This is a genomic window from Pasteurella sp. P03HT, assembly GCF_054052285.1.
This window is the reverse complement of the sequence record NZ_JBSIUM010000003.1, coordinates 1-115,343: the sequence shown is the minus strand read 5'-3', so window position 1 is coordinate 115,343 and position 115,343 is coordinate 1. Positions and strand designations below refer to the sequence as shown.

The following is a 115,343-nucleotide window of genomic DNA, read 5'->3' as shown; positions in this document are numbered from 1 at the left end:
AGCAGTAGAACAAGAAATCGAAGTATTACGTGGTCAAGCGGCTCAACGTTTCGGTGGTAACACTCAGCAAGCAGCACAATTGCCACGTGAGTTATTTGAAGAACAAGCGAAACGCCGTGTTCAAGTTGGTTTATTATTAGCAGAAGTCATTGCATCTAATGAACTAAAAGCAGATGATGCACGTGCAAAAACCATGATCGAAGAAATTGCATCGGCTTATGAACAACCTGCAGAAGTGATTGAATATTACAGCAAAAACAAAGAGTTGATGAATAATATTCGTAATGTTGTGTTGGAAGAACAAGCTGTTGATGCGATTCTTGCGAAAGCGCAAGTGACAGAAAAAGCGGCGTCTTTTGATGAAATCATGAATCCACAAGCGTAATTCATTATTGTTTTAACGCGTTGGTTTACTTTTAGTGCGGTCAGAATGTTAAGCATTTTGACCGCACTTTTTTATTGTTGTAAGGAATATTCAAGTTAGAAAAATGTGAATTTTCAGGTAGAATAACCGAATGCTTTCATTTTATTAAATTGGATTGACAGAGGTAGATATGAGTGTAATTCCTATGGTTGTTGAGCAAACCTCAAGAGGTGAGCGTTCTTATGATATTTATTCACGTTTATTAAAAGAGCGCGTGATTTTCTTGAGTGGCGAAGTAGAAGACCGTATGGCGAATTTGATTGTGGCTCAGTTGTTATTTTTAGAATCAGAAGATTCAGAAAAAGACATTAATATTTATATTAATTCTCCAGGTGGTTCTGTCACCGCGGGGATGGCGATTTATGATACGATGCAGTTTGTTAAGCCAGATATTCGTACACTTTGCGTTGGACAGGCTTGTTCCATGGGGGCCTTTTTATTGGCAGGTGGTACCGCAGGAAAACGCATTGCGTTGCCGAATGCGCGCGTGATGATTCATCAGCCTTTAGGAGGATTTCGTGGACAAGCATCCGATATTCAAATTCATGCACAAGAGATTTTAAAAATCAAACAAACTTTAAATGAACGTTTAGCATTTCATACGGGTCAAACGATTGAGCGTATTGAGCGTGATACGGATCGTGATAACTTCATGTCAGCAGAAGAAGCAAGAGTATACGGTCTGGTGGACCAAGTGTTAGAAAAACGATAAAGAATTTGGGATATAAAATGGAAAAAGACACAGAATTACATTGCTCTTTTTGTGGTAAAGAACAAAAAAAGGTCAGTAAACTCATTGCAGGGACGTCAGGGTATATTTGTAATGAATGTATCGAAATGTGTCATCACATGCTGTTATCTGATGATGAGCCAGAAACGACAGAGGTTGAGCCGCAAGAGGAGCAAAAATTGCCCACCCCGCATGAAATTCGTGCACATTTAGACGATTATGTTATTGGGCAAGATTATGCTAAGAAAGTGTTATCTGTTGCAGTGTATAACCATTATAAACGCTTGCGTTCAGATAAGCAGATTACGGATGTAGAATTAGGAAAAAGTAATATCTTATTAATTGGTCCGACTGGAAGTGGTAAAACCTTACTGGCAGAAACTATGGCGCGTATGCTGAACGTTCCTTTTGCGATGGCAGATGCCACAACATTAACTGAAGCAGGTTATGTTGGGGAGGATGTCGAAAATGTGTTGCAAAAACTGGTTCAGAATTGTGATTATGATGTGGCACGTGCAGAACAAGGTATCATTTATATTGATGAGATTGATAAAATTACACGTAAATCTGAAAATCCTTCTATTACACGTGATGTATCTGGTGAAGGGGTGCAACAAGCGTTATTAAAATTAATTGAAGGCACTGTGGCATCAATTCCTCCGCAAGGGGGGCGCAAGCATCCACAACAAGAAATGTTACGTGTGGATACGTCAAAAATCCTCTTTATTTGTGGTGGTGCGTTTGCAGGCTTAGATAAAGTGATTGAAAAACGTGTTCACGTCGGTTCAGGCATTGGTTTCAGTGCAGAAGTAAAGAGTAAACAAGACAAAGCAACTTTAAGCCAATTATTCGAGCAAGTTGAGCCAGATGACTTAATGAAATTTGGTTTAATCCCCGAGTTTATCGGGCGTTTACCCGTTGTTGCACCCCTTGCAGAATTAGATGAAGCCGCGTTAGTGAAAATTCTGACTGAACCTAAAAATGCGTTAATTAAACAATATCAGGCTTTATTTGGTTTAGAAGATGTTGAGCTTGAGTTTACGCCTGAAGCATTAACGGCGATGGCGAAAAAAGCACTAGAACGTAAAACAGGCGCAAGGGGATTACGCTCAATTGTTGAAGCAACCTTGCTGGATACAATGTATGATCTTCCTTCTTTAGAAAATCTGCGTAAAGTGATTGTAGAAGAAAGGGCGATAACCGAGAAACAACCGCCAACATTAGAATATCAAAAGTAATCAATAAAAGAATGCAAGTGCGGTGAATTTTACCGCACTTTTGTTTTTAAGCTTGATTTATTAAAAATTACCCTCATATTAGGCAAACTATCCTAATTTTAACTAAGAGAGTTCGGAATGAGCGCAAAAAAACAGAAACAAACCATTCCAGTGTTACCATTGCGTGATGTGGTCGTCTTTCCTTATATGGTGATGCCATTATTTGTTGGTCGATCAAAATCCATTCGTAGCCTTGATGAAGCGATGGAGACGGGAAAACAATTATTGTTAGTTTCGCAAAAGCAAGCCGATTTAGAAGAACCGACAGTTGATGACGTGTACGGCGTTGGCACTGTCGCGAATATCATTCAATTGCTCAAATTACCAGATGGTACAGTTAAAGTATTAGTGGAAGGTCAACAACGCGCGACGATTAATCATTTAGAAGATAATGGCGAGTTTTTTGTTGCTGACGTGACACCCATTGAAACAGAATTTGGGGATGACAAAGAATTAGCTGTAGTGAAGCAAGCAACATTGGCTGAATTTGAAAAATATGCAAAGTTGAATAAAAAAGTACAACCCGATGTGCATTCTGCTTTAGAACGCATTGAGGAATTTGATCGTCTAAGTGACACCTTAGCCGCGCATATGCCTGTTGCAGTGAAACACAAACAAAAAGTATTGGAAATTCCAAATGTAGTTGCGCGTTTTGAGTATCTGCTTGGCTTAATGGAATCTGAAACGGATTTATTACAAGTCGAGAAACGTATCCGTGGTCGTGTAAAAGAACAAATGGAGAAAACTCAGCGCGACTATTATTTGAATGAGCAAATTAAAGCGATTCAAAAAGAACTGGGTGAGACAGATAGCGTTGATGAAATAGAACAGCTTCGTCAAAAAATTGAAGAGGCGAAGATGCCTGCAGAAGCAAAAGAAAAAGCGGAAGCAGAATTGCAAAAATTGAAAATGATGTCACCGATGTCTGCAGAAGCCACTGTCGTTCGTAGTTATATCGATTGGATGGTACAAGTGCCTTGGAATAAACGGACGAAAGTGAAAAAAGATTTGGCGAAAGCACAGCAAGTATTGGATGCGGATCATTACGGCTTAGAGCGCGTGAAAGAACGCATCTTAGAATATTTAGCCGTGCAAACGCGTTTGAATCAAATTAAAGGTCCAATTTTATGTTTAGTCGGACCGCCAGGGGTCGGAAAAACCTCACTTGGTCAATCTATTGCACAAGCAACAGGGCGTAAATATGTGCGTATGGCACTAGGTGGCGTGCGTGATGAAGCGGAAATTCGTGGTCACCGCAAAACCTACATTGGTGCGTTGCCAGGTAAATTGATTCAAAAAATGGCAAAAGTGGGCGTGAAAAACCCATTATTCTTGCTCGATGAAATCGACAAAATGAGTTCGGATATGCGTGGTGATCCAGCATCGGCGTTATTGGAAGTGCTTGATCCTGAACAAAATACCACATTCAACGACCATTATTTAGAAGTGGATTACGATTTATCGGATGTCATGTTCGTGGCAACCTCAAACTCAATGCGTATTCCTGCGCCATTATTAGATCGTATGGAAGTGATTCGTCTTTCTGGTTATACCGAAGATGAAAAACTCAATATTGCGACTCGCCATTTATTAGCGAAACAAATGGAGCGCAACGGTTTGAAAGCGGGCGAATTAGTCATTGAAGAAAGTGCTATTTTAGACATTATTCGTTACTACACGCGTGAAGCGGGTGTGCGTAGCCTTGAGCGTGAAATCTCAAAAATTTGCCGTAAAGCCGTGAAAAACTTATTACTTGATAAAAAATTAAAATCGATCAAAGTCAATGCGGCGAATTTACAAGAATTTTTAGGTGTGAAACGTTTTGAGTTCGGTCGTGCAGATACCCAAAACCGTGTAGGTGAAGTAACGGGCCTTGCGTGGACAGAAGTAGGTGGCGATTTGCTCACTATTGAAACAGCGTCAGTATTAGGTAAAGGCAAACTCACTTACACGGGTTCATTGGGTGATGTGATGAAGGAATCGATCCAAGCGGCAATGACAGTGGTGCGTGCAAGAGCGGAAAAATTAGGTATTGCTTCTGACTTCCACGAAAAACGAGACATTCACATTCACGTACCTGAAGGGGCAACACCGAAAGATGGTCCGAGTGCAGGTATCGCAATGTGTACCGCATTGGTGTCTTGCTTAACGGGTAACCCAGTAAAAGCGGATGTTGCTATGACGGGTGAGATTACCTTACGTGGTAAAGTGTTGCCGATTGGTGGTTTGAAAGAAAAACTTTTAGCCGCACATCGTGGCGGAATCAAAACAGTGATTATTCCAAAAGAGAATGTGAAAGATCTTGAGGAAATTCCAGACAATGCAAAGGATAACTTGATCATTCATGCCGTTGAAACCATTGATGAAGTATTGACGATTGCATTGGAGAATCCGCCAACAGGAGTGGAGTTTGTTAAGCTTTCCCCGATCACTCACGCCAAAACTGTACGTAAAAGCCGTGTCAGTACACGTAAAAGTGCAGTCAATTAATTAATACTTTGATAAATAAAGCCAAATTGTTATGATTTGGCTTATTTTTATTTTGCTCGTGCGAATAGAGGGACTTTCTATTATAATCGTACGCATTTATGTTGATTAAAATATTTATAGGATAACAACAATGTTAATTGAAAAGCTTCACAGTATGACAAGCAGCTGGGTATCAAAATTCCTGTTAGGTTTAATTGCCGTTGCTTTCGTATTAAGTGGTATTACAGGCTATGTTTTTACGCGTGTTGATACGTCAGCCGTTAAAGTGAATGGTGAAGAAGTTTCACAACAAACTTTTTATCAACAATATGAATCTGAATCTGAACGTTTAAGACAGCAACTCGGTGCACAATTTGCCGCGTTATCGGGTTTGCCTGAATTTATCACAGGACTCAGACAAAGTGTGTTGAATAATTTGATCAACCAAACTTTATTACGTCAATATGCTGATGAGTTAAAAATCGGCGTCAGCGATGAACGTATTAAGCAACAAATTGTAACCAGTTCAATTTTCCAAACTGACGGAAAATTTGATAATAGTTTATATCAACGTATGTTGCAATTAAATGGCTTAACGCCCGATGCGTATGCCAATATTGTTCGTGAAGCCTTACGTTTAGAGCAGTTACAAACAGGTTTAGCAGAAAGTGAGTTTATTGTGCCAGCCCAGCAAGCGCAATTAACCGATTTATTTTTCCAAGCTCGTAAGATTCGTTTAGCACCTTTTGCAATAGATGATGTGATGGCGAAACAGCAGGTGTCTGAAGAAGAAATCAAAGCATATTATGAAACCAATAAAAGCGCGTTTTTAGTACCTGAATTAGCAAAAGTGCAATATATCAGTTTAACGCGCGCAGATGTTGAGAAAAATATTCAAGTTTCTGATGTCGAAATTGCGCAGTATTATCAAGATAATAAAGCACTGTATGTATCACAAGGTCAACAACGTTTATCGCACATTCAAGTGGCAACTGAAGAAGAAGCGCGAGCGATTTATAAGGAATTGCAAGATGGTGCGAATTTCGCAGGTATTGCGAGTGCACGTTCTTTAGATAAAATTTCTGCCCAAAATGGCGGGGATTTAAGTTGGACAAATGCTGGGACATTCCCGAAAGCCTTTGAAGAAGCCGCTAATGCTCTTGCCGTCGGACAATATAGCCAGCCTGTCAAAGTCGATAATCACTATCACATTATTTTAGTGACAGAACGTAAAGACGCCTCAGCTTTACCATTAGATGTTGTGAAAACACAAATTGCGGATCAGATTCGTCAAAATTTAGTGAATAATCAATATTTCTCCGTGGAAAAACAAATTGCTGAAAAAGCATTTGAGCATCCAGAAAGTTTAGAAAAAGCGGCTGAAGTGGCTGGGTTGAAAATTCAAGAAACCGATTATTTTTCAGCAAATGATGTTCCCGCTGAGTTAAATTATCCCAATGTAGTTTCTGCTGTTTTCCATTCTGATATTTCACAAGGTGGCGCGAATTCGGAACCGATGAGTGTAGGTGAGCAGCATGCTGTTGTCGTACGTGTGATTGAACACAAAGCCGCAGGTACAAAAACCTTAGAAGAAGCGAAAGCGGACATCGTGGCTTATTTAACTCGCCAAAAAGCAGAGGAAATTGTGTTTGCTGAAGCAACGAAAACAGCACAAGCATTAACCCAAGATGCCAAAGCCAGTTTGCCAACGGGAGTGCGCTTTGCAGATGAAGAAAAATGGGTATTTGCCGAAAATCGTGATGCTGTTCTTAATAATGTGATTTTTGCTATGCAATTAAATGGTGATAAACCAAGTTATATGGCAGCAAAATCAAGTAATGGACAAATCGTAGTGGTTGAGTTGCGTGCAATTGAGCATGGTGTATTAAGTGCAGCAGAAAGTGAATTGTTTACCCAACAAATTGCGCAAGCACGCCAAGTTGAGCTGCAAAATAAACTGGTGCAAGCATTACGTGCGAAAGCCAAAATTGAAGTGAATGAGCAGTTCTTTAAGCAAGCAGAAGAGTAATGACTGTAATTATGAAAAAGCCTAGCATTTAGCTAGGCTTTTTTATTAGGTGCAAAAGTGCGGTCGAATTTGGCTTATTTTACTTGCCTATTTGATAGGGGATTACTTCTCAGTTTGCCAGCCAAAACCGAGCGCGTTATACAATAGTATTAAATTATTGGCTTTTGCCAATTGATTTTCGAGTAGACTTTCTTCAATCTTGAAGCTTTCTAAACGGGTTTTTAGCGCGCGATCAAACGTGTATTCGCCATATCGAAATAAAGTTTGGCTATCAATCGCTTGCTGCTGTTTGAGTGCCAGTGTCTGTTTTAATATTTGATGTTGATGTGTGAGTGCAAATTGTGATTGATAACGGTTTTCTACTTCTTTCAAGGCGTTTAACAGCGTCTTATCATATTCTAATAAAGCTTGTTGCAGGCGAGCATCAGCAGCTTGAATGTTCGCGTTAATTCGTCCTGCAGTAAAAATCGGCAATTGAATACCCGCACTGACGAGGTTTTGCCAAGCGTGTAAAGTCGGTAGGTCACTGTCTAATTCAATACGTCCTGTTTGCCATAAAAATTGAAGAGTGAAACGAGGTAATAAATCTGCCTTTGCGCTGGCTAATTTGGCTGCACGAAGTTGAACGGAGGCTGCTTTGGCGCGAATATCGGGGCGTTGAGTCAATAAATCACTTGGCTGAGTGCCTTGTGGTGCTGCGGGTAAATGGGTTAACACATCTACCTGTGACATGTGAGCCACATTGAGTTTAAACGTTTGTACGGGGTGGTTAATCAAGACTGCAATTGCGCGTTGATAAGTATCAAATTGCGCTTGTAATGTGCTCGCTTTTGCTTGAAGCATTTGTAATTGACTGGCGACTTCTGTCACCTCGTAGTAAGTCGTGTGTCCTGCTTGAAATCGCCCTTTTACATAGCGTTCTAAGTGTTCTAACGTGGTTTGTGTTTTACGTAATAAAGCTTGCTGTTTTTGTGTGTATAGCGCGTTCAAGTAATAGTGTGCAATTTCACTTGAAACCAGCAATTGTGCCCCATAAATCTGTTCTTGTAAGATAAGAGTAGCCGCTTGAGCTGCATCTGAATCACTTTGTTTTTGTCCAAAAATATCAGGTTCCCATGAGACGTTTAGACCTGCCACCATTGCTTGAGGGGTGACATTCAGTTGTTCTACATCAAGATGGGCTTTCCCTGTATTACCGACGCCACTTACGATCGGAAAGAGCGAAGCGTGTGCAAGTTTCGCGATAGCACGCGCTTCACTGAGCTTGCTTTTGGCGATGGCAATATCGTAATTTTTCGCTAATCCTTGTTGGATTAACTTAGAAAGTTGTGGGTCTTGCCAACTATCCCACCATGCTTGAATTGCAGGGTGATCCATTTTGATCTTCGCGTGCGTATAAGCTGTTGGTAACTCAACCCGTGATTGCAAATCGATGTGCGTCGGTTGGCAACTTGCTAAAAGTGCGGTCAATATGAGAATAAGACAAGTTTTTTGCATAATTCTTTCCTTAGCTTTGACGAGCCAGCATACTTCTAAAGCGTAAAATCGCAATAATAATAAACAGTGCTCCCATCACAGAGATAATTAAAACGCGAGGCCAAATCACCGTTAACCCCGCACCACGGAATAATACATCTTGGCCAATTGCAATAAATTGCGTTAAGGGAGAAAACTGCATGATGTGTTGTACTGGAAGTGGCATATTTTCAAGGGGAGATAAGCTGCCAGAAAGTAAGTACAACACGATGTAGACGGGTAAACACAAGAGACTGAATTGTGGCATGGTAGGCGCGTGTGTTGCCAAATAAATACCTAACCCCGCCATTGAAGACAGAAAAATTGCTTCAGTGAAGATGAACAAACTGATGGAACCATGTATTGGTACACCGATAAAGAGGTGGACGACAAAATATAAAGACAGAAATGCGGCGATTAGAATAATCAGCCCATTCGCGAGAATTTTAGAGATAACAATTTCACTGGCACTGACAGGCATGACTAATAAATGTTCAATCGTGCCATGTTCTCGCTCTCGGATGACTGCAGCACCAACGAGAATTAAAGTGAGAAGAGTGGAATTGCCCGTGATTTGAGTGACGGGCATATACCACTCTGTTTTGAGGTTCGGATTAAATAACACATTCATTTTCGGAGTGATTAACTGATAGTCTGCGCTGTTTTGATTTAAATATTCGCTAATTTGCTGGCTAATAATATGTTGTAAATAACTCGCCCCGACAGCCGCTTGTGACATCGCGGTTGCATCCACCAATAATTGTAATTCTGGCTGTTTATTTGCAAGTAAATCAGCGGTGAAATCAGGCGGGATAGTTAATACAAAAATATAGTCACCACTATCCATTGCTTGATCAATGTGTGTTGCTTCTATTTCGACGACAGTGTTGAACTGAGGAGGAAGCATGGCATCTTGGAAACGAAAAGACAGCGCACTGCGATCTTGATTGACAATCGCAACTGAGGCATTTTTTACCTCTGTTGTAATTCCTTTGGCAATGGAGTAAATGGTGACAGTAAACATAATGATGACCAGCACCAGAAGCGTTACGTCACTGAAGAAACTGCGGATTTCTTTACCACACAAGAAATAAACATTTTTCAACCATTGCTTCATGTTATTTCTCCTGTTTTTTCAGAAGGATACAAGTCAGGCTAAGATAAATTGCGAAAAAGCACAGCAATACGGCATAGAGAGGTAAGAATGCATCAAATCCAAGCCCTTTGGTAAATGCCCCTAAGCTGATTAAATGGTACCAGCTCGTTGGAAAACTTAATCCCATCCAATACCCTATTCCCGTGATCGTTGATCGAGGATAGAGTAAGCCAGAAAAATTGATCGTTGGAATAATACTAATAATAGCGGTCGCAAAGATCGCGGCCACTTGCGATTTGACGAAAGCAGAAATCAGTAAACCAAATGCAGTAGCAGATAAAATCAGGCATAAGGCACCGAGTGTCATGGCCCAAAAGGAGCCTGTGATTTTGACCCCAATTACCCAGATGACTAATGCCACTAACATGAAATAATTGATCATCGCTAAGCAGACATAAGGCAGTTGTTTTCCGAGCACATACTGTAAAACACTCGCAGGAGAGCTGGCGAGGTTAGTTATGGAACCTATTTCTTTTTCTCGTACTACGGCGAGTGCGGTCATCATGGCTGGAATTAACATTAAGGTGACCATAATTAAGCCAGGTGAAATGGCGTTCACGCTACGGAATGTTTGATTGTACATAAAGCGGACTTCTAGGTTAATAGGGTGAGCTAATGATATGCCATGTTGTTGATAGACCTGTTGTTGATATTGCGTCAAAATCCGCTGGATATAGGCAACGATATTTTCACCCGTAAACGGCATAGAACCATCTATATAAAATGCCACTTCAGGTTGCCGTAACTGCAAAAGATCTCGACCAAAATGATGGGGAATTTCAATGATCAGTCTTGCTTTCCCTGTCTTTAAAAAGTCGGGTAAAGTCGACCGCTCTTTCAGTGGCTCAAGTGGTTTGAAATACGCAGAGCTACTAAATTGTTCAATAAGCTGCCTGCTTTCGTAGCTTTGGTCCTGATCGAGAACACTGAAGCTTAATGCATTAGTATCAAACGAAATTCCCCAACTTCCTGTAAAAAGAAGAAGAACGGGGCCCACGATAGCAAAGATTAAACGGATACGATCACGTAAGATTTCTTTTCCTTCACGTAAGGCAAAAGTCCAAATGCCATTCAACCAAGTCGCTAGAGAACTAGGAGATGAAGTACTTAACGGATCTGACACATCTGGCGTTATGGAAGAGGACGGTAGGGGATTTGGTGTGGCGTCATTTTGTTGATCAGGTTGTTCTTCTAAAAAGGCAATGAAGGCTTGCTCTAATGTGTCGGCATGGCGTTGTTTTTGTAACGCTTCAGGGGTACCGACTGCCAATACTTTACCGCGGTGCATTAATGAGATTCGGTCACAACGCTGTGCTTCATTCATAAAGTGAGTCGAAATGAAAATAGTGATTTTCTCTTCTCGAGCGAGTTGAATCAGATATTGCCAGAACATATCACGTGCAGCGGGGTCTACGCCTGAAGTGGGCTCATCAAGAATGAGAATTTTAGGATGATGCAAACAGGCTGCGGCAAGCTGTAAACGTTGACGGATCCCCAATGAGAGTTCGTGAGGTAAACGGTCAGCGATGTCCATCAGTTGAAATTGGTGTAGGGCTTGATTGACTGCTTTTATCCCTTTTTCTCCCTCTAACGCATATAATTTAGCATGTAAAATCAGGTTCTGACGGAGTGTTAATTCTTCATACAACGAAAAGGATTGTGACATATACCCGACTTGTTTACGGGTTTCCATATTATCTGAATCAACGGTTTCTCCCAGTAGTGTAGCGGATCCTGCCGTAGCATCCAGTAGCCCAGTTAACATTTTCATGGTAGTACTTTTGCCACAGCCATTTGATCCTAAAAAACCAAAAATTTCGCCTTGTGGAATTTGGAAACTCACGTGATCTACTGCAGTAAATTCACCAAACTTTTTGGTTAGTCCTTCAGCTTCAATCGCAAAAGGTTGAGTGAGGTCAGTCGTAAAAGGAGGAATTTGATTGCTATCCCAATGTGTTTGTTTGGATTCGGGTAATAATTTAATGTATGCCTCTTCCAAACTTGCGGATTGTGTTTCATTGAGTACTTGTTGAGTGGGCGCATTGATAAGAATTTTGCCATCATCCATCGCAATTAAATGCTCGAATTGTTCTGATTCTTCAATATAAGCCGTGGCAACTAAGACAGTCATGCCTTCGTTTTCTTGACGTAATGCATTGACCAGTGTCCAAAATTGTCGACGTGAAAGCGGATCGACTCCCGTCGTGGGTTCATCTAAGATCAATAAATCAGGATTATGCACGAGGGCACAACAAAGACTCAATTTTTGCTTCATTCCGCCAGAGAGCTTTCCTGCAGCACGTTGTGCAAAAGGATGTAGTCCAGTAGCGTGCAAGAGACGGGTGAGTCGCGTTTCGCGTTGTGCCGCATTGAGACCAAAGAGCCGAGCGTGGAATGCAATATTTTCGTAAACAGAGAGCGTGGGATAAAGATTTTTACCCAGTCCTTGTGGCATAAACGCAATCCGTTTGAGCAAGACCTCACGTTCAGCGCGGTTGGCTTGGTTTAAGCTAAATATTTCAATACTGCCAGTTTGAATACGCTTAACCCCAGCAATAAGTGAAAGCAGCGTGGATTTGCCTACACCATCTGGTCCAATTAAGCCGACAGTACTTCCCACGGGAAGTGTTAATGAAACCTTATCAAGTGCGGTCGTTTTCTGATAAGAATGTGATACGTTGACTAAACGAATAGCATCCATTGCCCACCTCTTGTTATTCTGGCAATTTTACCTGTAGCTCGGCTGGCCAGTCTGTAGTATTAAAGCGGACGAACCCATTACCTGTCATGCCACCTTTCAGATAATTAGCATATTTTTGAGCGATGTGAGTGGGGATTTGCAACTTCACTTTAAACATCAGTTTTTCTCGCTCTGTACTGGTTTCAACAAATTTAGGGGTAAATTGAGCATCCGCCGCAATGTAAGTGACAGTGGCTGGAAATACCGCATCGAGTCCATCAAAGGCAATGCGTGCATCAGAATGTAACGGAATTTGGTTAACAATAGTGGCAGGGAAAAATAAATTCATACTGGCATCGGATAAGTCTAACAAGCTAACAATTTTATGCCCTGCCGCAATAACATTGCCTTGTTCAACGAGTTTATATTCGATCCGTCCTGCTTTGGGCGCTTTAATTTGTAGATCATTTAACATCGCAGTGGTTTGGTTTAAATGAGCATTAGCTTGTTGTACCATCGCTTGTGCTTCATTAGTCGAAATTTCCAGTGCATGCAAACTGGCTTGTGCCGCATCCCGTAATGCAATACGCTTAGCGAGCTCGGTAGAGGAAATAAGTTTATTCGTACGCAGTTGTTGCGCGTTATCTACATCTAACTGTGCGGTCTTGAGCTGTTGTTCCTGGGCGCTAATTTGTGCCAACGTACGTTTGACTGCTTGTTCTGCTTGATGTTTACGTGCGAGCGCACTTTCAACTTGTGCTTGCAGGGTGTCAGAAGAAAGTTGAGCAAGCAGTTGGTCTTGTTCAACATATTCCCCTTCTTTGACAAAGAGATCTTGAATGCGTCCTGCGTATAAACTGGCGACATCAAGACGTGTAAATTCTAATCGTCCATTTGATTGGGCAAAGTCAGAAGGTGGAGTGTCTTGGTGATACTGGTTCCAGTAGAATCCTACGGCGAAAACGAGGATAAGGATAAGAAGCAATGTTTTTTTCATTACGATCCCCTTATTGCATAAAGATATGTAATGTGTGACAGAGTATAGCACAGTTAAGCATCAGAAGCGAAAAAATTGCTAGAATTTGACCGCTCTTTATGGTATAAAGCACCCCGTTATTTTGACTTTTGGAAAAATAACACACACATTTATTATTAACTTAGACATCACACACATATCGTGAAGGTAAATCGGGGTGCCAAACGGTCGATTTGCTGGGTATGTGGAGGCTAAACCCCAATTAAAAGGAAATATTATTATGGCACAAGTTTCAATGCGCGATATGCTACAAGCTGGCGTTCACTTCGGTCACCAAACTCGTTACTGGAACCCAAAAATGAAACCATTCATTTTCGGACCACGCAACGGTGTTCACATCATTAACTTAGAAAAAACGGTTCCTATGTTCAATGATGCGTTAGTTGAATTAACACGTATCGCTGGTAACAACGGTAAAGTATTATTCGTTGGTACAAAACGTGCAGCAACAGAAGCAGTTAAAGCAGCAGCATTAGACTGTCAACAATATTACGTAAATCACCGTTGGTTAGGTGGTATGTTGACTAACTGGAAAACAGTTCGTCAATCAATTAGACGTTTAAAAGATTTAGAAACTCAATCTCAAGACGGTACTTTCGACAAATTAACGAAGAAAGAAGCATTAATGCGTACTCGTGAGATGGAGAAACTTGAATTAAGTCTTGGTGGTATCAAAGAGATGGGCGGTTTACCAGATGCGTTATTCGTAATTGGTGCAGACCACGAGCACATCGCTGTTAAAGAAGCAAACAATCTAGGTATTCCAGTATTTGCTATCGTTGATACTAACTCAGATCCAGATGGCGTTGATTTCGTTATCCCAGGTAACGATGACGCGGCGCGTGCAATCCAATTATATCTTTCAGCAGCAGCAGCGGCAGTTAAAGAAGGCCGTAACCAAAACGCTGTATCTGAAGAAAGCTTTGTTGCAGAAGCTGAGTAATTCAGGTAGATAAGGCGCAAGCCCTTATTATTAATCACAACGATTAATTGGTTAGCAGGGGGCTTTATTGAGTTCCCTGCTTTTTTATATGAAAGTGCGGTCAAAAAATCGCATGAAATAGAGCGGACAGAGGATTAAAAAATGGCTGAAATCACAGCATCATTAGTAAAAGAACTTCGTGAGCGTACTGGCGCAGGTATGATGGAATGTAAAAAAGCGTTAGTAGAAGCGAATGGTGATATCGAATTAGCAATCGACAACATGCGTAAATCAGGTCAAGCAAAAGCGGCTAAAAAAGCAGGTCGTGTTGCAGCAGAAGGTGTGATCCTTGCTCGTGTTGGCGCTGGCTTCGGTGTATTAGTTGAAATGAACTGTGAAACTGACTTCGTTGCAAAAGATGCTGGTTTCTTAGGATTAGCAAATGAAGTGGCAGATTTCGCATTAGCAAACAAAGGTGTGACTATCGAAGCACTTCAAGCACAATTTGAAGAAAAACGTGCTGCATTAGTCGCTAAGATTGGTGAAAATATGAATATTCGTCGCGTTCAATTCTTAGAGGGTGATGTTCTAGGTTCATACTTACACGGTGCGAAAATTGGTGTATTAGTTGCAGGTAAAAACGCAGACGACGAATTACTCAAAAAAGTTGCAATGCACGTTGCTGCAAGCCGTCCAGACTATGTTAACCCATCTGATGTACCTGCTGATGTTGTGGAACATGAGCGTCAAATCCAAGTTGACATCGCAATGCAATCGGGTAAACCGCGTGAAATCGCAGAGAAAATGGTTGAAGGTCGCATGAAGAAATTCACTGGTGAAGTTTCATTAACTGGTCAACCATTCGTAATGGATCCATCTAAATCTGTAGGTGAATTCTTAAAAGAAAGCGGTGCTGACGTAACTAACTTCGTTCGTTTCGAAGTGGGTGAAGGTATCGAGAAAGTGGAAGCTGACTTCGCAGCAGAAGTTGCAGCAATGCAAAAAATCTAATTGCTAAAAGCAGATGAGAAAAAAGCCAGCAATCGCTGGCTTTTTTGTTGTTTGTTATTTCTTATCAATCACTTGTTGACCCGTTCGAATATCAATAGCAGGATCCAGTGGTGTGGTACGTTTTTGGATCGTTTTTTTCAGTCCATAATCATCGCTGTCAGCGTGATTTGAAAACAAATCCATTTCAGGATCGAGTTCTGGATGTTGGATCCCAATCCAATTGGCAATGCCTTCTAAGAAATTTAAACCTGATTTAAACACGTTATAATATTTTCTTTCTGTATCATCAGAGGAGGTTTTGAATAACGGAATATCATTGTGTCGCTGGCTCACACAGTTTTGACTGAAGAACACGTCATTTTTCTGCCCTTTACTATGGCAAAGTCCATGATCTGAAAAATAGATCATCGAGAAAGTGCGGTGATTTTTTTGCTGATTTTGTTGTAGCTTGCTATACACCTGTGCAAGCAAATCATCGGTTTTCTTAATCGAAGAAATATAGCAATTTAAGTATTCATATTCAGCTGAAAGCTCACCTTCTTTAAAGATTCGAGGGTAGTCAGTGAGACGATCACAAGCCAATGGATGTGAGCCGTAAAGATGCAACACGATAAAACGAGATCCTTGCACACTGTCTTGTAGCACATGATCTAATTTAGGTAAGAGTTCAAAATCACTGTGATTCGTGGAATTAAAACTGCCCCCTTTCTTTAAAAATTGGACAGATTGGCTTTTACTTGCTAGCACTGCAATGGGCGTGTCATATTCGCCGAGAAAACCTTGATTCGACAACCAATAGGTTTTCATTCCAGCCGCATTAATCAAATCGATTAAACTAAATTCATATTTTGGTTTCCATTGATTTTTATCGTTATGGGTGAGCATTAAGCGTAACGAAGCGACGGTGTTTGTGCCCGCCGAAGTGAAACCATCGATCAAAGTCCCCTTTGCGCGACTCATAAATGGCGTATTTTCAATCGGATAACCGTAAGCATGGTGGTAATCTTTACGTGCGCTTTCGCCAATCACTAAAACATAATCATCGTATTTTGCGTGTGGCAAGCTCACATTTTTCCATTGTGTTTCTAAACGTAACTTATTGAGTCGATCTAACTCGGCTTGCACTTCCATGCCAGATTTATAAATTTCTTTAAAAAACATTGCCGCAGGCGAATAGAATGCAAGAAGTAAAAAAGCCGTCACTAAAAACAGTTTGTTTTTATAGAGTTGAATAGCATATTTTTGCGTGAGCCAACGATACAGCAGTAACAGTGGAATGATACTGAATGCAATTAAGTAACTACTGAAAGGAATTTGTAACAAAAACTCACGAGTTTCAAGGAGATCTGTTGCGAAGAGTGAGGCAATATATTGGTAACTTGGCGCACCAAAATTCAAGCCTACGGGCATATAAAGCGTATGGCTTAATACTAATGGTAAAAGGAGAAAGTAAAAACTCTTTTTAGAGGCGCTAAATATAATCAAAACCGCGCTAAGCGCTAAAGTAGGGAGTAGTTCGAATTTTGTCCAAAAACCTGTGCCGAGTAACAGAAAATAGCTGATAAAGCCAATGATCAATACTGCCAAAAGTGCGGCTAAAGCATAATGGATTTTAGGTGCGATGCCTGCATGTTGAAACATATTCATGATTTTCCTTGTTAAGTAGACTGTTTATTATTCTAGCGTACCTCATTCATGAAATTCTACTTCCAAATTCTTCACAGGGGGGGGAGAATCCTTTAAAATAGGTCAATTTTTTGTAACTTACGATATTAATTAAAAACGAGGAAAAAAAGATGAGCCAACCAATCTATAAACGAATTTTGTTGAAACTTAGCGGTGAAGCTTTACAAGGCGATGAGGGTTTTGGTATCGATCCTTCGATTTTAGATAGAATGGCGTTAGAAATTAAGGAGTTAGTTGCAATGGGCGTTGAAGTGGGCGTCGTATTGGGTGGCGGCAACTTATTCCGTGGAGCCAAATTAGCAAAAGCAGGAATGAACCGTGTGGTCGGTGACCATATGGGGATGCTTGCGACCGTTATGAATGGCTTGGCAATGCGTGATGCGTTACACCGTGCTGATGTGAACGCGAAATTAATGTCAGCATTCCAATTAAATGGAATCTGCGATACGTATAACTGGTCTGAAGCAATTAAAATGTTACGCGAAAAACGTGTAGTGATTTTCTCAGCGGGTACGGGGAGCCCATTCTTTACCACGGATTCAGCAGCGTGTTTGCGCGGTATTGAAATTGAAGCCGATGTGGTGTTAAAAGCGACAAAAGTAGATGGTGTATATGACTGCGATCCTGCCAAAAATCCAGAGGCAAAATTATATAATCATTTAACTTACGCTGATGTGATTGACAGAGAATTACAAGTGATGGACTTAGCAGCGTTTACGCTAGCACGTGACCACAATATGCCAATTCGTGTATTTAATATGGGCAAACCAGGTGCATTACGTCGTGTGATTTTAGGTGAAGTGGAAGGCACACTGATCTGCGAATAAAAGTTGTCGTGATTTTTATACAAAATTAGATTAAACTTAGTGCCAGTTTGTTAACTGGTTTGACTGAATAAATAAGGACTTCTTGTGATTAATGAAATTAAAAAAGATACGCAAGCGCGTATGGAAAAAAGCTTAGAAACCTTTAAAAATCATATTTCTAAAGTGCGTACAGGTCGTGCTCAACCAAGTTTACTTGATGGTATTCAAGTAGAATATTATGGTTCACCAACACCATTACGCCAATTAGCTAATGTGGTTGCAGAAGATGCACGTACATTAGCTGTGACTGTATTTGACCGTAGTTTAATCAATGCAGTAGAAAAAGCGATTTTAACCTCTGACTTAGGGTTAAACCCATCATCAGCAGGTACCACAATTCGTGTGCCTCTTCCGCCATTAACAGAAGAGCGTCGTCGTGATTTAATTAAAATCGTAAAAGGCGAAGCAGAACAAGGTAAAATCGCAGTACGTAACGTTCGTCGTGATGCAAATGACCAAATCAAAGCATTATTGAAAGATAAAGAAATCAGTGAAGACGAAGAACGTAAAGCACAAGACGAAATCCAAAAAATCACCGATCTTTTTGTGAAAAAAGTGGATGAAGTGTTAGCGGACAAAGAAAAAGAATTGATGGATTTCTAATTTTAGTTTGAGATCAAAATGAAAGACGCAGTAACTTACTGCGTCTTTTAGTATGTAAACAGTAAATGACTTTTCTCGATAAAGTGCGGTCGAAATATGCAAAATAAACAAAATTTAGTGATTCTAGGATCAACAGGATCGATTGGGACAAGTACCTTATCCGTAATTGAACATAATCCTGATAAATACTATGCGTTTGCTTTAGTGGGCGGACGTAATGTGGAATTGATGTTTGAACAATGTTTGAAATTTCGACCGCACTTTGCCGCATTAGATGATGTCTTTGCAGCAAAAATGTTAGCGGAAAAGCTAAGAGCACACCAATGTGCTACTCAGGTGCTAGCGGGGCAGCAAGCGATTTGTGAATTAGCGGCACACCCACAAGCCGATATGGTCATGGCGGCGATTGTTGGGGCAGCGGGATTGTTACCGACCTTATCAGCCGTGAAAGCGGGCAAACGCGTTTTACTGGCGAATAAAGAGGCGTTAGTGACTTGTGGTCAGCTATTTATTGATGCGGTGCGTGACTATGGTGCGCAATTATTGCCAGTCGATAGCGAACATAATGCAATTTTCCAATCCTTACCGCCTGATGCCCAGCGACAAATTGGTTTTTGTCCGCTTTCTGAATTAGGGATCAGCAAAATTGTCTTAACTGGTTCGGGCGGTCCATTCCGTTATACCGAACTGGATCAATTTGACCATATCACACCAGAGCAAGCGGTTGCTCACCCAAATTGGTCAATGGGTAAAAAGATTTCAGTCGATTCTGCCACGATGATGAATAAAGGGCTGGAATATATTGAAGCGCGTTGGTTATTCAATGCGAGCGAAGAGGAAATGGAGGTCATTATTCATCCACAATCGATTATTCACTCGATGGTGCGCTATATTGATGGCTCTGTGATTGCACAAATGGGTAATCCTGATATGCGTACACCAATCGCGGAGACCATGGCGTATCCAAACCGCACGTTTGCAGGCGTTGCTCCGTTAGATTTTTATCAATTAAATGGCTTAACGTTTGTGCAACCCGATTATCGACGCTATCCTTGTCTGAAATTAGCAATTGAGGCATTTGCAGCAGGACAATATGCGACGACAGCGATGAATGCGGCGAATGAAATTGCAGTGGAATATTTTTTAAATCATCAAATCAAGTTTACGCAAATTGCTCAAGTCAACCAATCTGTTGTCGAGAAGATACAAGCTCAGAAAATCACCTCTATTGAGGAGGTGCTAGACGTCGATCAAAATGCACGAGAATTAGCAAAAACAATCATTTTAAATTTTTAACATCATTGTACCTTGTGGTATAGTGGCGAAAAAAGTGCGGTCAGAATTTTGAGAGAATATGGTAGAACTTGATCCAAATAATATTCCACAACATGTTGCCATTATTATGGATGGAAACGGGCGTTGGGCAAAGCAACAAGGTAAGATGCGTATTTTTGGTCATAAACATGGAATTAAGGCAGTACGCGAGGCAGTGTCTTATGCGAGAAAAGTTGGAATAAAAGTTCTCACGTTGTATGCGTTTAGTCGGGAAAACTGGACGCGACCAGAACAAGAAGTCAGCGCATTGATGACGTTATTTATGCAAGCCTTAGATATTGAAGTAAAAAAATTACATAGCAATAATATTAAACTGAATATCTTAGGGGACATTAACGGATTTAGCCCGAGTTTGCAAAATAAGATCAAAAAAGCAGAACAGTTAACAGAAAAGAACACGGCATTGATCTTAAACATTGCCGCAAATTATGGTGGCTGTTGGGATATAGTACAAGCCGCACAACATTTAGCCCAGCAAGTAAAAGATAATCAACTTGCGGTGTCTGATATTACAGCAGAGTTATTACAACATAATCTCGTTACCAAAACGCAACCACAAGTAGATTTATTAATTCGAACCAGTGGTGAGCAGCGGATCAGTAATTTTTTGTTATGGCAAATCGCGTACGCAGAATTGTATTTTTCTGATGTGCTTTGGCCTGATTTTAGTGAAAAAGAGTTTAATCAAGCCATTATTGCCTATCAACAACGCCATCGTCGCTTTGGTGGCTCAGAATAATAAGAGGATTAAATTTTGCTTAAAGAACGTGTTTTATCGGCAATGATTTTGATTGCAATCGTATTCGCTGCTTTGTTTTTGTTTTCACCATTTTATTTTGCACTTGCGGTCGGCGCAGTTGTGATTCTAGGAAGTTGGGAATGGACTCAATTTGCTCATTTTAAAGTCAATTTTTGGCGCTTAGGTATCACAGGTTTGTCGGCTGCTTTCTTGTTTTTATGGATTTATGGTGAAAGTGATTACCTCAATGCAGGACGGGTTTTTGAAGATCTTTTGCCTCTGATTTTATTTTCTGCAGTGATTTGGTGGGGCATCGCCTTTATTTTGGTCGTGACTTATCCTCGTTCTTCTCAATTGTGGGGAAAAAGTAAACTGCTCCAATTCCTGTTTGCTTTTTTCACTCTCATCCCATTTTTCGTGGGAGTACTTCGCTTACGTTTAGATCACTATATCAGTGATTCATACCACGGTATTGTCCTCTTATTATATGTGTTTGTTTTAGTCTGGAGTGCCGACTCAGGCGCGTATTTTGCGGGGCGTCAATTTGGTAAACATAAATTAGCACCAAAAGTTTCACCAGGGAAAAGCTGGGAAGGCGTCGTGGGAGGTCTTATCACCGCGGGGATTGTGGCTGCTATTTTCATGCAGTTTACTCAAGATAGTTTATTGGCGGGGGTGTCGATATTGCCTTTCATCCTTTTATCTGTTGCAACGGTCGCTGTGTCAATTCTCGGTGACTTGACAGAAAGCATGTTAAAACGTCAAAGTGGAATTAAAGATAGTAGTCAATTAATTCCAGGCCATGGTGGAGTGTTGGATCGTATTGATAGCCTGACTGCAGCCGTTCCATTTTTTGCTTATTTTTATTTTTTTATTCTTTAGTTGTATTTAAATAGGAACAATAAAAATGTCGTTTTTGTGGTCATTTTTTTCTTTCATTATTGTTATCGGGGTATTGGTTGCTGTCCATGAATACGGCCATTTTTGGGCGGCACGAAAGTGCGGGATAAAAGTACATCGTTTTTCTATTGGATTTGGTAAAGTCTTATGGTCACGCAAAGATAAGCTGGGGACAGAATTTGTTATTTCTGCTATTCCATTAGGGGGCTATGTCAAAATGCTAGATGGGCGCAATGAAGAGGTGCCCGCGGATTTGACTTCGCAAGCGTTTGATAAAAAATCTGTTGCGCAGCGTGCTTTTGTCATCGCCGCAGGACCGCTGGCTAATTTTTTATTTGCCATTCTCGCCTATGCTGTGATTTATACTATTGGCATACCGACGCTTAAACCTGTTGTTGCAGAGGTTGTACCTAACTCTGTTGCTGCTCAAGCACAAATTGAACCGCATAGCCAGATCACACAAATTGATGGAACAAACACGCCCGATTGGGAGACCATCAATATGCTATTAGCAACGAAAATGGGTAGTTCACAAGTTGTACTGACGCTTACCCCCTTTGATTCGCAAGTGGAATACCAAAAGGTCTTGGATATTTCTAGTTGGCGTTTTGACCCAGAAAAAGAAAGCGCGATTACGGCATTAGGTTTGCAACCGATTCGAACTAAAGTTGAGATGACCTTGTCTAAAGTGGAGCTCAACTCCCCAGCTGAAAAAGCTGGATTGAAAGTAGGAGATAAACTCTATGATGGCTCAGAACTGGTGAGATGGGAAACGTTTATTGAGCAAGTACAAGCAGGAAAGCCGTTTACTGTCAAAGTTGAGCGAGAGGGGCAGTTCCTTTCATTATTGCTGACGCCTGAATTAAATAAAAAAGGACGTTGGTATGTTGGCATTGCACCGACAGCTGATCCAATCTCTGATAAGTATCGAACAGAGTTAAAGTATGGTATTCTTGAGGCGTTACAAAAAGGCATAGAGAAAACTGCACAGCTCTCTTGGTTAACAATAAAAGTGATTGGTAAATTATTTACAGGCGATTTATCTTTGAATAATTTAGGTGGTCCTATTTCAATTGCAAAAGGAGCGGGGATGTCTTCTGAAATTGGATTCGTCTATTATTTAGGATTCATGGCATTGATTAGTGTTAACTTAGGCATAATGAACTTATTCCCACTGCCTGTGCTTGATGGGGGACATTTAGTCTTTTTGGCAGCAGAAGCGATACGTGGTAAACCGCTTTCTGAACAGATTCAAAATGTGAGTTATCGTATTGGAGCAACATTATTAATTCTGTTAATGGGATTTGCTCTGTTTAACGATTTTTTACGTTTATAATTAATTTTTTACTTACAGGATAACATTCACGATGAAAAAACTTTTAATTGCAAGTTTATTATTTGGTTCAGCGACTGCATTTGCTGCACCGTTTGTCGTTAAGGATATTCGTGTTGACGGTGTTCAAGCTGGAACAGAAGGACGCATATTAGCTGCGTTGCCTGTTCGTGTTGGTCAGCGAGCAACGGATAATGATATTGCGAATTTAGTCAGAAAATTATTCCTTAGTGGACAATATGATGATGTGAGAGCAACTCGAGAAGGGAATACCTTAGTTGTGACTGTTATGCCAAAACCGATTATTGCTGATGTTGTATTAGACGGGAATAAATCGATTCCTGATGAAGCATTAAAACAGAATTTAGATGCTAATGGTTTTAAGACAGGTGAAGTGTTAAACCGTGCGAAATTAGAAGAGTTTCGTAAAGGTGTGCTTGATCATTACAACAGTGTTGGACGTTATAACGCGAAAGTCGAAACGATTGTAAATACGTTACCGAATAATCGTGCAGAAGTGAAAATTCAAATTGAAGAAAATGATGTTGCGTTATTTAAAGATATCACTTTCGAAGGAAATACGGTTTTTAGTAGCGGTAAACTTGAAGATCAAATGGAATTACAAACGGACTCATGGTGGAAGTTATTTGGTAATAAATTTGATCCAACCCAATTTAATAAAGACCTTGAAACAATACGTGGCTATTATCTAGATCGTGGATATGCGCAATTCGATATTGTCGATACTGATGTGCAATTAGATGACGAGAAAAAAGCGGCTAACGTCAAAATTAAACTGAAAGAAGGCGAACTGTTTACTGTAAAAAATGCCCGTATTGTTGGGGATGTTGGTGGAATGTCGGCTGAACTTGCACCAATTTTAGATGTGATTCAACTTAATGGACCTTTCCGCCGAGCAGATGTGCTTGACGTTGAACAGCGTATTAAAGCGAAACTTGGTGAAAGAGGGTATGCGACAGCTAAAGTAAATGTGCATCCTAGCTTTGATGAGCAAAATAAAACCATCTCATTGGATTTTATTGTTGAAGCAGGGAAAACCTATTCTGTGCGTCAAATTCGTTTTGAAGGGAATACCGTGAGCGCAGATAGTACGTTGCGTCAAGAAATGCGTCAACAAGAAGGTGCTTGGTTATCTTCAGAATTAGTTGAGTTAGGAAAATTACGTTTAGATCGTACAGGCTTTTTTGAAAGTGTAGAAACTCGTACAGAAACAGTCCCTGGCTCTGATCAAGTGGATGTGATTTATAAAGTAAAAGAACGTAATACTGGAAGCATTAACTTTGGTATTGGTTACGGTACAGAAAGTGGATTAAGCTATCAAGCAAGTATTAAACAGGATAACTTCTTAGGGATGGGCTCGTCTATCAGTTTGGGTGGGTCGCGTAATGATTATGGTACGACGATCAACTTAGGTTACAACGAACCGTACTTTACCAAAGATGGCGTGAGCTTAGGTGGAAATATCTTCTTTGAAGAGTATGATAGCTCGAAAAGTAATACTTCTGCTTCTTATGGACGTACGACATACGGCGGTAACTTAACGTTAGGATTCCCAGTAAACGAAAATAACTCTTACTATTTAGGGTTAGGTTATGCCTTTAATAAATTGAAAAATGTCTCACCAGAGTATAACCGTGACTTGTATCGTAAATCGATGAATTACGATAGTTGGACATTTAAGGCGCATGACTTCGATTTATCTTTCGGTTGGAACTATAACAGCCTTAACCGTGGCTTTTTCCCAACGAAAGGGGTGAGAGCAAATATTGGCGGACGAGTCACGATTCCTGGCTCAGACAATAAATATTATAAATTAAATGCGGACTTACAGGCGTTTTATCCGATTGACCGTGATCACAATTGGGTGCTTTCGAGTCGATTTAGTGCATCATTTGCAGATGGTTTTGGTGGCAAACGTTTACCATTCTATCAAAACTATAGTGCAGGTGGGATAGGCAGTCTACGCGGTTTTGCGTATGGTGCGATTGGACCAAAAGCGATTTATAGTCATGCTTCTTGCCAAAATCAATTCTGTTTGAATAGTGCTGATGTTGTTGGTGGTAATGCGATGGTCACGGCAAGTGCGGAATTGATTGTCCCAACACCATTTGTGGCAGATAAAAATCAAAATTCTGTTAGAACCTCATTTTTTATTGATGCAGCGAGTGTTTGGAATACACGTTGGAAAGCGGAAGATAAAGCGCAATTCGAAAAATTGAATTTACCAGATTATAGCGATCCAAGTCGTGTTCGTGCTTCCGTTGGTGTTGCGCTACAATGGCAATCGCCAATTGGTCCACTCGTTTTCTCTTATGCGAAACCAATTAAAAAGTATCAAGGGGATGAAATTGAACAATTCCAATTTAGTATTGGTGGAACATTCTAATAACTTATTGGAACTTATAACAAAACTTATCGTCTAAACATGCATCTGTGTCGTAAAAATGTACGGCACAGAATTTATTCAATATTATATTACTTAATAGGAAAATGAACCGATGAAAAAAGCAGTAAAATTAACCGCACTTTCTTTAGCATTAGCTTTCTCTTCTTCTTTCGCGATGGCGGCTGAAAACATTGCATTTGTAAGTGGTGACTACTTATTTCAAAACCACCCAGATCGTAAAATGGTTGCCGAGAAATTAGAAGCAGAGTTCAAAACGCGTGTTGAGAAATTAGCAGAGAACAAAAAACAAGTGGATGAAAAAATTGCGGCATCACAGAAAAAAGTAGAAGCCAAAATTGCTGCTTTACAAAAAGATGCACCAAAATTACGTAGTGCAGACATTAAAAAACGTGAAGAAGAAATTAATAAATTAGGCAGTACAGAGCAAGAGGCAATTAATAAGCTGGTTGTTGCACATGATGAAGAAGTAAACAAATATCAAGAAGATTACGCGAAACGTGAACGCGAAGAAACCAGTAAGTTATTGAATAGTATTCAAACTGCTGTGACAAGCGTCGCAAAAGAAAAGAATTTTACATTGGTATTGAATGAGAGTGCGGTTGTATTTGCAGATGAAGCAAAAAACATTACTCAAGATGTATTAAAAGCAATTCCTGCTACACCTGCACCAGCAAAATAATATAGGCTAAATCATGCGAGTTTATTCTCTCCAAGAATTAGCACAGCAAATCGGCGCTACCATTCGTGGTAACGCCGATGTTGTTGTTGAAAGTATTGCGCCGCTAGATAAAGCGACAGAAAAACAATTAACATTTATTTCAAATGCAAAATTTCGTCACCTGCTTTCTGATTCAAAGGCGGGGATTCTTGTGGTGTCAGAAGCGGATGTGCCTTTTTGTGCAGAGCATAGCAATTTACTGATTGTAAAGGATCCTTATGTCGCGTATGCGGTTCTAGCGCAATATATGGACAAGACACCGAAAGCTGCTTCAGGTATTGCCCCGAGTGCCGTAATCTCAGAACACGCTATATTAGGTAAAAACGTCTCAATTGGTGCGAATGCGGTGATTGAAGAGGGGGTCCAACTTGGCGATGATGTAGTGGTTGGTGCTAACTGCTTTGTGGGTAAAAACACGAAAATTGGTGCAAATACTCAGTTATGGGCAAATGTAAGTGTCTATCACGATGTTGAGATCGGTCAGCACTGTTTAATTCAATCTGGTGCGGTCATTGGCAGTGATGGATTTGGTTATGCGAATGATCGTGGTCGCTGGATTAAAATTCCACAAGTCGGACAAGTGATTATTGGTAACCATGTCGAAATTGGTGCTTGTACTTGTATTGACCGCGGTGCATTAGATCCAACGGTAATTGAAGACAATGTGATTATTGATAACCTGTGTCAAATTGCCCATAACGTTCATATCGGTACTGGAACGGCTGTTGCGGGCGGCGTCATTATGGCAGGTAGTTTAACCGTCGGTCGTTATTGCTTGATTGGTGGAGCGAGTGTGATTAATGGTCATATGGAAATTTGCGATCAAGTGACCATTACTGGCATGGGGATGGTGATGCGTCCAATCACAGAGCCAGGGGTGTACTCTTCAGGTATCCCACTACAAACTAATAAAGAATGGCGTAAAACAGCGGCATTGACATTGGGGATTGATGGGATGAACAAGCGTCTGAAAGCGCTGGAAAAGCGAGTAGAGAAGAAATAACTGAAAACGAACCGCACTTTCTCGCGGTTCGTTTTGTATTCAGTGTATAAATACCGTATAATTTTAGATAGTTATTATTTTATTTTTTATTGGAAGGTACGATTGTGACAATTGAGAATACTGTAGCAAAAACTATTGAAGCAAATGAAATCATGAAATTATTACCGCATAGATACCCGTTTTTATTAGTTGATCGCGTGGTAGATTATGAAGAAGGTAAATGGTTGAAAGCTGTAAAAAATATTAGTGTAAATGAGCCTTGTTTCACGGGGCATTTTCCTGAGCAACCCATTTTCCCAGGGGTATTAATTTTAGAAGCAATGGCACAAGCTACAGGTGTGTTAGCATGTAAAAGTCAACGTCAGCTAGAAAATGAGCTTTACTATTTTGCTGCAATTGATAATGCGCGTTTTAAACGCCCAGTTTTGCCAGGCGATCAAATGGTTTTAGAAGTCCATTTTGTTAAAGAACGCCGTGGTATTACCCGTTTTACTGGTGTTGCAACAGTAGATGGACAAGTGGTTTGTGAAGCGGAATTAATGTGTGCTCGCCGTCCTGCATAATAATTTAAGGAGTCAAGAATGATCCACTCAACAGCGCAAATTCATCCAACCGCGATTGTCGAAGAGGGTGCGAAAATTGGTGAAAATGTTGTGATCGGTCCTTTCTGTATTGTGGGTGCAGATGTGGAAATTGGTCGCGGGACTGTTTTACATTCTCATGTTGTGGTCAAAGGAATTACGAAAATTGGTTGTGATAATCAAATTTTCCAATTTGCTAGCATTGGTGATACAAACCAAGATTTGAAATATCAAGGCGAACCGACTCGTACCGTGATTGGTGACCGTAACCGTATTCGTGAAAGTGTGACGATTCATCGTGGCACCACGCAGGGCGGAGGCGTAACAGTCATTGGCGATGACAACTTATTAATGGTGAATGTGCATGTGGCACATGACTGCCGTATCAAAAATCGTTGTATTTTAGCCAATAATGCCACCCTTGCGGGTCATGTTGAGTTAGATGATTTTGTGATTGTTGGGGGAATGTCTGCGATTCACCAATTTGTGATTGTGGGCGCCCATGTGATGTTAGGCGGGGGTTCAATGGTGAGTCAAGATGTGCCACCGTATGTGATGGCACAAGGTAACCATGCAAAACCATTTGGGGTGAATATTGAAGGATTAAAACGCCGAGGTTTTGATAAGCCAACCTTACATGCAATTCGTAATGTGTATAAATTAATTTACCGCAGCGGCAAAACGCTAGAAGAAGTGATGCCTGAAATTGAACAAGTTGCGGCGAAAGAATCAGCGATTAGCTTCTTTGTTGAGTTTTTTAAACGTTCAACACGTGGGATTATTCGTTAATTCAATCAAGCTTTCTGCAAAATAGACCGCACTTTTTGTTCAAAAGTGCGGTTATTTTTTATCTAGGATCGAAATATGGAACAACTAACAACTCGACAACCCATTATTGCGATTGTTGCAGGGGAAGTATCGGGAGATATTTTAGGTGCGGGCTTAATACGTAGTTTAAAAATTCGTTATCCCCATGCACGTTTTATTGGTATCGCAGGACCTCGCATGTTAGCCGAAGGGTGTGAAACCTTATTTGATATGGAAGAACTGTCTGTCATGGGGTTGGCAGAGGTGGTGAAACATTTGCCCCGTTTATTAAAGATTCGCCGTGAATTAATTCAAACTTTATTGGCAGAGAAGCCAGATATTTTTATTGGCATTGATGCGCCAGATTTTAATCTTGATGTTGAATTAAAACTGAAAGAAAACGGGATCAAAACAATTCATTATGTTAGCCCTTCAGTTTGGGCATGGCGTCAAAATCGCATTTATAAAATTGCCAAAGCCACCCATCTTGTACTCGCATTTTTACCTTTCGAGAAAGCCTTTTACGATCAATTTGATGTACCTTGTCGCTTTATCGGACACACAATGGCAGATGCAATTGCACTTAAGCCTAGCCGAGCCGAAGCTTGCCAGTACTTGCAATTAGACGATAAACAACGTTATGTGGCGATTTTAGTGGGCAGTCGTGGGGCTGAAGTGGAGTTTTTAACTGAGCCATTTTTGAAAGCAGCACAGTTATTAAAACAGCAATACCCAGATGTGCGTTTTTTAGTTCCGTTAGTGAATCAAAAACGTCGTGACCAGTTTGAAAAGATCAAAGCACAAGTCGCACCTGAGTTAGATCTCATTTTATTAGCGGGTCATGCACGGCAAGCAATGATTGCGGCGGAAGCAACGTTGTTGGCGTCAGGTACAGCCGCTTTAGAAGCCATGTTATGTAAGTCGCCAATGGTGGTGGGCTATCGTATGAAAGCTACCACTTACTTCCTGGCAAAACGTTTAGTCAAAACAGAGTATATTTCGTTACCGAATTTGCTTGCGAATGAAATGTTAGTGCCAGAAATGATTCAAGAAGACTGTACACCAGAAAAATTAGCAGAAAAACTTTCAGTGTATTTAAGCCAAGATGAAAGTGCGGTACAACAACGTCATCAATTAATTCAACGTTTTGTTGATTTACATAAGTTAATTCAATGTGATGCGGATAAGCAGGCGGCACAAGCCGTCGTGGATTTATTAGAACAATAAGGATAAAAAATGGAATTTACGTACCCAACAGATGTTGAGTTAATCGCTGGAGTAGATGAAGTCGGGCGTGGTCCTCTTGTGGGCGCAGTAGTGACTGCTGCCGTGATTTTGGATCCAAATCATCCGATTGTAGGGCTCAATGACTCAAAAAAATTGTCCGAGAAAAAACGTTTAGCTCTTGCGGAAGAAATTAAGAAAAAGGCGTTGGCTTGGAGTTTAGGGCGTGCAGAACCAGAAGAAATTGATGAATTAAATATTTTACACGCCACGATGTTAGCAATGAAAAGAGCGGTCGAAAATTTAAAAATTCAACCGCACTTAGTATTAGTGGACGGTAACCGTGTGCCTGATGTGACGATGCCAGCACAAGCGATTATCAAAGGCGACGGTTTAGTACCTGAAATTAGTGCAGCATCAATTTTAGCCAAAGTGGCACGTGATCAAGAAATGGTGGAGCTGGATAAACATTATCCTGATTATGCCTTTGCACAACATAAAGGTTATCCAACCAAATTACATTTAGAAAAACTGGCAGAGTTAGGTCCTTTACCACAGCATCGGCGCAGTTTTTCCCCTGTGCGAAAAGTATGCGGTGACGTATAATGAATCAATACATTAAGGTCGGGAGCAGATGATGGACTTCAACTTACAGAATGAACTATGGGCAAGCCCGTTATTTTGGGTATTAGCGCTATTATTCAGTGCCATTGTGTTATTTGTACGTAATAAAATCCGTATGGATGTGGTGGCTTTGTTAGTGATGGTTGCCTTTTCTTTGAGTGGTATTTTAACAGTAAATGAAGTGCTTGCAGGTTTCAGCGATCCTAACGTGATCTTGATTGCCTTACTGTTCATCGTGGGAGAGGGAATCGTCCGTACGGGCATCGCTTATCAAGTGAGTGAATGGTTGTTAAAAGCAGCTAAAAATAATGAAACTAAAGTCCTCATTTTGTTGATGCTAGCGGTAGCGACCTTAGGTTCATTTATGAGCTCTACGGGAATTGTTGCGATTTTTATTCCAGTCGTCTTCGTCATTTGTCAACAAATGAACATTTCACCTAAACGTTTGATGATGCCACTGAGTGTGGCAGGATTGATTAGTGGCATGATGACGCTCATTGCAACAGCCCCAAACTTAGTAGTGAATGCAGAATTAATCCGTAATAGCGAATTCCGTTTTAATTTCTTTGACTTTACCCCGATTGGTGTTGTGGTATTAACCATGGGGATTTTGTATATGTTAATTGCTCGTCGCTGGTTAACAGATCCCAATGAGGAAACAACCAAGGATACCAGTCGTCGTTCTATGAATGATTTGATTGATGAGTATGGTTTACGTGAGCGGACAAAACGTTTAGTCGTTAAAAAAGGCTCACCGTTTATCGGGAAGCATTTAGATGAACTACATTTGCGCTCAACATACGGACTCAATGTGTTAGCTATTGAGCGTTGGAAGCGTTTTAGACCGACTTTTATTTCTGCCTTGGGTACGTCTGAAATTCGAGAGAAAGATATTTTATTAATGGATATCACCAATCCAGCCTTACAAATCGAACAATTTTGCCACGAACATCAATTAGAAATTGCAGAAATTCGATCGCAAAACTTCTCGCAACAAGCAAAATCTATTGGCATGGCAGAAATTACATTGGTACCTGATTCGGATTGTATTGGTAAAACTACTGCCGAGTTACGTTTCCGCTCACAATTTGGTTTAAATGTGGTGGGCGTAAAACGTGATGGTGAGGTGTTGGCAGGTAATTTTTCGGAAGTCAGTTACTCTTTAGGCGATTTGATTTTAGTTGTCGGCGATTGGAAGGCCATTGAACAAATGCAAAATCATGTCAAAGATTTTTATGTTTTGAACTACCCATTAGAAATGGAACGTGCGGTACCTGCCGCTAGTCAAGCACCTCATGCGGTGTTATCTATTTTAACTATGGTGTTTTTGATGGTCACGGGTATTGTACCGAATGTTATCGCCGCACTGATTGCTTGTTTGATGTTAGGCTATTTCCGTTGTGTTGATGGTAAAAGTGCTTATGAATCTATCCACTGGTCGAGTTTGGTGTTGATTGTGGGCATGATGCCGTTTTCTATTGCGTTACAGAAAACGGGAGGCGTGGACTTAGCTGTGAAGCTCATGCTAGATGCAGTCGGTGATCTCGGTCTGCATGCGGTATTAATGAGTTTATTCTTATTGTGCGCGGCAGTGAGCTTGTTTATTTCGAATACCGCCACAGCAATTTTAATGGCACCGATTGCAATTACAATTGCTCATAAACTGCAAGTATCGCCAATGCCATTTGCCATGATTATCGCAGTAGCCGCATCCGCCGCCTTTATGACGCCAGTTTCTTCTCCTGTCAATACCATGGTTCTGGGTCCAGGTGGTTATAAATTTGCGGATTTCGTCAAAGTTGGCGTGCCTTTTACCTTATTAGTGATGATTGTGAGCGTATTTTTAATTCCTTTACTCTTCCCGTTTTAAAGGAGGCGAAATGAGCATTTATGATCTCAAACCGAAATTCCAAAATCTGTTACGCCCAACGGTCGTAAAATTAGCGGCTCGTGGCGTAACTGCCAATCAAGTGACATTGCTTGCTTGTGTGATTTCCGTGATGTTAGGGATTTTTTTGACCGCACTTTCTACGGTCAATTGGCTGTTTATTTTGATCCCGATTTGGCTGTTTGTGCGAATGGCATTGAATGCGATTGATGGCATGCTCGCACGTGAATTTAATCAAAAATCTCGTTTAGGTGGCTACTTAAATGAAGTGACTGACGTAGTGTCTGATGCGGCGTTATATCTGCCGTTTGCCTTGATTTTTCCATTCGAACCGTTATTAATTGGCTTGATTATTTGGCTAGCGGCATTAACTGAATTTTGTGGCGTATTGGGGCAAGTACAAGGGCAAACTCGACGTTACGACGGTCCGTTAGGGAAAAGTGATCGTGCCTTTTTATTTGGTGTATTAGGGTTGGTTTATGCTTTTGTGCCACATCTACCGCATTGGTTATATTGGCTTGCGTGGGGCGTTGTCGCCTTATTAGTACTCACTTGTGTGAAACGTGTGCGATCAGGCTTAGCGGAAGCAGCACCAATGCCATGTGCTGAAATTTCAGAAAAAACGACCGCACTTGAAAGGTCAGAATCACCAAAAGGAGAATAAGATGCTCGCAAAATTTGTTGATTTTATCTTATGTCGTTTTACGTCATTCATTACTGGCGTTCGACCACAACGTGCGGTGTCGCAGCAATCAGTGGGTAAAAATCGTTTGTATTATGCCAATCACAATAGTCACGGCGATTTTATTTTATTGTGGGTTTCATTACCTTACGAAGTCCGTAAAAATACACGTCCCGTGGCAGGCGCAGATTATTGGTCAAAAGGCAAAATCCGTCGTTTCCTAGCGGAAAACGTGTTTAATATGTTGCTAATTGAGCGTGGAGGCGATAATCCGCAAGCGATTACCGAGAAAATTAGTGAAACGCTAAAAGAAAGCTCGTTGATTATTTTCCCTGAAGGCACACGCAAAATGGACGATGATGTGGCATTACAACCGTTCAAAAGTGGCTTGTATTATGTGGCAAAACAAAATCCAGAGTTAGAACTCGTGCCCGTTTGGATTAGCAATATGCACAATGTCTTACCCAAAGGGTTTATTCTGCCGATTCCATTATTGTGCGATTTATATTTAGGCGAGCCGTTGCATTATCAAAATGGCGAAGAAAAAGACGCCTTTTTAGCGCGTGCAGAACAAGCCTTATTAAATTTAAACCCAAAACAAAAGGGGGCATAACATGGAAATGTGGACATTGTTTTGGGGATTAATCGCAACGTTAGTTGTTGCTTCTGCTATTGGTTATGCGTTGAAATGGAAAGTCGGCTTTTCGACACCGCACGCAGTCATTGATAACCTGAATGCACGTATTAATGCGTGGTGGGTGATGATTTTAATCATCTTTGCAGCGGCATTTATCGGCTTTTATGGCGTTATTGCCCTCTTTTTTATCATTTCTTTTATGGCGTTGCGTGAGTTTCTTTCGCTCATTTATATTCGTCGTGGAGATCATCTCGCTCTAGCGGCTTGCTTTTACATCATTTTGCCACTCCAATATTATTTTATTGTGGCAGATTGGTTCAGTATGTTCACCATTTTTATTCCAGTTTATGCCTTCTTATTTTTACCGATTTTATCCGCCTTGTTGGGTGATGCCTCTCACTTTTTAGATCGCTCGACCAAAGTGCAATGGGCGATTATGATTTCCGTGTTCTGTATTTCGCACATTCCAGCAATGTTGACTTTAGATATCGGTGGATTTGAAGGTAAAAATTTATTATTAATGATTTTCCTGATTCTCGTCGTGCAATCGAGCGACGTGTTGCAATATGTCTGGGGAAAATTATTTGGTAAGCATAAAATCGCCCCAACGTTATCGCCTTCAAAAACCATTGAAGGCTTCATTGGTGGCGTGATGAGTGCATCGATTTTAGGTGGATTATTACATTGGTTAACGCCATTTACCCCAATTCAAGCCATTTTAATGAGTTTACTCATTTGCTTGATGGGTTTTTTAGGCGGGCTAGTCATGTCTGCCATCAAACGCAGTATGGGTGTAAAAGATTGGGGCAATATGATTAGTGGACACGGCGGAATGTTAGATCGTATGGACAGCCTGTGTTTTGCCGCACCGATCTTTTTCCATATTGTGAGATATTATTGGGTTTGGTAGTAAAGAAAAAAGAGGAAAAAATGACCGCACTTTTAAAAATTGGTTTAGTTTCAGTATCTGATCGTGCTTCACAAGGGCTTTATCAGGATCAAGGAATTCCCGAGTTACAAGCTTGGTTAGAAAATGCATTGTGTGAGCCATTTGAAGTTGAAACACGCTTGATCCCAGACGAGCAAGATCAAATTGAAAAAACATTATGTGAGCTGGTGGATGATTGCCATTGCCATTTAGTGTTAACTACAGGGGGAACAGGACCAGCAAAACGTGATGTAACACCAGATGCGACTTTAGCCGTTGCAGATCGTGAAATGCCGGGTTTTGGTGAGCAAATGCGTCAAGTGAGTTTACATTTTGTGCCAACAGCAATTTTATCTCGCCAAGTGGGCGTGATTCGTAAAAACAGTTTGATTCTCAATTTACCGGGTCAACCAAAAGCCATTAAAGAAACCTTAGAAGGCGTGAAAGACGCTGACGGCAAAGTGCTGGTAAAAGGGATCTTCAGTGCGGTACCTTATTGTTTGCAACTGATTGACGGTATTTATATTGATACCAAACCAGAAGTGATTGAAAGTTTTAGACCAAAATCGGCACGCCGTTAACGATGCTAAAGTGCGGTTAAACATAGGAAAATTTTATGAAAAAAATCGAAGCAATTATTAAACCTTTCAAACTGGATGATGTGCGTGAAAGTTTGTCAGACATTGGTATTACAGGAATGACCGTCACCGAAGTGCGTGGCTTCGGTCGTCAAAAAGGGCATACCGAGTTATATCGTGGCGCAGAATATATGGTGGATTTTTTGCCGAAAGTGAAAATGGAAATTGTTGTGCCAGATGAACAAGTGGATCAATGTATCGAGGCGATCATTGAAACGGCACAAACTGGCAAAATTGGTGACGGTAAGATTTTTGTTTATGATGTTGAACGTGTGATTCGTATCCGCACAGGCGAAGAAAATGAGGACGCGATTTAAATGATCAAAGTAGAATCCCCGATTCTCAAGGTGCTGGTTGCCTTAGCTTCCATTGTGATTATTTTAGCGGGCGTAAAAGTCGCAAGCGAAATTGCGATTCCATTTTTGCTGTCACTGTTCATCGCAATTATTTGCTCACCGATTATACGCTTTATGACCAGTCGCCGTGTGCCGCATTGGCTGGCAATCACTTTGCTATTAGTGATGATTCTGTTCGTGTTTTTCTTCTTACTGGGCTTAATTAATAGTACCGCACGCGAGTTTACTCAATCGATTCCACAATATCGTATTTTATTATCTGAGCGGATTGCCAGTATTGCGGTGTTAGCGAAGAAATGGAATATTCCTCTGGAGCTTTCCACGGAGCGAACTATGGAATATATGGATCCGAGCGTGATTATGAACCTTGTGAGTAGCACCTTACTGAGTTTCTCTGGCGTAGTGACGAACGTGTTTGTACTGTTCCTTGTGGTGATTTTTATGTTAAGCGAAGCACCATTTGCAAAACATAAATTAGCGTTAGTATTCAGTTCAGATGTCCGCAATATTCACCGCGAAGAACATTATATTAACCGTATTTTGCAAGGCGTGATTAGCTATTTAGGGGTGAAAACCTTAACCAGTTTATTAACTGGGATTTGTGTTTACATCCTACTTGAACTCACTGAGGTGCAATATGCGATTTTATGGGCAACCTTGAGTTTTATTCTAAATTATATTCCTAATATTGGCTCGATCATCGCTGCAGTACCGATTGTCGTTCAAGCCTTATTACTTAACGGTTTTCCAACAGGCTTTGGTGTCGCTATCGGTGTCAGTGCCATTAATATGATTATCGGTAATATTCTGGAACCCAAAATGATGGGACGCACCTTAGGTTTATCCACCCTTGTGGTTTTCCTCTCATTATTATTCTGGGGGTGGTTGCTAGGCACGGTCGGAATGTTGCTTTCTGTGCCACTCACCATGGTCCTCAAAATTGCCCTTGAAGCCAGCCCAGAAACCATTAAATATGCCATTTTATTAGGCGATGTGAAAGACATTAATCGTGAGATTATCGACGCCAAACAAGAAGTCGCCGAGCGAATGAAAGAGCAGGCTGAATGGGAAGAAAATGCGGAAGAAATCGCAGAAGCGATCGCCACTGCAAAAGAAGAAGCCAAAAACGAAGCCATCGCAGGCGTTATCGCTGAAGCAAAAGCCGAAATTGAAGCAGAAATCCAAGCCATCGCCAAAGCCGCAGATCAAAAATAACAAAACTTATTAAAAACACACCGCACTTTTTACTAATAGAGAAAGTGCGGTGTTTGTTTAAAGCCTACCGTTGTGAAAATATCATCTTAAGTCCAAATAATTGAGGGAATAATTATGACTAAATCTGAACAGTATTTTGATGAAGCTATACAAGCATGTGATGATGGAAATTTTGAAAAAGCGATTGAGTTATTCAATAAAATTAATCCGCAAGATAAGACTTACTATTCCCCAGCACAATTTAATTTAGCACTGATTTCCCAAAAAAAAGGGGAGCGGGATAAAGCAATAGAGGCTTATCGTGGTATTTCACATGAAGATAGCCCAGAAGTGTACGCGAAAGCACAATTTAATTTAGCAGGTATTTTTAAAGGAAAAGGTGAGCGGGATAAGACGATAGAGGCTTATCGTGCTATTTCTCGTGAGGATGACCGAGAAATTTACGCAAAAGCACAATTTAATTTAGCAGGTATTTTTAAAGGAAAAGGTGAACAAGATAAAGCGATAGAGGTTTATTGTGCGATTTCACGTGAAGATGATCGAGAAACTTATGCGAAAGCACAATTTAATTTATCAGGTATTTTTAAAGGAAAAGGTGAAAAGGATAAAGCGGTAGAGACTTACCGTACCATTTTACGTGAAGATAGTTCTAGAATTTATGCTTACGCACAATTGGATGTAGCACGTATTTTGATAGAAAAAGGTGAGCAGGAGAAGGCGATAGACGTTTATCGTGCGATTTCACGTGAAGATGATCGAGAAACTTATGCAAAAGCACAATTAAATTTAGCAGGTATTTTTAAAGGAAAAGGTGAACAAGATAAAGCGATAGAAGTTTATTGTGCGATTTCACGTGAGGATGACCGAGAAGCTTATGCGAAAGCACAATTTTATTTAGCACGTATTTGGGAAGAACAAGGTGAAAAGGATAAAGCAGTAGAGACTTACCGTATCATTTTACGTGAAGATAGTTCTAGAATTTATGCTTACGCACAATTGGATGTAGCACGTATTTTTATAGAAAAAGGTGAGCAGGAGAAAGCGATAGAGGCGTATCACGCCATTTCACGTAAAGACAGTCATGAAGTGTATGCGAAAGCACAATTTCATTTAGCACTTATTTTTAAAGAAAAAGGTGAACAGGATAAGGCGATAGCCGCTTATAAGGCTGTTTTGCGTAAAGATAATCCAGAAGCGTATGCGAAAGCACAATTTAATTTGGCATGTCTATATGAAGAAAAAAATAATATTAATAAAGCGATAAAAATATATTCTTCAATAAATAAAAATGATTTTCCGAATGCATACGCTAGGGCACAATTTGTTTTAGGAGGGTTATATAAGTCTCAAAGAAATTTTAAAAAAGCTAAAGAAGCTTATTCAAATGTTTATGATGACAATGAGCCTGCTATATGTTACTTAGCAAGTATAGAAATTTTAATTTTATCTGTGAAAGGAGCTGAAAGAGAGGCTTTAGATGATATATATTCAAATGTTATGAGTATATTGAATATATTGCATGTTACTTTTGATGGCGATACTGAAGATGATTGTAAGCAAGTTGCACATTATACTCGTCCTTCAACAGCGTTGAAATTATTAGGGTTAGATAATACAAACGGAAATTCTAGCTTTAGATTAAGTACAATTCATGGTGTTAATGATCCGACAGAAGGGCATGTCTTGTATAGTTTTCTTCATTTCAAAGATGCACGAGAGCAAAAAGATAATACCGCTTTTATTAGTTGCTTCACTTTTAATCATGATAGCTTAAATCAGTTTCGTTTATATGGTAAAGAGGAGGGGAAAGAGGCGTCTGGTGTTAGTATGGTATTTAATGTTAAAAAATTTTTTAATAATAGCTCAAATGAAATGTTTATTTCTTTTTCAAATGATTTAATAAAAGCTAGTGACATTGAAAACAAACCAGAAGATCAGATTAATAAAAGTAATCATGAAACTTATTTACCTTTATACCGTTGCGTTTATATTGATCCTATTACTGGATATATATCCTTAGCTAAAAGAACAAAAATAACTTTTTTTAGAGAAAATGAGAAAAATTCAGATAGTAGATGGCGTAAGTATCAGAAAAAAATGTTGGAAAAGGAAAAACAAGCTCGAGAATGTTTAAATACAATAAAAGAAACTTTAGATAGTCTTGAAGAAAAAGATAAAGTCAAACTCAAAGAGGCAGTTCAATATATACTATTACCTCTCAAATATTTAGTTAAACATTATGCTTTTGAAGAAGAACAAGAATGTAGAATGATATCAATTCGATCATTAGTTCAAGAAAATGAAAAGATTAAAACAGATATTGCAACCAAATCCATGTATGTGGAATACCCCGTTGATGTGAAAAATGCCATCGAAAAAGTGTATTTATCTGTGGGGGCTAGAGAATACGAGAGCTTTTTTATTAAAGCATTAGGCGACAGTAAAAAGGTGCGCATTTCGGATAATCCTTTCCGAACGAAATTGTAAGATAAAACTTTCCTAAACCACACCGCACTTTTTTCTTTCTCGATCGAGATCGCAAAAAAGTGCGGTGTTTTTTTACAGAGTTTGGTGAAATTGCTAGATTAATGCGTACTAACTCTGTACAATCGCAACTCATTTTTTATAGGCGATTATCAATGCCGCAATGTGTAACAACGAGGCTCTATGTTAGAACAACAAACTTGTGCTGAAAATGCAGTAAAAACTGTTGATGTGTCAGCAGAACCATCGAAAAAAATCAATTTAATGAACTTAACGCGTCAACAAATGCGTGAGTTTTTCAAAGAGTTGGGCGAAAAACCGTTTCGTGCCGATCAATTAGTAAAATGGATTTATCATTTTGGCGAAGATAACTTCGACAATATGACCAATATTAACAAAAAGTTAAGAGATAAATTAAAACAAGTTGCTGAAATTAAAGCACCAGAAGTGGCAGTGGAACAACGCTCTGCAGATGGTACGATCAAATGGGCAATGCAAGTGGGCGATCAGCAAGTGGAAACCGTCTATATTCCAGAAGCGGATCGTGCGACATTATGTGTATCTTCCCAAGTGGGCTGTGCATTAGCTTGTACTTTCTGTTCAACCGCACAACAAGGTTTTAACCGCAACTTAACGGTATCTGAAATTATCGGTCAGGTATGGCGTGCATCAAAAATCATTGGTAACTTTGGTGTGACTGGCGTGCGACCAATCACTAACGTGGTCATGATGGGAATGGGCGAGCCGTTGTTAAACGTGGCAAACGTAGTGCCAGCAATGAAAATTATGCTGGATGATTTTGCTTATGGTTTATCAAAACGTCGTGTCACTCTTTCAACTTCAGGTGTTGTGCCAGCGTTAGATAAATTAAGTGAAATGATTGATGTGGCGCTTGCGATTTCATTACACGCACCTAACGATGAATTGCGTGATGAAATTGTGCCGATTAACAAAAAATATAATATCAAAACTTTGATTGATTCGGTTAATCGTTATTTAAGCGTATCCAATGCGAACCACGGTAAAGTAACGATTGAGTATGTCATGTTGGATCACGTAAACGATGGCGTTGAACATGCTCATCAACTTGCGCAAGTGTTGAAAAATACGCCATGTAAGATCAACTTGATTCCGTGGAACCCGTTCCCAGAAGCACCTTATGCGAAAAGTTCAAATACGCGTATTGACCGTTTCCAAAAAACGTTGATGGAATATGGTTTTACCGTAATTATTCGTAAAACGCGTGGTGACGATATTGATGCGGCTTGTGGTCAGTTAGCAGGAGATGTGATTGACCGTACAAAACGTACTGCGCAGAAAAAGCAATTTGGACAAGAAATTGTGGTGCGTAATCAGTAATTAAGTTTTACATTCACACTAAAAAGGAGAAAAAATGAACCGCACTGTTAAATTATGGCTAGCGATCATGTTTTCTCTTTTTTTCTCAGGCTGTGTTTCTCAACCTAATACTGCAGTATTTAATCCACAGCAAGCAGCAAAAGCACGTATTGAACTGGGATTAGGGTATTTAGCACAGCGTAATTTCGCACAAGCAAAATTAAATTTTGATAAAGCGTTTTCTTATGCGCCTGCATATTATTTAGTCCATTCAGCGCTAGCTTATTTTTATCAAGCACAAGGTGACTTACAGCTTGCAGAACAAGCCTATTTAACGGCAATTAAGTTAGATGATGAACAGGGGGATGTACTGAATAATTATGGTGCTTTTTTATGCCAACAAGGTTTGTTTGAACAAGCGTATCATCAATTTGATCGAGCCTTAAAAACTGCACATTATTATAACCATGCTGACACCTATGAAAATTTTGCGCTTTGTGCGTTTTCTGCAAAGGATAATGCGCGCTATCATCACCATTTGCACAGTTTAACAAAAATCGATCCTAGTAGAGCGGAGCGACTTGTGGGTTTCTTGAAAAGAAATCCATAAATCCGACAAAAACCTGATTTAAGCGCAGTTATCTGGTGAATAGCTATTGCAAAACCCCCCTTACAACTTTAAACTTTACCTCTTGAATTTTGTGTAATGAAATGGTGCGAAATGAATACTGCGATGAATAATCTTGACTCCAACAACGCATTGAGCCTTGGTGAGCAATGTCGACAAGCTCGCGAAGCACGCAATCTCTCTTTAGAAGAGGTGGCGAAAAGAATCGCACTGAGACCCGCCATTTTACAACTTATTGAGAATAATCAGTTCATTCAGCCAGCAATTCCTGCCGCTTTTATGAAAGGATATGTTCGTAATTACGCACGTTTTCTTAAAATACCTGAATCGGTTTGGAAACAAGTAGATTTTGGAGAAGAGCAGAAAAACGATTTAGGGAAAAATGCGCGTGCAACACGTTCAGTCAATCACTATTCCTCACATAATCGTTGGGTCGGTTGGTTGAGTTTATTGGTCGTGTTAATCGTGGCAGGTATGACAGGTCTTTGGTGGTGGGAAAACTATAAACAGTCGAATGCTGAGCGAGAAAGTTTAGTTCAAAGTTATGTCGAAACCACGCCTCATTCATTACCAACGGAATCTGTTGCGTCAATCTCATCCCCTGTTGTGAGTCATCCGATTGAAATTTCAACTGGAATGGAAGCGCCCTCTGTTACCACGCCGCCAGAGTTAACAAAAAATGCTCAGGATAACGTCGCGTTGCCAAATCAAAGTGTAACGTCAGCAGGGGTGTTGCAAGCTGAGATTAATAAATTAAGTGAACGAGTTGAGAAAACATCGGTTGAGCAACCGCCTGTTTCAACAGCGTCAACAATGCCAAGCACGATGCCAGAGTTATATATTGAGGTGACGGGACCGTGTTGGATAAGTGTGCAAAATGAACAAGGAAAAGTATTAGCACAGAAAGAATATAAGCAAGGTGACACACTGAGTTTTAATGAGGGAACAAGCTATTCTCTTATTGTGGGCGCGCCTGGTAATGTCAAAATGGTATATAAAGGCAACGATTATCCCTTAAAAGTTGATGGTCGAGTCGCAAGATTTAAGTTACCACAATAATCTGAAAATAAGGTACCAAGCAGAATATGTTAGCGAAACCCAATATTAAACGTAGAGAGTCAACGAAAATCTATGTCGGCAATGTTGCTGTAGGTGGTGATGCTCCTATTGCGGTGCAATCAATGACCAATACACGTACAACGGATGTTGAGGCAACGGTTGCACAAATTAAAGCGTTAGAGCGTGTCGGTGCGGATATTGTACGTGTTTCTGTTCCGACAATGGATGCAGCCGAAGCCTTTAAGTTGATTAAACAACAAGTGAACGTCCCTTTAGTTGCAGATATTCATTTTGATTATCGTATTGCATTAAAAGTGGCGGAATACGGTGTGGATTGTTTGCGTATTAACCCAGGTAATATTGGTCGCGAGGATCGTATTCGTGCGGTAGTAGATTGTGCGCGCGATAAAAATATTCCAATTCGTATTGGGGTGAATGCGGGATCACTTGAAAAAGATCTGCAAGAAAAATACGGCGAACCGACACCAGAAGCGTTATTAGAGTCGGCTTTACGTCACGTAGAAATTTTGGATCGTTTGAACTTTGATCAGTTCAAGGTGAGTGTTAAAGCATCAGACGTGTTTTTAGCCGTAGAGTCTTATCGTTTACTGGCAAAAGCCATTAAACAGCCTTTGCATTTAGGGATAACTGAAGCGGGCGGTGCGCGTGCAGGAGCGGTGAAAAGTGCGGTCGGTTTAGGGATGCTTTTAGCGGAGGGAATCGGCGATACATTGCGTATTTCATTAGCTGCTGATCCTGTGGAAGAAATTAAAGTAGGCTTTGATATTTTGAAATCACTGCGTATTCGTTCCCGTGGCATTAATTTTATTGCTTGCCCAACGTGCTCACGCCAAGAGTTTGATGTAATTGGTACAGTAAATGCGCTTGAACAGCGCCTTGAAGACATTATTACTCCAATGGATGTGTCAATTATCGGTTGTGTTGTGAATGGTCCAGGTGAAGCGTTAGTTTCCGATTTAGGTGTCACTGGTGGGAATAAGAAAAGTGGTTATTATTTAGCAGGTGAACGCCAAAAAGAACGTTTTGATAACGATGATTTAATTAATCAGTTAGAAGCAAAAATCCGTGCCCGTGTTGCAGCACAGGATCCCAAAAACAGAATTATTTAGAATAACAAGATAAAGAAGTAGGACATTATTGTGGCAAAAACAATTCAAGCAATTCGCGGAATGAATGACTGTTCTCCAACAGAAAGCCCATTATGGCAATGGGTAGAGGGCAAAGTACGGTCAGTTTTAGAATGTTATGGTTATTCAGAAGTACGGATGCCAATTGTCGAAAGTACCCCACTATTTGCGCGTGCAATTGGGGAAGTGACGGATGTGGTGTCAAAAGAAATGTACACCTTTTGGGATAATGATGAACAATTAACATTACGCCCAGAAGGCACAGCAGGCTGTGTACGTGCCGCAATTGAGCATGGCTGGATTTATAACCAAGAACAACGTTTATGGTATATGGGACCGATGTTCCGTCATGAAAGACCACAAAAAGGACGCTATCGCCAGTTCCATCAGGCAGGTGTGGAAGTTTTTGGGATTCCTAATCCAGAAATTGATGCAGAGTTAATTATGTTGACGGCGCGTTTATGGAAAGAATTAGGTATTTTTGATCATGTTACTTTACAGCTTAACTCCATCGGTTCTCTAGAAGCACGTAAAAATTATCGTTCTGCGTTAGTTGAATTTTTACAACAACACGTTGAGTTATTAAGTGACGAAGAAAAAGAACGTTTAGAGAAAAACCCTTTACGTATTTTGGACACCAAAAACCAAGCATTACAAGAAGTGTTAAATGGCGCGCCAAAATTATTAGACTATTTAGATGATGAAAGTCGTGAACACTTTGCACAACTTTGTGCATTGTTAGACGCTGTGGGTATTCAATACGAAATCAACCCTAAATTAGTACGTGGTCTTGATTATTATAATAAAACCGTATTCGAATGGGTCACTTCTGCATTAGGTGCACAAGGTACCGTGTGTGGTGGTGGGCGCTATGATGGTTTAGTGGAGCAGCTAGGTGGGCATGCTACCACGGGGGTGGGGTTTGCGATGGGGCTCGAACGTTTAGTCTTGTTAGTACAAGAAGTGAATACGACAATTGAACTGCCGAAAGCAGTCGATATTTATCTTGTCTATCAAGGTGAAGGAACGACGTTGGTGGCGTTTCAATTGGCAGAAAAACTTCGTTCAGCCTTACCGCACTTACGTACAATGTTGCATTGCAGTGGTGGAAATTTTAAAAAGCAATTCAAACGTGCGGATAAGCATAATGCGACGTTTGCATTAGTGATTGGTGAAAGTGAAGTACAAAATCAACAGGTGGTCGTGAAACACTTACTCGGTGGGGCTGAGCAACAAACCCTTGCATTAGTGGATGTTGTTGATTACATTAAGAACAATTTTTAATCAGGAAGGAAGCATAAAATGGCTTATACTGCGGAAGAAGAACAAGAGTTGAATGAAATTAAAGCGTGGTGGAAAGAGAATTATAAAAGCTTAATTGCCTCTGTGATTGTGGCATTTGCGGGCGTGTTTGGTTGGAATTATTGGCAAACTTATCAAGCGAATAAGATTCAACAAACCTCAGCACATTATGAAATGGCTGTTTATTCGACACAAGATGAAGTGAAAAAACGTGCTCAAATTGAACAGTTTGTCCAAGAAAATGGTAAAACAAGCTATGCGGTCTTAGCCTTACTAGAACAAGCAAAATTAGAAGTCGAGAAGAAGGATTTTGCACAAGCAGAACAATCACTTAAACAAGCGTTAACGCAGTCTTCTGATGAAACTTTGTCTTCTATTGCTGCACTACGTCTGGCTTCTGTGCAATTCCAACAGCAAGCTTTTGATGCGGCGCTAGAAAGTTTGAAACAAGTTAAACAGACAAGCTGGGAGAGTCGTAAACAGTTACTCACTGGTGATATTTTATTAGCCAAAGGTGATAAAGAGGCCGCAAAAGCCAGTTATCAACAGGCACAACAACAAGCTTCGCCATTAGAAGCTCAATGGCTACAAGTGCGGTTAAATAATTTGTAATTTTGATGAATGGACGAAATCCCTAACATAACGTTAGGGATTTTTTTATGTGTGAAAATTGCCTTTCACATCTTGTATTGTTTTTATGCTATATTGCCGTCTTTGTTGTATTGTTATAATGAATGAATTACAAAATGGAAACGCAATTTTATTTACCGCTTGAAAGCCATCAACTTCCTGTTCCTTATCAATCTTGCTCAAGACGAATTCGTGTACTACTGCCCAAAGATTATGCAACACGATTAGAAACATATTATCCCGTAGTGTATATGCATGATGGGCAAAATGTGTTTTATAGTAGAGAGTCCTTCAGTGCATATTCTTGGAAAACGATTCCTCTGATCAAAACGCATGTTGAGTTAGCTGATATGATTATTGTGGGTATTGATAATGATGGTGCGAATCGTGTCAATGAATATTCTCCGTGGCAATTCGACCCTCACGTTTATGTCGGGCAAGATAACATTGGCGGAGAAGGGAAAGCCTATGCTGACTTTGTTGTGAATGTGGTGATGCCTTTCATCAACCAAACGTATCGCACGAAACCACAAAAAGAATATACAGCCATGATCGGTAGCTCATTAGGCGGTAATATTACGCAATTCATGGGGATAGAATATGCCAATCATATTGGTCGCTTAGGCGTATTTTCATCGGCAAGTTGGTTAACCCCAAGGGATTTTCAGATCTATTTTGATCACAATGCGCTAGATTTAACACAGCGAATTTATATTCAAGTGGGTACGCAAGAAGGTGATGATACAGATAGTCAATTTACGACAGGTCACATAAAGCAATTGTATATTGATGCATCATTACGTTATTATCAAACTCTATTAAAAAAAGGAATGCCAATAGAACACATTAAATTAGATATTATTGCTAACGGCATTCACTCAGAAACACAGTGGGCACAACATCTTCCAGATTGTTTATCTTTTTTAAGTAAGGATTGGTAATATGCATTTTGAGCAGTTAAGTCATTATAGTGGTCATCTACAGCGTGAAATGAAATTAAATCGTTATGGTCATGCAGGATTGCCGATTTTAGTGTTTCCTAGTTCTGGGGGAACGCATAATGAGTATGCTGATTTTGGTATGATTGATGCTTGTCAGCAATTTATTCATCAAGGTAAAGTCCAGTTTTTTACGTTATCCAGTGTTGACAGTGAAAGTTGGTTAGCCAACTGGAAGTCGCCACATGATCGCGCACAAATGCACAGTGCATATGAACGATATCTGCTTGAGGAAGCGTTACCTTTTATTAAACATTTGACCCAATTTTTTGGTCCAATGATGGCAACTGGTTGTAGTATGGGCGGTTTTCATGCAGTGAATGCTTTTTTGCAACATCCTGATGTATTTAATAAAGTCATTGCGTTAAGTGGGGTGTACGATGTACGTTATTTTGTCGGGGAGTACGGGGATGATCCTTTAGTGTACCGCAATTCACCGAGTCAAAATTTGTGGATGCAACAAGACGAATGGTTTTTAAATCACTATCGTGCGGCAGAGATTGTGATTTGCACGGGGCAAGGTGCATGGGAACAAGATGGATTACCTTCATTTTATGCGTTACAACATGCTTTTGCTGAGAAAAATATTCCTGCTTGGTTTGATGTGTGGGGACAGGATGTCGCACATGATTGGGATTGGTGGCGTATTCAAATGCCTTACTTTTTAAATAAACTCAATTTTTAGGAGGTCCTATGAATTACATTGTGATTTCACCTTACTATCCTGCTAACTTCCAAACCTTTCCAATTAAAATGCATGAGTTAGGTATCAATGTATTAGGGATAGGACAAGAGCCTTATGAGCAGTTACCTGAGAATTTACGTGCATCGTTAACGGAATATTTCAGAGTCAATAATTTGGAAGATATTGATGAAGTGAAACGAGCAGTCGCCTTTTTATTTTATAAACATGGTCCGATTGATCGCATTGAGTCACAAAATGAATATTGGTTAAATAATGACGTCTTGCTACGTGAACAATTTAATGTCTTTGGTTTGAAATCAGCGGATTTGCTCAAAACAAAACGCAAATCTGAAATGAAAAAAATCTTTCAATCCATTCCTGTTCCTGTTGTAGAAGGCGCATTGATTCGAACACCAGACGAGTTAGCGCGTGCGGTTAAAAAATTAGGGTTACCTTTAATTGCTAAACCCGATATTGGTGTGGGGGCAGGAGGCACATTTAAATTAGCCTCGAAACAAGATGTATCTGATTTTAAACAGCAATGGCAGGGGCAAGATTATTTCTTAGAGCCATTTGTTGAAGGCGACATTATTACCTATGACGGGTTGCTTGATCAACAAGGTAACATTTTATTTGAAACCAGTTTGGTGTATACCGTTAGTCCAATGGAATTGTTTAAACGAACACATGATATTGGCTACTATGTTGTCAAACATGCGGATGAAAAATTAAAAAAATATGGTCGTGCGATTACACAGGCGTTTGGGATGAAAGAGCGCTTTTTCCATTTGGAATTTTTTAGATTACCGAATGATGAGTATGTGGTGATTGAATATAACAACCGTCCACCAGGTTCTTATATTTTGGATATCTATAATATGGCATACCAAATTGATTTATATAAAGAATATGGTAAGGCTGTGCTCGGTGGTCATGAAAAAGTGGCTGTATTTGATGAAACAGTTTGTGTCGCACAATCAAGACGTTATGATATTGCCTATCGCTATTCAGATGAGGAAATTTATCAGCGTTATGGGCAATATATTATGGCAAAACTTGAAACGCCGCGCGCGTTTGCTGATTTACAAGGTGATGTTGTGTATATTGTGAAAGCAGATACGCAAGCGTTAGCGGATGAAGTCATGCAAGCCATTTATTTACGTGCTTAAAAAACGACATGCCCAAGTGAAATTGGGCATGTGTATTTCTAAACCGTTTTTTCTTGAGATTGATGTTTATGCGATTGACACTTCCCCCTCCCGTTCTGTTCCTTGGGTGTGCGCTAGCAATGTGGTTTGTGCCACCGTTTTATGTGTTTCCTCGTTATTGGATCATGATTTTGCTGTTGTGTGGAGCGAGTGCGGGCATCGCACTGATGAGCTTATGGCAATTTATGCAAGCGAACACTACGGTGAGCCCTTTTTCTCCAGAAAAAAGTACTGCATTAGTGACGAATGGCGTCTATCGCATCAGTCGCAATCCCATGTATTTAAGTTTAGCCTTGTTGCTCTTAGCTTGGGCGTTATGGTTAGGCAGCTTAAGTGCGGTCATCTTGTTTATGCTGTTTATTTTGTTAATGACTGAAATGCAAATTAAGCGAGAAGAATTAGCGTTAGAGAAATTATTTGGTGCGACATATGTTACTTATAAACAACGAGTACGACGTTGGTTATGAGCCTATCGAGCAAGTAAAAGCGACGTGTTATGCACGTCGCTTTTTTTGTTTAGTCTACTGCATATTGTCAATAGAAGCTCATGTTATGTGAGTATTCTTGTTCAAAATCAGAACGTTTTGATTGATAAGTGTTCTATAAGGTGGTAAAAATAACACATAATGTATAAGTATTTACATTTATATGCTTTTTATCGATAAGACTAAAATAGGACATTGAATTATGAATCGAATTTTTAAATCCAAATGGTGTGCTGCTACACAAAGTTATGTCGCATGCTCAGAATTAGCAAAACGTGCGGGGAAACTGGCTAAGGTTGGAGCTGTGGCTATTTGCGGCTTTTTAGGCTCAAATGCATGGGCACAAGAGTGTACTTTAGTTGATGCTTCTGGTCAAATTAAAGTAGCCTCAGGTGTAGAATGTGATGTAAGTGGTGCTAAAGATATTAGTGTGGATGCGAAAAATGCTGTTTCTGTTGAAGGTATTGTAAACAGTAATAATGCTGTTTTAAATATTGCGACTCAATCAAATGAGAATACTTATGAGCCAACAGGTATGTCTGTATCTGGCGATAAGGCTATGGTAAAAGGTGAGGCATTAAGTATTAATATTTCACCGAAAGAAACAGGAAAGAATGTTTATAATGCTGGGGTAAGGGTCATTAATGGTGGAACGGTTGCTCTTGATACTTTAAATATAAAAACTGTAGACGAATTAGAAGTTGATAGAGTAGGTGGTGTTGATAATGCTACTTACGGTATTCAAATTGGCACAGGAATTAATTGGGCAGATGCTTCTAAAGACAAAACGTCTAAGGTTATTGTTAATAACGCAAATATTGAAGTAACGACCACTGAGAATTCTAGAAAAGCTGGTTGGTATAAAAAACTTCCAATTTTTGGCGAGTCTAAGATTTTTGACGTTTTTCATCAATTATCTGGAGTCCGTTTGATTAGACGAGCTAATGAAAGTTCAACTCCATACTTTGAATCAAAACAGAAATTAAACATTTATGTACATGATAATACAGCACAAAAGAATGTTGCGGATTACTTAGTGGGTATTTATATTTCAGGTAAAGATGCCAAAGCAGTATTAAATGATTCTGAAATTAAAATTGAAGGTTCTGGTAGAAATTCGTCAGCCTTGAAAATTGGTAAAGTACGTGAAGTAGGTTCAGGAAATGGAGTTATTGAATCTAAAGGACACATGGTGCTTAATACTGAAAATGCAAAATTGGCTCCTACAGTTCGTTTACTTGGAGAAGGTTCTGTATTAAAAGCTGATTTTGAGAATAGTAGTTCAGAAATCAAATCTGCAAGCAATGCTATCTTGTATGCAACTCAAGATTTCCGTTTTTCTGGTGGATTTGGAGGGGTTTCAGGTAATTCCGATGGTAAAGGACAAGAAGTTGCATTGAAAAATGCAGTTATTACTACAACCTCAAATGAAGATTCACTCATTAAAGTTGAATCTAAATCGGTATATGAGACTGGAAATAGCTATTATCAAGATTACAATGTTTATAATGGTAACTTTGCCGTTACTGAAGCAAAATTTACTTTAACAGGTGAAAAGTCTGTGGCTACTGCTGCGAAAGATGGTTGGTTGATTGAAGTGGAAGGAATAAAAAATAAACCATCTGATTTAGCAGTCACTGTGAGTGACAAAGCGAAAGTAATAGGATTAGTTGATAAAAAATTTGCTTCAAAATTAGAGATGATGTTAGATGATGGAGCAGCTTGGACTTTATCTCGGAAAGGTAAAACTCATATTTCTAAACTAAATAATCTGGCTTTATTAAATGGTTCTGTATTAGATGCAACGACCATATCTTCTCTCTCTCAGTCAGAGCTGAATAAACAAGTAGAGGATGCTGAATTAGCTCTGAAAAAAGCACAAAAATTAACTAAGGGATGGCTTGAGGAAGATGACGATTATCGTGTAAGAAAAGCCAAAGCAATTACTGATGCAGAATTAAGTCTAGAGAAAGCGAAACAAGCCAAAAATCAAGGTGAAAAAAATAATGCAGAATATGTATTAAAATTGACAAGTGATGGTACAAAAACAGATGGCGCTTTAATCAATGGTGGTATTATCACCATGGATAATGGCTCACATAATGATGTGTTAACCTTAGAAGGTAGTTATGTAGCAAAACCAGGTGCAACCTTGAAAATCAATACCTTATGGAATACTCCTGGGGATGAAAACGGCATCAATTCTGAATCCGATTTATTTGACATCAAAGGTTCAGCTAAAGGTAAAACACAGGTGTTCTCAAGAACCGCTAATACTCATCAACATGATTTGATTGACGGTACTATTGGTAGTATTGCGAAAGATTTGAATACTAACAGTGCACCGATTATCCGTATTCATGATCCAGATAACAGTGATCATCACGCCTTTGTGGGTATAGCGAAAACAACGGGTGCGGGTCAATTGCAACTGAAAGAAGTGGACAAAGTGGAACAAACAGGCGGCAAAGTACGTGAATATGTATGGACCCTAACAGTTGCGAATACTGATCAGCCAATTTTAGAGGAAACTATTCCAAGCTATGCTCAAATGCCATTAGTGAACTTAGAGCAAGGTTATTCCACCCTCAGCACATTACATAGCCGCCGTGGCGAAAACCAAGTATATGGTTGGGACTACTGTGGTAGCTGCGGTAATGATGTCACAGGTCAAAGCTGGGGACGCGTATCAGGTTCACACTTACATATTCAAGGTAAAACGCGTTTAGGTTATGACGCAGAGATGTACAGTGCACAAGTGGGTTATGACTTTGCGGTACAAAGAACAGAGTCGAAAGGTCACCATGTGACAGGGGTATATGCGGCGTATACACGAGCGAACGCAGACTTCTTTGATGATTTACGAGCGGAGAATGCGTTAGTTTTAGCCGATAAGTACGTAGGTAAAGGAAAAGCGACAGGTTGGGGATTAGGGTTGAGCCATACACGTTATGCGGCGAATGGCAGTTATTTAGACTTAGGAGGTCAAGTGACATTCTTGAGTAATAAATATACATCCCGTGATTTATTAGAAGCGAAGAACAAAGGGGTAAGTTACCTTGTTTCAGCGGAAGTGGGTCGTCCATTTGCATTAGGTAAACACGAGAAGAACCAAGCGGGTTGGTTACTTGAGCCACAAGCACAATTAAGCTATCAATATTTAGATATGAAGGGCTTTAATGATGGAGAGCGTCAAGTTGAGCAAGGAGATGTGCATGGTTTACGTGGACGGGTAGGTGCGAGATTGGCGTATAACCAACCAGCAGGTTATGAAAACTTACGTACGAAGACATTCTATGTGACAGCGAACTTATTACATGACTTTAATAATGCGAAAGCGGTGAAGATTGGAGAAGATAAAGTTCGAGATAAATATGAGAAGACGTGGTGGGATATTGGTTTAGGAATTCAACACCCAGTAGGTCAGAATGCGTATGTTTATTTAGATGTGAACTACGAGGGTAACTTTACGGGAGAAAGAAGACGTGAAGGTTACCGTGGTGCGATTGGTTTGAAATATAACTGGTAATCATGATTGAATAAGGGAGGGGGTATTTTCCTCCCTTTTAAAGAAAAGGAAAAAGTAGCATGAAGAATATGATGAAATTAGCCTTGATTTCGGCAGGGTTGTTGAGTTTATCGGCGTGTTCTCAATTACGAGATGTTGAGCATCAATGGTGTGGAGCGGAGTCGGTGAAACAGGAAGAGGTCAACTTATCTGCGGATGCGTTGTTTAAGTTTGGCAAATCGAACTTACATGAGTTATTACCGTCAGGTAAGGCGGAATTAGACCAATTAGTACGTAAGTTACATAGTCAGTATTTGAAGCTTGATGGCATTCACTTGATAGGGCATACGGACCGTTTGGGTAGTGATAAGTTTAACTATGATTTAGGTTTACGCCGAGCGAATACGGTGAAAGCGTATTTAGAGCAATCGAATGTGATGGCGCCGATTTCGGTGGAAAGTGCGGGTGAATCGATGCCGGTGACGAAGGATTGTGTGGGGAATAAGTCGACGGCGGAGTTGAGGGCGTGTTTACAGCCGGATAGACGCGTCGTGATTAAGATACATGGAGTGAGCACGAAATAAGTGCGGTCTGATGTGATAAAGAAAAGCAACGTCATAGTACGTTGCTTTTTTTATTGCTTTTTTGTTTTCACTGAGAGTGATGAATTATTGAGTTAAATCCACTTGGTAAACAGCAAATCCAACATCATCCATCCCTACTAATTTTACCGGATATTGTGATTTTTCTTGAATGAATTGTTTTGCTTTTTCACTTGGTGAGGTTTCAAAGCGGATATCTAATTTAGCCTTGGTATTGATCGGGGCAATACGCCAATTTTTATCCGCACTTGGACGAACCTGACCTTGTGCTTTACTTTCGGATGAAATGTAATTCGCAAGAATTTGGCGGTTTTCATCAGGCGCAGCAAAGACAATGTGACTATCTCCAGTGCCTGGGAATTTTGCGCCATAAGCACGATAGTTATTGGTTGCAATCAAGAATTCCGCTTTAGGATCAACAGGTTTACCTTGATAAGCTAAATTAATCACGCGTGAACTATTTTCATTAATTAATTTACAATCACCGTCATAGCGTGCTGGTTTTGTGATATCAAATTGATAAGTCACCCCATCGATGACATCAAAATTGTAGGTACGGAAGCCAGTCCAATCGAGTAAGCTTTGTGGCTGTTCATGAGTAGGGTCAATTTGTTTAAACATCCCTGCACTACATTCTAGCCATTCTTTTAATTCTGCACCGCTGACTTTAACCACGACCAAAGTGTTTGGATAGAGGTATAAGTCGGCTGCATTGCGGAACGTAAGATCACCTTTATTGACTTCAGTATAGCCAGTCGGATCGTTTTTACGCCCACCTGCTTTGAATGGTGCACCTGCACTCAATACAGGCAATCCTGCGAGTTCTGGTATGCCTTTGATGACATTTTCAACATAGGCTTTTTGTGCTTGGTTAACAATTTGTACCGTTGGGTCATCTTGAACTAAAGCTAAATAACTGTACATATTGTCATCTGCTTTACCAATAGGTTGGGACACGAATTCACGTGTTGCCTCATGAACGGGTGCAAGAAGTGCGGCAATTTCTGGGTGATTTTCTACGGTAGCTTTTTTCGTTTCCGCATCATAAATTGGGCGTAATTCTGCTTTGCCATCGGTCACTAGCCATTTACCATTGACTTGTGAAAGTGTTAAGTCAACAACGCTAATATTGTTTCCCCAATACCCAGCCATGCTTTCAGGTACGCCTTTGACGGTTCCTTTAACCAGATCCACATGAGCTGATTTTGAAAATTCTTTATTTGGGAAGAGACGGTGAGCGTGACCAAAGATAATGGCATCTAAACCTTTGACATCGGCAAGATGGAAAGCCGCATTTTCTTCGCCTTCTTGATATGGTTCATCAGATGGACCTGTATGTGCTAAAGCGATGATAATGTCAGCGCCTTTTTCTTTTAAAATTGGAACGTATTTTTCAGCGGTTTTTTTAATATCATGAGCGAGGACTTTACCGTCAAGGTTCGCTTTATCCCAAATCATCACTTGTGGAGGAACAAACCCCACATAACCAATTTTAATGGTTTGTTGTTGACCTTGTGTATCCACGACCGCTTTTTCTTGGATGAAATAAGGTTGGTAACGGGGTTCACCTGAATCGGCTTTGACGACGTTTGCATTGATAATAGGGAACTTAGCTTGGCGAATTGCCGTATCAAGATACGTTAATCCATAGTTAAATTCATGGTTTCCTAGTGTTCCAACATCATATTGCATGGCATTGAGTGCATCGATAGCGGGATTGGATTGACCAGCTTTGTAGCCTTTGGCCGCTTGATAGTCTGCAATAGGGTTCCCTTGGATTAAGTCACCATTATCCACTAGGACACTGTTTTTCACTTCGCTGCGAGCCTGTTTGATCAGGGATGCGGTACGCGTGAAACCAAATTTGTCCGTAGGGGCATCTTTATAGTAATCGAAATCGGTTAAAAAACTGTGTACATCTGTCGTAGCGATCACTCGTAATGAAACTGTATGTTGTGTCGCAGCAGAAGCATATCTAGAAGCAGTAAATGTTAAGATACTGCAGGCACCTAATTGTAGAAAGCGTCTTCTATCCATTATGACTCCTTAATTAGTAAGTAAGAAAAATTGGGGGTATTTATTCTAGAAAAATTTACGTTGAGGCTCTACTGATTTTGAGTGAGAGAATGTGATCTCTTTCATAAAATACAGAAAAATGTGCGGGCGGTTTTAGTAAATTCTAGTCAAAAAACACACCCCTCTCATTGAGGGGCGTGTCAAGAATGAGTGAAGTGAGGTTATTTGCAGTGTTGTGCTTTTTTCTCAAAGCGTTCTGCAACGAAATCCCAGTTCACAACGTGCCAGAATTCTTTAATGTAATCTGGACGACGGTTTTGGAATTTCAAGTAGTACGCGTGTTCCCATACGTCTAAGCCTAATAACGGATAGCCTTCACAGCCAGCAATTTCTTTACCCATTACTGGAGAGTCTTGGTTTGCTGTTGAAACTACGGCTAATTTGCCATCCGCTTGTAAGACTAACCACGCCCAGCCAGAACCAAAGCGTGTTGCTGCTGCTTTTTCAAATTCAGCCTGGAATGCTTCAACTGAACCAAAGTCACGTTCGATCGCTTCTTTTAATGCACCTTTTAATGTTGTGCCTTTTTTCAAGCTTTTCCAGAATAATGAGTGGTTTAAGTGACCGCCTGCGTTATTGCGTAATGCAGTGAATTTATCCGCAGGGACGAGTGATAATTTGCTAAGTAACTCACCAGGACAAGCACTCGCAAACTCAGGTAAATTCTCTAATGCAGCATTGGCATTATTTACATAAGCTTGGTGGTGTTTAGTATGGTGAATTTCCATGGTCATCGCATCGAAATGCGGTTCTAGTGCATCGTAGGCATAGCCTAATTCAGGTAGAGTGTAAGCCATAGTTGTTTCCTTAATTGAATAAAAGTAATAAAGGCAAATTGCCAAAAAGGTGATAAGATTTTAACAGAAAAATTGATTAAGATCATTATTTCTCTGTCTTTTTAACAAAAAACGTCGAGGGAGAATCAATAGTCTCCCTCGTATTTTTCGTCAGTCCATTACGCACAAGGTGATGTGACATTCGCGGCAGCGATCGCGACCATATTAATGATTCGACGAACAGACGCTGCTGCAGTGAGGATGTGTACGGGTTTATTCATTCCCATTAAAATTGGACCAACGGTAATTGGTGTTGTAGTACCTTGTAGGAGATTTAAACTGATACGTGCAGCTTCCATATTTGGCATGACCAATAAGTTTGCTGCGCCTTTGAGTGGACTGTCAGGCATAATTTCATGACGTAATTTCTCGTTGAGAGCCACATCACAGTGCATTTCGCCATCAATGATCACGTCAGGAGCTTTTTCTTTCACTAATGCTAAAACTTTACGCATTTTGACCGCACTTGGATCATCAAAAGTACCGAAATTAGAATGTGAAACTAGCGCAATATTCGGTTCGATTCCAAAGCGACGGACTTCATTGGCGGCGAGCAAGGTGATTTCTGCCAATTCATCTGCGGTCGGATTATGATTGACGAATGTGTCTGTAATAAATAGGTTACCTGTTGGTAACACGAGCCCATTGACTGTTGCAGGGGTTGGAACACAGGCTTGTACACCGATGATCTCTTTGACATTCGTTAAGTGTGATGCATAAGGTCCAACTAAACCGCATAACATTGCATCCGCTTTCCCCAGTTCAAGCAGTGTTGAACCAATAACGGTTGGGTTGTGCAACATCTTACGTTGTGCGCCTGCTGGCGTGATGCCTTTCCGTTTAAGCAGATTGTAATAAGCGTGACAGCATTCTTCAAAGTAAGGGTTGTTTTCGATATCGATTAACTCAAAATCGCGCCCCTCTTGGATTTGTAGACCGAGGTGTTTGATTTTTTGTTTAATGACTGTTGGACGCCCTAATAAAATTGGGTTGGCAATACTCAGCGTAGCAATTTCTTGTACAGCGTGTAACACGCGTGATTCTTCGCCATCAGTTAACAGAACCCGTTTTTTATTTTGTTTCGCTTGAGCAAAAACAGGCTTCATGAATAGGTTCGTTTTGTACACAAACTGGGTCAGTTTTTCGATATAGGCATCAAAATCTTCAATTGGACGAGTTGCCACACCTGAATCCATCGCAGCTTTGGCGACAGCAGGCGCAATTTTGACGATCAAGCGCGGATCGAAAGGTTTTGGGATTAAGTATTCAGGTCCAAAAGACAGTTCACTATCTCCGTAAGCTGACGTCACGACTTCACTTTGTTCTGCCAACGCAAGATCTGCAATCGCGTGAACGGCGGCGAGTTTCATTTCTTCATTAATCGCGGTTGCACTGACATCGAGTGCGCCACGGAAAATGAACGGGAAACATAGCACATTGTTGACTTGATTCGGGTAGTCAGAACGACCTGTACATACAATAGCATCTGGACGAACGGCTTTTGCAAGTGGTGGCAAGATTTCTGGTTCTGGGTTCGCTAATGCCAGAATTAACGGATTCGCCGCCATAGTTTTGACCATGTCTTGCGTTAACGTTCCCGCCGCAGAGCAGCCGAGGAAAATGTCAGCATCATTAATCACTTCGGCTAAGGTACGTTTACCGTTGTCTTGAATTGCGTAAGATTTTTTGGTTTCATCCATGCGCTCATCACGCCCATGGAAAATAACACCTTTAGAGTCACAGACCACAATATTTTCACGTGGTAAGCCAAGACTCACTAATAAATTTAAACAGGCGATAGATGCCGCACCCGCACCAGATGCCACGAGTTTCACTTTCGCAATGTCTTTTTTCACAATGCGTAAACCATTTAATACCGCGGCAGCACTGATGATGGCTGTACCATGTTGGTCATCATGGAAAACGGGAATATTCATTCGCTCACGTAATTTTTGTTCGATATAGAAACATTCTGGTGCCTTAATATCTTCAAGGTTAATTCCACCAAAAGTGGGTTCTAATGACGCAATAATATCGACCAGTTTATCTGGATCTTTTTCATCAATTTCAATATCAAATACGTTGACGCCCGCAAATTTTTTGAATAGTACCCCTTTTCCTTCCATAACAGGTTTGCCCGCGAGTGCGCCAATATTCCCTAAGCCTAATACCGCTGTCCCGTTTGAGATGACCGCCACTAAATTACCGCGAGAGGTATAACGATAAGAGGCAGAAGGATCCGCTTGAATTTCCAGACAAGGCACCGCTACCCCTGGCGAATAGGCGAGGGCTAAATCGCGTTGAGTCGCGAGCGATTTAGTTGGCGTGACTTCTATTTTTCCTGGTGTTGGATACTCATGAAAATCGAGTGCGGCTTGGCGTAATTGTGCATCCATAAAACAATCCTCTTGTTGAGATATAAATAAAAGTTAAGACAATTCATTATAAAGAAAATCACAATAAAAAATGTGACATAAAACACAGTATTGGCATTTTAGTCATAAAGAGGGTGCGCTTATTTTTAGCTAATACGCTCGCTTTAGCAGGGAAACGTAGTAGAATACCCGAGTTTAATAGTTGGATGCTTAGGATAAACGATGCGATTAGATAAGTTTTTAGCAGAACAAACTGGATTGACTCGCTCACAAGCGAACAAAGCACTCAAGCAAGGTTCGGTAACGTTGAATGGGAAAGTGGAAAAAAATGGTGCAGTGAAGATTAGCCCAGAAGATGAAGTCTATTTTGACGGTGAATTGCTTACGTGGGTGGAGGCTGGACAGTATATTATGCTGTACAAACCACAAGGGTATGTATGCTCTCATGATGATGGCGATTATCCGACTATTTATCAATTTTTTGATTATCCACTTGCAACCAAGCTACACAGTGCAGGGCGTTTAGATGTAGACACCACTGGACTTGTATTATTAACTGATGATGGACAATGGTCGCACCGTATTACTTCTCCAAAACACCATTGTGAGAAAACTTATTTGGTGACGTTAGCTGATCCTATCGAAAGTCATTATCAACAAGCTTGTGAAAACGGGATATTATTACGTGGTGAAAAAGAACCCACCAAACCAGCAATGTTAGAGATTTTGGATGACTACAATGTGAATTTAACCATCAGTGAAGGACGTTATCATCAGGTCAAACGGATGTTTGCAGCCTTAGGAAATAAAGTGGTGGCTTTACACCGCTGGAAAATTGGTGAAATTGAATTAGATGACACTTTAGAAGAAGGGGAGTATCGTTCTCTTTCTGAACAAGAAATTGGTTACTTTAATAAAGGATGATATGTTAACTCAACGACAACCTGTGAAAGCGGGGGCAATTTTTATTCTGACATTAGGTGTATTATCTATGTTGCCACCCTTGGGGGTTGATATGTATTTGCCTGCGTTTCTTCTTATTGCACAAGATTTAAGTGTGACCCCAGAAAAAGTGCAGCATACCTTAACCTTTTTTGCCGCGGGAATGGCAATTGGTCAGTTATTTTGGGGACCTGTCGGAGATAGCTATGGGCGAAAACCTATTATTTTACTTGGCGTCACAATAAGTGCCATGGCGGCATTCGTTTTGACACAGATTTATTCTATTGGAAATTTTACCGCACTTCGATTTGTACAGGGCTTTTTTGGGGCTGCGCCAGTGGTGCTCGTTGGGGCTATTTTACGTGATTTGTTTAATAAAAATGACCTGTCTAAAATCATGTCCTCTATCACACTCGTATTCATGCTTGCGCCTTTATTAGCCCCAATTATTGGTGGGCATCTCGTATCTTGGTTCCATTGGCATTCTGTGTTTTATGTAATCTGTTTTATGGGATTGTTGTCTGGCGTGCTCGTGTTAGTTGTGATTCCTGAAACCCATCATAAAGAAAAACGTATTCCCCTGAGACTTGGTATCGTTGGACGTAACTTCTTAACGCTGTTTCAGCAAAAAGAAGTGCTGGGGTATATGTTTGCTTCTGCATTCGGTTTTGGTGGATTGTTTGCATTAATTACCGCAGGGTCGATTGTCTATGTTGGTTTGTATGGTATACCTGTTGATCAATTCGGTTACTTTTTCATGCTTAATATCGGCGTCATGACGATTACCTCGATAATTAATGGACGTATTGTGAATAAAGTTGGTACAGAAACCATGTTACGAGCAGGATTAGCGATCCAATTTGTTGCCGCGTTCGGATTGTTGTTAGTTTCTGTGTTTGATCTAGGGTTTTGGACCATGACATTTTGTTTAGCCATATTCGCAGGGCAAAATCCCTTGATTTCTTCTAATGCGATGGCATCTATTTTAGAAAAATTTCCTAAAATGGCAGGTACTGCGAATTCCATGGTGGGCAGTGTGCGTTTTGGTGCTGGGGCGATGATCGGCTCATTGGTGGCATTCATGCCGATGAAAACTGCTGCGCCGATGCTATTAACGATGGCATTATGTAGCGTATTAGCCGTGAGTTGTTACTATTTTTTAACTTATCGCAGCATCAATCACCTCGCAGGTAAGTAAATTGAGAGTCGCTTGAAATGAGGGGTAAACGTCATGGAATGAGTATATCTAGTGCCTTATCATGACGCGAGTAACCAGACTCTAATTATATCCGTGGTATGACATCTTTTCTTTTCCAAAAATCAGGCCAAGTCTCCGATAGTGTTTATTTTTCATCTAAGTTGCCTATTGAATAAATAGGTAACATTTTTGTTAAAAATCACAAGATTTGTTCTAAATCAATAAACCCTATAATCCACCTCGAAAGAGGTAGTGTTTTCCATTGTCAATCACTACGCCAAGCGTATTCCTTATGATAGAATGCGAGCCATTACCTCGTCAGAATTGATTCATTATGCAAAAGTCTGCTCAATTAAAAATAGAAAATTTAGCTTGTCAGCGTGGCGATCATCTCCTATTTTCCGCGTTGGATTTAACAATAAAGAGTGGCGATTTTATACAAATTGAAGGTCATAACGGCATCGGTAAAACCAGCTTATTACGCATTATCGTTGGTTTAGCGCAGCAGTTTGAGGGCAAAGTGTGGTGGAATAACCAACTTATTCAGCACCAGCGTGAAGATTATCAGTATGATTTACTTTACCTCGGGCATCATTCAGGCGTGAAACCAGAGTTAACTGCTTGGGAAAATTTGAAATTTTATCAGCAGATTAGTGCAAGTGAACAAGGGGATGAAGTATGTTGGCAAGTTCTGGAAACCGTGGGGTTACTCGGGCGTGAGGACATCCCCGCCGCACAGTTATCCGCTGGACAGCAACGACGAATTGCACTAGCGCGTTTGTGGTTATCAAAAGCGCCTTTGTGGGTGCTCGATGAACCTTTCACTGCGATTGATAAAAGAGGCGTACAAGTTTTAACTGCATTATTTGAACAACATGTGCAACAAGGCGGTATCGTGATTTTCACCAGCCATCAAGATGTGCAAAGTGCAAGTTTGCAAAAAGTGCGGTTAGAAAACTATAAATCTCATGGCGCGCAGGGCGTTACTCCGTCTCTGAATAGTAAGTGACCCTCTCATTAAAAATGGATTAAAACAGAAATAAGATGATATTTACACAAATCATTCAGCGTGAACTGCAAATTGCGATGCGTAAACAGGCGGAAATATTGAATCCGTTATGGTTCTTTTTGATCGTTATTACGTTGTTCCCGTTAGTGATTGGTCCTGATCCGTTGTTACTGGCGCGTATTGCGCCAGGTATCGCATGGGTTGCCGCATTATTATCAGCATTATTGTCTTTTGAACGTTTATTTCGTGATGACTTCATTGATGGTTCATTAGAACAATTGATGTTAACGGGACAGCCGTTAGCCTTGACTGCCTTAGCAAAAGTAATTGCTCATTGGCTTCTAACAGGCTTGCCATTGATTTTACTTTCCCCCATTGCCGCATTATTGCTCTCGCTCGATACATCAATTTGGTGGGCATTAGTTTTGACTTTGTTGATTGGTACGCCAGTATTAAGTTGTATTGGAGCAATTGGCGTAGCCTTAACTGTGGGGTTACGAAAGGGGGGAGTATTGCTCAGTTTATTAGTCGTGCCATTATTTATCCCCGTGTTAATCTTTTCCGCTTCAGCACTGGAAGCGGCAAGTTTAAATATGGCATATCATGGTCAATTAGCGATTTTAGGGGCAATTTTAGCAGGTGCGATAACATTATCGCCTTTTGCTATCGCAGCAGCCTTACGAATTAGTTTAGATCAATAAAAGGATTGTTCTATGTGGAAGTGGTTACACCCTTATGCAAAGTCAGAAACTCAGTATCATTTATGTGGTAAGTTTTTACTCCCAACAGCCATACTTAGCATGCTTTTATTGTGTGCAGGCGTGATCTGGGGATTAGCCTTCGCACCTGCGGATTATCAACAAGGTAACAGTTTTCGCATCATGTATGTGCATGTACCCACTGCAATTTGGTCAATGGGCGTGTATGGTTCCATGGCGATAGCTGCGTTTGTTGCGTTAATTTGGCAAATGAAACAAGCGCATTTGGCGATGATTGCAATGGCTCCAATCGGGGCATTATTTACGTTTTTAGCGCTAGTGACGGGCGCAATCTGGGGAAAACCGATGTGGGGAACCTGGTGGGTATGGGATGCGCGTCTTACTTCTGAGTTAATTCTCTTTTTCTTATATTTAGGTGTGATGGCATTGTATTCTGCTTTTCAAGATCGCACTGTGGGTGCAAAAGCCGCGGGTATTTTATGTTTAGTAGGAGTGATTAATTTACCCATTATTCATTTTTCAGTGGAATGGTGGAATACCTTACATCAAGGGGCGAGTCTAACAAAATTTGAAAAACCGTCTATTGCTACGCCGATGTTGATTCCACTTATCTTATGTATTTTTGGCTTTATGATGCTTTATATTTGGTTAACTTTGATTCGTTATCGTACCGCTTTAGTAAAAGAAGACAGTAAACGTCCATGGGTACAAGAATTAGCAAATCACATAAAATAGGGACGGGGAGAAAAACATGTTTTTTGAAACTTGGCGGGATTTTTTTGATATGGGGGGCTATGGCTTTTATGTCTGGTTAGCCTATGGAATCAGTCTTGTTGCCGTGGTGGTATTAATTATACAAAGTTTACAAGAACGCAAAAAAGTGTTGAAGGACGTGCTCCGTGAACAGCAACGCCAAGCACGTTTACAAAAAAATGAATCGAGAGGTGTATTATGACGCCAAGACGTAAATCAAGAATGACGATGGTGTTGTTTATTTTATTTGGTGTGTCGATTGCTTCAGCATTAATACTCTATGCCTTGCGCCAAAATATCGATTTATTTTATACCCCAACAGAGATTGTGTACGGCAAAGAAGAGGATGCAAATAAAAAACCGCAAGTAGGACAACGTCTTCGTGTCGGAGGCATGGTCGTTGCGGGGTCAGTCGAACGAGATCCTAACAGTTTAAAAGTCAAGTTTGACTTAAACGATATTGGTCCCTCCATTACTGTGGAATATGAAGGCATCTTGCCTGACTTATTCCGCGAGGGGCAGGGAATTGTAGCACAAGGGGTATTAAAAGCACCGACTGTTCTAGAAGCGACGGAAGTTTTGGCAAAGCATGATGAAAATTACGTACCGCCAGAGTTGGACGCACAAATGAAAAAAGTGCATAACCCGATGGGCGTTTCTGATTTGAAAGGTGAAAGTGAGCGGGATCGCCAAGAAAAAGCGTATCAAAATAACACACAAGAAGGGCAAAAATGATCGCTGAATTTGGAAATTATGCGTTAGCGTTAAGCCTTGCCATTGCAGTGTTAGTGGCAAGTTTTTCTTTATGGGGAGCAGAAAAGGGCAATGTCCAGTTGATGTCATTAGCGCGTCCAATGACTTATGGCTTATTTATCAGTTTAACCCTTGCCTTTCTTGCCTTATGTTATTTATTTGCAGTGAATGACTTTTCTGTCCAGTATGTCGTCAACAACTCAAATACGACGTTACCACTGCATTATCGTTTGTCTGCCGTGTGGGGATCTCACGAAGGATCGTTATTATTATGGATTTGGTTGCTAACACTGTGGGGCGCAGCAGTTGCACTTTTTAGTAAGCAATTGCCACAAGAAGCGGTTGCTCGTGTATTAGGCATCATGGGGATCATCAGTATTGGTTTCCTGATTTTTGTGCTTTTCACATCCAATCCTTTTAACCGTACGTTTCCTGATTTTCCTGTTGATGGCAAAGAGTTGAACCCATTATTACAAGATGTAGGATTGATTTTTCACCCGCCGTTATTGTACATGGGCTATGTTGGTTTCTCCGTTGCTTTTGCTTTCTCAATTGCTTCGTTAATGACAGGAAAATTGGATACAGCATGGGCAAGATGGTCTCGCCCTTGGACGATGGCTGCGTGGGTCTTTTTGACGTTAGGTATCGTGTTAGGCTCATGGTGGGCATATTACGAACTTGGCTGGGGAGGCTGGTGGTTCTGGGACCCTGTTGAAAATGCGTCATTTATGCCTTGGCTGGCAGGGACTGCACTTTTACATTCACTTGCGGTGACTGAGAAGCGTGGCTCCTTTAAAGCTTGGACGGTCTTACTGGCAATTCTGGCTTTTTCATTGTGTTTACTGGGAACATTCCTCGTTCGTTCAGGGATTTTAGTTTCGGTACATGCTTTTGCTTCCGATCCAACCCGTGGATTGTATATTCTGGCGTATTTAATTGTAGTGATTGGTGGTTCACTGGCACTTTATGCCTATAAAGGCAGTCAAATTCGCTCACGTGATAATGCCGAACGCTATTCCCGTGAAAGTATGTTGTTACTGAATAATATTTTATTAATGACCGCACTTTCTGTGGTGTTCTTAGGTACCCTATTACCTTTAGTGCATAAGCAACTTGGTTTAGGAACGATTTCGATTGGGGCGCCGTTCTTTGATCAAATGTTTTTGATCATTATGATTCCTTTCTCGCTCTTACTCGGTATCGGACCTCTAGTGAAGTGGCGCCGCGATGCGTTTTCTGCGATTCGCACCCCTGTTCTCGTCAGTTTAATCATCATGTTAATTGCAGGGATTGCCTTACCGTATTTTTTACAAGATAGTTTGACTGTGAGTGCAGTATTAGGTTGCATGATGGTTGTATTCATTGTATTACTCAGCTTATACGAATTACAGCAGCGTGCTACACATCGTGAGAGGTTTTTCATTGGCTTGACGAAATTATCTCGTTCACATTGGGGAATGGTCTTGGCACACTTAGGTGTCGCAATGTCTGTGTGGGGGATTGCCTTTAGTCAAAACTACAGTGTAGAACGTGATGTACGCATGAAAGTGGGCGAGACGGTTCAAATTGCCGATTATCAGTTTACTTTCCAAGGTATTCATGATGCCAATGGACCAAACTATTTGGGCGGTAAAGCACAAATTGATATTCGTAAAGGCGATAAAGTGGAAGCCGTATTATTTGCTGAAAAACGTTTTTATACAGTCAGTAAAATGACCATGACAGAAGCAGCGATTGATTGGGGATTGACGCGAGATCTCTATGTTGCACTTGGGGAAAGTTTAGGTGATGGCGCATGGGCGTTGCGTCTCTATTACAAACCATTTATTCGCTGGATTTGGCTAGGAGGGGTATTTATGGTGTTAGGGGGATTACTCTGTATGTTGGATCGCCGTTACCGTTTTTCTCGCTTACTGAATAAGGGGCAATGATGAATAAGCAACGTTATCTTCCCTTAATTTTATTTGTGGCGTTAGTCTTCGCTTTTGCTCTGCAACTGCAACGTAATGCTCAAGGCGATGATCCAAAGGCGTTGGAGTCTGCTTTAGTTGGCAAGCCTGTTCCAATAAAAAGGGCTGCAGATTTATTGCAAGATAAACAACATTCCGTTGATGTGTTTCAACAAGGTAAACCAATTTTATTGAATGTTTGGGCAACATGGTGCCCAACGTGTTATGCCGAACATCATTATTTGAACGAACTCGCACAGCGTGGGATTACCATTATTGGCTTGGATTACAAAGATAAAACAGATAAAGCAGTGAAATGGCTTAAGGATCTGGGAAACCCATATCAAGTTGTGTTAAAAGATGAAACAGGATCTCTTGGTTTAGATTTAGGGGTTTATGGGGCACCTGAAACCTTTATCATCGATGGTCGAGGTATCATTCATTATCGCCATGCTGGTGATGTCAATGACAAAGTGTGGCGTGAGAAACTTCAGCCTATCTATCAGAAATTGATGGAGGAAAAATAATGCGCAGGGTGATTATACTGTTAGGCTTATTGTTTAGTTTATCTACTTTTGCGACGATTGATGCACTGACGTTTAGTTCACTGGAACAAGAAAAAGACTACCACGCGTTGACACAAGAACTGCGTTGTCCACAATGTCAAAACAATAACATTGCGGACTCTAATGCGACCATTGCGGTGGATATGCGTCATAAAGTGTTGGAATTATTGCAAGATGGGCATTCAAAGCAAGAGGTCGTGAAGTATATGGTTGATCGTTATGGGCATTTTGTCACTTATGATCCACCATTAACTGCTGCAACGCTTGCGTTGTGGGTGATTCCCGTCGTTTTCGCTGTGTTAGGGGTCATCATGTTATTTCGTCGTAAGCCCAACATGGAAAGAGAGACACGCGCATCCGAGGTCGTGTTAAGTCATGAAGAAAAACAACGTTTACAAGATTTGTTAAAAGAGAAGGCATGATGAGTTTTTGGTTAAGTGTGATGTTATTAACGTTAGTGATGGCATTAATTTGTTTTTATCCTTTGTTAAGAACAACAAAATCAGCACTGTTAAAGCAATCCGTTAAGCGTGATGAGCTAAATAAAGCCTTGTATTTTGAACGTTTAGCAGAACTTGAACGCGATGAAGCGCAAGGTCTGCTCGTGAATGCAGCCCAGCTTAAAACGGAATTACAACAGTCGTTATTAGAAGACATTCCAGAAAATCAAACAGATGCGGTTGTAGACGCTAAACACCATGGTAAAGTCTGGGTGATATCTGGGTTTCTGGCACTGAGTATTTTATCGACCGTGACGTATTTAAGTGTGGGGTCATGGCAGGCAGAAAACTGGCTAGAAAAAAACTATCAAACTTTACCGCACTTTTATGAACGTTTAAAAGATGAGGAGAAGAATCCCTTAAGCCCTGCAGAGTTACAGCAATTTTCGATTGCACTTCGTCTGCATCTGCAAAAACAACCAGAGGATGCGAAAAGTTGGTGGCTACTGGGACAAGTGGCGATGAATACAAATAAAGGGCAACTGGCGTTAGAGAGTTATGCAAGGGCAAACAAGTTGGAGCCCGCTAACCATGAATATAAACTTTCTTATGCCCGTATCTTAATGTTTTCGGACGATGCCACAGACAAAGCGAAAGGAGACGCTTTATTAAAAGAAGTGATTCGACAAGACCACAGTAATTTAGAAGCATTGGGTTTATTAGCGTTCCGCTATTTTGAAGCGGAGGACTATAAAATGGCGGCAGTGACTTGGTCTATGATGTTACGTTTATTACCTCAAGATGATCCAAGAGTGGCATTAATTGAACGTAGTATTCATTCTGCTAAAGCATCACAAGAAGCACAAGAGACTGAAAAACGCAGTCAGACTGAGCCTAAACCATAAATGCACTGACAATTTTTTGCCTAAAAATCCGCTTGTTTTTTAATCAAAAATGGGTGGATTTTTTCGTTTATTTTACATTTTAATCAAAATGCGTATAATTATGCGCAATTTTTGGAGGGGAAAGCAGTGAATTCACTTATTCTTGGGTTTCATCATGTCGCCATCATTGCCTCTGATTATCAACGGTCTAAATATTTTTATACGACGATTTTAGGGGCTGAGATCATTGAAGAAAGCTATCGAGCAGATCGTCAGAGCCATAAATTAGACTTGCGTTTTGGCGATGGTAGCCAAATTGAGTTGTTTTCTTTTCCTCATCCACCTGTACGTGTAACGAATCCAGAAGCGTGTGGTTTACGTCATTTAGCTTTTCGAGTAGCACATCTTGATCAAGTGGTGGCGTTTTTACAAGAGCAAGCCATAAGTTGTGAGCCCATTCGGATCGACCCTTTGACACATAAACGTTTTACCTTTTTGCGTGATCCAGATGATCTCCCTTTAGAACTATATGAGATGTGAGAAAGATATGATGTATCTTAGAGCATTGTTTTTCGGATTGATATTATCCTCTAATGCAGTTTGTGCTGAGTCTTGGACTATGCATATTTCTGAAAACTCCGTTACAAAGACATATGGTCAGCCTAAGATCGCACAAGAGGAAGAACGCTCGCTATTAACGATTCACGAAACAGAAGCGCCGACGGACGTGACTTACGTTAATCGTGATTTTGCACGTAAATTGAATCCAGCAATGGATGATAACGATGCAAAAGCATTAGGGAGCAGTATTGAATTTGAAGTTTTTCAAATTAATGAAGCAAAATCTTCACATACCATTTTTGAGTCTGGGGCGGGGATTTGCAGTGGTTTTAATTCTAGAACGGGTGTGGATGTCACTGATGCCACCACTTATTATGTTGTTCCTGTGAACAAACAAGAATATTACACTAATATTGCAACTGCGACGGTTTCGTCTAAAGAGGCAGCAAAGAATATTCAATACGTTCCTGTATTTTATATTCATGATCCAAAGCTGGCACAAAAAGTGCAAGCAGAGGAAAATCAACAGGGAAAAAATTTAGCAACACAAAATATTCAACATAGAAAAACGATGTTATCTGGCGTAATTTGCCGTTAAAAATTTGAGGAGTTTTATGAAAAAAGTAATTATTTTATCTGCTGGTATTTTATTGGCGGGCTGTACACAAAAAATGCCACAGGGCAATGTTCAAATGGATATGAAAACCTTACAAGAATATAACCAACGAGTGAGTAGTGGCAATACTGTTCCAACCGATCAAAAACAGGCTTATTCAAAAGAAGTTGAGCATGAATTAAATGCAAGCGATAGCCGACCAAAAGTGCAAACTCGCACAATCTATCGTCCAACTCCTATGATGTTCCTCCCGAGTGTCAGCTACCGTTACAACTATAACTACAATCGTTAAGATAAAAGAAAAAACCACAGATAAATGCGGTTTTTTTATAACTGTAAAATTTCTTTCACAAAGGGAATCGTGAGTTTTCGTTGTGCTTGCAACGAGGCATGATCTAATTTTCTGAGCGCTTCAAACAAAGTTTGCATATCTCGGTCAAGACGCTTTAATAAAAAACTTGCCACTTCATCGGGTAATTCTATTCCTCGTTGATGTGCGTTTTGTTGCAAGACTTCGATTTTTTGTTGGTCATTGAGTGGATTTAACTGGTAACTTTCTCCCCAACGTAAGCGAGAGGCGAGGTCGGGTAAGCTGACTGCCAGTGCGGTAGGTGATTGGTTTGCGCTGATCACTAGCAAAGTGTGTTCTTGTGCTTTGATACGATTGAAAAGATCAAAGATGGCTAATTCCCATTCCGCATCACCAATGACGGCATCTAAATTATCTAAACACACCAGTTGTTGTAATTCTAAGTTTTCTAATACTGCTGGGGAAAAGTATTGTGATTTCTCGAGAGGAACATACATAGCAGGTCGGTGATGTAAGAAAAAGTCATTGGTAATGGCTTTTAATAAATGACTTTTCCCGCTGCTTTTTTCTCCCCAAATATAGAAAAATTGTTGCTCTGGTTGCACAAAATTTTTACGTAGTGAACTCAGCAACAATAAATTATTGTTGGCATAAAAGTTATCTAATGTCTCATCATCGATTTGATGAATGGGTAAAGGTAATTGGAAATTATCTAACAAATAATAGCCTATTTAATGCGGAAAAAGAGTGTTAAGAGTAAACGAAAAAGGAAGGGTTAAGCAAGTCTTAACCCTCATTTATTTTATTGATTCTCTTCAGTGAGTGTATCCTTTGCTTTTGGTAAAACTAAGTTAAGTAGGATCGCGACAACTGCACATAAACTGATTCCTTTTAGTGATACTTCACCAAAGTTCACAAACATCCCGCCAATACCAAAAGTCATGACAACGGAAATAATACAAAGATTGCGTGCTTCAGTAACATCTACTTTGCCACGAATTAATGTACTCATGCCTACCACTGCAATGGAACCAAAGACTAACATCATAATTCCGCCCATAACGATAGTTGGTATAGTAGCTAAAAAGGCACCAACTTTACCACAGAATGAAATCGCAATTGCCCAGATGGCAGCCCACGTCATAATATTCGGGTTAAAGTTGCGCGTTAGCATCACAGCGCCAGTGACTTCTGCATAAGTGGTATTCGGTGGACCACCTAAAAAGGCAGCTGCACTAGTTGCTACGCCATCGCCCAATAAAGTGCGATGTAATCCTGGCTTTTGTAAGAAATCTTTGCCCGTTACGGAACTGATTGCCATGATGCCTCCCACGTGCTCAACAGCGGGTGCGATAGCAATAGGTAATAAGTAGAGAATCGCTTCTAGTTTAAATTCTGGAGTGGTGATTTCAGGGAGACTGAACCAAGGTGCATCTAATACAGGTTGGAAGTTGATTAATCCTAAGAATAGACATAACAGGTAACCGACAGTAATACCAAACATAATCGGAATTAATTTCATGATGCCTTTAGCAAATACCGCAACACTTAAGGTCGTTAAAAGGGTGACCATTGATACTAATACCGCATCGTTATAGTCGTATTGACTGTTTTTGCCTAATGCCATGTCCACCGCAACAGGCGCTAAGCCCATCCCGATGATGATAATCACAGGTCCCACTACAACGGGTGGGAAAACGCGCTGTAAAGCACCCGCCCCTTTTAATTTCACTAAGGTACTTAAAGCAAAGTAGACCAAACCTGTACAGACTAAGCCTCCCATTGTCGTTGCAATACCCCATGTCGCGACACCATATTGAATAGGCGCAATGAATGCAAAAGAGGAAGCAAGAAAAATCGGGACTTGTCTACCTGTGCACAGTTGGAATAAGAGGGTACCAATCCCCGCAGTGAGTAAGGCGGTATTGGCATTGAGTCCTGTGATGAGTGGGACTAAAACCAGTGCGCCGAAAGCGACGAAAAGCATTTGTAAGCCAACGAAGGCTTGTTTACCTTGATGTTGTTCCATTACTGGAGCCGTTTGATTTTGATTTGTCATTTAAGTTTCAACTCTCTGTCTGAATTAACTTGAATTTACAGCGACGTAAATTACATGGAAAAAAGCAGCATTTTCAATGCTGCTTTTTATGGATTATTTCGTTCCAAAAATTTTGTCACCCGCGTCACCAAGACCAGGAATAATATAGCCGTGTTCATTTAAGTGGCTATCAACGGAAGCGGTGTAGACTTCGATATCTGGGTGAGCAGCTTCGAGTGCTTTAATTCCCTCTGGGGCAGCAACGAGTACCAAGACTTTAATATGTTTACAGCCTTTTTCTTTTAATAAGTCAATCGTTGCAATCATCGAGCCACCCGTTGCTAACATAGGGTCAACCACGATGGCTAAGCGTTCTTCTAAGTCACTCGCAAGTTTTTGAAAATAAGGAACAGGTTTGAGTGTTTCTTCGTCACGGTACATCCCAACTACGCTGATACGTGCACTTGGAACATGTTCTAATACGCCATCCATCATGCCTAAGCCAGCACGTAGAATAGGTACCACTGTCACTTTTTTACCTTTAATTTGATCGATTTCAACAGGACCGCACCAACCATCGATAATGACTTTTTCCGTTTCTAGATCGGAGGTGGCTTCATACGTTAATAAACTACCAACCTCTGTAGCTAATTCACGAAATTTTTTAGTATTGATATCAGCAGAACGCATTAAACCCAATTTGTGTTTGACGAGGGGATGCTGTACGTGTACTAATTTCATTGTATGCTCCTTTATTTACAAAGTGAAAAATAAAATCGGTAAATTCTAAAACAGAATGGATAAAATTAATAGTAACAAGGCAAGCTAATTTTAGATTTTTTAGGTATAAAAAACGGTCTGGATACAGACCGTACTTTTTAGGCTGTTAGTCCTCAGTGGCATAGCCATTTTCGGGCAAGCATTGGTTATCCAAAAAGGCACGTCCATTGACTAATTTGAGTCGGTCTTCAACAAACCATTTGACGACGAGAGGATAGAGACGCAATTCTTGCGCTTTTACTCGCTCTTCGATATCTGCAATCTCATCGTCAGCAAAAATAGGCACTTTAGCTTGTAAAACGACGGCACCGCCATCCACTTCCTCATTCACGAAATGCACACTGGTACCATGTTCTTTCTCACCTGCCTCTAATGCTTGTTGATAAGTGTTTAAGCCTGGGTATTTAGGAAGCAAAGAGGGATGGATATTGAGAATCCGCCCAGCAAAACGCTGAGTAAAGTCAGCGCTTAAAATTTTCATATAACCAGCTAACACAATCAAATCAGCTTGAATTGACTCAATATAATCAGCAATGCAGTTGTCCATTGCTAAATTACTGTCAAAATGTTTACGTAAAAAAACGTGGTGAGGAATCCCTGCTTTTTTAGCGCGCTCGAGTCCAAACGCCTCTGCTTTATTGCTGATCACTGCAACAATTTCAGCAGGGAGAAAACCAGAATGACAGGCATCAATCAATGCCTGTAAATTTGTACCTTGACCTGAAATTAAAACAACAATTTTTTTCATTAGCGAATGATAACTTGTTGTTCGTTTTCAGCAGCAGATGCGATTTGACCAATCACCCAAGCTTGTTCACCCGTCTGTTTGAGGAGTGCTAATGCTGTTTCGACATCTTGTTGTGGTAACGCAATAATCATCCCCACGCCACAGTTAAACGTGCGGTACATTTCGTATGTCTCAATATTGCCTTTTTCTTGTAACCATTTAAATACAGGTTGCCATTCCCAGCTTGATTCATCAATGACTGCTTTCACATTTTTAGGTAAGACACGTGGAATATTTTCCCAGAAACCACCACCAGTTAAATGTGAAATGGCATGGACATCAACATGTTTGATCAATTGAAGAAGAGATTTTACATAAATTTTTGTCGGTGCAAGTACATGATCGGCAAGTGGTTTACCTGCAAGCTGCTCTTCCGCTGGGTTGACGCCTGCGACATCGATGACTTTACGGATCAAAGAATAACCATTAGAGTGTGGACCGCTTGAACCTAATGCAATTAACGCATCACCCGCTTTCACTTTTGCGCCATCAATGATTTCTGACTTCTCAACAACACCCACACAAAAACCTGCTAAGTCATAATCACCCGCATGATACATACCAGGCATTTCAGCAGTTTCACCACCTACTAAAGCACAACCCGCTTGTTCACACCCATTCGCAATGCCTTTAATGACACTTGCAGCCACGTCGACATCCAGTTTACCTGTTGCATAGTAATCAAGGAAAAACAGTGGTTCAGCACCTTGAACAACTAAATCATTGACACACATCGCAACTAAATCAACCCCAATACTATCATGGCGGTTGAGGTCGATAGCTAAACGCAATTTAGTTCCGACACCGTCTGTTCCTGATACTAAAATAGGCTCTTTATATTTGCTTGGAATAGCACAAAGTGCGCCGAAGCCACCTAATCCACCAATAACTTCAGGACGCGTCGTACGTTTAACATCTGCTTTAATTTTTTCAACTAACGCATTACCTGCATTAATATCAACGCCAGCATCTTTGTAACTTAATGATTGTTTGCTCACAGTTCTTTCCTATAACGTAATAGATAATCAATTTAAACTAAGCGAATTGTATCACGCTTAAGCAAACGTTTGCGATAGTTGTTTAATAATTTTTCTTCCTTTTGGGTGGATTCTTTATTTCAAGAAAGCGCACAAAAAGACTTTTGCCCGTATGATTCTCTCGTTAGAATATAAAATATACAATGTGGTTGTTTTTATATCGTTTTGATGACATGGAGGAACGCGTGATGAAGAGATTAGGTTTTGTGGTGGCAATTTTACTGAGTTTAACGGCTTGTACTCGATTGCCTATTGCAGAAAAAGCCAAGCCAGCAGAGATTATTCTGACGCCACCAACGCCGATTCCTTCTGGTTTGGTTCGTTTAGCAAATCCTAATCAATTTATTGATACAAGTAGTGTAAAACGAACCTCTGAACAAACCCATTTAATTTCTTTTGATGTGATCGAAAATTTAACGAAAGCGGAGTATGTTTATCCAGAACAGCCACAGCAATATGCCATGTCATCGCGTAAAACATTTTTAGTAAATTGCGAAAGTCGTGGATTAAGTCTCGTAGAAACAGCGTATTATACTGCGTTTTGGGGCAAGGGGAGTCGTTCTCCTGTCAAGATGCAACGAGTCGTATTAGCCAAAGTATATAAAAATTCACCTTATCATATTTTAGGACAGGTGATTTGTACGGATATTTATCGCCATCAACCTTAGCTTGATTAGTGACATTAACATTCAAATGCTGAAAGTTGCCTATTATGCGGATATGGGAGGATATCCTCAGTCAATGTAATCAATGACAGACGGGCTATTGTTATGATGAACAGGTGCTGTGATATTGGCTTCATTAGTCGTGTACCTGTTTGGCATTAATCGCAAAAAATGTGTTTGTAAAAAAAATAAGCACCTAGTTGCGCAGATCCAGCGAAATAATGTTAGACTCTGAGCGCGTAAATTGAGATCGTAAAACCTCGATTCAATGCACGCAAATGACTGAGAGACGATCACAATTATCCTAGCGATACAGGTCGCTAGCCAAATGAATTGAATATAAATATGTAAGTGAGCTTGATAAGAGCAATACGCGTTTTGATGCTTACTTTTTTATCACATTCCTCAATGCATAAAAGCCATATTATTTAACACCGAACAAGATGGACAACTATTCAGAAATTATCATTATTGGTGCAGGCGCCGCAGGGTTGTTTTGTGCCAGTCAAATTGCCAAGTGCGGTAAACAAGTTACCGTTTTAGATAATGGCAAGAAAATTGGGCGTAAAATTTTAATGTCAGGAGGAGGATTTTGTAATTTCACAAATCTTGATGTAACGCCACAACATTATCTCTCACAAAATCCACATTTTGTTAAATCCGCATTAGCACGTTATACCCAATGGGATTTCATTGCACTGGTTGCAGAATATGGCATTGCTTACCATGAAAAAGAATTAGGACAGTTATTTACTGATGAGGGCGCGGAAAAAATTGTGGAGATGCTGGCAGCTGAATGCCGTAAATATCATGTTGCCATTCAATTACGCCAACAAATTAGCCAAGTTGACACTCTCTGTGAGCAGGAAAACGCACGGTTTTACTTAATCTCTAATGGACAACGCTGGATATGTCGTACGCTAGTGATTGCAACAGGAGGGCTATCTATGGCAGGGTTAGGCGCCTCACCTTTTGGCTATCATATTGCGGAACAATTTGGTCTGGACATTATTCCTCCCAGAGCCAGCTTAGTTCCTTTTACATGGCGTGAAATCGATAAATGTTATGCGACTTTGTCAGGCGTCGCGTTACCAGTCGTTGTCACAGCACAATGTGGACAGCGTTTTCATAATCAGATGTTGTTTACGCATCGTGGGTTGTCTGGTCCTGCAATGTTACAAATTTCGAATTATTGGCGACCGAATGAGGCACTGGAAATCGATCTTTTGCCAACTCAAGCGATTCGCGATTTTTTACAACAATTACGAGCAAGTTCGCCGAATTTACATTTGAAAAATGCACTTGCGAAATTGTTACCCAAAAAGTTAATCGATCTTTGGTTAGCACAGCAGCGATTTCAAGATGAGCCTCTTGCACAAATCAGTCATGCACGTTTGCAACAATTGGAACAGGTTATTCATCATTGGCAGGTTTTACCAAATGGTACGGAAGGTTACCGTACGGCAGAGGTCACACTCGGTGGCGTGAATACACAACATATTTCCTCTAAAACCATGGAGTGCCAACATGTTAACGGGTTGTATTTTATTGGAGAAGTGCTTGATGTAACGGGCTGGCTAGGGGGGTATAACTTCCAATGGGCATGGAGTTCAGCCTATGCTTGTGCACAAGGGATAACTTCTTCTTAATTGATAGATATCTTGAATTGATTTTACATATTTAATTGTTGAATTCGATTGAATTGATAGATTGAGTTCAAAAAGTGGAACGCTATAATGCCTGCAAAATTTAAAGGATGAAAAGCATGACCTTTATGATTTTGTAGTGCGATTTATTTTCTACTGATTTGAATGAGAGGAATTCAATTATGTCTAAATGCCCATTTGATCATGGTTCAAAAACCTTAACCAACGCAGCAGGCTCACCAATTGTTGAAAACGACAATACGATGTCAGCAGGTCCTAGAGGACCATTATTATTGCAAGATGTGTGGTACCAAGAAAAATTGGCTCATTTTGCGCGCGAGCGTATTCCTGAGCGTGTTGTACATGCTAAAGGCTCAGCCGCTTACGGTACATTCACGGTGACACAGGATATCACTCAATATACTAAAGCAGATTTATTTAACGCTATCGGTAAACAAACCCAAGTGTTAGCACGTTTCTCAACCGTAGCAGGTGAACGAGGTGCTGCGGATGCTGAGCGTGATGTGCGTGGTTTTGCATTAAAATTCTACACAGAGCAAGGTAACTGGGACTTAGTGGGTAACAACACCCCTGTATTCTTTATTCGTGATCCATTGAAATTCCCAGATTTCATTCACACTCAAAAACGTAATCCGCAAACCAATCTGCGTGATGCTAATGCTGCATGGGATTTCTGGTCACGTCACCCAGAATCATTACACCAAGTGATGATTCTGTTTAGTGACCGTGGTATTCCCGCTGATTTACGTCACATGAACGGCTACGGTAGCCATACTTATAGCTTCATCAATGCACAAAACGAACGTTTCTGGGTGAAATTTCACTTCAAAACACAACAAGGACACCAATTCTATACCAATGAAGAAGCTGCGAAAGTGGTAGGGGAAAATCGCGAGTCCAGCCAACAAGATTTATATGAAGCCATTGAGCGTGGCGAATTTCCACGTTGGACGCTTCAAATACAGATCATGCCAGAAGCGGATGCTCACAAACATAACTATGCGTTTGACTTAACAAAAGTGTGGCCACACAGCGATTATCCAATGATCGAGGTGGGCGTATTAGAGTTAAATCAAAACCCAATTAATTATTTTGCTGAAGTTGAGCAAGCAGCGTTTGCACCATCTAACATCGTTTCGGGGATTGGTTTTTCACCAGACCGTATGTTACAAGGTCGTCTCTTCTCATACCAAGACGCGCAACGTTATCGTTTAGGTGTTAACCACCATCAAATCCCAGTTAACGCACCAAAATGCCCATACCACACCACACATCGTGATGGCGCAATGCGTGTAGATAACAATGGGGGAACACACCCTAACTATGCACCGAACCGTTTTGATACCTATGTGCCGACTCACCAACAAGAGCCTGAATTAGCGTTAGAACGTTCTGCAGCACATTTTGACTTCCGTGAATACGACGAAGATTACTATTCACAGCCCGCAGCCCTGTATAACTTGTTCAATGCGGAACAGAAAGCACGTGTTGCAGCAAACTTAGCTTCTGGTTTATCTGCGGTGACAGATTGTGCAATCGTTGAAAGACAACTTGCGTTATTTGATAAAGTGAGCAAAGAATTAGCCGACGCGATTCGTGCAAACTTAGCGAAATAATGATGGTTATCGAACTTTATGCTTGTTAGGCTTGAGGAAACTCAAGCCTTTTTATTATGGAAATGATCGCTGCAATTCGCCTTTCTGAATTTGTGCTCCTCATAAAATCTCGCTAAAATAGACCGCACTTCTCCCACACATTGATACACTTCAAGGATCCTTTTTTATGTCTGAACCCCGTTTTGTGCACCTGCGTGTTCACAGTGACTTCTCAATGATTAACGGCATCGCCAAAGTGAAGCCTTTAGTTAAAGCCTGTGTTGAAAACAATATGGTGGCAATGGGATTAACTGATTTCACCAACTTTTGTGGATTGGTGCGCTTTTATGGTGAAGCACTGTCTTCAGGGGTGAAGCCTATTGTTGGGGCAGATGTGTTAGTCAAAAGCGATCTTTGTGGTGATGAACGATTTGAGCTAACGTTACTCGCAAAAAATAATGAAGGATATAAAAATATCACCTTATTGCTTTCTAAAGCCTATGAGCGTGGTTATCAAGATCTCCCTTATATTGATCAAGCATGGTTAGTTGAACATCGTGAAGGAATCATTATTTTATCGGGTGGGCATAATGGGGATGTAGGGAAAAAGTTATTGAAGGAAAATCCATTTGAAGTGGCGCGTGCAGTGGAGTTTTATCAGCAATTTTTTCCAGATCATTTTTATTTAGCCTTAAGTCGTACAGGGCGTTATGAAGAAGAACGTTATGTCTCTTTGGCATTAAAATTAGCCGAGTCGCATGGGTTACCTGTAGTGGCAACAAATGATGTGATGTTTTTGCACGCGGATGATTTTGAAGCGCACGAAATTCGCGTTGCTATTCATGACAGTTATACACTTGATGATCCCAAACGTCCTAAAATTTATACCCCTCAACAATATTTTCGCTCAGAACAAGAAATGTGTGAGCTCTTTGCGGATGTGCCTTCCGCACTCGAAAATACTTTATTGATCGCCCAGCGCTGTAATGTAACCATTCGTTTAGGGGAGTATTTTCTCCCTCAATTCCCAACAGGTGAACTTTCTACGGAAGCGTTTCTGATTAAAAAAGCAAAAGAGGGATTAGAAGAGCGCTTGAAAGTGCTGTTTCCTGATGAGAAAGTCCGTCAAGCACGTCGACCAGAATATGATGAACGTTTGCAAGTCGAATTAGATGTGATCAACCAAATGGGGTTTCCTGGTTACTTCCTAATCGTCATGGAGTTTATTCAATGGTCAAAAGAGAATGATATTCCTGTTGGACCAGGACGAGGCTCGGGGGCAGGTTCCTTAGTGGCATACGCCTTAAAAATTACGGATTTGGATCCACTTGAATTTGATTTGCTCTTTGAGCGTTTTTTAAATCCAGAGCGTGTTTCTATGCCCGACTTTGACGTAGATTTCTGTATGGACGGTCGAGATCGTGTTATCGAGCACGTAGCTGAAACTTACGGACGTGGCGCCGTATCACAAATTATTACTTTTGGTACGATGGCGGCAAAAGCGGTAATTCGTGACGTAGGGCGTGTGCTGGGTCACCCGTATGGTTTTGTCGATCGTATTTCTAAATTGATCCCCCCCGATCCAGGTATGACGCTAGCGAAAGCCTTTGCAGCAGAACCCCAATTGCAAGCAGCTTATGATTCGGACGAAGAAGTCAAAGCCTTGATTGATATGGCGCGTAAATTAGAAGGTGTCACGCGTAATGCGGGTAAACACGCTGGGGGCGTCGTGATCTCGCCGAGTTTGATTACCGATTTTTCACCGCTCTATTGCGATTCTGAAGGCAAACACCCTGTTACCCATTTTGACAAGAATGACGTGGAATATGCAGGCTTAGTGAAGTTTGACTTCTTAGGCTTGCGTACGTTGACCATCATTAAATGGGCATTGGATATGATTAACGCCCGTTTGAGTAAAGAAGGTCAGCCGCAGGTTGATATTGCGACGATTCCATTAGATGATCCTGAATCTTTTGAATTATTAAAACGTGCAGAAACAACGGCGGTATTCCAGCTAGAGTCTCGTGGTATGAAGGATCTGATCAAACGCCTTCAACCAGACTGCTTTGAGGATATTATCGCATTGGTAGCGTTATTCCGTCCTGGTCCGCTAGAGTCAGGCATGGTGCAAAATTTTATTGACCGTAAGCACGGAGATGAGCCAGTTGCCTATCCCGATCCTGAATATCAACATGAAAGTTTAAAACCGATTTTAGAGCCAACTTATGGCGTCATTGTCTATCAAGAGCAGGTCATGCAGATTGCACAAGAACTGGCAGGCTATACGCTCGGTGGTGCAGACTTACTACGTCGTGCTATGGGTAAGAAAAAACCAGAAGAAATGGCGGCACAACGCGAGATTTTTGAGAAAGGTGCGATTCAAAAAGGGGTGGATGGCGAGCTGGCGATGAAGATCTTCGACCTTGTGGAGAAATTTGCGGGGTATGGTTTTAACAAATCGCACTCCGCCGCTTATGCATTAGTATCGTATCAAACATTATGGCTGAAAACCCATTACCCAGCTGAATTTATGGCAGCGGTAATGACATCGGAAATGGATAACACCGATAAAATCGTAGGCCTGTACGACGAATGTTTGCGTATGGGATTAAAAGTTGCTCCGCCTGATATTAATACGGGTAAACACCATTTTAGCGTGAATGAAAATGGCGAAATTGTATATGGCATCGGCGCAATTAAAGGGGTCGGTGAAGGACCGATTGAAGCATTGATCGCAGCACGTGAACAAGGTGGGATTTTTAAAGACCTCTTTGATTTATGTGCCCGTGTTGATTTGAAGAAAATTAATCGCCGCACTTTTGAAAGTTTAATTTTATCTGGCGCGTTTGATAAGCTGGGTCCGCATCGGGCGGCACTCTCAAAAAATCTAGAGGATGCATTAAAAGCCTCTGATCAACATGCCAAAGATGCTGCAATGGGGCAAACCGATATGTTCGGCGTGTTAACTGAAAATTACGAAGATGTAGAAAAAGCCTATGCCAGCACGCCGCCTTGGCCTGAAAAAGTGATTTTAGACGGAGAACGAGAAACATTAGGTTTGTACCTCAGTAGTCACCCCGTGAGCCGTTATTTAAAAGAATTAGCACATTATAGCTCGACCCGCTTGAAAGATTTAGTGCCGAATTACCGAGGACAAATCAGTACCGCCAGTGGCTTAGTTGTAGCATCGCGTTTTGCAGTGACGAAAAAAGGAAATCGATTAGGGATTGCGACGTTAGATGATCGTTCTGGTCGACTTGATGTCACATTGTTTGCAGAAGCATTAGAAAAATTTGGGGATAAATTACAAAAAGATGCCGTTGTCATTGTCTCGGGGCAGGTCAGTTTTGACGAGTTTTCTGGCGGGATGAAAATGGCAGTACGTGAATTGATGACATTAGATGAAGCTCGTAGCCGTTATGCAAAAAGCTTAGCCATTTATTTATCGCATGATAAGATCACACCTCAATTTATTCGTGAATTTAAAGCGATGTTAATGCCATACAGTAGTGGCACATTACCAATCAATATTTATTACGATAGCCCGCAAGGGCAATGCCGAGTGAAAATGGGCGTGCAATGGTCTGTGAATCCAACGGATGAGTTATTAGCTGAATTGGCAGAAAAATTGGGTGAAAGTGCAGTGGAATTAGAATTTAAAGCCTAATTTAGAACGCAGAACAGAACGTTAGAAGATAAGCGATAGGAGGGTTCAAGAGTGAACCCTCTTTTGTTTGCTCACATTAGCAAATTACCTTAATGGCGAGACCACCCTGTGATGTTTCGCGGTATTTGGCATTCATATCTTTGCCCGTTTCATACATTGTTTCGATCACTTTATCTAAAGTGACACAAGGACTGGTTGTCCGTCGAAGCGCCATGCGGCTAGAGTTGATTGCTTTGACTGCGGCGATCGCATTACGTTCAATACAAGGAACCTGTACTTGTCCCCCCACAGGATCACACGTTAACCCAAGGTTATGCTCCATCGCAATTTCCGCGGCAATACAAACTTGCTCAGGTTTACCCCCTAGAATTTCGGTTAAGCCAGCTGCTGCCATGGAACAGGCAACTCCCACTTCGCCTTGACACCCAACTTCTGCACCAGAGATAGAGGCATTCATTTTGTACAATGACCCAATAAAACTACAAGCAAGCAAATAACGTTCTATTGTTTCACGTGTAAGAGGAGAAATAAATTTATCGTAGTAAGCGAGTACTGCGGGAACTATACCGCATGCCCCATTTGTTGGGGCGGTCACCACTCTGCCTCCAGCAGCATTTTCCTCATTCACGGCTAAGGCGTACATATTGACCCAGTCAATAATTTTCATGGGATCATTCGATAAATGATGATGCGCTTTTAAGATACGATGTAATCCAGCAGCCCGACGCGGCACTTTGAGTGGGCCAGGCAACAAGCCTTCTGTACGAATACCACGCTCAATACAGGCTTTCATACTTTCCCAGATTTGTTGTAAATACTCAGATAAGACGATTTTATCGTGCAGCGCTATTTCGTTTTTCATCATAATCGCAGAAATCGTTAGTCCACTATCGTGGCAGTGTTTGAGCATATCTGCTGCATTATGGTAAGGATAAGGAAGGGGGACGGTTGTATGGTAGGCTTGTTCAAAGTGGGCATCATCCACAATAAACCCACCACCAATAGAGTAATAAGTTTGTTGATAGAGAGTCGTATGCTGTGCCGAGAACGCGGTAATTCGCATGCCGTTTTCATGGCGAGGTAAAAAGGTGGAATGAAAGATCAGATCGTCATCCATATCAAATTGAATGACTTTCTGATTTTCTGCGACAGGCAAAAGAGCGGTTTGTTTGAGCGTGGAAATGAAGGTAGGGATTAAGTCAATATCAACATTATGGGGTAAATATCCCGCTAATCCCATAATAATCGCAGTATCTGTACTATGTCCTCGTCCTGTCATGGAAAGTGAACCATAAATATCCACTTGGATTTTCGCAACATACTCCAATTGACCTCGACTAATTAAGTCATCAATAAAGTATTTCCCTGCTTTCATTGGTCCGACAGTGTGTGAACTTGAGGGACCAATGCCAATTTTAAACATATCAAAAACGCTAATCATATTGTTCCATTGATTCTTAATTTACAAGTAAAAGGGCGATATTCTACATGGATTCATGAATTTTAAAATAGCCCATAAACGATTGCTGAAATAGCAAACAAGCCCATGACAGTAACGAAAATATTCGAAAGATGTCCACGATAGCGCTGCATTGATGCAACGTTTTGTATAGCATACATAGGCATAATAAACAGAATCGCGGCGATAATGGGACCTCCAAATGATTCAATTAAGCCAAGAATACTTGGATTAATCATTGCCACCAGCCAAAGTGTCAGCATGAAAAATAAAGCTGCAGAGTAATTTAATTTTTTGACATCAGGGGTGTTTTTATTTGTCAGTATGGAAAACAACCCAATTAACCCTTCTTTTGCACCTAAATAATGACCAAAAAAAGAACTCGTGATCGCAAGAAATGCCACACAAGGACCTAAATAGGCAATATAAAGATTATCAAACTTATTCGCGAGAAAAGACAGAATACTGATATTTTGTGCTTTTGCTTGGCTAAGTTCATCGGGACTTAAACTGAGAACACAGCTAAATACAAAGAACATGACAAAAAGTAACAGTAGACCAGAAGTGAGCTTCAACGTATGGCTTGCTTGTTTTTCGGCTAATTCAGGCGTGTGATAATGTCGTTGTTGTGATTGAGTAAAGCATGAAATTGCGGGGGAGTGATTGAAAGAAAAAATGAGAACAGGAATCGTGATCCATAAAGTACTGAGAAAATCTTGTGCACGAGGTAATTCTGTTACGATTGACAGATTCCAGTCAGGAATCAGATAAATCGATAAAGCAAATAAAATACATACTAACGGATAAACCAGAAACTCTGTGATTTTCAGCATCAGTTTTTCACTGGTTAGCATGATCGTAATAAGAGAGGCAATAAGACAAAAAGACAGGAGTGGGCGGCTAGGAGAGGGCATATTGAGTTGATGAACAATGAACGAATCAACTGTATTCGTCAGACCATTCCCATAAATTAATAAAATAGGGAAAATCGCAAAAAAATACAGTAGAGTGATTAATTTTCCTGCCCTGGCACCAAAATGTTCTTCTACCACCTCGGTAATATTACTGCCAGGTTTTGATGAAGAGAGGACAAATCGGGCGAGACCACGATGGGCAAGATACGTCATGGGTCCGACTAAGATGGTCATGCAGACTAACGGCCAAAAGCCACTTTGTCCTGCATTGATGGGGAGGAATAAGACACCCGCACCCACTGCGGTACCAAATAAATTAAGTGCCCAAACAAGATTAAATTTATTCCATTTTTGATGAGACGTCTCTGTCATATACAACTCCATGTTCAGAAAAAACAGTTATGTTGATTGGTTAATAAAAAGAGAAGAGGGCTATATAGTAAAGGGGTTAACGAGTAAATTCAAAAGGCGAGTGCGATTAAATGCAATAAGTATGATATAGATCGTTTTTTTATAGGGGGAATGTATAAAAAATAGTAGGTAAGTTACTATAAATTAACAAAAAATAAGAATTTTAACCTGAGAAAGTGGAGCGTGATAGTGTTTTATCACGCTGAAGTGAGAGACGGATTAAGCACATTTTTGTAAACCCAGCGTGCCATCATCAATGGCATCTTGTTTCACACCAATGATTTCGGCTATTTTTTCTCCATGTTTAAAGAAAACAAAACCACCGTATTCCATTTTAGTCCAAATTTCATCTTTCGTGAGAGGAAACGTTGTAATGATAGTCACTTGATCCTCTTCTTGTGCATAATCATTAAAATCAATAATCCCATCATCGTCGATTCGTTGTGCTTTCCCAAAAGGTGCTTTTCTGGTGAGATAATGTAGGTTTGTTGCACAGTGGGCGATCATCCATTCACCATTGGATAAAATGAAATTGAATGTCCCACCCAATGAAATTTCCTTTGTCACTTTTTGGATAGCAGTAAATAACGCGTCCTCTGTGGGTTTTTGGTTAAATTGAGTTTTAAGTTGATGCAACATATAGCAAAAAGCTGCCTCAGAGTCGGTGGTACCGATCGGTTGATACAAGGCGCCAGTTAAGTCAGGATGGGCGGTTAAATTCCCGTTGTGCGCAAATACCCAATTTTGTCCCCATAACTCGCGGATGAAAGGATGTGTATTTTCGATATTGACTTCCCCTTGGGTCGCTTTGCGAATATGGGCAATCACATTTAATGATTTAATGTGATATTGTTTAGCACAATCTGCAATAGGGGACGAATGGGCCGCACTATTATCACGAAAGACGCGAATGCCTTTTCCTTCAAAAAAAGCAATACCAAACCCATCTGAATGGCAGTCGGTTAAGCCCGCACGGCGACGAAATCCCTCAAATGAAAAAACGATATCAGTCGGGGTATTACAATTCATTCCTAATAATTGACACATAACAACAATATCTAAAATAACCTTATAAATTGCACTGATTTAACACTATAACGTAGAAAGTTTCAACATTTAAACGCAAGACTTATTAGATAAAAAAGTTATAAGCTAGAGAAAATTTATCACTCAAGTGAGTGTAAACATTCACCCACTTTTTCCCCAGTTCGCACAGAATAAATATCACAGTCTTGAGCAAAGCGGAGTTTACCCGTAAAGTGCTGCTTGATCGCCTGTTCTGTTTCTGGCATCACTTGTTCAGTACGTCGCATCAAGTGGCTTAATATGACATGCTTTACCTGATTATCACGAGCAATCCGCCCAATTTCTGACGGACGCATATGTAATTTTTGCGCAATATTATCTTGGCTACTTTCGGGAATCGCATTATGCGCAATCAATAAATCAGCTTGTTTAGCCAACTGATCTAATGTACGTCCTTGGTTACTGGTATCACCAGAGAAGACAACCGAACAACCTGCTTTTTCAACCCGCCAAGCCAATGCTGGTAAGAGTCCATGTTCTGTCCCAATGGCGTTAATCTTAAATCCATCAATGATAGTTTCAAACACCACGGGTTGTTGTTTATTTGCGTTCACAGAGAGCGGTTGTAATTGATAACTTTCCCCACCAGTTAAAAAATCAGATAAATAAGAGTAAGCCCCATTTTCACCGAATAAGCGAGATAAAAACGTGCCAGTATCTGGGACAAAATCATTGCCAGTTGGACCATAAATTTGTAAGTCTTGGGTACGATCTGCGAAAAAAGAAGATTTAATTAATGCGGGAAGATCATTAATATGATCAACATGAAAATGACTGACTAAAATGCCTTGTAAATCCTCAAGCTTGGCTTTCGCTTGTGCAAAATGGCGCAGCGCCCCCGAACCGAGATCAACTAAGAATTTCGCTTGTCCATTTTCTCGAACGAGATAACTTGCCGAAGCGCGTGAGGGCAAGGGAGTATGTGAGCGAAATAACGCAATTTCAGGTCCACCAGAACCTAAAATAACCACATCTAAATTTGAATGCTGGCAAGTGGAAGAGTGTGCGTGTGCAGCAAGACTGAAAGAGAAAAGCGCCAGAACCGTTTTCCAATAACTCATCGTATTTCCTAAATAGAGAAAAAGTAAACGCTATGTTATCTAAAAAGTAATAAAAAACCTACCGCACTGACAGAACAAATTGAAATGTGCGGTAGGTGATTGACGAAGGAGTGAAAGAATTAGAAGACACCTTGTGCTAACATCGCATCGGCAACTTTAACGAACCCTGCAACGTTTGCACCCACAACATAGTTGATGTTACCTTTCTCATCGGAACCATATTTCTTACAGTTAGCATGAATATCTAGCATGATGCGGTGGAGTCTTGCATCCACTTCTTCACGTGTCCAACTTAAACGCTGTGCGTTTTGTGACATTTCTAATCCTGAAGTTGCTACTCCACCTGCATTGGCAGCTTTCCCAGGTCCAAATAATACGCCAGCGGATAAAAAGGCATCTGTTGCTTCAATCGTTGTTGGCATATTGGCACCCTCTGCAACTAATTGCACACCATTGCGAATTAACGCATTTGCGTCTTCTAGCGCAACTTCATTTTGTGTCGCACAAGGAAGTGCAATATCAACTTTAACTTCCCAAGGGCGTTTACCTTCCACATATTTCAGACCAAACTGCTCGGCGTATTCTTTTACACGACCACGTTTAACGTTTTTGATTTCCATTAATGCAGCCAATTTTTCAGTTGTGAAACCCGCCTCATCATAGACATAGCCTGCCGAATCTGAACAAGTGACGACTTTAGCACCAAATTCCAGCGCTTTTTCAATAGCATACTGTGCAACATTGCCTGAGCCCGATACAGCAACTGTTTTGCCTGTAAAGCTTTCGCCTTTTTCAGCAAGCATAGCCTGAGCAAAATACACCAGACCATAGCCCGTAGCTTCTGGACGAATTAAACTACCACCAAATGTCAGCCCCTTACCCGTGAAAACACTGCCCGTTTGGTTAGACAATTTTTTCATCATACCTGCTAAATAACCGACTTCACGTCCACCTACGCCGATATCACCAGCAGGCACATCAGTATCTGGACCTAAATGACGATACAGTTCGATCATCAGTGCTTGACAGAAACGCATGACTTCTGCATCACTCTTGCCTTTAGGATCAAAATCTGAACCGCCTTTGCCGCCTCCCATTGGTAACGTGGTGAGGGAATTTTTGAAGACTTGCTCAAAGCCTAAAAATTTTAAAATGGATAAATTGACAGAAGGGTGGAAACGCATGCCTCCCTTAAACGGTCCGATCGCGCTGTTGTATTGAACACGGAAAGCGCGGTTGACTTGTACTTGACCGTTATCGTCTGTCCAAGCCACACGGAATTGAATGGCACGTTCTGGTTCAACTAAACGTTCTAATAACGCTTGTGAGCGGTATTTTGGATTTTTTTCAAGGAATGGCCAAATAGACGTTAAGACTTCACGTACAGCTTGTAAAAATTCGGGTTGATTACCATCACGTTGTGCGACTTTTTCTAAAAACGCTTCTAACGATGCAACTTGCGACATAATGATTTCCTTCTAGAGATGATATTTAATCTGTTTGCAATTTATTATAATTTTCTGCCTTGTTAGGCACAGAGCAGAGTATTCAATAGAACCAAAGCATTATGCAAATCTTTTTTTTTAATCTTTTAAAAAAATAAAATGAAATTATGTTTATTTTAAATAAAGTGTCTATTTGGTGAATTTTTTCTAATTTTATGAATTTATTTTAGAGAAAGTGTTCTTTATTGCGGGATTGTTTGAGTGATTTAAAATCATACTTTCCACATTTTTAAGGGACAATGCGGAAATGAGAAAAGGCAGCTGATTTTGCTGCCTTAAGACTCGACTTCATATTGAATAAGTGAAATCAGGATGGATTATACAATTCCTAAATTACGCAATCCCCCAATAATGATTTCAATTCCCAGTGACATCAGTAACAGACCCATAATACGTGTAATGACATTTGATCCTGTTTTGCCGAGTTTCTTGATCACAGGCTCAGAATAACGGAATAAAATGTAGCAGCCTACACCGAATAACATAATAGTAAGAGAAGAATACAAATAATCTAAGATGCTATGTTGTGTTGCACCAAACACAATGGTTGCACTGATTGAGCCAGGACCCGCCAGAATTGGCATCGCAAGTGGCACGACCGCAATATTGTTATAATCATCAAAGTTTTCATTTTTTTCTTCTTTATTGATTTTATGCTCACCAATTTTACCATTTATCATGGTGAGTGCGATTAAGATAACAACAATTCCCCCAGCGATGCGGAAGGAATCAATAGAAATATGAAAGGCGTTTAAAATAAAATTTCCGAAGAAAAAACTAACCAATAAGATCACAACGATAGAAATACACGTAATAAGACCTGTTTTATTCTGCTGCTCTTTTGACATCGCAGCCGTCATTGAATAAAAAATCGGTACAACACCTAACGGGTTAACGAGTGCAATCAATCCGATAAAAAATTGAAGATAGATAGCTAAATCCATTTTAGCCTCCTAAAGTGAGTAGGATATGAAATGTGCACATTATATTGGTGCAAGCATTAATAGGCAAGTTCAGTAAAAAGGCGGTCTGCTCTTAGCAAACAACGTGAAAAGAGACCGCACTTCATGGCATACTACAATGCTAGTGCTTTGTATCATGAGGGTATCATCGCCTGCATTGATGGCAAGTGACACTATGAACCAATCACACCACCATCTTCTTTTTGAATCACCACCGTGGCAGAGCGAGGACGAGTTTTACCCGTAAGATCAGGCCAGCTGGAAATCGCAGTGACTTGGTCAGGCGCGGTGACGCCATTATCTGGTTCGCCAGGATGCTGAATATTAATAAACATCGTCTTGTTATCGGGAGTAAATGCAATTCCTGTGACTTCACTGTGATTTGGTGCTGTTAAAAAGCGTTTAAACTCATTGGTCTCAGGGATCACCGCCAACATCTGATTATTTCCCATATGCTCATAAGCTTTCTTGTTTAAAGTACTAGATGAGACATCCGTTTGGATCCACAACACGCCTTGATAATCAAAACGTAATCCATCTGGGCTACCAAAGTCATCTCCAACGACATGTTTTTCGCCTTTGAGTTGATTTCCACCTAAAGCAAAAATATCCCATGTAAATGTTGTAGAGAGAGAGTCATTATCTTTTTCTAGCCAGCGAATAATATGCCCATAACGATTTTTGGCACGCGGATTGGCTGCATCTACACCTGGTTTCCCTTCTGTTCCACGTTGAGAGTTATTGGTTAACGTACAGTACACACTGCCAACTTGATACGGATCCGTCGCAATCCATTCTGGGCGATCCATTTTCGTTGCCCCTAATATATCAGCGGCAAGGCGTGTTTTGATTAATACATCGCCCTGATTGAGAAAACCATTTTCTTCTGTTAAGCCTCGCTGTCCATAAATTAAAGGAAGCCATTCCCCCGTATTATCTTCATGAAATTTGGCAACGTACAACGTCCCTTCACTCAATAAACGCAGGTTAGATTGGCGATTTTCTGGGTGATATCGATGTTTAGACACAAATTTATAAATGTACTCAAAACGTTGATCATCGCCCATATACACGACAGCGTGTCCTTCTTGTGATAGCGTGAGCATCGCGCCTTCATGTTTAAAGCGTCCTAGTGCGGTATGTTTGACAGGAGTCGAGGTGGGATCAAAAGGATCAATTTCCACCACCCACCCAAAACGGTGTGGCTCATTAGGGTGTTTATCGGTATTAAAGCGCTCATCAAATTCATGCCAACGATATTTATCTTCTTTGTCTTTTGGCATAATGCCATAACGTTTGTCTAGCGCGGTGAAGTCGTTTGATTCACGTACAAAAATATCGCTCCAATTTTCTTCACAAGTTAAATAGGTTCCCCAAGGTGTTTCACCATTAGCACAATTTTGCATAGTACCTAACACGTACTCACCCGCTGGGTCAGCGGCTGTTTTCATTAACACATTTCCTTTTGCAGCCCCCGTGAGTGTCATTGGGGTATGCGGCGTGATACGACGCGCATACTTAGAAGGACGGACAACTTCCCACTCACCCTGCCTTTTTTTCACTTCAATGATTGAAACGCCCATCGCATATTGTGATTTTTTCACTTTTTCCGCTGTCCAGGTTTTGTCACCATCGGGGAACAACAGACCATTGTCAACATATTCATGGTTCATCACTAATAAACCGTGTTCATTGCCTTGTTGACCAAGTGGAAAATATGCCATCCCATCATGATTCATTCCAGCTTGTGCCGCCTGTTCTTCTGCAGTGTTTGAGGCATCGGGCTTAAACTCAGGGAGATTGTTCGTTAATCCAACAGGATCACCCCAAGCATAGAATGCTTTTGCAGAATAACCAGGGGGCACGATGACACGATCTTCTGTTGAAAATGGGATCGAGGTGAAATTTAGTGACGTCAGTCGTTGAACCCTGAATGGCGGAGGGATTTGGGCGAAAGATTGACGTGCAGTAAAGGCCATTGGGAGTAGTGCCATTGCACTGATTGCCCCACCGATTTTTAATAAGTTACGGCGAGCAACATTGACTGCCATGACATCAGACATCGATTGATTATTCGAAGGGTTCATAATCTTGTTTTCTTGAACCGAATTTGTCATAAGATTCTCCTATTGTAAAAAGAAAGTCGTGTTAAGGGATTCGATAGCTGAAATTGTAGGAGGAAATTTTGACAGTTTGATGACGGTTTCATGATGGAAACGAGCGGAACATCGAATGAAAATGTTGTAAAACTCACCGCACTTTTTGATTTGTCTAATCGGAATTTAATGGTTAAAATGCCCCAATTCTGATTTATCAAAGTAAGATGAGGTCATTTGAAAGGTTTATTTATACGTATTATTGCAATAGTGGCGTTATTGCTATGGGCAATCGATATGGTGTTTCCTTGGCAACAAATTATGCGCTCTGAAGAGAATCGCTATACGGCGATCCAAAGCCGAGGTAAATTAGTTGTCGGAACAATTAATAATCCCATTTCTTATTTTATTGATCATTCTGGGCAACCAGCAGGGCTGGAATACGAATTAAGCAAGGCGTTTGCTGATTATCTCAAGGTTGAGCTCGAAGTGGCACCGATGGCAAACGGAGATGAGCTATTTAAAGCCTTAGCAAATAATAAAATTGATATTGCTGCCGCCAACTTGCTGTATCAACCTAAACAATTAGAAAAGTTTCAAGTCGGTCCCACCTACACCTCTGCCTCATGGCAGTTAGTTTATCGAAAAGGAAGTGAACGACCGCGTAATCTCAGCGAGCTGAAAGGCACGCTCGCAATTGCTTCAGGATCGGAACTCACCACGTTATTAGAAGAAGCAAAAGAAAAACACCCAGCATTAACTTGGCAAGTCAATGAAAAACTGACGCCAGAAGAATTGTTGATTCAAATGGCAAATGGCAAAATTGATTACGTCATTGCCAATTCAATTGACGTTTCCGCTGTTCAACAAATCAAACCCAATGTGGCGGTAGCGTTTGACATTAGCGACGAATCCACGGTGCATTGGTATTTACCAAGTAATTCTTATAGTGAATTACAGGCATCTCTGCTTGATTTTATGAATACTGCAATTGAAACAGGATTAATCGCTAGGATCGAAGAAAAGTATTTTAATCATCTCGCGCAATTTGATTATGTGGATACACGTAGCTATCTTCGCGCGATTGAAACTGTTTTACCTAAATTTGCACCACTATTTGAGAAATACAAAGGGAATTTAGACTGGCGCTTACTGGCAGCTATCGCTTACCAAGAATCACATTGGAATCCTGATGCCACCTCACCAACTGGTGTACGTGGGATGATGATGCTAACCAAAGCGACAGCAGAACGTATGCGTATTACAGATCGTACAGACCCAGAACAAAGCATCAAAGCAGGTGCGGAATACTTACATTGGTTAATTACTCAAATACCTGATACTATCCCAGAAGAAGAGCGCATTTGGTTTGCTTTAGCAGCGTATAATATGGGGTTAGGTCACTTACTTGATGCTCGTCGTCTCACCAAAAGTTTAGGGGGGGATCAAGATAACTGGCTTGATGTGAAAAAGAATTTGCCATTATTGGCAGAGAAACGCTATTACACAAATCTAAAATACGGTTATGCGCGAGGGTATGAAGCCTACCATTATGTAGAAAATATTCGGCGTTATATGAATAGTATTGTACATTATTACCGTGTTCAGCAGGCGCAAATTGAGAACATTGACTTAGAAAAGAATAAAGTGACAGAAGAACAGGTGGAGAACGACAATAATACCGACGTAATCGAACCGAAAACCGAATCTGGCACAATGACACAAAACAGTGCAACACAATAAATAAAGAGGGACATCATGGCGAGACGGAAAAACTTTTTAAAGCCAACAAAAAAATTATATCGTTTATCACAGGGGCGTGCATTGCGCCTGAAGCGCCTGAGACAGCGTAAAGCAAGATTACACGCCAGACATTCACTTCAATTTGTTGTACAAGAAATTTAGTCGTGTAGAAAGTCAAGAAAAAATGGTGTAGCACATAGAGACTACACCATTTTTTATTAATGGAATAAGCGACGTTGTTTCGGTCTTAACCGTTTCACTTGACTAATAAACATCATCGCAAGTAATAACGTATAACCGCCAAAAATCACCACTAACCATTGCACCATGGAAAAACCAAGAAAGTACCACGCTACCTCGGAACAAGAACCCGAAGGAAGAAAAACATATGGGAACCATTGATCTAAAGGAAGTGTCTCAGGAAATTCCGCCACTGCTGAACACTGCTTCCAAGGGGCAGGGTAAAGCTGTAAATCTAAATGCGTCAAACTGATCATCAAGCCTTTAATGGCACTGCCTAAGCCAATAACCAGTGCAATCAAGCGCACAATCATCGCACTCGGATAAAGCAATCCACATAAGCCAGCAAAAGCGATGCCAAGTATTGCAACTCGTTCATAGATACACATGACACAAGGTGCTAAACCTAAACCATGTTGAAAATACAGAGCCGCGCCCTCTAACCCTAGTGCTGAAAGGAGTAAGAGAAACCAACCGCTGCGTTGCATAGAAAGTGATTTAAAAAAACTTAGCATGCATTCTCCTGTTATGGTTACATTGGTGCAATAAGACCAAGTTGAATAAGTAGTGCTGTTGCGCCAGGTAAAACAAACTCAACTGCGAATAAACCGATGACAGACAAAACAATCGTATAAGGTAATGCCATATACACCATTTGCCCATAAGAAAGACGAATTAATGGCGCAAGTGATGACGTTAATAAAAATAAGAAAGCGGCTTGACCATTTGGTGTCGCAACGGACGGGAGGTTCGTCCCTGTATTAATAGCAACCGCTAATAATTCATATTGTGCTTGCGAAATTAAGCCAGCTTCAAGTGCGGCTTTCGTTTCATTAATATACACCGTTGCCACAAACACATTATCGGAAATAGCAGATAATAACCCGTTAAATGTATAGAACAGGACTAACTGTGCGCTTTCGCTTGCAGAAAGAACGAAGTGAATAATGGGTGCAAATAGCTGTTGATCAATAATCACAGCAACGACAGAGAAAAAGACAGCTAATAATGCAGTGAAAGGTAGTGATTCTTGGAACGCTTTACCAATCGCGTGCTCGCTAGTGATGCCGCACAACGACGTCGTTAAAATGATAACCGTCAATCCGATGATCCCCACGGCAGCTAAATGGAATGCTAAACCGATCACCAACCAAATACCGATTAAGGCTTGGAAAAATAATTTTAAGCGGTCTTGTTGCGACATTTTTTTCTGATTATTACGATCAAATTTCGCTAACACGCCCCATACTTTACGCGGTAATTTTGCACCGTAACCAAAAAGACGAAATTTTTCGACTAAAATACAGGTGATAAGACCACAGATTAACACTGGCAAAGTCACGGGTAACATACGTAAGAAAAATTCACCAAATCCCCATTTTGCTTGTTCAGCAATAATCAAGTTTTGTGGTTCACCTACCATGGTCATCACCCCACCCAAGGCAGTACCAACCCCAGAGTGCATCATCAAACTCCGTAAAAAAGCACGAAATTGTTCCAACGTTTCTTTATTCGTACCAATTTTATCATCCTGAGTGATGTCCGTAGAGTCATTGAAATTATTGCCCGACGCGACTTTATGATACACGCCATAGAACCCCATCCCCACACTAATAATCACCGCAACAACCGTTAAGGCATCAAGGAAGGCAGAAAGAAAGGCAGCGCTTAAACAAAACGCAAGCGACAAGGTTAATTTAGACCGAATACTGAGTAATAATTTCGTGAAAACAAACAACAAGAGTTGTTTCATGAAATAGATCCCAGCCACCATGAACATCAATAATAAAATCACTTCAAAGTTTGCCATGATCTCCGCTTTCACATGTTCAGGATGGGTCATACCAATTGCCACGGCTTCAAGAGCAAGTAAACCACCAGGTTGAAGAGGGTAACATTTAAGTGCCATGGCTAACGTGAAAATAAATTCTGCGACAAGGAGCCAGCCAGCGATGAAAGGACTAATGAAAAAAAAGACGATTGGATTAATGATAAGAAATGCGACGATTGCAACTTTGTACCAATCAGGACTTGACCCTAAAAAATTTTTTAGGAAAGCTTGGGTATAACTCATTTTTACTGCCACCTTAGTGAATATTTAATATTTTGAAAAATTTTGCAATTAATGAGGATAATTGTAATATATACTTCATTACACGATAATACTTAAAATAACTATTTGTTAGCTGTATCACATTTTAAATTTAATTAACTAGAAGAAATGTATGAATAATGGTCAACCTCTTTTAAAAGCACAAAGCCCGGCTGGTTTAGCGGAAGAATATATAGTGAGAAGCATCTGGAGCAATCATTTTCCTCCAGGTTCTGATTTGCCAGCAGAGCGTGAGTTGGCAGAAAAAATTGGCGTGACTCGCACCACATTGCGCGAAGTATTACAACGTTTGGCACGTGATGGCTGGTTGAATATTCAACATGGTAAGCCGACAAAAGTGAATGACATTTGGGAAACCTCAGGATTAAATATTTTAGAAGTGTTAATCCGTCTAGATAGCACTAAATTACCCAGCCTAATTTCAAACGTGCTGTCCGCTCGAACCAATATTTCCGCAATTTACATCCAAAAAGCCTTCAAGTTAGAACCCCAAAAATCCCTCGATATTTTTGCCCCTTTAGATAGCTTAGAGGATAGTGCTGAAGCCTACACCAATTTCGACTACGATTTATTCCGTAAATTAGCATTCGCGTCGGATAATCCTGTATATGGCTTAATTTTAAATAGTTTGAAAGGTCTGTATTCCCGTGTGGGCGTCTTTTATTTTTCAAATCCAGCGTCACGTAAACTGGCTCATCTGTTTTACACAAAATTACGGGAGTTATGTGAAAAGCAACAGTTGAATGATGTCAAAGAATGTATCCGCCAATACGGAAAAGAAAGTGGTGTGATTTGGATGCAAATGCAAGAGTTCTTGCCCGAAAATTTTGTCGAATAAGAACACATCAAAAAACAGCGCATAATGCGCTGTTTTTTTAAGACTTTTCAAAGAGAACAGGCGCAACGCATTTATAATTCAAGCGGACTTGTTCACCAACAGGAAACGTTTTCGCACTTTGTACACTAAAAATCGCCTCGCCAATTTGCACATCATATTGAATATAAGGACCTAAAAAGCGTTTTTTTACAATGATCCCCGAACCGTTTTCATCACGATGAATTTGGAAACTTTGTGGTCGTACTAACCAATCGACGTATTCCCCAACGACAATTGGTTTACCATTTGAATAAGTCAATGAGTGATCAAATTGATATGAACCAATCGGAGAGTCAAACTGCGAATCACTTGTCACTTGGCAAGTTAAATAATTCACACTCCCTAAGAACTCCGCAACAAATTTATTCACTGGTAATTGATAAAGCGCTTCTGCCTGCCCGACTTGCACAATTTTCCCTTTATCCATAATCGCCAATTTATCAGCAAAGGCAAACGCTTCTTCTTTACTATGTGTGACGAAAATCGCAGGGATCTGTTGGCTTTTTAGAATCTCTTTAATTTCATCAATCATCTGATAGCGGACCTGGCTATCAATATTCGAAAACGGCTCATCGAGTAACAACAAACGTGGATTACAAGCTAACGCACGAGCAATTGCTACCCGCTGTTGCTGCCCGCCAGATAACTCATAAGGATAACGTGCTAATAACCCCGTTAACCGCACCAGTGCGGTCATTTTTTCAATAATTTCGTGTTTTTCAGCCGCACTTTTATGCTGCAAACCAAACGCGATATTTTCTTTTACGGTTAAATGCGGGAATAGCGCATAATCTTGAAAGATCACCCCAATTTGTCGTTTTTCGACTGGGAGGGTAGCCAAATTGTGTTGGTCAAAAAGAATCTCACCCTGCTCAATATCTTGCAAACCTGCAATGGCTTTTAACAACGTTGTCTTGCCACAACCACTCGCCCCAAGCAAACACAAAATCTCATTTTTTGCCATCGACAGATCAAGATTGTGCAGGACTTTTTCAGCACTGTAACCACAAGTAAGGTGAGAAATTTGTAATATAGTCATAATTAACGATCTTTTTCTGAATGAAGCACTAATGAACGGGTTAACCAAATAACAGGTAACAGCCCGACTAAAACTAACGCAATAGCAGGCAATGCCGCTTGCTCTAATTGCTCGTCTGATGTGAACGTAAACACATGTGTCGCCAGCGTATCAAAATTAAATGGACGTAATAACAAGGACGCGTTCAGCTCTTTCATCGTTTCAATAAACACCATCATCAAAGCAGTTAACATCCCTTTAGACAGCAACGGAACATGAACTAAACGTAACATACTCAACCCATTATGCCCCAATGTTCGACTTGCCATATCTAAAGACGGGGAAATCTTTTGGAAAGACGTATCGATCCCACCAATTGCCATCGCAGAAAAACGGACTGTATAAGCAGAAATCAGCGCAAACATTGAACCAGAAAACACCAGCCCAACGGGCGACAGCCCGACGGATTGCAGCAATTGATTCAGCAAATGGTCTGCACTCGTATAAGGAATCAAAATCCCAATAGCTAACACAGTACCAGGTATCGCATAACCCAAAGAAGAAAGCTGTAAACCGTAATAAGCTGCACGTTGCTGAACGGGTGAATGTTGTAAAGCCAAACGATAAAAGAAATGCAAGAACAAGGCAAACGTCACACAAATGAGTGCCGCGATCATCGAGCTGGATAAACTATGATACGCATATTTCAAGAAATGATCGGTTTGGCTCGGGTCAAAATAAGAGACCGCCCAATAAATCAATTTCACAAAAGGAATAAAAAACGCAATGCTCACTAATCCCCAACAATATAGCTGAGCAAAGACCTGTTTCAGCCCTGACAGCGATTTTAAACGTCGCTTCTTCTCATAGCCGCGTTGATAAGTTTTTTGTTTACGTCGACTATAACGTTCTAGCCACAACAAACTAAAAATCATCAACAACATTAATAACGAAATTTGACTCGCAGAACCTAAATCCCCATATCCTAACCACGTATCATAAATCGCTGTAGTTAATGTGGGCACCGCAAAATAATAAACCGTACCAAAATCACCTAACGTTTCCATTGCCACTAACGACGCACCCACCGCCATCGCAGGACGAATTAAAGGAAACGTAACGTTCTTAAATAAATAAAATGCATTGGCACCTAAAGTTTTGGCACTATGAATTAAGTTTTCCGATTGTTCTAATAACGCCACTCGAACTAATAAGAACACATAAGGATACAACACCAGTGCCAAAACAAAGCACGCACCGCCCAAAGAACGAATGCTCGGGAACCAATAATCTTGAGGTCGAGTCCAACCGAATACATCACGTAATAAAGATTGCACAGGACCCGCATAATCCAATAAATCCGTATATAAATAGCCCACAAGATAAGCAGGCATAGCCAAAGGCAGACAAAGTACCCATTGCAATATTTTTTGACCAGTAAACTGGTAAGTAGAAACGACCCAGGCAGCAGGAAGCGCAAAAACAAGGCTTAACAAAACCGTGCCGAGCACCAAGAAAAGTGAATTGAGACTATAATCTGTTAAGACCGTTTGCCAAAGGTGTCGAATATTTTCCCAATCGGCATGCCAAGATTGATAAAAAATTGACAAAAGTGGTAAAAGGAAAAACAGCACGATTAAAAGTGCGGTCAAATTCCAGCTTATTTTTTTGAGTGAAAGCATCTTAAAATCGCAAGTTGATATAACAATCTAAAGGGCGACTATCAAAGTCGCCCTTAAATTTATCATGATTAAACGTAATAAAAATTAAAGATCGAATTTTACTTCATCGATTAATTTTAACGCTTTATCATAATTTTCTGCAATTTTTTCTAGTGCAATATTATCCGCTTTGAAGTCGCCCCATGATGCCACTAATTTAGAACGGTCAACACCAGGCTTAACTGGGTATTCATGGTTTAATTCAGCATAAAGGTGCTGAGCTTTATCACCACTTAAATATTCCACTAATTTCACTGCATTGTCTTTGTTCGGGGCATGTTTCGCGATCGCCACACCACTGATATTAACGTGTGTCCCCATTGCTTTTTGGTTAGGGAAGTTAATATATACGGCTTCTGCCCAACTACGTTGTTTTTCATCGTCTAACATTTTACCAAAATAGTAACTGTTACCTAATGAGTAATCACAGATACCTTCTTTGATTGCTTTCACTTGATCACGGTCGCCACCTTGTGGTTTTTGAGCAAGATTAGCTTTTAACCCTTCTAAGAACGCTTTCGCCTTAGCTTCACCATCATGAGCGATCATTGAGGCAACTAAAGAAACGTTATACGCGTTTTTACCAGAACGGACACACACTTTACCTTTATATTCTGGTTTTGCTAAATCATAATACGTAAAGTCAGCAGGTAATTTACCAACACGATCTTTTGACGTATAGATTGCACGTGCACGGCTAGTTAACGCAAACCACTCATCTTTTGAATCACGGAAGTTCGCAGGAATATTTTTCTCTAAGGTTTCGCTGTGAATAGGTTGTGCTAATCCCGCTTTCACAATTTCCATTACGCGACTAATATCAACAGTTAATAAAACATCAGCTGGACTTAATTCACCTTCACGTTTTACACGATCCACTAAACCTTTATCCGCAAAAATCACATTCACTTTCACACCCGTCTCTTTCTCAAAATCTTTTAACATCGGTTCGATAAGATACGGTTGACGATAAGAATAAACGTTCACTTCGTTTGCCGCCATGGCTGAAGTAGAAATAACAGCAGATAAAGCTAAAGCAAGTGTTGAGATTTTTTTCATAATCACGTTCCTCAAATTGAGTATGTACAGTTAAAAGTGCGGTCAATTTAACCAAAAATAAGCTTCAAGTCAATGAGAATTATTTTTATTTGAGTAAAAGAGGGAAAACGCGAGAAGAACAAAACAAAGAAAATAAAATGCCCTGATACCTGTTATACGTATCAGGGCAAGAGACATACCGCTTGTTTTAGCGAGATTTATTGATGATAGGTCTCTAAGAAACGCCCTAATTTTGTCAAGGCTTCTTCAATTTGATGCACATAAGGCAGCGTCACGATACGGAAGTGATCTGGTGAATGCCAGTTGAAACCACGACCATGTACTAACAACACTTTTTCTTGACTGAGCAAATCAAACACCATTTTCTCATCGTCATAGATATTAAATTTCTTAATATCAATTTTCGGGAACATATACATCGCCCCTTGTGGTTTCACACAACTCACGCCTGGAATTTGATTAACCAACTCATACGCTTTATTGCGCTGTTCCAACAAACGCCCACCTGGCAAAATAAATTCATTAATGCTTTGATAGCCCCCCAATGCCGTTTGAATCGCATGTTGCATTGGCACATTCGCACATAAACGCATTGAAGCGAGCATATCTAATCCCTCAATATACCCAGCTGCCGCTTTCTTCGGACCATTTAAAATCATCCAGCCTTGACGAAAACCCGCCACACGATAGGCTTTAGAAAGCCCATTAAATGTAACCGTTAACAAATCAGGCGCGAGTGCCGCAATATGATGATGTACTGCACCGTCATACAAAATTTTGTCGTAAATTTCGTCGGCAAAAATCAATAAATTATGCTGGCGAGCAATCTCAATAATCTCCAATAACAACGCTTTACTATAGACCGCACCCGTCGGATTATTCGGGTTAATAATCACAATCGCTTTGGTACGGCTCGTGATTTTACTCTTAATATCATCAAGATCAGGGAACCAATTCGCCTCTTCATCACACAAATAATGGACCGCTTTCCCACCAGATAACGTTGCAGCAGCGGTCCAAAGAGGATAGTCTGGCATTGGAATTAACACCTCATCACCATCATTCAACAAGGCTTGTAATGACATCGTAATCAGTTCTGATACCCCATTACCGATATACACATCATTCACCGTAGCCCCATGAATCCCTTTAGATTGGTAATATTGCACAATCGCTTTACGCGCCGAATATAACCCTTTCGAATCGCAATAACCTTGTGCGGTCGGCAAATTACGAATCACATCAACAAGAATTTCATCAGGCGCTTCAAAACCAAATGGCGCGGGATTACCAATATTGAGTTTTAAAATTTTATGTCCTTCTTCTTCAAGACGAAGAGCCTCTTTGTGAACGGGTCCACGAATATCGTAACAGACATGTTCTAATTTATCGGATTTAGGAAAACGAACCATAGGAACGACCTTATATTTGCGCTGTAAGAAATAAAAAGATGCTTGTAAATAACGACACTTTACGCTTATTTATGTAACGAGAAAAGATTTTGTAAAAATTTCTTTCAAAGTGCGGTAGAATTAACACCTATTTTTAACTTATTTTTTTGCTAAAAACAATGCTTTTTCAATATGGATAACTTGCAAACAATTCAAGCACAGCTAATCGCACAAATTCATGCTTATCAGCCGAGCCAAAATCAGCCTATTGCTTGTTTTCAAACCCATTCAGTGAAACCGTTTTCGTTACTCTCATGGTTGAAAGCACAGCAAAGTTATCCACAATTTTATCTAAATGGCAGAGATGGCGCATTGAACTTGGCAGCCATAGGCGCCGTGCGTCAGTTTTCGGATGTGGTTTCTGCGGAAAAATGTGTTGCTACGCAGGGGGTATCCCTCGTCGGAGGAATGCAGTTTTATGGGGAAACTCAATTTGTATTACCGCGCATTTTGCTTCAACAAACCCAAACGGGTGTCACGGTCACGGTTTTCATAGACACCACCAATTTCGCACAAGAGAAACAAGCCGCCCTCGCCAGCTTAGACAGTTTTACACAACACGCCCCACTGGAACCCGTACAACAGCACATTCGCTTAATCTCACAGAAAGCAAATCAAGCAGAGTGGTGCCACTGGGTTGAATTAGGACTACAAAAAATTCAACAAGGCGAGCTAAGTAAAATTGTGCTCGCGAATGAAAGTTGTTTTGCGACCTCTAGCCCGCTCAACCCACATGATTTTTTAGCAGAAAGTGAAAAATACAACTTAGGTTGTTACCATTTCTTATGGGCTGAAAGTAAAACTCGCGCATTTATAGGCTCAACCCCAGAATTACTTTATCGCCGCCAAGGGCAACAGCTCAAAACAGAAGCGCTGGCAGGCACCGCATTCATGGGCAACGACGAAGAACAAAATCAACAACAAAGCGATTGGTTATTGCACGACAAGAAAAACGAATATGAAAACCAATTAGTGGTTGACGGCATTTGTCAAAATTTACATCCTTTTGTGCAACAAATTACAGTCGAAGATGTCGAATTGAAAAAATTGCGCAAAGTGCAACATCTCAGACGTAAAATTTCAGCCCAATTAAAAACAGGGTGCGGTGATAAAGACATCTTACTCGCCATTCACCCGACGGCTGCCGTGGCAGGATTGCCACAACTGGAAGCAAAACAAGCGCTCCGTAAATTAGAAAATTTTGACCGCACATGGTATGCCGGCACACTCGGCTTCATGACGGCTTCACAAGCAGACTTTTGCGTCACCATTCGCTCGGCATTTATTGAACACGTCGACAATCACAGCCAATTATCTGTTTTTGCAGGCGCGGGGATTGTTGAAGGATCAGTTCCACTGCTAGAATGGAGAGAGATTGAGCGTAAAGCCGCAGGCCTCGTGTCATTATTGCAACAGAATCAATTATAAAGGGAACAGATATGTCAATAAGCGTATTTAATCGTTGTTGGTCAAAAGTGATTTTAGAAACCTTGCTACGCCAAGGCGTTTCACATTTTTGTATCGCCCCTGGTTCGCGTTCCACTCCTTTAACACTCGAAGCTGCACGTTTACAAGAAAGTCAACGTGCCACCTGCTACACACATTTTGATGAACGAGGTTTAGGCTTTTTTGCCCTCGGATTAGCGAAAGCCACCAAAAAGCCCGTCGCCGTCATCGTCACCTCAGGGACCGCCGCCGCCAACTTATACCCAGCCATCATTGAAGCGCGCCAAACGGGGGGGAATCTCGTCATTCTCACCGCCGACCGCCCCCTTGAGCTACTGGAGTGCGGCGCAAATCAAGCCATTTTACAACAAAATATGTTTGCGGATTACCCTGTCGCCGCCGTGAACTTACCTCGTCCAAGTCAAGACTACCCAGCCAGTTGGCTCATCTCCACCTTAGATCAAGCGTGCTATAAACAAAAACAACAAGCAGGCGTCGTGCACATCAACGTACCTTTTGCAGAGCCGCTGTATGACGCACCGAATGAACAAGTAGACTCACACCCGTGGCTAGACAACATCACACGCTGGTTAAGCCAACCAAAACCTTGGATCGTCCAACAACCTGAACAAAAAGAAGTTGTCATGCACGCCAACTGGGACCATTGGCGCACCATGCGCGGCATCATCGTCGTAGGGCGCCTACCTGCTGAACAAACCATGGGCATCATGTCGTGGGCAAATACCATGGGCTGGATTGCGCTGACCGATGTACAATCGGGCGTCGAAGCAAGCCTACCTTACGCAGACATCTGGCTCGCGAACCAAACCGTGAAACAAAAGTTACTCGATGCCGACATCGTCATTCAATTCGGATCAGGCTTGATCAGCAAACGCGTTAACCAATTTCTTGCCGAATTTAAAGGAGAATATTGGATCGTTGAACACAGTGATCGCCTCGTTGATCCGATGCTCCACGCCCACACCCGCTTTAATGCCAAAGTGCACCATTGGCTACGCGCACACCCGCCATTACGTCAAAAACCGTGGCGATTAGAACCGCTAGCCTTAGCCAAATTCTGTGCCAGCTTTATTGAAAAACAAGTGGGCGGCAACTTAAATGAAGCCTCACTCGCACATCACCTCGACCGCATTTTGCCAAACAACGGCGTACTCTTTTTAGGCAACAGCCTCTTTGTACGCTTAGTCGATGCCTTAGCAAAATTGCCCGACGGCTACCCAATTTACACCAACCGTGGAGCAAGCGGCATCGATGGGCTACTTGCTACTGCCGCAGGCATTGGTATCGGAACCAACCAACCCGTTGTCGCGATGATAGGCGACCTCTCCGCGTTATATGATGTCAATTCCCTTGCCTTATTCAAAAAGGTCACCCAACCGACCATTATCTTTGTCATCAACAACAACGGCGGTGCAATTTTTGACATGCTCCCAGTAGATGCCGACGTCAAAGAAAAATATTACCGCATGCCGCATCACTTAGAGTTTTCGCACCTCGCCCAAACCTTCGATCTCAAATATGCTCGCCCATATACTTGGGCAGACTTAGGGGCAGTGTTAAAAATGGCATATTCACGCCGCGAAACCACCTTAATTGAAATTAAAGTCGGGGCAAGTGACGGCAGCAACATCTATAAACGCCTGATTGAACAAATCAGCTATGCCGTCATAGGCGAGTAAAATATCACCAAAAAAATGCTCGTCATCCCACGAGCATTTTTAATAAGGATACCTCATGCCAACACTTGTTTTTTTACACGGTTTACTCGGCAGCAAAGAAGACTGGCAAAATGTCATCGAAAACTTACCGCACATGACCTGCCTAGCCCTGGATTTGCCCTTTCACGCCCAAGCCAAACACATCCAAGTGAACGACTTTGAACAAACCTGTGATTACCTCGCCGCGCAAATCAACGCACAGCTGGGTGACCAACCCTATTATTTAATTGGTTATTCATTAGGCGGACGCATCGCCCTGTATTACGCCTTACACTACACCAAACCCACAGGGCAGCTCCAAGGTGTCATCGTAGAAGGGGCAAATCTCGGCTTAACCAGCGAAACAGAAAAACGCACTCGCTGGCAACAGGATCAAACATGGGCAACCCGTTTTAACACACAAACTCCGCAACAGGTCCTAACAGACTGGTATCAACAACCCGTTTTTGCACATTTAACCGCCACCGAACGAACGGCGTTAATTGAAAAACGGTCGGCACAATGTGGCAACCATATCGCACAAATGTTGCTCGCCACCAGTTTAGCGAAACAGCCCGATTTCCGCCCACGGCTACGTACCTCCACCTTACCTATCCATTATTTTTGTGGCGAAAAAGACCAAAAATTCAAACAACTCGCGCAAGAAGCAGGGGTGAATCTCACCCTCATCGAGCAAGCAGGACACAACGCACACCTCGAACAAAGCCAACAATTTGCCCACAAAATACAAAACAAGATTAATTTTTAATCATTTCGCCGCATCAGCTCACCCACGCGTGATTTTATTTGCTGACTATTCTAATGATTACCATTATAATAAGCGCGATTTATTTGATGTACCGCAATGATTAATTAATCATTTCCCCTGAAAATAAGCATCTCATCTAAATTCAATATCTTATGATAATTTGATAATGAGAAAAAATTATCAAATTTGTTTTTTTATTTTTTTATTCTTTTAGCTATTTTATTGTTTTATTTTTGTACACTTTTGATTTCAGACTGGTGCGACCAGACTGGAAAAATAGCATTTATTTTTTTGTAGTAAAACTTCACGCTTCGTTAAAATATGGAGATTTTATGAGAAGAAGACACCCATGCAGGCTTAGTCCATTTTTTCTAAGCTGTTCAGCCGCCTTATTTTTAGGGCATTCCACGTTTGTTTATCCAAATGAACAAAATCCGTTAACGCAAGAATTGTCACGTTTAAAAAATAAACAGCAATTTGAAGATGTCGATGAAAACTTTAAAAAAGCACAACAGTTTTTAGAAGACAAACAAGCGACCGAAGAAAAAACCTTTTCTTTGCCAGAGGGCGCCGCCGCAAGTAAATACAAAATTACCAGCATCGCCATCGATCTCGCAGAGGAAAACGTCTCCCTTGATTTCGAGGAAGTCATTGAGGCTTACCAAGATCAGCCACTGTCCACCAAAGTGGTATTTCAGTTAGTCAAAGACCTCACCGAAGTGCTGTATCGCGCAGGTTATGTGACCAGTGCCATCGGGTTAAAAAATTCAAAAATCCAAAATGGCGATCTTGAATTTATTGTCCTTTGGGGTAAAGTCAACGACGTACTGGTTGAAGGCGAACAAGCAACGGGCTTTCGTGATAAAGCCATGGTTTCTGTCTTGCCCAATTTAAAAGGCAAAATCTTAAAAGTGCACGACATCGACCAACTGGTTGAAATCTTAAATACCACCAATAAAAGCGCCAAAGTGAACGTGGTTGCCAGTGAACAAAAAGGCATTTCTAATTTAAACATCGAAAGACAACTTAGTATTGCCCCCGATCTCACGATCGGCTTCAACAACTCAGGAACAGACGGCAATAAAGACGGACGTAACCAAGTCACCGCCAGCTTGTCATGGAGTGACCTCCTCGGCACCAACGACAGTTGGCATTTCTCAACGGGGCACCGTCTCTACGATTACAGCCGTTTCAACAACCAACGTAACTACTCCCTCACCTACAGCCAACCGATTGGTTTCTCAACGCTGGAATTAAAAGTCTCGGAGTCAGGCTATAAAAAAGCCCTTGAAGGCGGGAGAGGCGTCTTTGCGTCAACGGGGAAAACCCAAACAGGCGCAGTCAAACTGTCTAACGTATTGCTACGTAACAAAGAAACCATCTTAACCCTTTACGGCGAAGTGGAATTTAAAAAACGCATCAGTTACTTCACCGATATTCAAATCGGTCACTACCACAATAATAAAGCCAATGTCGGCTTATCCTATGTCACTAACCTAGGCTACGGAAAATTATATGCCGACCTGTCTTATGCGAACGGCTTAAGATGGTTTAACGCCAATCGCTCCGCTTATGATGAAAAAGGAGAAAAAACGTTAAAATTATTGTCAGGAAGTATCAACTGGACTCGTCCAATAGCTATGTTTGAACGGACGATGAATTACCAACTCCGTATCGGTGGACAATATGGCTTTGACAGCCTGTATTCAGAAAACCAATTTTCCATTGGCGATGAATACACGGTAAGAGGCTTTAAAGGCGGCGCCGCCTCTGGCGACAGCGGAGCGTACCTCGCGCAAACCTTTACCTTGCCTTTCTATCCACAAAAAGCCTACCTCTCGCAAATTTCGCCATTTGTCGGAGTGGATATCGGTAAGATTCATCTCAAACAAACGCACCAAACGGAGACCTTAGCGGGTGTCGCTTTGGGGGTGAAAGCCCAAGCCAGCGCCTTGTCGCTCTCATTCACCTATGGTCAACCCATTAATGGTGTCGGTACTCTGAAAAACAGTGCGAAAAAACCAGTTTACTACTTTAGTGGTTCCCTGTCTTTTTAATGTAGTTTAAGTTGAAGGATTAACTTAGTATGAATAAAAATCGTTATAAACTTATTTTTAGCCAATCAAAATCTTGTCTTGTGCCCGTTGCTGAATGCATTAAGTCAGCGGTAGGCAACGGTTCCTCAGATGCGGTGAGCACAACAGAAGGCGACGCCGAGGAACCGCCCCTCGAAGCACCTCATGCCTTATCCCCCGTGTCATTATGGGTCAAAAACACCTTTAACCCAGTGTCTTCAGTCATGCAGCTCACTTGGAAACATGTATCGATTTTATTGTTGACTGTAGTGTCGGCGCCTGCGTTTGCTCAACCAGATGAACCGCCTAAGAAACCGTCACTAACAAAAATAGAAAATAATCATGAAGATATAAAGTTAGCGACTGAAAACAATATTCAGAATGGTACAGATAAAAAGACAGCATTATGGAAAACTGATAATAATGTGATTGTAATTGATATTGCAAAACCGAATGGAAATAAAATTTCTAATAATATTTTTGAGAAATTTGATATTCCTAATGGTGCGGTATTTAAAAATAACAAACAGCAAGAGCGTTCGCAGATAATAGGTTATTTAGAAAAAAATCCAAACCTAGGTGAAAATGATGTTGTTGATGTTATTTTAAATCAAGTTAAAGGAAGTGATGAGAGTAAGATCAAAGGCGCACTAGAAGTATTGGGTAAAAAAGCGGATATTGTGATCGCCAACCAAAATGGGATTACCTTAAATGGTGTGAGAACTATTAATGCCGATCGTTTTGTAGTGACTACGAGTAAAACAATTGATCCTAATGAGATGCTTTTAGATGTTACAGGCGGTAAAGTCACTATTGATGTGAATGGTTTGGCAACTGATGGTTTAAAATATTTAGACATTATTGCCAAAACGATTGAACAAAAACAATCTATTGTACCAGCTAAAGAGCTTAAGCCAGAAACGGAAATTACTTTAGTGGCGGGAACCAGTAAATATGATTTTAACAAGCATCAAGTTACAGAAAAAAACGATACAGCTGTTCCAGAGGGCACAATCGCTATTACAGGTGCAAGTACGGGGGCGATGCACGGTAAAAATATCAAGCTGATTGTTACCGATAAAGGCGCAGGGGTAAAACACGACGGCATTATTTTGTCTGAAGAGGATATCCATATTGAATTGCACGATGGGGATTTAGATATCGGCAATACAACAGATAAAACACCAATTAATACCTTAGATCGCAGATTGCAAGCGAACAAAAAGATTGAAGTCAAAAAGGCGAAACGTACAACGATCGGCAGTGAGTTAAAAGCAGATGAGATTAAGGTTGAGACTCAAGATTTGATCGTCAAAGCCAATACTGAAGTGCGTGCTAAAACTGCCGATATAAAATCAAAAGATACCGTTTCTTTTGAGGACAGTGCGAAGCTCGTCGCGACTAAAGTAGACGTAAAAACCGAAGCTTTAACAAATAAAGGGGTGCTCTACGGCAGCGATGTCAAGCTGGATGCTAATGATTTAGTTAATGAGAAAGAAATTTTTGCGGAAACTAAGTTAGATATTGAAACAAAAGGCAAAGAGTTTTCCATCAGTGAAACTGATTATAAAACAGTTAGGTTGTTGAAAAATGCTGCCAGCTTAAAACCAGGGTTTCTCAATAAAGGGGTGATTGAAAGCAAAGGGGATGCGACCTTAACTTTTAAAGATAACACCAGTTTTTTAGCTCAAGATAACCGTTTCATTAAAGCGGGGAAAAATTTAACCATTACGGCACAGAACGTTGAAATCGAAAAACAAGATATTCAACTCAGCTCCAATTTAACCATTAACGTAGAAGAAAGCTTTATTAATCGCGAAGGAACGTTAGCTTCTGCACAAACATTAAAGATTACTGCCAAAAATGGCGGTATCTATAATGTAGGCGCGACCTTAGGTGCAGCAAAAGAACTAAGCTTAAAAGCGAATTCAAACGATCACAAAAAAGGCAATATCGTTAACCGAGAAGGCAGCTTATTACATACGCTCGGGACACTAACCTTAGATACCAACCGTGCGGTTTACAATATCGGCAGTATTTATGCTAAAGATAAAATCACGGTGAAAGCCCATGAGCTCATTAACGATGTGAGTTTATCTGGTGATATTCGATATAAAACTTTGGGCAGCAGTCGCTTATATGAAATGAGCGAAGTAGCGGCACATGGTTGGCATAACAATGTGTATAAACTCAATCTGGATATTCAAGAGTTAGATAAGGCTGACATTAAAGTAAAGAATAGAGGCGCAATTCGTTCGGATGGAGATTTTTATTTTAAAGGAATCGCATTTGAGAACGGATTAACTACGGATGATTTACAATCTAAACTAATTAACCATGGTTTAATCAATGTTAAAGGCACTTTCAAAGCCGAAGTGGATCAAGTCACCAACCAAATGAAATATTATGAACGTGATGCGTTATCCTCTGTGTTTAAAAATAAAGCCAGTATCAAAATCCACTACCAACCGCTCGCTCGCTTTATCTGGACCGCCTTGTCGGGCAATACCGTACGTGAATTTGACAGTTTAGAATCCTTTCTCGATGCCATGTTTGGACCAAGCCCAATCGCCACCACCAGCTTATATTCGGCAGAAAACTACAGTGCTTATCAAATTCTGCGTCACGTACAGCATTCTGACATGTACCAAAAAGCCATGGCACAAGTGTTTGGCGCCGAGTGGCATACTAAGTCATACGACACCATGAAAGCAGATTGGAAAAAATTTAAAGACAATCCAACCAGCCTTAAATATTATCCAGCCGAAAAAGCGAGAATTCTTGCTGATAAGCTTGAGGGTAACTTCTCAACATTACAGAATGGTGAACATACTGAATACGGTAAGTTTGATGGCGCAATTAAAATTGGTCAACATGAGTTAACTCTACCAAAAATAGAATTTAAGCCAGAAATAGCCAATGGACAAGATCTCAATGCAGAGGATATTGATTTTAAGACTATTGCAGAGTTATTAGAAACACCAAATTTATTTATTGATTACAGTGTTCAGTTTGAAAAAAAATATGTTGAGGATGATGAATATTTTATTCCCCCAGTGTTACAAAATAGCGACTCCTTAAGCAGTTTAAATAATGATGAATACAAAACACGTTCTCGAACAACCCTTGATCCTGATTATGATAATCCAGATGAGTTTTTTGAAAATGGGCATTTTTTTAATGAACTTTTAATAGAGCTTAGTAAAGAGCATCCAGAAGCATTACAGCATCTTGTGACTTATCCAAATGGTGATTATTTTGATTATAAAAAGAATTTGGCTCGTTATCAGAACTTAGGAGAGGGTCATCTTCAAGATCCTTTACGTAGGTTATTTGATAAGAAAAAAGCAGAACATGACGCTATGCGAGCAGAATCTTCCAAGAAAGCTTTAGTTATGACAGAGCAAAAAGAAGAAAAACGCATTATAGAAAGCAAAAAAGAGGAAAAACGTCAAGCACTTGATAAAGTGGAAAAAATCCGTCAAATAAAAGAGGAAAAACGAAAAGTAGAAGAAATTCGTCAAAAAGAAAAACAACTTGAGATTGCAATTAAACAACAAGAGGTAAAAGAACAACAAGAGAAAGCCGTTGCGGAAGCAAAACAAAAAGCGGAACAACAACGCAAAGTCGAACAAAAAGCCGCCCAAGAAAAACTGGAAGTTCAACAAGCGCAAGCCTATCAAGAAAGCGTAAAACACGAGACCGTGGTGTCCAAAGATACCTTCTTGAAAGTGATTGATGATCACCGTCCAAAAGTGGAAACCGATCCGCTCTATCGGACTAAGTTAAAATACATCAATCAGGATCAATACGCAGGCGCGAATTATTTCTTCAATAAACTCGGCTTAGATACCCAAGGTAACCAAAAAATTAACGTATTAGGGGACAACTACTTCGATCACCAATTGATTACCCGTACTATCGAGAAAAAAGCCGACAACCGTCTGAACCAAAAATACAACCTCACCGATGTTGAGTTAGTGAAAAAACTGATGGAAAACTCCACCTCACAGGCAAAAGCCTTAGACCTGAAAATTGGGGCGGGATTAACCAAAGAACAACAATCGAAACTCACCGAAGACATCGTGTGGTACGTGAAAACCCGTGTGAATGGCAAAGACGTGTTCGTCCCACAAGTGTACCTCGCGCCAGAAACGGTTGCGGAAAACAAAAAATTACAAGGGCTTGGCACAGGCGTGATCAGCGCACGTGAAGTGGATATTAAAGCGGACAACGTAACCAATACGGGAACCTTAGCGGGTAACAAGGTGAAAGTGGAAGCCACGAACAAGATCCAGAATAAAGGCAGTATCCTAAGTACCGAAGAAACGCGCTTAGTCGGTCACAAAGGAATCGAAAACCTATCACGTTCTTTCGCGAACAACGAGTTAGGGGTCGAAACACAACGTTCTGAGATCAGAACCGAAGGACACTTACACCTTGAAACCGACAAAAACGCCAGCGTGGATATTCAAGCCTCTGACGTTAAAGCGAAATCCGCCTTTGTCAAAACAGGTGATCTCAACGTTAAAAACACTTACAACACGAAACACAGCTATCAAGAATCCATCCAAGGACCGAGCGTCAATATCGGCTTAGATTTACGCACCTTCACACCAATTTTTGATGTGACAGCGGGAAGTCGTTCTGAGCAGAAGAGCGAAGCAACCTCCGTGGGTTCAAAAATCGCCGTGGATCAATTACACCTTGCCGTTGAGAACGATGTTAACCAAGTGGGCAGTGATATCGAAGCGAAACGCATTAGCGGTGTCGTAAAAGGGAACTACAACACAGAAGCAGGTAAAAACATCAAACACGAAGAGCACGAAGAATACGGTTCACAAACCTATCTTTCTGCCCACGCCAGTGGCGGCGGTACTTCGGTGCGCTATGATTACAACAGTAAAGAAGGCGGTAAAGCGTCCCATAACGTACCAACCTCACAAACAGGGTTAGGCGCAGACGCAGGGGTCTCTTTCACCTATGAACAAGAAAAAGAAACCCTATTAACCCACACCAACAGTGAGCTTCAAGTTGAAAGCGGAAAACTACACGTATTAGGTCAAGCCGATATTGGTGGCGTGGACATTAATACGCGCGTGCCTGAAAAACCGCAAAATAAAGCCGCATTGCCAGAGAGCGCAGCACAAACGGCAGAAGCTAACCCAGCCGAAAAACCAGCAGAAGCGGCGGCAAACCCAGCAGCAGCGAGCCAACCAAATGGCGCGCCAGTATTCAACACCTTATCCGATGCAGAAATCGCTGACTTAATGTCAGAGAAAACGAAAGAACACTTTGAACAAGAAGCGAAAAAAGCACCGACAAGCGAAGGCTTTGAATTAGCGGCGAAAGAAATTAAGTCAACCAAACAAAAAGACCAATACGATCAAGAGTCCGTCCGTACTTCATTCAAAATTGGTCCAGAAGCGGAAGCTCATTCTGCCATTGCGGATATGGTGAGCCATGTGGTGAAAGAGTTCCGTGATGCACAAAATGGTATCAAACGCGATGGTACTGCCGTACTCCAAAATGCAAGTGATGCGTTAAACATCATCACTGGTGACTTAGCGGGTACATCAACCAAATTAGCGGTAGAACGTAACCATGAAACCAAACGCACCAGTGAATCAGGTGATATCTTGACCAAAATCGGCGGTAACGTCACCTTATCGGCACATGGCGGTAGCGTAGAGCTCAAAAATGTTCAAAGTGATGAAAACACAAACTTAACATTAAGAGCGAAAGACGACGTGAACATCCTGGCGGGCGAGAAAAACCGTGAAGTAGATGAAACCGTGTCAAGACAAAAACTGGCAGCGGGCGTGAACGCAGGCTGTGGCATGATGAATGGGGCATGTACGGCGGGCGGCAGCGCTTCGCTAGAAGGTAACGAAAGTTATACCTCAGAACGTCAAACGAGCCATAACAACAGCCTATTACAAGGTCAAAACATTAAGATCGAAGCAGGTCGTGATCTCAACTTAGTGAGCTCAAATATTGATGCAAACAACGTTGATCTCAATGTACAAGGCAAAACCAATATCGTATCAAAACAAGATACATTACAGAAAACCACACATGGTTTCGACTATAACTTGTCACTTGGGGTAGCCTTGTCAAGTGCGACCATCGCCACACCAACAGGAAACATCGGAGCAGGTTACACCAATGAAACGGAAACCAGCCGTACCGTAAACCAACAAGCAGGTATCAAAGCGAACAAGCTAACAGGTCAAGTCAAAGACGTGAATCTTGAAGGCGGTTATCTCATCAGCCAAGATGGCAGCAACAGCTTGAAAGTCACAGGCGATGTCACCAGCAAAGCCCTACAAGATCAACATGATAAAGACGGGGGTTCATTCGGCTTATCTGTGGGGATCAGTGAGCGTGGTACAACTGCCTTTAACATTCGTGGAGGACGTTCTGATCAGAAACACTACAACGCGACACAGCAATCGACCATTTCAGGTATCGATACCTCTAAAGCGCAAGTCTCTGGTCCAGTGAACACAGACTTATCGAAAGCGAAAGAAGTGACTCGCGATGATACCTATGCGTCGACACAATTCAGCTTCGAAGTCGCGGATATTATCGAATTAGGTCAACGTGCGAAGAATAACTTGCAATCTAAATTGGGTGGTGTCCCAGATAACACTCCAGATGTACCAACAAATAAAGTTCGTGCAACAGAAGAGGTTGAAGCGCCACAAACCCGTTCACGTTTAGCAGATGAAGTTGACGTTGCAGCACAAAAAGCACGCACATTCGATACTGAATCTGAATCAGCCAGCGTGAAAAACCCAATCTATGAAAGCGCAGAGTCCGTGGCAACACCACGTCGTAGCGCAGGTGAAACAGAAGTTTCAGAGGTTTCTCCAAAAGTCCGTCTCGCTGACAGCGACGCAGAGTCAGTTTCGGTGAAAAACCCAGTTTACGACAGTATTGAAACTGCAGGAGCAACCCCTCGTACAAGAAATGGGGACGCCACAGAAACCTTGGAAAATCCACTTTACACACCGCTTACTCCTCGTGCGAAAGCAAATGATGATGACGGTGCAACGGCGAAAACACGTGTGTACGAAGAAATTCCACTCACCGATGACGGAGCGAGCCAAGCACTTAGCTCACCTCGTTCTAAAGTGGCAACAGAAGAGCATACTTATGAAGAAGTTGCACAAGGTCCATACAGTACCGTTGGTGATAAGAACGCAAATGGTGGACGTGGTCCAAAAGTGAACAGTGCAGCAGAAGGCATCTACAGCACGATCGAAGAGGTGAATGTCGGTACCGCACGTCGTGGCTCAAGCGTACCAGAGTATTCAGAGCTTCAAGCACCAAGCAGACGTCAAGCAACGGATCCATTGCCAGACGTACCAAATGCACCGCGTCCTCGTTTAGACGCTGAAGCAAGTGATGGTATTTACGCTGAAATCGCATTGAAACCAAGAAATGCGCACGATCCATTGCCTGAGTTGCCACCTGAAGCGAGAATTCGTTCAAGTGAGGCACCTGACTTTGCTGAACATATTTATGAAAGTCTGCCTTTAGCAAAACGTCCATTACCGAATACGCCAGATGCAGAGACCAAAGTCACCGTGAGCGGTAGTGAAAGTGAATACGCGAGTGTGAATGTCACACCGAGAACGCGTAATCCACAAGATACATTGCCAGAAACGCCAAACGCGAGACCGCGCTCAATTGCAGATAGCGATGGTATTTATTCTGAGGCAGAGAATATTACAACGCTTCAACCTAGAACTAAATCAAGTCAAGGTGGATCTGACTATGAACAAATTCCATTAGACGCTATTGATAGCGACGGTGCAGTTCAACCGCGTTCAAACGTTAAACGTGGCACAAGCGAAGAAACCAATTCGCTAGAGGCTAAAGTTCGTCATGCTGCTGAAGAAAGCCCTGAGTCTGTTGTAAACGCTAAAGCGAAAGGAACTACAAACGACGAGTTGTATGCAACGCTTGATAAGACAACAGAAGGACGTGCAAGAGCAAATGCGAAAGCCGATGAAGCGATTGCGCAAAATGCAGTAGCGAAAGTACGTGTTGAAGAAGAGGCAGCGCCTGCATTGCCGAAACGTCCTGACAACTTAACGTCAGACGCAGAAAGCAGTGTTCCAGCAAGTACAGCGAAAGTGGCGCGTCAAGACAATGACGCCAACGAAACACCGAGCGTAAGAAGCCGTACGGATGATCCTGATTATACGACGGTGGCAGACGTGGTACCAACGCCAAGAGCGAAAGGCGATCGTCCATTACCAGAAACACCAGACGCACAATCAGCAACACAAGCGAGAAATCGTATTCATGTTGAGGGTGACTATGCCGAAGTGCTTGATACGGTCGCGAAACCAAAAGCGAACGCAGGTCGTGAGTTACCAGAAGTTCCAAACCAAGCATTACCGAAAGCCCGTTTATCTTCTGTAGACGGTGATTATGCTGAAATTGGTCAAGTTCCAGCGGCTAAACCGCGTGCGCAAAACGAACAAACTGTCGCAGAACCTCAATCTGTGGTTGCTGCCGCGAATACGAATAACAACAGTAATCGTGCGAAACCAGTTGATGTGAAAGATAGCGCAACGGAAGTCCCTGCTGCAGCGGCGAAAGCAGAAAAATCCGAGAAATCTTGGCTCACAAAAGTGAAAGACTTCTTCACAGGTAGCTCAAGCAAAGAACAAGCGAAAGCAAAAGCGTCAAAAGCTGCGAAAGCTGCGGAACAAGACGCGCAAGTTGCGGCGAAACCACGTTATGACGATTTAGAAGACAATATTAATCTGAAAAATCTGTTAGCGTTAGAAGAGCAACGTAACGAAAGCTTTGAAAGCAACGTCTTGAAAAATGCGAAGTTCTTAGATGAAGCAAGAGAAGC

At 40.9% G+C, this 115,343-nt stretch carries 91 protein-coding genes (1 of these 91 running past the window's edge); 65 read left to right on the top strand and 26 right to left on the bottom strand.

Annotation, left to right across the window (positions count from 1 at the left end):
* From tig to ppiD, 5 genes are all read left to right on the top strand, one after another.
* Positions 1–385, top strand: partial view of a trigger factor gene (tig, locus tag ACWIT3_RS03800; protein ID WP_457161484.1) — the end only. It extends 914 nt beyond the left edge of the window; the window shows 385 of its 1,299 coding nt (coding positions 915–1,299); its start codon lies beyond the left edge, outside the window; the stop codon is at positions 383–385.
* Positions 386–554: 169 nt separating this feature from the next.
* The gene (gene clpP / locus ACWIT3_RS03795) at positions 555–1,136 is read left to right on the top strand and encodes an ATP-dependent Clp endopeptidase proteolytic subunit ClpP (RefSeq protein WP_457161483.1); all 582 of its coding nucleotides are present in this window, start codon (positions 555–557) and stop codon (positions 1,134–1,136) included.
* A gap of 17 nt (positions 1,137–1,153) precedes the next feature.
* Entirely contained in the window at positions 1,154–2,392 is a 1,239-nt protein-coding gene (clpX, locus tag ACWIT3_RS03790) for an ATP-dependent protease ATP-binding subunit ClpX (RefSeq protein WP_457161482.1), read from the top strand.
* Positions 2,393–2,509: 117 nt separating this feature from the next.
* Positions 2,510–4,921 (top strand): endopeptidase La, encoded by a 2,412-nt coding sequence (lon, locus tag ACWIT3_RS03785; RefSeq protein WP_457161481.1) that lies wholly within the window; start codon positions 2,510–2,512, stop codon positions 4,919–4,921.
* A 130-nt stretch (positions 4,922–5,051) separates the two neighbouring features.
* Entirely contained in the window at positions 5,052–6,929 is a 1,878-nt protein-coding gene (gene ppiD / locus ACWIT3_RS03780; protein WP_457161480.1) for a peptidylprolyl isomerase, read from the top strand.
* 102 nt (positions 6,930–7,031) lie between these two features.
* On the opposite strand, the gene ACWIT3_RS03775 is transcribed toward ppiD, so the two are convergent.
* Genes ACWIT3_RS03775 through ACWIT3_RS03760 form a run of 4 tightly spaced genes read right to left on the bottom strand, consistent with a single transcriptional unit; the run spans position 7,032 to position 13,277 of the window.
* Positions 7,032–8,426 (bottom strand): TolC family protein, encoded by a 1,395-nt coding sequence (locus ACWIT3_RS03775; protein ID WP_457161479.1) that lies wholly within the window; start codon positions 8,424–8,426, stop codon positions 7,032–7,034.
* Positions 8,427–8,436: 10 nt separating this feature from the next.
* The gene (locus tag ACWIT3_RS03770) at positions 8,437–9,561 is read right to left on the bottom strand and encodes an ABC-2 transporter permease (protein WP_457161478.1); all 1,125 of its coding nucleotides are present in this window, start codon (positions 9,559–9,561) and stop codon (positions 8,437–8,439) included.
* Position 9,562: 1 nt separating this feature from the next.
* Positions 9,563–12,301, bottom strand: coding sequence for a ribosome-associated ATPase/putative transporter RbbA (gene rbbA, locus ACWIT3_RS03765; protein WP_457161477.1), 2,739 nt, complete (start codon positions 12,299–12,301; stop codon positions 9,563–9,565).
* A 13-nt stretch (positions 12,302–12,314) separates the two neighbouring features.
* On the bottom strand, positions 12,315–13,277 hold the full coding sequence (locus ACWIT3_RS03760) for an HlyD family secretion protein (protein WP_457161476.1): 963 nt from the start codon (positions 13,275–13,277) through the stop codon (positions 12,315–12,317).
* Between the two features lie 259 nt (positions 13,278–13,536).
* On the opposite strand from ACWIT3_RS03760, the gene rpsB reads away from it, so the two are divergent.
* Together rpsB and tsf are read left to right on the top strand one after the other, a co-directional pair.
* Positions 13,537–14,259, top strand: coding sequence for a 30S ribosomal protein S2 (gene rpsB, locus ACWIT3_RS03755; protein ID WP_046339002.1), 723 nt, complete (start codon positions 13,537–13,539; stop codon positions 14,257–14,259).
* 141 nt (positions 14,260–14,400) lie between these two features.
* Positions 14,401–15,249: a translation elongation factor Ts gene (gene tsf / locus ACWIT3_RS03750; RefSeq protein ID WP_457161475.1), complete on the top strand. Its 849-nt coding sequence runs from the start codon at positions 14,401–14,403 to the stop codon at positions 15,247–15,249.
* 54 nt (positions 15,250–15,303) lie between these two features.
* On the opposite strand, the gene ACWIT3_RS03745 is transcribed toward tsf, so the two are convergent.
* Positions 15,304–16,890, bottom strand: coding sequence for a phosphoethanolamine transferase (locus ACWIT3_RS03745; RefSeq protein WP_457161569.1), 1,587 nt, complete (start codon positions 16,888–16,890; stop codon positions 15,304–15,306).
* Positions 16,891–17,045: 155 nt separating this feature from the next.
* Between ACWIT3_RS03745 and pyrH the strand changes: the two genes are divergently transcribed.
* The 33 genes from pyrH to ACWIT3_RS03580 all read left to right on the top strand — a co-directional run bounded on the left by pyrH (position 17,046) and on the right by ACWIT3_RS03580 (position 52,497).
* The gene (gene pyrH / locus ACWIT3_RS03740) at positions 17,046–17,762 is read left to right on the top strand and encodes a UMP kinase (protein ID WP_046338999.1); all 717 of its coding nucleotides are present in this window, start codon (positions 17,046–17,048) and stop codon (positions 17,760–17,762) included.
* 84 nt (positions 17,763–17,846) lie between these two features.
* Positions 17,847–18,404, top strand: coding sequence for a ribosome recycling factor (gene frr, locus ACWIT3_RS03735; RefSeq protein WP_046338998.1), 558 nt, complete (start codon positions 17,847–17,849; stop codon positions 18,402–18,404).
* A gap of 96 nt (positions 18,405–18,500) precedes the next feature.
* Positions 18,501–19,700 (top strand): 1-deoxy-D-xylulose-5-phosphate reductoisomerase, encoded by a 1,200-nt coding sequence (gene ispC / locus ACWIT3_RS03730; protein ID WP_457161474.1) that lies wholly within the window; start codon positions 18,501–18,503, stop codon positions 19,698–19,700.
* A gap of 58 nt (positions 19,701–19,758) precedes the next feature.
* Positions 19,759–20,478: a polyprenyl diphosphate synthase gene (gene uppS / locus ACWIT3_RS03725; protein WP_457161473.1), complete on the top strand. Its 720-nt coding sequence runs from the start codon at positions 19,759–19,761 to the stop codon at positions 20,476–20,478.
* Positions 20,479–20,493: 15 nt separating this feature from the next.
* Positions 20,494–21,360 carry a phosphatidate cytidylyltransferase gene (locus tag ACWIT3_RS03720; RefSeq protein WP_457161472.1) on the top strand — a complete coding sequence of 289 codons (867 nt, stop codon included), beginning with the start codon at positions 20,494–20,496 and terminating at the stop codon, positions 21,358–21,360.
* Between the two features lie 25 nt (positions 21,361–21,385).
* Positions 21,386–22,714 carry a sigma E protease regulator RseP gene (gene rseP / locus ACWIT3_RS03715; protein ID WP_457161471.1) on the top strand — a complete coding sequence of 443 codons (1,329 nt, stop codon included), beginning with the start codon at positions 21,386–21,388 and terminating at the stop codon, positions 22,712–22,714.
* 31 nt (positions 22,715–22,745) lie between these two features.
* Positions 22,746–25,118 carry an outer membrane protein assembly factor BamA gene (bamA, locus tag ACWIT3_RS03710; RefSeq protein WP_457161470.1) on the top strand — a complete coding sequence of 791 codons (2,373 nt, stop codon included), beginning with the start codon at positions 22,746–22,748 and terminating at the stop codon, positions 25,116–25,118.
* A gap of 112 nt (positions 25,119–25,230) precedes the next feature.
* Positions 25,231–25,818: an OmpH family outer membrane protein gene (locus ACWIT3_RS03705; protein WP_457161469.1), complete on the top strand. Its 588-nt coding sequence runs from the start codon at positions 25,231–25,233 to the stop codon at positions 25,816–25,818.
* A gap of 13 nt (positions 25,819–25,831) precedes the next feature.
* Positions 25,832–26,860, top strand: coding sequence for a UDP-3-O-(3-hydroxymyristoyl)glucosamine N-acyltransferase (gene lpxD / locus ACWIT3_RS03700; RefSeq protein ID WP_457161468.1), 1,029 nt, complete (start codon positions 25,832–25,834; stop codon positions 26,858–26,860).
* Positions 26,861–26,964: 104 nt separating this feature from the next.
* On the top strand, positions 26,965–27,423 hold the full coding sequence (gene fabZ, locus ACWIT3_RS03695; RefSeq protein ID WP_457161467.1) for a 3-hydroxyacyl-ACP dehydratase FabZ: 459 nt from the start codon (positions 26,965–26,967) through the stop codon (positions 27,421–27,423).
* Positions 27,424–27,441: 18 nt separating this feature from the next.
* Complete coding sequence (lpxA, locus tag ACWIT3_RS03690) at positions 27,442–28,230, top strand: acyl-ACP--UDP-N-acetylglucosamine O-acyltransferase (RefSeq protein WP_457161466.1); 789 nt, start codon at positions 27,442–27,444, stop codon at positions 28,228–28,230.
* Positions 28,231–28,305: 75 nt separating this feature from the next.
* Positions 28,306–29,475: a lipid-A-disaccharide synthase gene (gene lpxB / locus ACWIT3_RS03685; protein ID WP_457161465.1), complete on the top strand. Its 1,170-nt coding sequence runs from the start codon at positions 28,306–28,308 to the stop codon at positions 29,473–29,475.
* Between the two features lie 9 nt (positions 29,476–29,484).
* Positions 29,485–30,078: a ribonuclease HII gene (gene rnhB, locus ACWIT3_RS03680; RefSeq protein ID WP_457161464.1), complete on the top strand. Its 594-nt coding sequence runs from the start codon at positions 29,485–29,487 to the stop codon at positions 30,076–30,078.
* A 31-nt stretch (positions 30,079–30,109) separates the two neighbouring features.
* On the top strand, positions 30,110–31,966 hold the full coding sequence (locus ACWIT3_RS03675) for an SLC13 family permease (RefSeq protein WP_457161568.1): 1,857 nt from the start codon (positions 30,110–30,112) through the stop codon (positions 31,964–31,966).
* A 10-nt stretch (positions 31,967–31,976) separates the two neighbouring features.
* Positions 31,977–32,648: a CDP-alcohol phosphatidyltransferase family protein gene (locus tag ACWIT3_RS03670; protein ID WP_457161463.1), complete on the top strand. Its 672-nt coding sequence runs from the start codon at positions 31,977–31,979 to the stop codon at positions 32,646–32,648.
* Between the two features lies 1 nt (position 32,649).
* Positions 32,650–33,279 carry a lysophospholipid acyltransferase family protein gene (locus ACWIT3_RS03665; RefSeq protein ID WP_457161462.1) on the top strand — a complete coding sequence of 210 codons (630 nt, stop codon included), beginning with the start codon at positions 32,650–32,652 and terminating at the stop codon, positions 33,277–33,279.
* 1 nt (position 33,280) lies between these two features.
* A complete protein-coding gene (locus ACWIT3_RS03660; protein ID WP_457161461.1) occupies positions 33,281–34,213 on the top strand; it encodes a phosphatidate cytidylyltransferase in 933 nt (310 codons plus the stop codon).
* A 20-nt stretch (positions 34,214–34,233) separates the two neighbouring features.
* A complete protein-coding gene (gene mog / locus ACWIT3_RS03655) occupies positions 34,234–34,812 on the top strand; it encodes a molybdopterin adenylyltransferase (protein WP_457161460.1) in 579 nt (192 codons plus the stop codon).
* A 35-nt stretch (positions 34,813–34,847) separates the two neighbouring features.
* Positions 34,848–35,186: a nitrogen regulatory protein P-II gene (gene glnB, locus ACWIT3_RS03650; RefSeq protein ID WP_046338983.1), complete on the top strand. Its 339-nt coding sequence runs from the start codon at positions 34,848–34,850 to the stop codon at positions 35,184–35,186.
* Positions 35,187–36,440, top strand: a complete 1,254-nt coding sequence (locus ACWIT3_RS03645) for an AI-2E family transporter (RefSeq protein WP_457161459.1) — start codon at positions 35,187–35,189, stop codon at positions 36,438–36,440. It abuts the gene before it with no gap.
* A gap of 114 nt (positions 36,441–36,554) precedes the next feature.
* On the top strand, positions 36,555–38,927 hold the full coding sequence (locus ACWIT3_RS03640) for a tetratricopeptide repeat protein (RefSeq protein ID WP_457161458.1): 2,373 nt from the start codon (positions 36,555–36,557) through the stop codon (positions 38,925–38,927).
* 180 nt (positions 38,928–39,107) lie between these two features.
* On the top strand, positions 39,108–40,283 hold the full coding sequence (locus tag ACWIT3_RS03635) for a bifunctional tRNA (adenosine(37)-C2)-methyltransferase TrmG/ribosomal RNA large subunit methyltransferase RlmN (protein WP_457161457.1): 1,176 nt from the start codon (positions 39,108–39,110) through the stop codon (positions 40,281–40,283).
* A 34-nt stretch (positions 40,284–40,317) separates the two neighbouring features.
* Complete coding sequence (gene pilW, locus ACWIT3_RS03630; protein ID WP_457161456.1) at positions 40,318–40,872, top strand: type IV pilus biogenesis/stability protein PilW; 555 nt, start codon at positions 40,318–40,320, stop codon at positions 40,870–40,872.
* 111 nt (positions 40,873–40,983) lie between these two features.
* The gene (locus tag ACWIT3_RS03625) at positions 40,984–41,949 is read left to right on the top strand and encodes a RodZ domain-containing protein (RefSeq protein WP_457161567.1); all 966 of its coding nucleotides are present in this window, start codon (positions 40,984–40,986) and stop codon (positions 41,947–41,949) included.
* 26 nt (positions 41,950–41,975) lie between these two features.
* Positions 41,976–43,079, top strand: coding sequence for a flavodoxin-dependent (E)-4-hydroxy-3-methylbut-2-enyl-diphosphate synthase (ispG, locus tag ACWIT3_RS03620; protein ID WP_457161455.1), 1,104 nt, complete (start codon positions 41,976–41,978; stop codon positions 43,077–43,079).
* Positions 43,080–43,109: 30 nt separating this feature from the next.
* Entirely contained in the window at positions 43,110–44,381 is a 1,272-nt protein-coding gene (gene hisS / locus ACWIT3_RS03615; RefSeq protein ID WP_457161454.1) for a histidine--tRNA ligase, read from the top strand.
* Positions 44,382–44,399: 18 nt separating this feature from the next.
* Positions 44,400–45,011 carry a YfgM family protein gene (locus ACWIT3_RS03610; RefSeq protein ID WP_457161453.1) on the top strand — a complete coding sequence of 204 codons (612 nt, stop codon included), beginning with the start codon at positions 44,400–44,402 and terminating at the stop codon, positions 45,009–45,011.
* A 134-nt stretch (positions 45,012–45,145) separates the two neighbouring features.
* Positions 45,146–45,970: an alpha/beta hydrolase gene (locus tag ACWIT3_RS03605; protein ID WP_457161452.1), complete on the top strand. Its 825-nt coding sequence runs from the start codon at positions 45,146–45,148 to the stop codon at positions 45,968–45,970.
* 1 nt (position 45,971) lies between these two features.
* Positions 45,972–46,712, top strand: coding sequence for an esterase family protein (locus ACWIT3_RS03600; protein WP_457161451.1), 741 nt, complete (start codon positions 45,972–45,974; stop codon positions 46,710–46,712).
* A gap of 8 nt (positions 46,713–46,720) precedes the next feature.
* Positions 46,721–47,881, top strand: a complete 1,161-nt coding sequence (locus ACWIT3_RS03595) for an ATP-grasp domain-containing protein (RefSeq protein ID WP_457161450.1) — start codon at positions 46,721–46,723, stop codon at positions 47,879–47,881.
* 68 nt (positions 47,882–47,949) lie between these two features.
* Complete coding sequence (locus ACWIT3_RS03590; protein ID WP_457161449.1) at positions 47,950–48,387, top strand: methyltransferase family protein; 438 nt, start codon at positions 47,950–47,952, stop codon at positions 48,385–48,387.
* A 220-nt stretch (positions 48,388–48,607) separates the two neighbouring features.
* Positions 48,608–51,934 (top strand): autotransporter outer membrane beta-barrel domain-containing protein, encoded by a 3,327-nt coding sequence (locus tag ACWIT3_RS03585; protein ID WP_457161448.1) that lies wholly within the window; start codon positions 48,608–48,610, stop codon positions 51,932–51,934.
* A gap of 59 nt (positions 51,935–51,993) precedes the next feature.
* Positions 51,994–52,497: an OmpA family protein gene (locus ACWIT3_RS03580; RefSeq protein WP_457161447.1), complete on the top strand. Its 504-nt coding sequence runs from the start codon at positions 51,994–51,996 to the stop codon at positions 52,495–52,497.
* An 84-nt stretch (positions 52,498–52,581) separates the two neighbouring features.
* On the opposite strand, the gene cpdB is transcribed toward ACWIT3_RS03580, so the two are convergent.
* The 3 genes from cpdB to ACWIT3_RS03565 all read right to left on the bottom strand — a co-directional run bounded on the left by cpdB (position 52,582) and on the right by ACWIT3_RS03565 (position 57,823).
* A complete protein-coding gene (gene cpdB / locus ACWIT3_RS03575) occupies positions 52,582–54,552 on the bottom strand; it encodes a 2',3'-cyclic-nucleotide 2'-phosphodiesterase (protein ID WP_457161446.1) in 1,971 nt (656 codons plus the stop codon).
* A gap of 200 nt (positions 54,553–54,752) precedes the next feature.
* A complete protein-coding gene (gene sodA / locus ACWIT3_RS03570; protein ID WP_457161445.1) occupies positions 54,753–55,388 on the bottom strand; it encodes a superoxide dismutase [Mn] in 636 nt (211 codons plus the stop codon).
* A 158-nt stretch (positions 55,389–55,546) separates the two neighbouring features.
* A complete protein-coding gene (locus ACWIT3_RS03565; RefSeq protein ID WP_457161444.1) occupies positions 55,547–57,823 on the bottom strand; it encodes an NADP-dependent malic enzyme in 2,277 nt (758 codons plus the stop codon).
* A 201-nt stretch (positions 57,824–58,024) separates the two neighbouring features.
* On the opposite strand from ACWIT3_RS03565, the gene rsuA reads away from it, so the two are divergent.
* The 14 genes from rsuA (at position 58,025) to ACWIT3_RS03495 (ending at position 68,484) form a co-directional block, all read left to right on the top strand.
* The gene (gene rsuA / locus ACWIT3_RS03560; RefSeq protein WP_457161443.1) at positions 58,025–58,726 is read left to right on the top strand and encodes a 16S rRNA pseudouridine(516) synthase RsuA; all 702 of its coding nucleotides are present in this window, start codon (positions 58,025–58,027) and stop codon (positions 58,724–58,726) included.
* 1 nt (position 58,727) lies between these two features.
* A complete protein-coding gene (locus ACWIT3_RS03555; protein ID WP_457161442.1) occupies positions 58,728–59,942 on the top strand; it encodes a Bcr/CflA family multidrug efflux MFS transporter in 1,215 nt (404 codons plus the stop codon).
* A gap of 334 nt (positions 59,943–60,276) precedes the next feature.
* Positions 60,277–60,951, top strand: a complete 675-nt coding sequence (ccmA, locus tag ACWIT3_RS03550) for a cytochrome c biogenesis heme-transporting ATPase CcmA (RefSeq protein WP_457161441.1) — start codon at positions 60,277–60,279, stop codon at positions 60,949–60,951.
* 35 nt (positions 60,952–60,986) lie between these two features.
* Positions 60,987–61,652 carry a heme exporter protein CcmB gene (gene ccmB, locus ACWIT3_RS03545; protein ID WP_457161440.1) on the top strand — a complete coding sequence of 222 codons (666 nt, stop codon included), beginning with the start codon at positions 60,987–60,989 and terminating at the stop codon, positions 61,650–61,652.
* Between the two features lie 12 nt (positions 61,653–61,664).
* A complete protein-coding gene (locus ACWIT3_RS03540) occupies positions 61,665–62,405 on the top strand; it encodes a heme ABC transporter permease (RefSeq protein ID WP_457161439.1) in 741 nt (246 codons plus the stop codon).
* A gap of 16 nt (positions 62,406–62,421) precedes the next feature.
* Complete coding sequence (gene ccmD / locus ACWIT3_RS03535; RefSeq protein WP_457161438.1) at positions 62,422–62,625, top strand: heme exporter protein CcmD; 204 nt, start codon at positions 62,422–62,424, stop codon at positions 62,623–62,625.
* Positions 62,622–63,158: a cytochrome c maturation protein CcmE gene (gene ccmE / locus ACWIT3_RS03530; RefSeq protein ID WP_457161437.1), complete on the top strand. Its 537-nt coding sequence runs from the start codon at positions 62,622–62,624 to the stop codon at positions 63,156–63,158. Before ccmD ends, ccmE begins: the two co-directional genes overlap by 4 nt.
* On the top strand, positions 63,155–65,107 hold the full coding sequence (locus ACWIT3_RS03525; RefSeq protein ID WP_457161436.1) for a heme lyase CcmF/NrfE family subunit: 1,953 nt from the start codon (positions 63,155–63,157) through the stop codon (positions 65,105–65,107). The genes ccmE and ACWIT3_RS03525 overlap by 4 nt, the downstream gene beginning before the upstream one ends.
* Positions 65,107–65,652 carry a DsbE family thiol:disulfide interchange protein gene (locus ACWIT3_RS03520; RefSeq protein WP_457161566.1) on the top strand — a complete coding sequence of 182 codons (546 nt, stop codon included), beginning with the start codon at positions 65,107–65,109 and terminating at the stop codon, positions 65,650–65,652. Before ACWIT3_RS03525 ends, ACWIT3_RS03520 begins: the two co-directional genes overlap by 1 nt.
* Positions 65,652–66,113, top strand: coding sequence for a cytochrome c-type biogenesis protein (locus ACWIT3_RS03515; RefSeq protein WP_457161435.1), 462 nt, complete (start codon positions 65,652–65,654; stop codon positions 66,111–66,113). The genes ACWIT3_RS03520 and ACWIT3_RS03515 overlap by 1 nt, the downstream gene beginning before the upstream one ends.
* Positions 66,113–67,036, top strand: a complete 924-nt coding sequence (gene ccmI, locus ACWIT3_RS03510; RefSeq protein ID WP_457161565.1) for a c-type cytochrome biogenesis protein CcmI — start codon at positions 66,113–66,115, stop codon at positions 67,034–67,036. Before ACWIT3_RS03515 ends, ccmI begins: the two co-directional genes overlap by 1 nt.
* 126 nt (positions 67,037–67,162) lie before the next feature.
* Positions 67,163–67,555, top strand: a complete 393-nt coding sequence (gloA2, locus tag ACWIT3_RS03505) for an SMU1112c/YaeR family gloxylase I-like metalloprotein (RefSeq protein WP_457161434.1) — start codon at positions 67,163–67,165, stop codon at positions 67,553–67,555.
* A 79-nt stretch (positions 67,556–67,634) separates the two neighbouring features.
* Positions 67,635–68,174, top strand: a complete 540-nt coding sequence (locus ACWIT3_RS03500; protein WP_457161433.1) for a hypothetical protein — start codon at positions 67,635–67,637, stop codon at positions 68,172–68,174.
* 16 nt (positions 68,175–68,190) lie between these two features.
* Positions 68,191–68,484 carry a hypothetical protein gene (locus tag ACWIT3_RS03495; RefSeq protein WP_457161432.1) on the top strand — a complete coding sequence of 98 codons (294 nt, stop codon included), beginning with the start codon at positions 68,191–68,193 and terminating at the stop codon, positions 68,482–68,484.
* 35 nt (positions 68,485–68,519) lie between these two features.
* On the opposite strand, the gene hda is transcribed toward ACWIT3_RS03495, so the two are convergent.
* From hda to purM, 5 genes are all read right to left on the bottom strand, one after another.
* Positions 68,520–69,221 carry a DnaA inactivator Hda gene (gene hda / locus ACWIT3_RS03490; protein WP_457161431.1) on the bottom strand — a complete coding sequence of 234 codons (702 nt, stop codon included), beginning with the start codon at positions 69,219–69,221 and terminating at the stop codon, positions 68,520–68,522.
* Positions 69,222–69,304: 83 nt separating this feature from the next.
* Positions 69,305–70,561: a nucleobase:cation symporter-2 family protein gene (locus ACWIT3_RS03485; protein ID WP_457161430.1), complete on the bottom strand. Its 1,257-nt coding sequence runs from the start codon at positions 70,559–70,561 to the stop codon at positions 69,305–69,307.
* Positions 70,562–70,654: 93 nt separating this feature from the next.
* A complete protein-coding gene (gene upp, locus ACWIT3_RS03480) occupies positions 70,655–71,281 on the bottom strand; it encodes a uracil phosphoribosyltransferase (protein WP_457161429.1) in 627 nt (208 codons plus the stop codon).
* Between the two features lie 145 nt (positions 71,282–71,426).
* Positions 71,427–72,068, bottom strand: a complete 642-nt coding sequence (purN, locus tag ACWIT3_RS03475) for a phosphoribosylglycinamide formyltransferase (protein WP_457161428.1) — start codon at positions 72,066–72,068, stop codon at positions 71,427–71,429.
* Positions 72,068–73,105, bottom strand: a complete 1,038-nt coding sequence (gene purM, locus ACWIT3_RS03470) for a phosphoribosylformylglycinamidine cyclo-ligase (protein WP_457161427.1) — start codon at positions 73,103–73,105, stop codon at positions 72,068–72,070. The genes purN and purM overlap by 1 nt, the downstream gene beginning before the upstream one ends.
* Positions 73,106–73,332: 227 nt before the next feature.
* On the opposite strand from purM, the gene ACWIT3_RS03465 reads away from it, so the two are divergent.
* From ACWIT3_RS03465 to dnaE, 4 genes are all read left to right on the top strand, one after another.
* Positions 73,333–73,812: a surface-adhesin E family protein gene (locus tag ACWIT3_RS03465; protein WP_457161426.1), complete on the top strand. Its 480-nt coding sequence runs from the start codon at positions 73,333–73,335 to the stop codon at positions 73,810–73,812.
* A 440-nt stretch (positions 73,813–74,252) separates the two neighbouring features.
* Positions 74,253–75,458 (top strand): NAD(P)/FAD-dependent oxidoreductase, encoded by a 1,206-nt coding sequence (locus tag ACWIT3_RS03460; RefSeq protein ID WP_457161425.1) that lies wholly within the window; start codon positions 74,253–74,255, stop codon positions 75,456–75,458.
* A gap of 179 nt (positions 75,459–75,637) precedes the next feature.
* The gene (locus tag ACWIT3_RS03455) at positions 75,638–77,092 is read left to right on the top strand and encodes a catalase (protein WP_457161424.1); all 1,455 of its coding nucleotides are present in this window, start codon (positions 75,638–75,640) and stop codon (positions 77,090–77,092) included.
* A gap of 166 nt (positions 77,093–77,258) precedes the next feature.
* Positions 77,259–80,738: a DNA polymerase III subunit alpha gene (dnaE, locus tag ACWIT3_RS03450; protein ID WP_457161423.1), complete on the top strand. Its 3,480-nt coding sequence runs from the start codon at positions 77,259–77,261 to the stop codon at positions 80,736–80,738.
* 76 nt (positions 80,739–80,814) lie between these two features.
* Here the strand turns inward: dnaE and ACWIT3_RS03445 are convergent, their stop codons facing one another.
* The 7 genes from ACWIT3_RS03445 to ACWIT3_RS03415 all read right to left on the bottom strand — a co-directional run bounded on the left by ACWIT3_RS03445 (position 80,815) and on the right by ACWIT3_RS03415 (position 90,253).
* A complete protein-coding gene (locus ACWIT3_RS03445) occupies positions 80,815–82,179 on the bottom strand; it encodes an L-serine ammonia-lyase (protein WP_457161422.1) in 1,365 nt (454 codons plus the stop codon).
* Between the two features lie 62 nt (positions 82,180–82,241).
* Entirely contained in the window at positions 82,242–83,483 is a 1,242-nt protein-coding gene (locus ACWIT3_RS03440) for a serine/threonine transporter (RefSeq protein WP_457161421.1), read from the bottom strand.
* Between the two features lie 258 nt (positions 83,484–83,741).
* A complete protein-coding gene (locus ACWIT3_RS03435; RefSeq protein WP_457161420.1) occupies positions 83,742–84,569 on the bottom strand; it encodes a class II glutamine amidotransferase in 828 nt (275 codons plus the stop codon).
* A 119-nt stretch (positions 84,570–84,688) separates the two neighbouring features.
* Positions 84,689–85,669: an MBL fold metallo-hydrolase gene (locus ACWIT3_RS03430; protein WP_457161419.1), complete on the bottom strand. Its 981-nt coding sequence runs from the start codon at positions 85,667–85,669 to the stop codon at positions 84,689–84,691.
* A 119-nt stretch (positions 85,670–85,788) separates the two neighbouring features.
* A complete protein-coding gene (gdhA, locus tag ACWIT3_RS03425) occupies positions 85,789–87,135 on the bottom strand; it encodes an NADP-specific glutamate dehydrogenase (protein ID WP_457161418.1) in 1,347 nt (448 codons plus the stop codon).
* 356 nt (positions 87,136–87,491) lie between these two features.
* Entirely contained in the window at positions 87,492–88,118 is a 627-nt protein-coding gene (locus ACWIT3_RS03420; RefSeq protein WP_457161417.1) for a YchE family NAAT transporter, read from the bottom strand.
* A 191-nt stretch (positions 88,119–88,309) separates the two neighbouring features.
* On the bottom strand, positions 88,310–90,253 hold the full coding sequence (locus ACWIT3_RS03415; RefSeq protein ID WP_457161416.1) for a PhoX family protein: 1,944 nt from the start codon (positions 90,251–90,253) through the stop codon (positions 88,310–88,312).
* 216 nt (positions 90,254–90,469) lie between these two features.
* On the opposite strand from ACWIT3_RS03415, the gene mltF reads away from it, so the two are divergent.
* Positions 90,470–91,975 (top strand): membrane-bound lytic murein transglycosylase MltF, encoded by a 1,506-nt coding sequence (gene mltF / locus ACWIT3_RS03410; RefSeq protein ID WP_457161415.1) that lies wholly within the window; start codon positions 90,470–90,472, stop codon positions 91,973–91,975.
* Positions 91,976–92,193: 218 nt separating this feature from the next.
* Here the strand turns inward: mltF and dsbB are convergent, their stop codons facing one another.
* Together dsbB and nhaB are read right to left on the bottom strand one after the other, a co-directional pair.
* Complete coding sequence (gene dsbB, locus ACWIT3_RS03405) at positions 92,194–92,730, bottom strand: disulfide bond formation protein DsbB (protein ID WP_457161414.1); 537 nt, start codon at positions 92,728–92,730, stop codon at positions 92,194–92,196.
* A gap of 17 nt (positions 92,731–92,747) precedes the next feature.
* Entirely contained in the window at positions 92,748–94,289 is a 1,542-nt protein-coding gene (gene nhaB, locus ACWIT3_RS03400; RefSeq protein WP_457161413.1) for a Na(+)/H(+) antiporter NhaB, read from the bottom strand.
* Between the two features lie 151 nt (positions 94,290–94,440).
* On the opposite strand from nhaB, the gene fadR reads away from it, so the two are divergent.
* The gene (fadR, locus tag ACWIT3_RS03395; protein ID WP_457161412.1) at positions 94,441–95,166 is read left to right on the top strand and encodes a fatty acid metabolism transcriptional regulator FadR; all 726 of its coding nucleotides are present in this window, start codon (positions 94,441–94,443) and stop codon (positions 95,164–95,166) included.
* Positions 95,167–95,203: 37 nt separating this feature from the next.
* Here fadR and ACWIT3_RS03390 read toward each other — a convergent pair whose 3' ends face one another.
* The 4 genes from ACWIT3_RS03390 to ACWIT3_RS03375 all read right to left on the bottom strand — a co-directional run bounded on the left by ACWIT3_RS03390 (position 95,204) and on the right by ACWIT3_RS03375 (position 100,415).
* Entirely contained in the window at positions 95,204–96,244 is a 1,041-nt protein-coding gene (locus ACWIT3_RS03390) for an ABC transporter ATP-binding protein (protein WP_457161411.1), read from the bottom strand.
* Between the two features lie 2 nt (positions 96,245–96,246).
* Entirely contained in the window at positions 96,247–97,905 is a 1,659-nt protein-coding gene (locus ACWIT3_RS03385) for an ABC transporter permease (RefSeq protein ID WP_457161410.1), read from the bottom strand.
* Positions 97,906–97,989: 84 nt separating this feature from the next.
* Complete coding sequence (locus tag ACWIT3_RS03380) at positions 97,990–99,003, bottom strand: Fe(3+) ABC transporter substrate-binding protein (protein WP_457161409.1); 1,014 nt, start codon at positions 99,001–99,003, stop codon at positions 97,990–97,992.
* A 197-nt stretch (positions 99,004–99,200) separates the two neighbouring features.
* Positions 99,201–100,415 (bottom strand): pyridoxal phosphate-dependent aminotransferase, encoded by a 1,215-nt coding sequence (locus ACWIT3_RS03375; protein WP_046338922.1) that lies wholly within the window; start codon positions 100,413–100,415, stop codon positions 99,201–99,203.
* A 171-nt stretch (positions 100,416–100,586) separates the two neighbouring features.
* Here ACWIT3_RS03375 and ACWIT3_RS03370 point away from each other — a divergent pair, with 171 nt between their 5' ends.
* The 5 genes from ACWIT3_RS03370 to ACWIT3_RS03350 all read left to right on the top strand — a co-directional run.
* Positions 100,587–101,882, top strand: a complete 1,296-nt coding sequence (locus tag ACWIT3_RS03370; RefSeq protein ID WP_457161408.1) for an isochorismate synthase — start codon at positions 100,587–100,589, stop codon at positions 101,880–101,882.
* An 11-nt stretch (positions 101,883–101,893) separates the two neighbouring features.
* Positions 101,894–103,600 carry a 2-succinyl-5-enolpyruvyl-6-hydroxy-3-cyclohexene-1-carboxylic-acid synthase gene (gene menD / locus ACWIT3_RS03365; RefSeq protein ID WP_457161407.1) on the top strand — a complete coding sequence of 569 codons (1,707 nt, stop codon included), beginning with the start codon at positions 101,894–101,896 and terminating at the stop codon, positions 103,598–103,600.
* 55 nt (positions 103,601–103,655) lie between these two features.
* Positions 103,656–104,387: a 2-succinyl-6-hydroxy-2,4-cyclohexadiene-1-carboxylate synthase gene (menH, locus tag ACWIT3_RS03360; RefSeq protein WP_457161406.1), complete on the top strand. Its 732-nt coding sequence runs from the start codon at positions 103,656–103,658 to the stop codon at positions 104,385–104,387.
* Between the two features lie 332 nt (positions 104,388–104,719).
* Positions 104,720–106,444, top strand: coding sequence for a ShlB/FhaC/HecB family hemolysin secretion/activation protein (locus ACWIT3_RS03355; RefSeq protein ID WP_457161405.1), 1,725 nt, complete (start codon positions 104,720–104,722; stop codon positions 106,442–106,444).
* 29 nt (positions 106,445–106,473) lie between these two features.
* A partial coding sequence (locus ACWIT3_RS03350; RefSeq protein ID WP_457161404.1) for a two-partner secretion domain-containing protein occupies positions 106,474–115,343 on the top strand: 8,870 nt, incomplete at its 3' end.

Bases quoted from the DNA above. Each gene is read 5' to 3' on its own strand.
- clpP (WP_457161483.1), top strand. From the start codon at position 555: ATGAGTGTAATTCCTATGGTTGTTGAGCAAACCTCAAGAGGTGAGCGT.
- clpX (WP_457161482.1), top strand. From the start codon at position 1,154: ATGGAAAAAGACACAGAATTACATTGCTCTTTTTGTGGTAAAGAACAA.
- lon (WP_457161481.1), top strand. From the start codon at position 2,510: ATGAGCGCAAAAAAACAGAAACAAACCATTCCAGTGTTACCATTGCGT.
- ppiD (WP_457161480.1), top strand. From the start codon at position 5,052: ATGTTAATTGAAAAGCTTCACAGTATGACAAGCAGCTGGGTATCAAAA.
- ACWIT3_RS03775 (WP_457161479.1), bottom strand. From the start codon at position 8,426: ATGCAAAAAACTTGTCTTATTCTCATATTGACCGCACTTTTAGCAAGT.
- ACWIT3_RS03770 (WP_457161478.1), bottom strand. From the start codon at position 9,561: ATGAAGCAATGGTTGAAAAATGTTTATTTCTTGTGTGGTAAAGAAATC.
- rbbA (WP_457161477.1), bottom strand. From the start codon at position 12,301: ATGGATGCTATTCGTTTAGTCAACGTATCACATTCTTATCAGAAAACG.
- ACWIT3_RS03760 (WP_457161476.1), bottom strand. From the start codon at position 13,277: ATGAAAAAAACATTGCTTCTTATCCTTATCCTCGTTTTCGCCGTAGGA.
- rpsB (WP_046339002.1), top strand. From the start codon at position 13,537: ATGGCACAAGTTTCAATGCGCGATATGCTACAAGCTGGCGTTCACTTC.
- tsf (WP_457161475.1), top strand. From the start codon at position 14,401: ATGGCTGAAATCACAGCATCATTAGTAAAAGAACTTCGTGAGCGTACT.
- ACWIT3_RS03745 (WP_457161569.1), bottom strand. From the start codon at position 16,890: ATGTTTCAACATGCAGGCATCGCACCTAAAATCCATTATGCTTTAGCC.
- pyrH (WP_046338999.1), top strand. From the start codon at position 17,046: ATGAGCCAACCAATCTATAAACGAATTTTGTTGAAACTTAGCGGTGAA.
- ispC (WP_457161474.1), top strand. From the start codon at position 18,501: ATGCAAAATAAACAAAATTTAGTGATTCTAGGATCAACAGGATCGATT.
- uppS (WP_457161473.1), top strand. From the start codon at position 19,759: ATGGTAGAACTTGATCCAAATAATATTCCACAACATGTTGCCATTATT.
- rseP (WP_457161471.1), top strand. From the start codon at position 21,386: ATGTCGTTTTTGTGGTCATTTTTTTCTTTCATTATTGTTATCGGGGTA.
- bamA (WP_457161470.1), top strand. From the start codon at position 22,746: ATGAAAAAACTTTTAATTGCAAGTTTATTATTTGGTTCAGCGACTGCA.
- ACWIT3_RS03705 (WP_457161469.1), top strand. From the start codon at position 25,231: ATGAAAAAAGCAGTAAAATTAACCGCACTTTCTTTAGCATTAGCTTTC.
- lpxD (WP_457161468.1), top strand. From the start codon at position 25,832: ATGCGAGTTTATTCTCTCCAAGAATTAGCACAGCAAATCGGCGCTACC.
- lpxA (WP_457161466.1), top strand. From the start codon at position 27,442: ATGATCCACTCAACAGCGCAAATTCATCCAACCGCGATTGTCGAAGAG.
- lpxB (WP_457161465.1), top strand. From the start codon at position 28,306: ATGGAACAACTAACAACTCGACAACCCATTATTGCGATTGTTGCAGGG.
- rnhB (WP_457161464.1), top strand. From the start codon at position 29,485: ATGGAATTTACGTACCCAACAGATGTTGAGTTAATCGCTGGAGTAGAT.
- ACWIT3_RS03675 (WP_457161568.1), top strand. From the start codon at position 30,110: ATGGACTTCAACTTACAGAATGAACTATGGGCAAGCCCGTTATTTTGG.
- ACWIT3_RS03670 (WP_457161463.1), top strand. From the start codon at position 31,977: ATGAGCATTTATGATCTCAAACCGAAATTCCAAAATCTGTTACGCCCA.
- ACWIT3_RS03665 (WP_457161462.1), top strand. From the start codon at position 32,650: ATGCTCGCAAAATTTGTTGATTTTATCTTATGTCGTTTTACGTCATTC.
- ACWIT3_RS03660 (WP_457161461.1), top strand. From the start codon at position 33,281: ATGGAAATGTGGACATTGTTTTGGGGATTAATCGCAACGTTAGTTGTT.
- mog (WP_457161460.1), top strand. From the start codon at position 34,234: ATGACCGCACTTTTAAAAATTGGTTTAGTTTCAGTATCTGATCGTGCT.
- glnB (WP_046338983.1), top strand. From the start codon at position 34,848: ATGAAAAAAATCGAAGCAATTATTAAACCTTTCAAACTGGATGATGTG.
- ACWIT3_RS03645 (WP_457161459.1), top strand. From the start codon at position 35,187: ATGATCAAAGTAGAATCCCCGATTCTCAAGGTGCTGGTTGCCTTAGCT.
- ACWIT3_RS03640 (WP_457161458.1), top strand. From the start codon at position 36,555: ATGACTAAATCTGAACAGTATTTTGATGAAGCTATACAAGCATGTGAT.
- ACWIT3_RS03635 (WP_457161457.1), top strand. From the start codon at position 39,108: ATGTTAGAACAACAAACTTGTGCTGAAAATGCAGTAAAAACTGTTGAT.
- pilW (WP_457161456.1), top strand. From the start codon at position 40,318: ATGAACCGCACTGTTAAATTATGGCTAGCGATCATGTTTTCTCTTTTT.
- ACWIT3_RS03625 (WP_457161567.1), top strand. From the start codon at position 40,984: ATGAATACTGCGATGAATAATCTTGACTCCAACAACGCATTGAGCCTT.
- ispG (WP_457161455.1), top strand. From the start codon at position 41,976: ATGTTAGCGAAACCCAATATTAAACGTAGAGAGTCAACGAAAATCTAT.
- ACWIT3_RS03610 (WP_457161453.1), top strand. From the start codon at position 44,400: ATGGCTTATACTGCGGAAGAAGAACAAGAGTTGAATGAAATTAAAGCG.
- ACWIT3_RS03605 (WP_457161452.1), top strand. From the start codon at position 45,146: ATGGAAACGCAATTTTATTTACCGCTTGAAAGCCATCAACTTCCTGTT.
- ACWIT3_RS03600 (WP_457161451.1), top strand. From the start codon at position 45,972: ATGCATTTTGAGCAGTTAAGTCATTATAGTGGTCATCTACAGCGTGAA.
- ACWIT3_RS03595 (WP_457161450.1), top strand. From the start codon at position 46,721: ATGAATTACATTGTGATTTCACCTTACTATCCTGCTAACTTCCAAACC.
- ACWIT3_RS03590 (WP_457161449.1), top strand. From the start codon at position 47,950: ATGCGATTGACACTTCCCCCTCCCGTTCTGTTCCTTGGGTGTGCGCTA.
- ACWIT3_RS03585 (WP_457161448.1), top strand. From the start codon at position 48,608: ATGAATCGAATTTTTAAATCCAAATGGTGTGCTGCTACACAAAGTTAT.
- ACWIT3_RS03580 (WP_457161447.1), top strand. From the start codon at position 51,994: ATGAAGAATATGATGAAATTAGCCTTGATTTCGGCAGGGTTGTTGAGT.
- cpdB (WP_457161446.1), bottom strand. From the start codon at position 54,552: ATGGATAGAAGACGCTTTCTACAATTAGGTGCCTGCAGTATCTTAACA.
- sodA (WP_457161445.1), bottom strand. From the start codon at position 55,388: ATGGCTTACACTCTACCTGAATTAGGCTATGCCTACGATGCACTAGAA.
- ACWIT3_RS03565 (WP_457161444.1), bottom strand. From the start codon at position 57,823: ATGGATGCACAATTACGCCAAGCCGCACTCGATTTTCATGAGTATCCA.
- rsuA (WP_457161443.1), top strand. From the start codon at position 58,025: ATGCGATTAGATAAGTTTTTAGCAGAACAAACTGGATTGACTCGCTCA.
- ACWIT3_RS03555 (WP_457161442.1), top strand. From the start codon at position 58,728: ATGTTAACTCAACGACAACCTGTGAAAGCGGGGGCAATTTTTATTCTG.
- ccmA (WP_457161441.1), top strand. From the start codon at position 60,277: ATGCAAAAGTCTGCTCAATTAAAAATAGAAAATTTAGCTTGTCAGCGT.
- ccmB (WP_457161440.1), top strand. From the start codon at position 60,987: ATGATATTTACACAAATCATTCAGCGTGAACTGCAAATTGCGATGCGT.
- ACWIT3_RS03540 (WP_457161439.1), top strand. From the start codon at position 61,665: ATGTGGAAGTGGTTACACCCTTATGCAAAGTCAGAAACTCAGTATCAT.
- ccmD (WP_457161438.1), top strand. From the start codon at position 62,422: ATGTTTTTTGAAACTTGGCGGGATTTTTTTGATATGGGGGGCTATGGC.
- ccmE (WP_457161437.1), top strand. From the start codon at position 62,622: ATGACGCCAAGACGTAAATCAAGAATGACGATGGTGTTGTTTATTTTA.
- ACWIT3_RS03525 (WP_457161436.1), top strand. From the start codon at position 63,155: ATGATCGCTGAATTTGGAAATTATGCGTTAGCGTTAAGCCTTGCCATT.
- ACWIT3_RS03520 (WP_457161566.1), top strand. From the start codon at position 65,107: ATGAATAAGCAACGTTATCTTCCCTTAATTTTATTTGTGGCGTTAGTC.
- ACWIT3_RS03515 (WP_457161435.1), top strand. From the start codon at position 65,652: ATGCGCAGGGTGATTATACTGTTAGGCTTATTGTTTAGTTTATCTACT.
- ccmI (WP_457161565.1), top strand. From the start codon at position 66,113: ATGAGTTTTTGGTTAAGTGTGATGTTATTAACGTTAGTGATGGCATTA.
- ACWIT3_RS03500 (WP_457161433.1), top strand. From the start codon at position 67,635: ATGCATATTTCTGAAAACTCCGTTACAAAGACATATGGTCAGCCTAAG.
- ACWIT3_RS03495 (WP_457161432.1), top strand. From the start codon at position 68,191: ATGAAAAAAGTAATTATTTTATCTGCTGGTATTTTATTGGCGGGCTGT.
- ACWIT3_RS03485 (WP_457161430.1), bottom strand. From the start codon at position 70,561: ATGACAAATCAAAATCAAACGGCTCCAGTAATGGAACAACATCAAGGT.
- upp (WP_457161429.1), bottom strand. From the start codon at position 71,281: ATGAAATTAGTACACGTACAGCATCCCCTCGTCAAACACAAATTGGGT.
- purN (WP_457161428.1), bottom strand. From the start codon at position 72,068: ATGAAAAAAATTGTTGTTTTAATTTCAGGTCAAGGTACAAATTTACAG.
- ACWIT3_RS03465 (WP_457161426.1), top strand. From the start codon at position 73,333: ATGAAGAGATTAGGTTTTGTGGTGGCAATTTTACTGAGTTTAACGGCT.
- ACWIT3_RS03460 (WP_457161425.1), top strand. From the start codon at position 74,253: ATGGACAACTATTCAGAAATTATCATTATTGGTGCAGGCGCCGCAGGG.
- ACWIT3_RS03455 (WP_457161424.1), top strand. From the start codon at position 75,638: ATGTCTAAATGCCCATTTGATCATGGTTCAAAAACCTTAACCAACGCA.
- dnaE (WP_457161423.1), top strand. From the start codon at position 77,259: ATGTCTGAACCCCGTTTTGTGCACCTGCGTGTTCACAGTGACTTCTCA.
- ACWIT3_RS03445 (WP_457161422.1), bottom strand. From the start codon at position 82,179: ATGATTAGCGTTTTTGATATGTTTAAAATTGGCATTGGTCCCTCAAGT.
- ACWIT3_RS03440 (WP_457161421.1), bottom strand. From the start codon at position 83,483: ATGACAGAGACGTCTCATCAAAAATGGAATAAATTTAATCTTGTTTGG.
- ACWIT3_RS03435 (WP_457161420.1), bottom strand. From the start codon at position 84,569: ATGTGTCAATTATTAGGAATGAATTGTAATACCCCGACTGATATCGTT.
- ACWIT3_RS03430 (WP_457161419.1), bottom strand. From the start codon at position 85,669: ATGAGTTATTGGAAAACGGTTCTGGCGCTTTTCTCTTTCAGTCTTGCT.
- gdhA (WP_457161418.1), bottom strand. From the start codon at position 87,135: ATGTCGCAAGTTGCATCGTTAGAAGCGTTTTTAGAAAAAGTCGCACAA.
- ACWIT3_RS03420 (WP_457161417.1), bottom strand. From the start codon at position 88,118: ATGGATTTAGCTATCTATCTTCAATTTTTTATCGGATTGATTGCACTC.
- ACWIT3_RS03415 (WP_457161416.1), bottom strand. From the start codon at position 90,253: ATGACAAATTCGGTTCAAGAAAACAAGATTATGAACCCTTCGAATAAT.
- dsbB (WP_457161414.1), bottom strand. From the start codon at position 92,730: ATGCTAAGTTTTTTTAAATCACTTTCTATGCAACGCAGCGGTTGGTTT.
- nhaB (WP_457161413.1), bottom strand. From the start codon at position 94,289: ATGAGTTATACCCAAGCTTTCCTAAAAAATTTTTTAGGGTCAAGTCCT.
- fadR (WP_457161412.1), top strand. From the start codon at position 94,441: ATGAATAATGGTCAACCTCTTTTAAAAGCACAAAGCCCGGCTGGTTTA.
- ACWIT3_RS03390 (WP_457161411.1), bottom strand. From the start codon at position 96,244: ATGACTATATTACAAATTTCTCACCTTACTTGTGGTTACAGTGCTGAA.
- ACWIT3_RS03385 (WP_457161410.1), bottom strand. From the start codon at position 97,905: ATGCTTTCACTCAAAAAAATAAGCTGGAATTTGACCGCACTTTTAATC.
- ACWIT3_RS03380 (WP_457161409.1), bottom strand. From the start codon at position 99,003: ATGAAAAAAATCTCAACACTTGCTTTAGCTTTATCTGCTGTTATTTCT.
- ACWIT3_RS03375 (WP_046338922.1), bottom strand. From the start codon at position 100,415: ATGGTTCGTTTTCCTAAATCCGATAAATTAGAACATGTCTGTTACGAT.
- ACWIT3_RS03370 (WP_457161408.1), top strand. From the start codon at position 100,587: ATGGATAACTTGCAAACAATTCAAGCACAGCTAATCGCACAAATTCAT.
- menD (WP_457161407.1), top strand. From the start codon at position 101,894: ATGTCAATAAGCGTATTTAATCGTTGTTGGTCAAAAGTGATTTTAGAA.
- menH (WP_457161406.1), top strand. From the start codon at position 103,656: ATGCCAACACTTGTTTTTTTACACGGTTTACTCGGCAGCAAAGAAGAC.
- ACWIT3_RS03355 (WP_457161405.1), top strand. From the start codon at position 104,720: ATGAGAAGAAGACACCCATGCAGGCTTAGTCCATTTTTTCTAAGCTGT.